96 protein-coding genes and 1 tRNA gene (1 of these 97 running past the window's edge) are annotated in these 115,343 nt (G+C 63.4%); 57 read left to right on the top strand and 40 right to left on the bottom strand.

Annotated features, from left to right (window positions below; all coding sequences use genetic code 11):
* The 5 genes in view from F7P65_RS09020 to pelF are tightly spaced (each overlapping or abutting the next) and all read left to right on the top strand, a layout consistent with a single transcriptional unit that may run on beyond the window.
* Positions 1-807, top strand: the end of a protein-coding gene (locus tag F7P65_RS09020) for a tetratricopeptide repeat protein (protein ID WP_150291408.1). 933 nt of this gene lie to the left of the window's left edge; the window shows 807 of its 1,740 coding nt (coding positions 934-1,740); its start codon lies beyond the left edge, outside the window; it ends in the stop codon at positions 805-807.
* The gene (locus F7P65_RS09015) at positions 804-2,330 is read left to right on the top strand and encodes a hypothetical protein (protein WP_150291407.1); all 1,527 of its coding nucleotides are present in this window, start codon (positions 804-806) and stop codon (positions 2,328-2,330) included. Before F7P65_RS09020 ends, F7P65_RS09015 begins: the two co-directional genes overlap by 4 nt.
* On the top strand, positions 2,330-3,277 hold the full coding sequence (locus tag F7P65_RS09010) for a hypothetical protein (RefSeq protein WP_150291406.1): 948 nt from the start codon (positions 2,330-2,332) through the stop codon (positions 3,275-3,277). Before F7P65_RS09015 ends, F7P65_RS09010 begins: the two co-directional genes overlap by 1 nt.
* A complete protein-coding gene (locus F7P65_RS09005; protein WP_150291405.1) occupies positions 3,274-4,137 on the top strand; it encodes a hypothetical protein in 864 nt (287 codons plus the stop codon). Before F7P65_RS09010 ends, F7P65_RS09005 begins: the two co-directional genes overlap by 4 nt.
* Positions 4,137-5,627, top strand: coding sequence for a GT4 family glycosyltransferase PelF (gene pelF, locus F7P65_RS09000; protein ID WP_240334243.1), 1,491 nt, complete (start codon positions 4,137-4,139; stop codon positions 5,625-5,627). Before F7P65_RS09005 ends, pelF begins: the two co-directional genes overlap by 1 nt.
* Here the strand turns inward: pelF and F7P65_RS08995 are convergent, their stop codons facing one another.
* The 9 genes from F7P65_RS08995 to F7P65_RS08955 form a co-directional block, all read right to left on the bottom strand.
* Positions 5,628-7,010, bottom strand: coding sequence for an HlyD family type I secretion periplasmic adaptor subunit (locus F7P65_RS08995; RefSeq protein ID WP_150291403.1), 1,383 nt, complete (start codon positions 7,008-7,010; stop codon positions 5,628-5,630).
* 6 nt (positions 7,011-7,016) lie between these two features.
* Positions 7,017-8,729: a type I secretion system permease/ATPase gene (locus F7P65_RS08990; protein ID WP_240334242.1), complete on the bottom strand. Its 1,713-nt coding sequence runs from the start codon at positions 8,727-8,729 to the stop codon at positions 7,017-7,019.
* Between the two features lie 173 nt (positions 8,730-8,902).
* Positions 8,903-10,354 carry a cobyric acid synthase gene (locus tag F7P65_RS08985; protein ID WP_150291401.1) on the bottom strand — a complete coding sequence of 484 codons (1,452 nt, stop codon included), beginning with the start codon at positions 10,352-10,354 and terminating at the stop codon, positions 8,903-8,905.
* Between the two features lie 66 nt (positions 10,355-10,420).
* Positions 10,421-10,642: a hypothetical protein gene (locus tag F7P65_RS08980; protein WP_150291400.1), complete on the bottom strand. Its 222-nt coding sequence runs from the start codon at positions 10,640-10,642 to the stop codon at positions 10,421-10,423.
* 29 nt (positions 10,643-10,671) lie between these two features.
* Positions 10,672-11,931 carry an N-succinylarginine dihydrolase gene (locus F7P65_RS08975; RefSeq protein ID WP_150291399.1) on the bottom strand — a complete coding sequence of 420 codons (1,260 nt, stop codon included), beginning with the start codon at positions 11,929-11,931 and terminating at the stop codon, positions 10,672-10,674.
* The gene (locus F7P65_RS08970; RefSeq protein WP_162854567.1) at positions 11,928-12,947 is read right to left on the bottom strand and encodes an arginine N-succinyltransferase; all 1,020 of its coding nucleotides are present in this window, start codon (positions 12,945-12,947) and stop codon (positions 11,928-11,930) included. Before F7P65_RS08970 ends, F7P65_RS08975 begins: the two co-directional genes overlap by 4 nt.
* A gap of 13 nt (positions 12,948-12,960) precedes the next feature.
* On the bottom strand, positions 12,961-14,169 hold the full coding sequence (locus F7P65_RS08965) for a hydrolase (protein WP_150291398.1): 1,209 nt from the start codon (positions 14,167-14,169) through the stop codon (positions 12,961-12,963).
* A 61-nt stretch (positions 14,170-14,230) separates the two neighbouring features.
* Positions 14,231-15,130: a DUF481 domain-containing protein gene (locus tag F7P65_RS08960; RefSeq protein ID WP_150291397.1), complete on the bottom strand. Its 900-nt coding sequence runs from the start codon at positions 15,128-15,130 to the stop codon at positions 14,231-14,233.
* A gap of 43 nt (positions 15,131-15,173) precedes the next feature.
* Positions 15,174-15,659: an RNA pyrophosphohydrolase gene (locus F7P65_RS08955; protein WP_150291396.1), complete on the bottom strand. Its 486-nt coding sequence runs from the start codon at positions 15,657-15,659 to the stop codon at positions 15,174-15,176.
* Positions 15,660-15,842: 183 nt separating this feature from the next.
* On the opposite strand from F7P65_RS08955, the gene F7P65_RS08950 reads away from it, so the two are divergent.
* Complete coding sequence (locus F7P65_RS08950; protein ID WP_150291395.1) at positions 15,843-17,219, top strand: cryptochrome/photolyase family protein; 1,377 nt, start codon at positions 15,843-15,845, stop codon at positions 17,217-17,219.
* Between the two features lie 35 nt (positions 17,220-17,254).
* Positions 17,255-18,520 (top strand): SAM-dependent methyltransferase, encoded by a 1,266-nt coding sequence (locus F7P65_RS08945; protein ID WP_150291394.1) that lies wholly within the window; start codon positions 17,255-17,257, stop codon positions 18,518-18,520.
* Here F7P65_RS08945 and F7P65_RS08940 read toward each other — a convergent pair.
* Positions 18,517-19,227 (bottom strand): SDR family NAD(P)-dependent oxidoreductase, encoded by a 711-nt coding sequence (locus F7P65_RS08940; RefSeq protein WP_150291393.1) that lies wholly within the window; start codon positions 19,225-19,227, stop codon positions 18,517-18,519. The genes F7P65_RS08945 and F7P65_RS08940 overlap by 4 nt on opposite strands.
* A gap of 85 nt (positions 19,228-19,312) precedes the next feature.
* Positions 19,313-20,773: an amidophosphoribosyltransferase gene (gene purF / locus F7P65_RS08935; protein WP_150291392.1), complete on the bottom strand. Its 1,461-nt coding sequence runs from the start codon at positions 20,771-20,773 to the stop codon at positions 19,313-19,315.
* A 189-nt stretch (positions 20,774-20,962) separates the two neighbouring features.
* Between purF and ccmC the strand changes: the two genes are divergently transcribed.
* From ccmC to F7P65_RS08900, 8 genes are all read left to right on the top strand, one after another.
* The gene (gene ccmC / locus F7P65_RS08930) at positions 20,963-21,685 is read left to right on the top strand and encodes a heme ABC transporter permease CcmC (RefSeq protein WP_150291391.1); all 723 of its coding nucleotides are present in this window, start codon (positions 20,963-20,965) and stop codon (positions 21,683-21,685) included.
* An 18-nt stretch (positions 21,686-21,703) separates the two neighbouring features.
* The gene (locus F7P65_RS22490) at positions 21,704-21,835 is read left to right on the top strand and encodes a hypothetical protein (protein WP_275897554.1); all 132 of its coding nucleotides are present in this window, start codon (positions 21,704-21,706) and stop codon (positions 21,833-21,835) included.
* Positions 21,836-21,845: 10 nt separating this feature from the next.
* The gene (gene ccmE / locus F7P65_RS08925; protein ID WP_150291390.1) at positions 21,846-22,292 is read left to right on the top strand and encodes a cytochrome c maturation protein CcmE; all 447 of its coding nucleotides are present in this window, start codon (positions 21,846-21,848) and stop codon (positions 22,290-22,292) included.
* A gap of 16 nt (positions 22,293-22,308) precedes the next feature.
* Positions 22,309-24,249, top strand: a complete 1,941-nt coding sequence (locus F7P65_RS08920; protein WP_150291389.1) for a heme lyase CcmF/NrfE family subunit — start codon at positions 22,309-22,311, stop codon at positions 24,247-24,249.
* The gene (locus F7P65_RS08915) at positions 24,246-24,773 is read left to right on the top strand and encodes a redoxin family protein (RefSeq protein ID WP_205452001.1); all 528 of its coding nucleotides are present in this window, start codon (positions 24,246-24,248) and stop codon (positions 24,771-24,773) included. Before F7P65_RS08920 ends, F7P65_RS08915 begins: the two co-directional genes overlap by 4 nt.
* On the top strand, positions 24,770-25,177 hold the full coding sequence (locus F7P65_RS08910; protein WP_150291387.1) for a cytochrome c-type biogenesis protein: 408 nt from the start codon (positions 24,770-24,772) through the stop codon (positions 25,175-25,177). Before F7P65_RS08915 ends, F7P65_RS08910 begins: the two co-directional genes overlap by 4 nt.
* A complete protein-coding gene (locus F7P65_RS08905; RefSeq protein WP_150291386.1) occupies positions 25,174-25,809 on the top strand; it encodes a tetratricopeptide repeat protein in 636 nt (211 codons plus the stop codon). The genes F7P65_RS08910 and F7P65_RS08905 overlap by 4 nt, the downstream gene beginning before the upstream one ends.
* 143 nt (positions 25,810-25,952) lie before the next feature.
* Positions 25,953-27,878 (top strand): potassium transporter Kup, encoded by a 1,926-nt coding sequence (locus F7P65_RS08900; RefSeq protein WP_150291385.1) that lies wholly within the window; start codon positions 25,953-25,955, stop codon positions 27,876-27,878.
* Positions 27,879-27,939: 61 nt separating this feature from the next.
* Here the strand turns inward: F7P65_RS08900 and F7P65_RS08895 are convergent, their stop codons facing one another.
* Complete coding sequence (locus tag F7P65_RS08895; RefSeq protein ID WP_150291384.1) at positions 27,940-28,407, bottom strand: Hsp20 family protein; 468 nt, start codon at positions 28,405-28,407, stop codon at positions 27,940-27,942.
* 550 nt (positions 28,408-28,957) lie between these two features.
* On the opposite strand from F7P65_RS08895, the gene F7P65_RS08890 reads away from it, so the two are divergent.
* Together F7P65_RS08890 and F7P65_RS08885 are read left to right on the top strand one after the other, a co-directional pair.
* Entirely contained in the window at positions 28,958-30,208 is a 1,251-nt protein-coding gene (locus F7P65_RS08890; RefSeq protein WP_150291383.1) for a lipoprotein-releasing ABC transporter permease subunit, read from the top strand.
* The gene (locus F7P65_RS08885) at positions 30,201-30,890 is read left to right on the top strand and encodes an ABC transporter ATP-binding protein (RefSeq protein WP_150291382.1); all 690 of its coding nucleotides are present in this window, start codon (positions 30,201-30,203) and stop codon (positions 30,888-30,890) included. The genes F7P65_RS08890 and F7P65_RS08885 overlap by 8 nt, the downstream gene beginning before the upstream one ends.
* Here the strand turns inward: F7P65_RS08885 and F7P65_RS08880 are convergent.
* Positions 30,876-32,687 (bottom strand): diguanylate cyclase, encoded by a 1,812-nt coding sequence (locus tag F7P65_RS08880; protein ID WP_150291381.1) that lies wholly within the window; start codon positions 32,685-32,687, stop codon positions 30,876-30,878. The two genes, F7P65_RS08885 and F7P65_RS08880, sit on opposite strands and share 15 nt — an antisense overlap.
* Positions 32,688-32,830: 143 nt before the next feature.
* Between F7P65_RS08880 and dnaE the strand changes: the two genes are divergently transcribed.
* The gene (gene dnaE, locus F7P65_RS08875; protein WP_150291380.1) at positions 32,831-36,364 is read left to right on the top strand and encodes a DNA polymerase III subunit alpha; all 3,534 of its coding nucleotides are present in this window, start codon (positions 32,831-32,833) and stop codon (positions 36,362-36,364) included.
* Here dnaE and F7P65_RS08870 read toward each other — a convergent pair.
* The 4 genes from F7P65_RS08870 to F7P65_RS08855 are packed head-to-tail and all read right to left on the bottom strand — an operon-like array spanning position 36,361 to position 40,507.
* Positions 36,361-37,428, bottom strand: a complete 1,068-nt coding sequence (locus F7P65_RS08870; RefSeq protein ID WP_150291379.1) for a PA0069 family radical SAM protein — start codon at positions 37,426-37,428, stop codon at positions 36,361-36,363. The genes dnaE and F7P65_RS08870 overlap by 4 nt on opposite strands.
* 54 nt (positions 37,429-37,482) lie before the next feature.
* The gene (gene moaB / locus F7P65_RS08865; RefSeq protein ID WP_150291378.1) at positions 37,483-38,010 is read right to left on the bottom strand and encodes a molybdenum cofactor biosynthesis protein B; all 528 of its coding nucleotides are present in this window, start codon (positions 38,008-38,010) and stop codon (positions 37,483-37,485) included.
* Positions 38,010-39,797, bottom strand: coding sequence for a lytic transglycosylase domain-containing protein (locus F7P65_RS08860; protein ID WP_150291377.1), 1,788 nt, complete (start codon positions 39,795-39,797; stop codon positions 38,010-38,012). Before F7P65_RS08860 ends, moaB begins: the two co-directional genes overlap by 1 nt.
* The gene (locus F7P65_RS08855; protein ID WP_150291376.1) at positions 39,794-40,507 is read right to left on the bottom strand and encodes a uracil-DNA glycosylase family protein; all 714 of its coding nucleotides are present in this window, start codon (positions 40,505-40,507) and stop codon (positions 39,794-39,796) included. The genes F7P65_RS08860 and F7P65_RS08855 overlap by 4 nt, the downstream gene beginning before the upstream one ends.
* Before the next feature lie 127 nt (positions 40,508-40,634).
* On the opposite strand from F7P65_RS08855, the gene F7P65_RS08850 reads away from it, so the two are divergent.
* From F7P65_RS08850 to F7P65_RS08820, 7 genes are read left to right on the top strand one after another with little or no spacing between them, the layout of a single operon-like run.
* Positions 40,635-42,287, top strand: a complete 1,653-nt coding sequence (locus tag F7P65_RS08850; protein WP_150291375.1) for an electron transfer flavoprotein-ubiquinone oxidoreductase — start codon at positions 40,635-40,637, stop codon at positions 42,285-42,287.
* Between the two features lie 19 nt (positions 42,288-42,306).
* Complete coding sequence (locus F7P65_RS08845; RefSeq protein ID WP_150291374.1) at positions 42,307-43,929, top strand: tetratricopeptide repeat protein; 1,623 nt, start codon at positions 42,307-42,309, stop codon at positions 43,927-43,929.
* Positions 43,916-44,809, top strand: coding sequence for a 4-(cytidine 5'-diphospho)-2-C-methyl-D-erythritol kinase (locus tag F7P65_RS08840; protein WP_150291373.1), 894 nt, complete (start codon positions 43,916-43,918; stop codon positions 44,807-44,809). The genes F7P65_RS08845 and F7P65_RS08840 overlap by 14 nt, the downstream gene beginning before the upstream one ends.
* Complete coding sequence (locus tag F7P65_RS08835; RefSeq protein ID WP_150291372.1) at positions 44,806-45,522, top strand: N-formylglutamate amidohydrolase; 717 nt, start codon at positions 44,806-44,808, stop codon at positions 45,520-45,522. Before F7P65_RS08840 ends, F7P65_RS08835 begins: the two co-directional genes overlap by 4 nt.
* On the top strand, positions 45,519-45,866 hold the full coding sequence (locus F7P65_RS08830; RefSeq protein WP_150291371.1) for a hypothetical protein: 348 nt from the start codon (positions 45,519-45,521) through the stop codon (positions 45,864-45,866). Before F7P65_RS08835 ends, F7P65_RS08830 begins: the two co-directional genes overlap by 4 nt.
* Entirely contained in the window at positions 45,863-47,248 is a 1,386-nt protein-coding gene (locus tag F7P65_RS08825) for an NAD(P)H-hydrate dehydratase (protein ID WP_150291370.1), read from the top strand. Before F7P65_RS08830 ends, F7P65_RS08825 begins: the two co-directional genes overlap by 4 nt.
* Positions 47,249-47,260: 12 nt before the next feature.
* Positions 47,261-48,466, top strand: a complete 1,206-nt coding sequence (locus tag F7P65_RS08820) for a class I SAM-dependent RNA methyltransferase (protein WP_150291369.1) — start codon at positions 47,261-47,263, stop codon at positions 48,464-48,466.
* Between the two features lie 72 nt (positions 48,467-48,538).
* On the opposite strand, the gene F7P65_RS08815 is transcribed toward F7P65_RS08820, so the two are convergent.
* The 6 genes from F7P65_RS08815 to F7P65_RS08790 form a co-directional block, all read right to left on the bottom strand.
* Positions 48,539-49,732, bottom strand: a complete 1,194-nt coding sequence (locus F7P65_RS08815; protein WP_150291368.1) for a type III PLP-dependent enzyme — start codon at positions 49,730-49,732, stop codon at positions 48,539-48,541.
* A 146-nt stretch (positions 49,733-49,878) separates the two neighbouring features.
* Positions 49,879-51,051 carry a carboxynorspermidine decarboxylase gene (locus F7P65_RS08810; RefSeq protein ID WP_150291367.1) on the bottom strand — a complete coding sequence of 391 codons (1,173 nt, stop codon included), beginning with the start codon at positions 51,049-51,051 and terminating at the stop codon, positions 49,879-49,881.
* 103 nt (positions 51,052-51,154) lie between these two features.
* Positions 51,155-52,360, bottom strand: a complete 1,206-nt coding sequence (locus tag F7P65_RS08805; protein ID WP_150291366.1) for a saccharopine dehydrogenase family protein — start codon at positions 52,358-52,360, stop codon at positions 51,155-51,157.
* A gap of 83 nt (positions 52,361-52,443) precedes the next feature.
* Positions 52,444-52,791: a GFA family protein gene (locus F7P65_RS08800; RefSeq protein WP_150291365.1), complete on the bottom strand. Its 348-nt coding sequence runs from the start codon at positions 52,789-52,791 to the stop codon at positions 52,444-52,446.
* 142 nt (positions 52,792-52,933) lie between these two features.
* The gene (locus F7P65_RS08795; RefSeq protein WP_150291364.1) at positions 52,934-54,517 is read right to left on the bottom strand and encodes a cisplatin damage response ATP-dependent DNA ligase; all 1,584 of its coding nucleotides are present in this window, start codon (positions 54,515-54,517) and stop codon (positions 52,934-52,936) included.
* Positions 54,517-55,509, bottom strand: coding sequence for a ligase-associated DNA damage response exonuclease (locus F7P65_RS08790; RefSeq protein WP_150291363.1), 993 nt, complete (start codon positions 55,507-55,509; stop codon positions 54,517-54,519). The genes F7P65_RS08795 and F7P65_RS08790 overlap by 1 nt, the downstream gene beginning before the upstream one ends.
* A gap of 135 nt (positions 55,510-55,644) precedes the next feature.
* On the opposite strand from F7P65_RS08790, the gene F7P65_RS08785 reads away from it, so the two are divergent.
* Both F7P65_RS08785 and F7P65_RS08780 read left to right on the top strand, forming a co-directional pair.
* Positions 55,645-56,862, top strand: a complete 1,218-nt coding sequence (locus tag F7P65_RS08785; protein WP_150291362.1) for a BtaA family protein — start codon at positions 55,645-55,647, stop codon at positions 56,860-56,862.
* The gene (locus tag F7P65_RS08780) at positions 56,862-57,509 is read left to right on the top strand and encodes a class I SAM-dependent methyltransferase (protein WP_150291361.1); all 648 of its coding nucleotides are present in this window, start codon (positions 56,862-56,864) and stop codon (positions 57,507-57,509) included. Before F7P65_RS08785 ends, F7P65_RS08780 begins: the two co-directional genes overlap by 1 nt.
* An 83-nt stretch (positions 57,510-57,592) precedes the next feature.
* On the opposite strand, the gene hemA is transcribed toward F7P65_RS08780, so the two are convergent.
* Entirely contained in the window at positions 57,593-58,813 is a 1,221-nt protein-coding gene (hemA, locus tag F7P65_RS08775; protein ID WP_150291360.1) for a 5-aminolevulinate synthase, read from the bottom strand.
* A 153-nt stretch (positions 58,814-58,966) separates the two neighbouring features.
* Entirely contained in the window at positions 58,967-59,770 is an 804-nt protein-coding gene (gene murI / locus F7P65_RS08770; protein ID WP_150291359.1) for a glutamate racemase, read from the bottom strand.
* 110 nt (positions 59,771-59,880) lie between these two features.
* On the opposite strand from murI, the gene plsY reads away from it, so the two are divergent.
* From plsY to topA, 3 genes are all read left to right on the top strand, one after another.
* Complete coding sequence (gene plsY, locus F7P65_RS08765; protein WP_150291415.1) at positions 59,881-60,525, top strand: glycerol-3-phosphate 1-O-acyltransferase PlsY; 645 nt, start codon at positions 59,881-59,883, stop codon at positions 60,523-60,525.
* Positions 60,522-61,604, top strand: a complete 1,083-nt coding sequence (gene dprA, locus F7P65_RS08760) for a DNA-processing protein DprA (protein ID WP_150291358.1) — start codon at positions 60,522-60,524, stop codon at positions 61,602-61,604. The genes plsY and dprA overlap by 4 nt, the downstream gene beginning before the upstream one ends.
* 115 nt (positions 61,605-61,719) lie before the next feature.
* Entirely contained in the window at positions 61,720-64,269 is a 2,550-nt protein-coding gene (topA, locus tag F7P65_RS08755; RefSeq protein ID WP_150291357.1) for a type I DNA topoisomerase, read from the top strand.
* 54 nt (positions 64,270-64,323) lie between these two features.
* On the opposite strand, the gene era is transcribed toward topA, so the two are convergent.
* From era to lepB, 3 genes are all read right to left on the bottom strand, one after another.
* The gene (gene era, locus F7P65_RS08750) at positions 64,324-65,232 is read right to left on the bottom strand and encodes a GTPase Era (RefSeq protein WP_150291356.1); all 909 of its coding nucleotides are present in this window, start codon (positions 65,230-65,232) and stop codon (positions 64,324-64,326) included.
* Positions 65,233-65,344: 112 nt separating this feature from the next.
* A complete protein-coding gene (gene rnc / locus F7P65_RS08745; protein ID WP_150291355.1) occupies positions 65,345-66,016 on the bottom strand; it encodes a ribonuclease III in 672 nt (223 codons plus the stop codon).
* Entirely contained in the window at positions 66,013-66,852 is an 840-nt protein-coding gene (lepB, locus tag F7P65_RS08740) for a signal peptidase I (protein WP_150291354.1), read from the bottom strand. The genes rnc and lepB overlap by 4 nt, the downstream gene beginning before the upstream one ends.
* 232 nt (positions 66,853-67,084) lie before the next feature.
* Between lepB and pgi the strand changes: the two genes are divergently transcribed.
* Together pgi and gorA are read left to right on the top strand one after the other, a co-directional pair.
* A complete protein-coding gene (gene pgi / locus F7P65_RS08735; RefSeq protein WP_150291353.1) occupies positions 67,085-68,590 on the top strand; it encodes a glucose-6-phosphate isomerase in 1,506 nt (501 codons plus the stop codon).
* A 68-nt stretch (positions 68,591-68,658) separates the two neighbouring features.
* The gene (gene gorA, locus F7P65_RS08730) at positions 68,659-70,005 is read left to right on the top strand and encodes a glutathione-disulfide reductase (protein ID WP_150291352.1); all 1,347 of its coding nucleotides are present in this window, start codon (positions 68,659-68,661) and stop codon (positions 70,003-70,005) included.
* An 18-nt stretch (positions 70,006-70,023) separates the two neighbouring features.
* On the opposite strand, the gene F7P65_RS08725 is transcribed toward gorA, so the two are convergent.
* Together F7P65_RS08725 and F7P65_RS08720 are read right to left on the bottom strand one after the other, a co-directional pair.
* A complete protein-coding gene (locus F7P65_RS08725) occupies positions 70,024-70,740 on the bottom strand; it encodes a 2OG-Fe dioxygenase family protein (protein WP_150291351.1) in 717 nt (238 codons plus the stop codon).
* A 76-nt stretch (positions 70,741-70,816) separates the two neighbouring features.
* Positions 70,817-72,232, bottom strand: a complete 1,416-nt coding sequence (locus tag F7P65_RS08720; RefSeq protein ID WP_150291350.1) for a helix-turn-helix domain-containing protein — start codon at positions 72,230-72,232, stop codon at positions 70,817-70,819.
* Between the two features lie 122 nt (positions 72,233-72,354).
* On the opposite strand from F7P65_RS08720, the gene F7P65_RS08715 reads away from it, so the two are divergent.
* From F7P65_RS08715 to alr, 7 genes are all read left to right on the top strand, one after another.
* The gene (locus F7P65_RS08715) at positions 72,355-73,887 is read left to right on the top strand and encodes an acyl-CoA carboxylase subunit beta (RefSeq protein ID WP_150291349.1); all 1,533 of its coding nucleotides are present in this window, start codon (positions 72,355-72,357) and stop codon (positions 73,885-73,887) included.
* Between the two features lie 13 nt (positions 73,888-73,900).
* Positions 73,901-74,341 (top strand): methylmalonyl-CoA epimerase, encoded by a 441-nt coding sequence (gene mce / locus F7P65_RS08710; protein WP_150291348.1) that lies wholly within the window; start codon positions 73,901-73,903, stop codon positions 74,339-74,341.
* A 1-nt stretch (position 74,342) separates the two neighbouring features.
* Positions 74,343-76,496, top strand: coding sequence for a methylmalonyl-CoA mutase (gene scpA / locus F7P65_RS08705; RefSeq protein ID WP_150291347.1), 2,154 nt, complete (start codon positions 74,343-74,345; stop codon positions 76,494-76,496).
* A complete protein-coding gene (gene bioB / locus F7P65_RS08700) occupies positions 76,496-77,494 on the top strand; it encodes a biotin synthase BioB (protein WP_150291346.1) in 999 nt (332 codons plus the stop codon). The genes scpA and bioB overlap by 1 nt, the downstream gene beginning before the upstream one ends.
* 102 nt (positions 77,495-77,596) lie before the next feature.
* Positions 77,597-79,597, top strand: coding sequence for an acetyl-CoA carboxylase biotin carboxylase subunit (locus F7P65_RS08695; protein WP_150291345.1), 2,001 nt, complete (start codon positions 77,597-77,599; stop codon positions 79,595-79,597).
* A gap of 86 nt (positions 79,598-79,683) precedes the next feature.
* The gene (locus F7P65_RS08690) at positions 79,684-80,055 is read left to right on the top strand and encodes a tRNA-binding protein (protein ID WP_150291344.1); all 372 of its coding nucleotides are present in this window, start codon (positions 79,684-79,686) and stop codon (positions 80,053-80,055) included.
* Between the two features lie 83 nt (positions 80,056-80,138).
* Positions 80,139-81,185, top strand: coding sequence for an alanine racemase (gene alr / locus F7P65_RS08685; RefSeq protein ID WP_150291343.1), 1,047 nt, complete (start codon positions 80,139-80,141; stop codon positions 81,183-81,185).
* A gap of 143 nt (positions 81,186-81,328) precedes the next feature.
* Here alr and F7P65_RS08680 read toward each other — a convergent pair whose 3' ends face one another.
* On the bottom strand, positions 81,329-82,501 hold the full coding sequence (locus F7P65_RS08680) for an acetyl-CoA C-acetyltransferase (protein ID WP_150291342.1): 1,173 nt from the start codon (positions 82,499-82,501) through the stop codon (positions 81,329-81,331).
* Positions 82,502-82,551: 50 nt separating this feature from the next.
* Positions 82,552-83,640, bottom strand: coding sequence for an alpha/beta hydrolase (locus F7P65_RS08675; RefSeq protein WP_150291341.1), 1,089 nt, complete (start codon positions 83,638-83,640; stop codon positions 82,552-82,554).
* On the opposite strand from F7P65_RS08675, the gene phaR reads away from it, so the two are divergent.
* On the top strand, positions 83,639-84,229 hold the full coding sequence (phaR, locus tag F7P65_RS08670) for a polyhydroxyalkanoate synthesis repressor PhaR (protein ID WP_150291340.1): 591 nt from the start codon (positions 83,639-83,641) through the stop codon (positions 84,227-84,229). The two genes, F7P65_RS08675 and phaR, sit on opposite strands and share 2 nt — an antisense overlap.
* Positions 84,230-84,300: 71 nt before the next feature.
* A complete protein-coding gene (gene proS, locus F7P65_RS08665; protein WP_150291414.1) occupies positions 84,301-85,827 on the top strand; it encodes a proline--tRNA ligase in 1,527 nt (508 codons plus the stop codon).
* Positions 85,828-85,868: 41 nt separating this feature from the next.
* On the opposite strand, the gene hslU is transcribed toward proS, so the two are convergent.
* Both hslU and hslV read right to left on the bottom strand, forming a co-directional pair.
* On the bottom strand, positions 85,869-87,170 hold the full coding sequence (gene hslU / locus F7P65_RS08660) for an ATP-dependent protease ATPase subunit HslU (protein ID WP_150291339.1): 1,302 nt from the start codon (positions 87,168-87,170) through the stop codon (positions 85,869-85,871).
* 28 nt (positions 87,171-87,198) lie between these two features.
* Positions 87,199-87,777 (bottom strand): ATP-dependent protease subunit HslV, encoded by a 579-nt coding sequence (gene hslV / locus F7P65_RS08655; protein WP_150291338.1) that lies wholly within the window; start codon positions 87,775-87,777, stop codon positions 87,199-87,201.
* Positions 87,778-87,949: 172 nt separating this feature from the next.
* Here hslV and F7P65_RS08650 point away from each other — a divergent pair, with 172 nt between their 5' ends.
* The gene (locus F7P65_RS08650) at positions 87,950-88,138 is read left to right on the top strand and encodes a hypothetical protein (protein ID WP_150291413.1); all 189 of its coding nucleotides are present in this window, start codon (positions 87,950-87,952) and stop codon (positions 88,136-88,138) included.
* Between the two features lie 52 nt (positions 88,139-88,190).
* On the opposite strand, the gene F7P65_RS08645 is transcribed toward F7P65_RS08650, so the two are convergent.
* The gene (locus F7P65_RS08645) at positions 88,191-88,319 is read right to left on the bottom strand and encodes an entericidin A/B family lipoprotein (protein ID WP_150291337.1); all 129 of its coding nucleotides are present in this window, start codon (positions 88,317-88,319) and stop codon (positions 88,191-88,193) included.
* A gap of 134 nt (positions 88,320-88,453) precedes the next feature.
* Between F7P65_RS08645 and F7P65_RS08640 the strand changes: the two genes are divergently transcribed.
* From F7P65_RS08640 to F7P65_RS08620, 5 genes are all read left to right on the top strand, one after another.
* Positions 88,454-88,528 (top strand) — tRNA-Val (locus F7P65_RS08640).
* A gap of 125 nt (positions 88,529-88,653) precedes the next feature.
* Positions 88,654-90,879: a S9 family peptidase gene (locus F7P65_RS08635; protein ID WP_150291336.1), complete on the top strand. Its 2,226-nt coding sequence runs from the start codon at positions 88,654-88,656 to the stop codon at positions 90,877-90,879.
* Between the two features lie 152 nt (positions 90,880-91,031).
* Positions 91,032-92,057, top strand: a complete 1,026-nt coding sequence (locus F7P65_RS08630) for an aspartate-semialdehyde dehydrogenase (RefSeq protein WP_150291335.1) — start codon at positions 91,032-91,034, stop codon at positions 92,055-92,057.
* Positions 92,058-92,067: 10 nt separating this feature from the next.
* A complete protein-coding gene (locus F7P65_RS08625) occupies positions 92,068-92,751 on the top strand; it encodes a DUF2238 domain-containing protein (RefSeq protein ID WP_150291334.1) in 684 nt (227 codons plus the stop codon).
* Between the two features lie 5 nt (positions 92,752-92,756).
* Positions 92,757-93,530 carry an alpha/beta fold hydrolase gene (locus F7P65_RS08620; RefSeq protein ID WP_150291333.1) on the top strand — a complete coding sequence of 258 codons (774 nt, stop codon included), beginning with the start codon at positions 92,757-92,759 and terminating at the stop codon, positions 93,528-93,530.
* A 27-nt stretch (positions 93,531-93,557) separates the two neighbouring features.
* On the opposite strand, the gene F7P65_RS08615 is transcribed toward F7P65_RS08620, so the two are convergent.
* Both F7P65_RS08615 and F7P65_RS08610 read right to left on the bottom strand, forming a co-directional pair.
* Positions 93,558-95,012: an AMP nucleosidase gene (locus tag F7P65_RS08615; RefSeq protein WP_150291332.1), complete on the bottom strand. Its 1,455-nt coding sequence runs from the start codon at positions 95,010-95,012 to the stop codon at positions 93,558-93,560.
* 72 nt (positions 95,013-95,084) lie between these two features.
* The gene (locus F7P65_RS08610) at positions 95,085-95,567 is read right to left on the bottom strand and encodes a peroxiredoxin (RefSeq protein ID WP_150291331.1); all 483 of its coding nucleotides are present in this window, start codon (positions 95,565-95,567) and stop codon (positions 95,085-95,087) included.
* Between the two features lie 147 nt (positions 95,568-95,714).
* Between F7P65_RS08610 and F7P65_RS08605 the strand changes: the two genes are divergently transcribed.
* The 9 genes from F7P65_RS08605 to trxA all read left to right on the top strand — a co-directional run bounded on the left by F7P65_RS08605 (position 95,715) and on the right by trxA (position 109,217).
* Positions 95,715-96,275 carry a YqgE/AlgH family protein gene (locus F7P65_RS08605; protein ID WP_150291330.1) on the top strand — a complete coding sequence of 187 codons (561 nt, stop codon included), beginning with the start codon at positions 95,715-95,717 and terminating at the stop codon, positions 96,273-96,275.
* Between the two features lie 122 nt (positions 96,276-96,397).
* The gene (ahcY, locus tag F7P65_RS08600; protein WP_150291329.1) at positions 96,398-97,807 is read left to right on the top strand and encodes an adenosylhomocysteinase; all 1,410 of its coding nucleotides are present in this window, start codon (positions 96,398-96,400) and stop codon (positions 97,805-97,807) included.
* Between the two features lie 178 nt (positions 97,808-97,985).
* On the top strand, positions 97,986-100,334 hold the full coding sequence (locus F7P65_RS08595; protein WP_150291328.1) for a sensor histidine kinase: 2,349 nt from the start codon (positions 97,986-97,988) through the stop codon (positions 100,332-100,334).
* Positions 100,327-100,785 (top strand): tRNA (adenosine(37)-N6)-threonylcarbamoyltransferase complex ATPase subunit type 1 TsaE, encoded by a 459-nt coding sequence (tsaE, locus tag F7P65_RS08590; RefSeq protein WP_150291327.1) that lies wholly within the window; start codon positions 100,327-100,329, stop codon positions 100,783-100,785. The genes F7P65_RS08595 and tsaE overlap by 8 nt, the downstream gene beginning before the upstream one ends.
* Positions 100,782-101,768, top strand: a complete 987-nt coding sequence (locus F7P65_RS08585; protein ID WP_150291412.1) for an aminoglycoside phosphotransferase family protein — start codon at positions 100,782-100,784, stop codon at positions 101,766-101,768. Before tsaE ends, F7P65_RS08585 begins: the two co-directional genes overlap by 4 nt.
* Positions 101,765-102,475, top strand: coding sequence for a nucleotidyltransferase family protein (locus F7P65_RS08580; protein ID WP_150291326.1), 711 nt, complete (start codon positions 101,765-101,767; stop codon positions 102,473-102,475). Before F7P65_RS08585 ends, F7P65_RS08580 begins: the two co-directional genes overlap by 4 nt.
* The gene (addB, locus tag F7P65_RS08575) at positions 102,468-105,443 is read left to right on the top strand and encodes a double-strand break repair protein AddB (RefSeq protein WP_150291325.1); all 2,976 of its coding nucleotides are present in this window, start codon (positions 102,468-102,470) and stop codon (positions 105,441-105,443) included. The genes F7P65_RS08580 and addB overlap by 8 nt, the downstream gene beginning before the upstream one ends.
* Positions 105,424-108,867, top strand: a complete 3,444-nt coding sequence (addA, locus tag F7P65_RS08570; protein ID WP_150291324.1) for a double-strand break repair helicase AddA — start codon at positions 105,424-105,426, stop codon at positions 108,865-108,867. The genes addB and addA overlap by 20 nt, the downstream gene beginning before the upstream one ends.
* A 29-nt stretch (positions 108,868-108,896) precedes the next feature.
* On the top strand, positions 108,897-109,217 hold the full coding sequence (gene trxA, locus F7P65_RS08565; protein ID WP_046762834.1) for a thioredoxin TrxA: 321 nt from the start codon (positions 108,897-108,899) through the stop codon (positions 109,215-109,217).
* A 55-nt stretch (positions 109,218-109,272) separates the two neighbouring features.
* Here the strand turns inward: trxA and F7P65_RS08560 are convergent, their stop codons facing one another.
* The gene (locus F7P65_RS08560; RefSeq protein WP_150291323.1) at positions 109,273-110,073 is read right to left on the bottom strand and encodes an inositol monophosphatase family protein; all 801 of its coding nucleotides are present in this window, start codon (positions 110,071-110,073) and stop codon (positions 109,273-109,275) included.
* Positions 110,073-111,299 (bottom strand): bifunctional glutamate N-acetyltransferase/amino-acid acetyltransferase ArgJ, encoded by a 1,227-nt coding sequence (gene argJ, locus F7P65_RS08555; RefSeq protein WP_150291322.1) that lies wholly within the window; start codon positions 111,297-111,299, stop codon positions 110,073-110,075. Before argJ ends, F7P65_RS08560 begins: the two co-directional genes overlap by 1 nt.
* A gap of 244 nt (positions 111,300-111,543) precedes the next feature.
* On the opposite strand from argJ, the gene secA reads away from it, so the two are divergent.
* Positions 111,544-114,273, top strand: a complete 2,730-nt coding sequence (secA, locus tag F7P65_RS08550; RefSeq protein WP_150291321.1) for a preprotein translocase subunit SecA — start codon at positions 111,544-111,546, stop codon at positions 114,271-114,273.
* 135 nt (positions 114,274-114,408) lie between these two features.
* Here the strand turns inward: secA and F7P65_RS08545 are convergent, their stop codons facing one another.
* Positions 114,409-115,029 carry a methyltransferase domain-containing protein gene (locus tag F7P65_RS08545; RefSeq protein ID WP_150291320.1) on the bottom strand — a complete coding sequence of 207 codons (621 nt, stop codon included), beginning with the start codon at positions 115,027-115,029 and terminating at the stop codon, positions 114,409-114,411.
* Between the last annotated feature and the right edge of the window lie 314 nt (positions 115,030-115,343).

Below are 115,343 nucleotides of genomic sequence, written 5' to 3'. Positions count from 1 at the left end.
CCCGACGCCATAGCATTGCTGCGGCAGCAATCGGCCTCAGGGGGCGGCGATGACGGCACCTCCGCCCGCATGCTCTATCTGATGGGACCGCGCCCGGATGGGGAGGACCTGAACTGGTTACGGTCCCGCGCGTCGACCGACCCGCGCTGGCTGGCAGCCTATATTGAGCGGGAGCAGCCCGCCAAGGCGCTGGCCTTCGTCGAATCCCGCCCGACAGCGGATAGTAGCGACATGCTGGTGCAGCGCATCGCGCTTGCCAATGCAGCGCGGGACCGTGTGGCGGCGGCAAGGGCGCTGGACGGGTTGCTGGATGGGCGTCAACTGTCCGCCGCGCAACTCAAGGCTGCCGCCACGGCTGTTGTTCCGGCTGACAGGGCGGGGCGCTATGCGCTCGCCCTCGCCCGCGCCCGTATCGCGGCGGGGCAGGGAGAATCCGTCGACCGTCTCAGCCTGGCCTGGGACAGTTGGAACAGGGGCGCCGCGGGGGAAACGGCAGCACAGTTGCAGGGCTATTTGCGGGACCGGCCCAATGACCGGGCGGCCCTGCGCCTGATGGCCGACGCACAGACCCGGCTCAAGGGCGAAGCAGCCGCCCGGCCATGGCTGGAACGGCTGCTGGCCGTCACGCCACCGTCCATCGAACAGGCCGAACTGTTGAACAGGCTTGGCCGCACCTCCGATGCCATGGCGATGGTCGAAATGCTGCGCAGAGCGTCGCCTAATGACCGCAGGCTCGACATCATGCTTTCGCAACTGCTCATCGCCACCGGCAATCCGGGACGGGCGAGGAAGGTATTGCAGCCATGACGCCATTGATCGCGGCCCTCCTGCTTTCCACGCCGCCTCTGCCACTGGTGATCGCGGCACTGCCGCCCGACACCGGCGCTTCGGCACCGGTCGATGCGAGGACGGTCGACCTGCAATGGCGCGACGATGTTCATCTGCAGCTTGAAAATAACGGTTATGAACTGGTGGTTCGCTTCGACCGGCCGATAGCCGATGAGACGCTGAAGGCTTTTGCCAAAGCCGCGGGCGACGATCTGGCCGATCTGCGCTGGAACGACAGCAGCCTGTTGTTGCGCGCTGCGAGTGGATTCCGGTTGGAGGCCAGCGCGGAAGGACGCAATCTCCACGTCCGCTTCATCCCCGATCCGGAAGCCGCGCCTGCGCTCCCCACCGCCGGTCAGCCGCAAATGCCCGATATGGACAGGGAAATCGCCATCGCCCGGGCGCAGGCCGATGCGGCGGCAGGCTATCCCGATCTGGCGCGGCGGCGGCTGGCGCCTCTGGCGGCGGCCCATCCCGACGACCAGCGCCTTCAGCGTCTGCTGGCGGACATGGAAATCGCCGAAGGCGCGCTGGCGATGGGAGCGGGGCGTTACCGCAATCTGGCGGCCGACGATCCCTTTGCACGGCAGACGCTGGCGGAATCCGGCGGCAATGTCGCGGCGGCAGCGATCGCGCGTGGCGGCAAGGTCTTCTGGCAGGCCGAAGGCGACCTCAACGCGATGGTTCCGCTCAACCGGACATTTTCGGCAGGGGCGGGCCTGCGCTGGTTCCGATCGGAAGCCGATACGGTCTATGGTCCGACGGGCCTGTTGAGCAACCGTACCTCGCACTCGACCATCGGCGACCTGTTCGCGACCTTCAACCTCGGTCCCGTTTCCCGGCTGGAATTGCAGGGCAGTGCCCAGATCGACGAAAAGATCGCCGGCGCCGGGATGCGTCTGTTCCTGGGGCCGCCCGAAAAGCAGGGGCGGCTGGTGCTGGCCTATCATCTGCCCGACCTCGCGACGCCGGAACAATCGACCTTCGGCGGCCATATCAGCCGGGCCGGTCTGGGCGGGACGATCAGGCTGACGCCGGAATTGACGGTGCAGGCCGATGGCGCCTGGAACGGCTATGGCCTGCGGGGCACGGGGGCCCGCACCACCAGCTTCACGGTGGCGGGTGGGTTCGACTATCTGCTCCGCCGGGGAAAGCCGTCCCTCGCCTTCAGCTACAGGCTGGACGCTGAATATGTCGACCGCACCGACATCAGGCCCAACGCCCTTGCCTATATTCCGCTCAGCGACCGGGAAAATCACAGCTTCCAGCTCATATCCGGCATGGCCTGGACCCGCTGGCAACTGACCGGCGCGGGAGGCTGGACCTTCGACCGCAAGGGCAAGACCAATGGCCCGACCGCCAATATCAGCGCCACGGGGCGGCTCAGCGACGGCTGGCGCCTACAGGCGAGCGGCGGCGTCAGTTCCATCAGCCGGCCCGGCATTTCGGGACGGCAGCTTTATTTCCGCGTGGCGCTGACGCGCTACCTTGGGAGGCATTGATGCTGAAAAAGCACCCCATCCTTCTACAATGCGCCGAAATGCTGATCCTGTTTGCGGCCCTGGTGGCGACCGACAAGGGATTCTTGCATGGCGACGCCTTTTCCGGCCTTAATCCCAACCCCTATTGGCTGCCGGTGCTGATCATGGCGATCGCCTATGGGACAGGCATGGGTTTGCTGGCGGGGGTCATTGCCTCAGCGCTTTGGCTGAGCTGGTCGACCGTCTGGAGCGGGCCGGCGGATCATCTGGAACAGCAGTTGCGCCTGTCGGTCCAGCCGATGCTGTGGATGGTGACGGCGCTGATCGTCGGGGAAGTGACCGCCAGCCGCCGCAACCGCATCGCGGATCAGCGGCGGCAGCAACAGGCGATGGACCGCAACTGGACGAAGCTGGCGGATGTGATCGCCCGCCTCACCGACACGAACCGACGGCTTCAGGTGCGGATCGCCACGGAACAACGGACGGTCGTGCACGCGATTGCCGCGGGGCTTGACCTGTCGGAAGCGGACCCGGAACGGCAGGTCGACGCGCTTACGCGCATGATCGCGCTGGTCGCCCAGACCGAGGACTTCACCTATTACGATGTGCGCGGGGGCCAGGTCGTGGCGCGCTTTGGCGGTCGCGCAACCTCGGGTCAGCCGTCCGATCTCACCAGATCGATACTGGTCGAGGCGATGCTGGCCGGACCCCGTGTGGTGCAGGGCGATGACCCCGCCGATCAGGCCATGCTGGCCCAGATCGGGTCCATCGCCTTGCCGGTCGTCGGTGCCGGCGAGCAACTGGCGGGGATCATCATCATCCACAGCCTTTCCGGGATCAGGATCACCCAGTCCTATATGGCGCAATTGCTGCATGTCGCGGACCTGTTGGGCAGGAGCGCGGCATTGTTCGGTCGCGAACCTGCCTTTGCCGCCAAATGGCTGGTGCCGAAGGGGAAAGTGGCTTGATCCTCGCACTTTGCCTTGCTTCGATCATCGATCTTCTCCTGCTCGTCCGGGCATTGCTGGCGGGACCCGCTGCCGTCTACTGGTTTGCGCCCGCGCATCTGGGGCTCACCACGGCGACCCTGTTGCTCATGCTGTCCCGGCTGCGGCGCGTGACCACGCTGCAATCCTTCGCGCTGCCGGTGGGGGCGGCGCTGGGGCCTCCCGGCATGCTGCTCTGCCTGCTGCTGGCGCCGCTGGCGGCCAGTTCCCGCGACAGGCGGCAGATCGGTTATGACGATGTCTCAGTCCGCCGGATCGAAGATGGCGTTTCGCCGGTCGAGCGGCTGGGCCGTATTCTCGACGAGCGGGTACGGTATCCCGACTGCGATGAGGTGGGATCGCTGGCGACGATGTTGCTCTATGGCGATCTCCAGGCGCGCTACCGGGCGCTTGAGACGGCGGTGACATCCTTCGAGCCGCGCCTTTCGTCCCTGATCGTCATGGCCCTGCAGGATGAGGATCAGACCATCCGCGCGCTCGCCGCCGCCGCCGCCGCGCAGGTCAGCCATAATCTGGCTCAGCAGAGCCGCGAATTGCACATGCGCATCGCCGCCAGCCAGAATCTGGATGACCGCTATGCGCTTGGCATGTTGCAGGCGGATCATGGCTGCTTCAATCAGCTTCTTCCGCAATCCCAGCGTTTGCGCCTCTGTCAGGAGGCCGGACAGAGGCTGGACGAGATTGCGGGGCAATTGATCGCTTCGGACATTCGCCGCCGTTCGCTGCGCGCGGTGCGGGCGCAGATCGGGCGCGCAATGGAGCAGCATCGTGCGGCCCAGCTCCGACCGGCCTCTGTCTCGAGCATGGAGTTGTCATCCTGATGGCCGACCGCGCGAGCAGCGACATCTGCCTGATCGTCGAGGGAGCCTATCCCTTCGTCGTCGGCGGCGTTTCGAGCTGGTTGCAGGATTTGATCCTTTCGATGCCCGACCTGCGTTTTTCGCTGGTGGCCATCAAGGCGGGATCGGCCCAGCAGCCCTGGCGCGTGGAGCCACCGCCCAATGTGGTCGAGGTGGTCGAGGTTCCCTTGCTAATCGAACCCTGCCTGCCGCGCCGCTATCCAGCGCCGCAGATGAAACGCCTCGGCCGTTTGCTGCTGGCCTTTCTGTCGAGGGGAGGGAAGGACGAACTGATCGGCATTCGGCGAGAGATCGAAGGGCTGAGACCCGTTCCGGCGGCGGGCGATCTGCTGTCCAATCCAGAAATATTCGATCTTTTCATCCAATATTACGACACGGCCTTTCGCTCAGCCTCCTTCCATCATTTTTTCTGGGCGATGCGGGTTCTTCTGGGCGGCCTGCTCAAGATGCTGTTGGTGCCTTTGCCCCAGGCCAGGGTATATCACACCATCTCGACCGGCTTTGCCGGGCTTCTGGCGGCGCGGGCAGCCTATGAAACCGGCCAGCCCGCCTTCATCACCGAACATGGCATCTATATGCTGGAGCGGCAGATCGAGATCATGATGGCCGACTGGATCGGGGACCAGATCGAAACCGGGTTGACGCTCGACCGGGAAGGACATGATCTGCGCGATCTGTGGCTGGCCGTGTTCCAGACCTATACGCGTGCCTGCTACGATGCGTGCGATCCCATCATCGCGCTCTACGGCGCGAACAACCGGACCCAGTGGCGGCTGGGCGCGCGGCAGGACCGGCTGAGGGTCATCCCCAACGGCATCGATGCCGATCGGTTCGCGCATGTCGAGCGCAGGATCGACCCCGCGCGGCCGCTGGTGGCGCTGATTGGGCGGGTCGTGCCGATCAAAGATGTGAAAACCTTCATCCGCGCCGCTGCGCTGGTTCTCGCGGAAATGCCGGAGGTCCGCTTCGCCATATTGGGCCCGCTGGACGAGGACCCTGATTATGCCGCGGATTGCGACGCGCTGGTCAGGGAACTGGGCATTGTCAACGCGGTGCAATTTGCCGGGCGCGTCAATGTCGTCGATTGGCTGCCCCGCATCGACCTTCTGGTCCTCACCAGCCTGTCGGAGGCGCAGCCGCTCGTGATATTGGAAGGGGGCGCCTGCGGGGTTCCCGTGGTGGCGCCCGATGTCGGCAGCTGCCGGGAGATGATCGAGGGGCGCTCGCCCGCCGTGGATCGGCCCGGCGGGATCGTCACGGAATTGGTCAACCCGGAAGGGACGGCCGCCGCCATTGTCCGACTGTTGCGCGCGCCATCGTTACGCCGTGCCATGGGCGAAGCGCTGCGCGAACGGGTCGTGAAGGATTATGACCGCAGCGCGATCATCGCGGAATATCGGAATATCTACAGTGCGCTCGGCGCCCAGGCCCGATTTTCCGAGCTGCAATGATCAATGCTCCCGGAAGGAAAGCCAGAGCGACTGGGTCAGCGGCTCCAGCGCATATTGCAGCGCGGTGCGCGCGCGCAGCGGCACCAGCACCTGCACCGGCATTCCGGCCTTTAGGTTGAAATTCTGTCCCCTCTTGGCCCTGATCGCTTCCATCTCCTTCGATGGCACCGTGACATCTGCCGTATAATAGGACTGGCCGGTCTTTTCGTCCTGGAAACTGTCCGCTGAAAGTCGCGTGATCTGTCCGTCCATGATCGGCAGGTCGCGTTCGTGCAGGCTGTTGAAGCGGATCTGGGCTTTTTGTCCGACCTTGAGATCGTCGATATCGTCGGGCGAGATGCGGGATTCGATCACCAGCCCCGCATGATCCGGCACGATGTCCATCAGCTTTTGGCCCGCAGCGATCACCCCGCCGACGGTGAAGACGTTCAGTCCGACGATGGTGCCCGTCGCGGGGGCGCGGATCTGAAGTCGTGCCAGCTGGTCCGTGGCGGCGCGATATTTGGGCGCCACCTCGTTCAATGAAAATTCCACGTCGCGCAGTTCCGACGCGGCGCGCTCCTTATAGGCCTTTTCGGCTTCCAGCGCTTTCAGGCGGGTTTCGCCCGCTTCCGCGCCGGACCGGGCGATATTGGCGGAAAATTGCCCTTCTTGCCCCTGAAGATCGGCGCGCGCGCGCTCCAGCGCCCGGATACGCGATTTGGAGACGAAGCCTTTCTCCGCCACATCGCGCAGGCTGTCCAATTCCTCCCCGATCAACCGGGCCTGTTCCGCGGACGCCGCCAGTTGCGAGCGGTAGCCGCGCGCTGTCTCCTGCACCTGGCCCGCCTGTTCGCGCAACACCCCGGTCTGGGCCGTCAGTACGGAGGAACGGGCATTGAACTGCGTGGTCTGGAGCTTGATCGCCTCCTGCGCATCCAGCTTTTCCTGCCCCTGGAGCGTGGCGAATTCGGTGGGCCATTCGACACGGCCCGCTCCGAGCTGCTCGGCGATCAACCGGGCGCGTTGGGCTTTCAGCGCGATGAGTTGGGCGCCGTACATCCGCGCCTGCGCGCGCACGTCGGCCGCCGCCAGTTCCATCAGAGGCTGCCCCTGATGGACATGCTGTCCCTCCTTGACGAAGATGGCGCCCACCACGCCGCCGTCCCGGTGCTGGACCGATTGCCGTTGCCCGGACACGGTCAGCCGGCCCGGCGCATAGGCCGCTGCGTCCAGCCGGGCAAAGGCCGCCCAGCCAAGGAAAACAATGAAGAACAGCACTGCGATGACGATGCCCGCGCGCATGTCGCGATCGGGCCGGTCGTCCATCGCCGGGACGTCATAACCGCCTGGACGGACAAGCTGAATGGCGCCGCCGGCATCGTTGATCTGAATATCCCCCATGGCGCGTCACCCTTCTGCGGTTTGCGGCGCAGGATTGTCGTCCGACTGGATCGCCTTCAGCCGTCCGAGCACCTCATCGCGCGATCCGAAGGTTTCCACCCGACCGTCGCGCATCACCATGATCTTGTCGACGACGCCCAAAATGCCCATGCGATGCGCGACGATGATGACGGAGACCTTTTTCTTCTTGAGATCGTCCAGCGTCGCCACCAGCCGCACTTCCCCCTCGGCGTCGAGATGCGCATTGGGTTCGTCCAGAAAGACCAGCGGCGGCGCGCCATACAGCGCCCGCGCCAGCCCGACGCGCTGGGCCTGTCCCGCGGAAAGCCCGCGCCCCCCCCAGCCCAGCGTCAGATTATAGCCGCCCGGCAGACGCTGGATCATGTCGTGCGCGCCGCTCAGCCGGCCCGCCTCGATCACGGCATCGTCTATGGCCTGGTCGTCTTCGGACAGGAAGTTCTGGAACCGCGCGATATTTTCCCTGATCGTGCCGGCGAACAGCGATGTATCCTGCGGCAGATAGCCGATGAAAGCAGCCAGCCGCTCCATGTCCCAGTCCTGAATGTCCGCGCCGTCATAGCGGATTGATCCGCGCAACGGTCTGGCGGCGCCGGACAACATGCGCAGCAGGGTCGATTTGCCAGCGCCGCTGGGGCCGACGACGGCGACGACCTCGCCCGGATCGACCGTGAAGCTGACGTCGGCCAGCACGGCGCGCTCCTGACCGGGGATGAAATGGGTCAAATGCTCGACCGCGATCCGGCCGCCGGGCGGCGGGAGCCGGGTGAGGGCGATATCCGCCTCCCGCGCCTCCAGCAGGTCGTTCAGCGTCGCATAGCTCGCCCGGGCATGGACGACGCTGCGCCATGCGCTCAGCAACTGGTCGATGGGCGACAGGGCGCGCCCGACAAGGAAGGACGAAGCGAAAATCGCGCCGGCCGAAATCTGGTTGTCGATCGCCAGCCATGCCCCCAGACCCAGTGCCAGCGATTGCAGGATCAGGCGGATGAACTTGCTGATCGCGACATAATGACCGCCCGCGAAGCTGGCGTTCGCCTGAAGGCTCAGCATCGTCTGACGTTCGAGCAGGTGACGGCGCACCAGTGCATTCCGCATCCCGAGCGCCCGGATCACCTCAGCGCCGGCCAGCGTTTGTTCCTGGCTGACATAGGCCCTGTTCGCAGCTTCGTTCGCCTGTTTCAGCGGCCCGTTGGTATGCTTTTCATTGAGGCGGGCGATATAGAGCAAGGCCGCCCCGCCAACCAATGCCAGAGCGGCGATGGCGGGGTGGATCAGGAAGCAGACGATGACATAGACAGGACTCCAGGGAAAATCGAAGATCGACAGGATGGTCGGTCCGGTCAGTGCCTGGCGCAGCGTGTCGAATTCGCGCAGCACCTGTTTGTTCATCGCCTCACCGGTCGATCCGCGCCCGCTAAGCGTCGTGTCGAGCAGCAGTCCGGCCAATTGGCGGTCCAGCCGGATGCTCGCCCGCACCAGCAGCCGCGACCGCACCAGTTCCAGCAGGGACAGGGTGCCGATCACACCGACGATGATGATCGTCAGAAACAGCAGGGTCATCCGTCCCTGTCCGGCGACCACCCGGTCGTAGACCTGCAACATGTACAGCACCGGCCCGATGTAGAGCAGGTTCATCAGCGCGCTGAAGACGAGGGACGAAAGGAAATGCCGTCGGCAGGCGGAAAGGGCCGCTTTCATGGGGGCCGCCGGTACTTGCAGGTCAAGCAACATAAGCGCCCCCCTTGCCCCGAACGATCAGGCTATATTCTTCGTCCTATACCCTGTGGTTCGAGTATAATATTGTGGAAATTTTCGGTAAATATATCGATCAGCATAGAAGGCCGCCCGTTGTGCCGCCCTGAAACACTCGGTCAGGCCGTGGCGAGATCGATCATCGCCGTCATATCGACATGCTCTTCCAGTTGCGCGGCAATGGCGTCGAGCGCATCGTTCACGGACGCCTGATAGTCGCCCAGCATGGACTTTCCGCCCAATCGCTCCAGAAAGGCGGCGCGCAAGGAGGTGCTGCCGAACAGCCCATGGACATAGGTGCCGCACACCGATCCGCCCCTGTCCGACGCGCCATCCGCGCGCCCGTCATCCATGATGGCAAAGGGGCGGGCGCAATCCTTGCCCTCGGTCAGGCCGACATGCATTTCATAACCGGAAAACGCCTGCCCCAGCGCCGTCCCGCCGGTTCGTTCCAGCGTCTTGACCGGGGTAAGCCGCGTTTCCACATCCAGCAGGCCCAGCCCCTCGACACTGCCGCACGGTCCTTCGATCCCGTCCGGATCGGCGATCCGCCGGCCGAGCATCTGATAGCCGCCGCAAATGCCCAATATCGGCCGCCCGCGCCGATGATGGGCGCGAATGTCGATATCCCATCCCTGATCGCGCACGGCTTGCAGGTCGGCGATGGTGGCCTTCGATCCCGGCAAGACGATCAGGGCGGCCTCGGCGGGGATGGGCTGTCCCGGCGGAACCATCACGACCTCGACGCCCGGCTCCAGTTTCAAAGGGTCGAGATCGTCGAAATTGGCAATGCGGGGCAGGATCGGACAGGCAATCGTCAACCGGTCGCCGGATCGCGCCTGTCCGCGCTCCAGCACGACCGCATCCTCGCTCGGCAGACGGGCGGCGGCGGTCAGCCAGGGGATGACGCCGAACCCCCTCCAGCCGGTCAGACGCTCGATATGGCGATAGCCGTCCTCGAACAGTGCGGGATCGCCGCGGAATTTGTTGATGAGGAAACCGCGGATCATCGCGGCGTCGGCGGGATCGATCACGGCCTTCGTACCCGCAATCGCCGCGATCACGCCGCCACGGTCGATATCGCCGACCAAAATGACCGGTACATCGGCGGCGCGCGCAAAGCCCATATTGGCGATGTCGCCCGCGCGCAGGTTCACCTCGGCAGGGGAGCCGGCACCTTCCACGACGACGATGTCGCATTGCGCCTTCAGACGCGCATAGCTGTCCATCACCGCGTCGAGCAATTCGCCGCGCGCCGCTCGAAAATTCCCCGTACCCAATGAGCCGCGCAGCTGACCGTGAACGATAAGCTGGGACGTGCGGTCGGCCTGCGGTTTCAGCAGCACGGGGTTCATGTCGGTATGCGGCGCCACCCCCGCAGCCATGGCCTGAAGCGCCTGTGCGCGGCCGATTTCTCCGCCATCCACCGTCACGGCGGCGTTATTCGACATATTCTGGGGCTTGAACGGCAGCACGCTATGCCCCCGGCGCAGCAAGGCGCGGCAGAAGCCCGCCACCAGCAGGGATTTGCCGACATCCGAACCCGTGCCCTGAAACATGATCGCAGCCATGGCGCCGCTCCTGCATTGAGCGGGCGGTGGATACAAGGGCGGAGTTTCAGGCGATGCGGATCGCCGTCAGCCGAACGGGTTGTTCCGCATCTCGACGGCGTCCAATATCATTCCGCCGGCCATGAATACGCTGCCGGTGCAGACAAGTGCCAGCAGATGGCCGCCCGTGCCTGGATATTGCTGCATATAGACGATGCCCCGCTCGGTCGCACCGAGCGCCAGGGCGTAAATGACCAGAAACGCCTCGAACTTGGTCTTGATCGTGAAAAGGCGCTTGATCCGGTCCATCGGTTCCACTCACGGCAGTCAAACTGCCATCAGGGCATTAAATCGCCCGAAAGCTGCAAATGGTCAACAAGCGTTAACCATGATTGTTCGATCCGGGCGATTAGTCGGGTGTCGGCCAGATCGTCGGGCGCGATGGCTTCGGGCCAATAGGCGTCGACGATCCGGGCTACTTCGTCCAGTCGCGCCTCATCGACCAGAAAGCGCGGATCGATATTGGCAGGATCGGCCACCACGCGCAGCCGCAGGCAGGCCGGGCCGCCGCCATTGGCCATGGACTGGCGCACATCGACGGGGATGAGTCGCCGGATCGGCCCATTGCCCGCGACCATCGTTTCCAGCCATGCCCAAACGCCCGGCATGTCACGCGCCTCGGTGGGCAGGATCAGCGCCATGCCGCCATCGGGCAGCGTCACCAGTTGCGCGTTGAAAATATAGCTGCGGATGGCATCCGTCAGGCTAACGGCGCTGGCCGGCACCTCGACGATCTCGACCGATGGCAGCAGGGCGCGCAGATCGGCGTAGAAGCTTTCCTTGTCGGCAAAGGCCTGCTCATGGGTGAAGAGAACGCGTTCATTCGCGACGGCCACCACGTCATTGTGGAAGGCGCCCGCCGCGATGGCCTCCTGCGACTGCATGACGAACAGTGTGCGCCCCGGATCGAGCTGGTGCAGCCGGGCGACGGCCTTGCTCGCCTCGATATGCTGGCGAGCGGGGAAGGGGCCGCCCGACTGACCATAGACGAAGATCTCCACGCCTGCTTCGCCATGGCTGGCGCACAGCCGCATGTGATTGGCCGCACCTTCGTCGCCAAAGGGGGCAGGGACGGGACCATGCACGGCAAAGGCGTTCCGGTCCGAAAAGGCTAGACGCAGTTGCGCCAGCGTCTGCGGCCATTCATGGCTGCGATGGGGCATGGTGACGAGGTTCGCGACTGTCAGATGGGTTCGCCCGTCGGATGTGTCCGCGGCCGGGGAAACCGTGGCCGCATTGGCGGCCCACATGGACGAGGCCGACATCGCCGCCGCGCGGATATGCGCCTCTGCATTGCTGACATCGGTGCCGAGCGCCGACAGCCATGCGCCGTCCGGCCGCCATTGCGGCAGGAACAGGCCCTGCGTCAGCCCCAAAGCGATGTTGGAGCGCATCTTCGCGATCCCCTGAAGCGCGGCAGCCCTGGGATGCGACACCGCCCCCGCATTGCGCGCGGAGGCCAGATTGCCGAGGCTGAGGCCCGCATAATTATGGCTGGGGCCGATCAGTCCGTCGAAATTGATTTCCCGGACCGTCATGCCCGTTCCGCCATGGTGAAATTCTGTCCCGGTTCCAGCCCCAGCAATTGCGTGGACTCCCGGTCGAGCGAGACGGCGCCATCCTCCCTTTCGATCGCGAAACCATAAGTACAGCGATAATCCGCCAGCCGCCCGGTGGCCACGAGCACCTTGTCGCCGCCCTTGTCATGCACGGCGCCCAGCGTCACGTCGGCGGCATGAGCGATGGTCCGGAGCGAATTGATCTGGCCCACCATGGTCGGCCCCCCGTCGAAAATATCGACATAGCCGGGATTGGTAAAACCCTCCGTCTCCAGCATCCGCATCGCCGCGCGGCCATTGGGATGCGGCATGCCGATGACGCCCCGCGCACTGTCGGTCAGCATGGCGGTGTAGATCGGCGTCTTGGGCATCAGGTCGGCGATGAACTGGTTGCCGTTGACGGCATTGAACTCGTCGGCGTCCTGAAAGCTCATACCGAAAAAGCGCCCGGCCAGCCCGTCCCAGAAGGGCGATCCGCCCGCCTCGTCGATCACGCCGCGCAGTTCCGCGATGATCCGCTCGCCAAAGCGGGCGCGATGATTGCGGATATAGAGGTAACGGCTGCGCGCGAGCAGCAGGCCAAGCCCCTCCGCCCGCTCGCGGGGATGCAGGAACAAGCCGCCCACTTCAGTCGATCCTTCCAGATCGGTGACGAGCGAGAGCATTTCGGCGCGGAAGGTGCGCGAAAGCTCCCGGCTATGCTGGGTCAGGACGCCCAGGCGATAGGAATAGAAGGGCCAGTTCTGCCCGACCTTGCTGAAAATCTGGCAGGTGCCGCGAACCTGCCCGGTCTCGCTGTTTTCCAGCACCATGACGATCAGTTCGTCCTCGACGCTTTCGGTCTGGCGCGACAGGGCCTGTTCAGTCCGCTCCAGCTTGGCGGCCAGCGATTTTCGGTCTGGGGGAAGATTGGTAAATCCCCCACCGGTCAGCTTCGCCATTTCATAAAGGGTTTGCAGATCGTCGGCGCGCGCCGTGCGCATGAAGAAACTCAAGCCTTCATCCCCTTCATGAAAAACGCCCCTGCGCAAGGCGGAGCAACGCCAGGACCGAAAGCTGGGCGCGTTCACCCAGACTGTCGATGATCAGATATTCCGAATCGCTGTGAATATTCCCGCCGCGCACGCCCATGGTGTCGACCACGGGGACGCCGCAGGCGGCGATATTATTACCGTCGCAAACGCCGCCCGTATCCCGCCAGCCAATCGCCAGCCCCATATCCTGGCCGCATTGCCGGACCAGCGAGAATAATGCTTCCGCCTTTGCATCCATCGGCTTGGGCGGCCGGCCGAAATTGCCATGCAAATGCATGGTCACCTCATGGTCGCGGGAAATCCGGTCGATCTCCTCATCCAGCATGCGCCGGGCCGTATCTTCGTCGGCGGGGGTGCGGGGCCGGAAATTGACGTGGAGAATGGCATGGTCGGGAACGACGTTGTTCGGACTGCCCCCCTCGATCCGCGCCGGATTGCAGGACAGGCCAATGCCGCTGCCTGCCTTCAGCCGTAGCGCGAGGTCGGCGGCCGCCAGCAGCGCGTTGCGCCCGTCCTGCGGATTGCGGCCGGCATGGGCGCTTTTGCCTGTCACGACGATAGCGAAATTGCCACTGCCCGCCCGTGCGCCCGCCAGCGTGCCATCGGGGAGCGCCGGTTCATAGGTGAAGGCGGCGCACTTTCCCACAGCCGCCTGCCGCAGCAACGGGGCTGAAGAAGGGCTGCCCACTTCCTCATCGCTGTTGACGATCACCTCATAACCCAGATGTCCAGCGTTGGGGGCCGTCTCCAATGCGGCCAACGCGGCCAGCATGACCGCAAGCCCGCCCTTCATATCGGCAACGCCCGGCCCGTTCAGCGTCAGCGGATCGAGCCAGCGCAAGGTCTGAAACGCATGGTCGGCGGGAAACACCGTATCCATATGGCCGGTCAGCAAAATCTGTATCGGCGCGTCCGGGCGGACAGTCAGATGGAGATGCCGTCCGTGCGGAATGTCCTTCAGCCGTCCATCGGCCGCCACCGCCTCGACCCGTGCCGGGTCGGCAAGGTCGATTTTGCCCGGCAGGATCGCGAAGGCATCGGCCAGCATTCCGGCCATGGTGGCAAGCCCCGCCAGATTGCGCGATCCGCTGTTCACGCCGGCCCATAATTCAGTTTGTGCGAGCATGGGCGCCTCTGCCGCGCGCGCCATGACGTCCCGTTCCAGCGATGAAATTCCTCTCATCCTCGCGACCCTATCAGAGCAGCGGGGACGGCTCCACCCCCGTCAGAAAGCACCACCCCGTTCAGAAAGCATAAGTGAGGGTCAGCCGGCTGAGCGTGTCGAAATCCCGCGCCGTCAGCAGCGTTTCCGATTCATATTGGACATTGTAGGACATCGCCACCGCCCATCGCGTGCTGACCTTGGTCTCCAGCGAGGTCAGGGAATTGATCGAGTAGACGTCGCTTTCCGCATAGCCGGACGCCACCTGCTTGAAGACCAGTGTCGGCGCCAGCCGCCAGGCGAGGTCCATGGACGCACGCGCGCCCAATTTGGTTTCGCGCGCGCCAATCGCATATTTGGCATGACGGATGGACGGACCGGCGTCGAGCGACAGGTCCAGCGGCGTGCTGACCACGATCTTGTAACCGACGCCGACCGAAGCGGTGTAACGCTCATCATAGCCGATGGAGGTGTCCCTCTCGAATTGCGTCAGCCCGTAAGCGAAACCGCGTGGATCGAATTCGTAGCGAGGCTCATAGCTGGCGGTATAGCGTTCGCGGGACGTCACGCCATTGGCGCGTCGATAATCGACGCTGGCGGATAATTTATGAGACCATTGGATGCCGTTGCGTTTCAACGCGGCGCTGGCGCTGATGCCGATTTCGCTTGTTGAGCCAGTGGAGCGGAAACCGCCAGCCTCGACCTTGCCGGTCCACAATTCGGTGAAGCGCGCTTCCCGGATGACGGTATCGTGGGTCGCCTTGGTCCGTTCTTTCCAGCTATTGACCATGCGCTGGATTTCATCGGCCGAACCGGGGTTGGTCTGTCTGGCGATTTTCGCGACGGTGGCGATTTCGGTTTCATTGCCGTTGGCGATCGCTGCCTCCAGCATCTCCCGCACGGAAGGCGGCAGCAATACCGGATAGCCGGCCCATGCCGGCGCGGGAACGAGCAGGGGAAGAAGGGCCATGGCATACCGCATGGCGCCGCTCATACCGACATGGCGGCGGATTTTAACCCTCTTTTCAGATCAATGTCCTGAATTCCTGAAGAATATCGCGATACAGCTTGCGCTTGAAAGGCACGATCAGATCCGGCAGCGATTCGGGATCGGCCCATTTCCAATCGCGAAATTCCGGATGCTGGGTCTGGATATTGATGTCGGCGTCCGTGCCCAGAAAACGGGCGAGAAACCAAAATTGGCGCTGGCCGCGATATTTGCCGCCCCACAGCTTGCCGATCAATTCGGCGGGCAGGTCGTAGAAATGCTCTTCCCGCGCCTTGGCAATGATTTCGACATGGGCGTGATCGATTCCCGTTTCCTCGTTCAATTCGCGAAGAGCGGCGGCCTTGATGTCCTCCCCATCGTCGATGCCGCCCTGCGGCATCTGCCAGGCTTCAACATTGTTATCGATCCGCTGGCCCACGAAAACCTGGCCATCCATGTTGACGAGCATGATCCCGACACACGGCCGGTAGGCGAGTTCTGCATCATTTGGCATCGAGGCCATCTTCGTCCCTGATCGTTGTTCCGGGCATGCCGGTCGCACACCCTTATTGCAGCGCAAGAATAAACGGCGGGATGCCCGGCGTCCATGGATGAAAAGGGCAAGGACGGCGATTTGTGTCCCAAAGGGAATGAACTGCGGCGACAGGTGCTTGGAACCGGGTCGGCGCAATGGCATTGGGGTCGCATGGCTTCTCCCGTCATCCTCTGGTTCCGTCAGGATTTGCGTCTGTCCGATCAGGCGGCCCTGGCCGCTGCGGTCCATGAAGGGCCGATCATTCCCGTCTATGTGCTCGACGACGTCGCCCCCCGGCAATGGAAGATGGGCGGCGCATCGCGCTGGTGGCTGCATCACAGCCTGAAGAGCCTGGATGACGATTTGCGCGCCAAGGGGTCCCGCCTGATCCTCCGGCGCGGCAACTCTGTTGCTGAATTGGCCAGGCTCGCGAAGGAAACGGGCGCGCGCGGGGCTCATGCCCTGCACCATCATGAGCCCTGGTGGCGCAATGTCGAAAAGGCGGTGGGCCGGGAACTCGATCTTTGTCTGCACGATGGCGGCCTGCTGTTGCCGCCGGGTGCCGTTCGGACAGGCGGAGGCGGAACCTATCGCATCTATACCCCGTTTGCCCGGGCGTTGATGGAGCAGATGCCTCCGGCATCTCCGATCCCCGCGCCTTCCCGGATCGGCGTTCCGTCCCAATGGCCCGAAAGCGATTCGCTGGACGACTGGCATTTGCTGCCGAAAAAGCCGGATTGGGCGGCCGCCTTTTCCCGCGACTGGACACCGGGGGAGGAAGGGGCGCGCGCCCATGTCGCCGCTTTCCTGGATGAGGTGGGCGATTATGCGGTTGCCCGGAACCTGCCCTCACGGGAAGGCACGTCGCGCCTGTCCCCGCACCTGCATTTCGGGGAGGTTTCGCCCGCCTATGTGTGGCATCGGGTCAGCAAGGCGTCCGGCGATGCGACCATATTTCTCAAGGAACTCATCTGGCGCGATTATGCGCATACCCAGATCTGGGCGATGCCGGCCTATGGCTCGGAAAATGCCAGAGCCGCGTTCGACGCCATGGCCTGGCGCGATCTGCGGGAAGCAAGGGCGGATTTCAAGGCCTGGAAAACGGGCCGCACGGGCTACCCGATCGTGGACGCCGGCATGCGCCAGCTCTGGACCACCGGATGGATGCACAATCGCGTGCGCATGATCGCGGCGAGTTTCCTCATCAAGCATCTGCTGATCGACTGGCGCCATGGCGCCCGCTGGTTCTGGGACACGCTGGTCGATGCGAGCTACGCCAATAACAGCGTCAATTGGCAATGGGTTGCGGGCAGCGGCGTGGATGCCAATATCTTTTCTCGCATCATGGCGCCGCTCACTCAATCCGAGAAGTTCGATGCCGCCGACTATATCAGGGAGTGGGTGCCTGAACTCGCCCATCTGGAGGATCGTCAAATCCATGATCCAGACGCCCATGGCATGCGTCCCCCCGATTATCCGCCCAAATGCATCGGCCATAAGGAAGGGCGGGAAAGGGCGCTGGCCGCCTATCGTGGAAGCAAGCCATGATTGCGGTGCGATAAACCATCAGGCACAGTGGTCCCATGAACGCTATTGATCCCCGTCGCGGCCGGGCAGCGCTTCCGGTTCGGCGTCCGCTGGACCGCTACCCGCACGGCTGGCTGGGCCGGTGGGCGGGTCAGAAATTCCATCGTCTGCTCGACCGGATCGACGAGGGGCTGGAAAATGGATCGCTGCACGCGATCCTGCCGGACGGAAGCCAGCGGCTGCTCGGGCATCGGGCACCGGGACCGGCATGCGAGGTGCATCTGCTGCGGTGGCGGGCCTTGCTTCGCCTCATCACCGGAGGATCGGCGGGCTGGTACAGGGCCTGGGCGCGCGGGGAATGGACCAGCCCCGATCCCGTTGCGCTGTTCGAACTGTTCATGGCCAATGCCGTGCCCCTCGGCAATGTCGCCCGGCCCAGCGGTCCGGCGCGCTGGTTGGGGCGAGCGGCGCACAGGGCACGCCGCAACAGCCGAAAGGGATCGCGGCGCAACATCGCCTATCATTATGATCTGGGCAATGATTTCTACGGTCTATGGCTTGACCGGAACATGCATTATTCCAGTGCCTTGTTCCGCGATCCTCAGGATCGGATCGAAAGCCTGGAACGCGCGCAGCAGCGCAAGGCCGACGCCATCATCGACCGGTTGGGCCTGGAGGAAGGCCATTCGCTGCTGGAGATCGGCTGCGGCTGGGGCGGTCTGGCCGAGCGGGCGATGGAACGGTGCGCCGTCCGCTACGATGGTCTCACCCTTTCGGTCGAGCAGGCAGAATATGCCCGCGACCGACTGGGATCGGGGGCGAACATCATCCTGCGGGATTATCGCGATGCGGAGGGGCAATATGACGCCATCGCCAGCGTCGAGATGGTCGAGGCGGTGGGCGAACGCTACTGGCCTGCCTATGTCGAGGCGATTGCCCGCCTGCTGAGGCCCGGCGGCCGGGCGGCGATCCAGTATATCCTGATCGACGATGCGATCTTCGATGGCTATGCGCGCGGCGCCGATTTCATCCAGACCTATATCTTTCCCGGCGGGATGCTGATGTCGGAGGGCCGTTTCCGGCGGCTGGCCGAGGAGCAGGGCCTGCAATGGCGGGATGTCCGCCATTTCGGCATCCACTATGCCGAAACGCTGCGGCGTTGGCGGGAACGGTTCGACCGCGCCATCGACAAGGGCCTGTTGCCGGCCAGCTTCGACCAGCATTTCGTCGATCTGTGGCGCTATTATCTGATGTATTGCGAAGGCGGTTTCCGCGGGGGCACCATCGATGTCGCACAGGTGACGCTGGTAAAGCCCGCCTAGTCGATCCGTGTCCGATAGCCGTCAGGCGTGTCGCTGAGGACCAGATCCAAAATGGCTTGCCCCACGACGGCCGGTTCCTTCAACGTCGCCGGATCTTCGCCGGGGAAGGCACGGGCGCGCATGGCCGTATGCGTCGCGCCGGGATCGACGATATGGGTACGGATGGCGGAGATATTCTTCACTTCCTCGCCATAGGCACTCACCAGCGTTTCCAGTGCGGCCTTGGACGCGCCATAGGCGCCCCAATAGGCGCGGGGCTGAAGGCCGACAGAGGAGGTCACGGCCACCACCCGCGCATCGTCGCTTGCCCGGAGCATGCCGTCAAAGGCGGCGATCAATGCCTGAGGCGCGCCGACATTGAGTGTCAGCAGCCGTGCAAATTCCTTCGCGTCGATCGCTGGCACGGAAGCCAGACTGCCCAGCGTCGCGGCATTGAGCACCAATATGTCGAGCGCCTGCCAACGTCCCGTGATGGCCTGCGCCAGCCGCCCGATGCTTTCCCCGTCGATCAGGTCCAGGGGCGCGATGGTCGCGTGACCGCCCGCCTTATGGATGCGATCCTCCACTTCCTCCAGTCCGCCGCTGGTTCGCGCTGTCAGGATCACATGGGCACCGGCGGCAGCCAGCGCTTCGGCGGCAGCGGCGCCGATGCCCCGACTTGCGCCGGTAACGAGGGCGAGTTTACCGGAGAGAGGCTTGGTCGACATGGATTTCCCTTCGTCAGGGGCGGGGCAGGGCAAGTCCAGGGCCGCAAAAGCCCGGGACTTGTCCTTCAACAGGAGGGGAAGGCGGTCAAACCACCCGTTCGGCGAGCAGTTCGAGCTGGTTCTGCACCACGGCTTCGTCCTGATCGGTCAGCGTGGTGGGGTAGTCGCCGGTAAAGCAGGCATCGCAATATTGCGGCCGGATGTCGGCCCGCTTCGTCTCGCCCAGCGCCTTGTAGAGGCCGTCGATCGAGATGAAGGACAGGCTGTCGGCGTGGATGAATTCCTGCATCCCGCCAATGTCCAGACGATGGGCGAGCAGCTTCGCCCGTTCGGGCGTGTCGACGCCGTAGAAGCAGCTATGCTTGGTCGGCGGGCTGGCGATGCGCATATGCACTTCCTTGGCACCCGCTTCGCGCATCATCTGCACGATTTTCAGGCTGGTCGTGCCGCGCACGATCGAATCGTCGATCAGCACGATCCGCTTGCCTTCGATCAGCGCACGATTGGCGTTGTGCTTCAGCTTGACGCCCAGATGGCGAACCTTGTCGCCCGGCTGGATGAAGGTTCGGCCGATATAATGCGAACGGATGATGCCGAGTTCAAAGGGAATGCCCGACTGTTGGGCGTAGCCGATGGCCGCTGGAACGCCACTGTCCGGAACGGGGATGACATAGTCGGCCTCGACCGGGTTTTCGATGGCGAGCTGCGCGCCGATGGCCTTGCGGACCGAATAGACGCTGGCACCGTCGACGATCGAATCGGGGCGGCTGAAATAGACATGCTCGAAAATGCAGGGACGGGCATGGCTTTCGCCGAAGGGGCGATGGCTTCGCACTTCGCCGTCATGGGTGATGATGACCAGTTCGCCCGGCTCAATGGACCGGACATGCTCCGCTCCCACTACGTCGAAGGCGACGGTTTCGGACGCGAAGATCGTCGAGTCGCCCAGCTTGCCCATCACCAGCGGCCGAATGCCCAGAGGATCGCGGCATGCGATCATGCCTTCGGAGGTCATGACGATCAGCGAATAGGCGCCTTCGACCTGCTTCAGCGCGTCGATGAACTTGTCGAGCAAGGTCCGGTAAGTAGATGTCGCGACGAGGTGGATGATCACTTCGGTGTCGGACGTCGACTGGAAGATCGACCCGCGCCGGATCAGTTCGCGGCGCAGCTTCATGGCATTGGAGATATTGCCGTTATGGGCGACGGCGAAACCGCCGGAACTCAGTTCCGCATAAAGCGGCTGAACGTTGCGCAGCGAGGTTTCCCCGGTCGTGGAATAACGGACATGGCCGCAAGCCGCGCTGCCGGGCAGGGCCCGAATCACCTCGTCGCGGTCGAAATTGCCCGCCACATGGCCCATGGCCCGATGGGTGTGGAAACCATGGCCGTCCCAGCTGGTGATGCCAGCGGCTTCCTGACCCCGATGCTGGAGCGCATGAAGGCCAAGCGCAACCATGGCGGAGGCGGTTTCAGCATTGAAAACGCCGAAAATACCGCATTCCTCACGCAGTTTGTCGTCGTCGAACGGGTTCGTCGTAAACATGGGTTCTTGATGGTCCACTGCCAATCCTGTCCGCCCCGATGGGGTGGCTGTCGCGCGCATATAGTGTGTCGGGGACGATTTGTCGCCTGTCTGTCATAAAAAAGGAGCTCAGGCCCGATCTCCCTTCAACGGAAATCGGGGTAAGCCGTACTGGCGTTGCGACAACGGGAAGGCTAAGAGCCTGTTGCCATGCATCGTTTCGCCAATCCTGCACGCTTCCTCAAAATTGCCCGACCGTTGACGGTTTGGCTGTTCTGGCCCGGGCTTGCCCTGTTGCTGATCGGAGCCGGTTGCGGTCTGTTCGTGACCCCCGCCGATTATCTTCAGGGCGATACGGTGCGTATTCTCTATATCCATGTGCCGGCGGCCTGGCTGGGAATGGGCGGCTGGACCGGCATTGCCGTGGCTGCGCTGATGCAACTGGTCTGGCGTCACCCGCTCGCCGCCGTGGCGGGGCGGGCCATTGCCATGCCCGGCGCTTTCTTCACGGCCATCTGTCTTGTCACCGGATCGATCTGGGGACGGCCCACTTGGGGAACCTGGTGGGAATGGGACGGCCGCATGACCTCCATGCTGGTGCTCTTCTTCCTGTATCTGGGCTATATCGCGCTCGCCAATGCCAGCGCGCGGCAGGGCAATGGTGGAGTCAGCCCCGTGACCGCCATTTTCGGACTGGTCGGCGCGGTCAACCTGCCCATCATCAACCGATCGGTGGTGTGGTGGAACAGCCTCCACCAGGGTCCCAGCATCACGCTGCGCGGGTCGAGCATCGACAGTGCCCTGCTCTGGCCCCTTGGTTTCACGTTGATCGGTTTCACCTTGATTTTCGTCGCCATCCTGTTGATGCGCATGCGCGCCATTCTGGCGCAGAACAAGATCGAGGCGCGGATGCAGCGCCTTGCTCGAGGATAACAGGTCGCGGGGGCGGGGATGAATCAGTGGGCTTTCGTGATCGGCGCCTATGCGCTGACCTTTGCGGGTACCGGCATCATCAGCCTTTTGAGCTGGCGGGGGATGCGCGGCGCTGAGGCCAGCGCGCAGCAACTGTCGGACCGGACATGAAGGCCGGGTCATGAAGGCAAAGCATCAGCGATTGATCCTTGCGGTCGTGGCGTTGGTCGCGCTGATCACGGCGGGGCTATTGGCGGCGTCCGCGCTCAAGGATGAGGCTGCCTATTTTTATGCGCCGGGTGACGTCAAGGCCAAGGGCGTCGAGCCGGGCAAGCCGATCCGGCTGGGTGGCATGGTGGTCAAGGGCAGCCTCCAAAAAGCGCCCGACGGCGTCACCATCCATTTCGACGTCACTGACGGGAAAGCGACGGTTCCGGCCAGTTTCAAGGGCATCGCGCCCGATCTGTTCCGCGAAGGATCGGGCGTCGTGGCGGAAGGCGCGTTCGACCGGAGCGGCACCTTCCAGGCCAGCAATCTGCTCGCCAAGCATGACGAACGCTATATGCCGCGCGAATTGCAGGGCATCCAATATGACGAAAAGACCTACAAGATGAAGGCTGGTCAGTGAGCGGGAATCTGCGCGGATGATTGCTGAGGCTGGTTTGGCTGCATTGTGGCTCGCCGCCTCGCTGGCGCTGCTCCAGCTGGCGCTGGCGGCTATCGGCCTTGCGGGTGGGAAGACCGAGTTGCTGAGCGCTGTCCGGCCCGTCGCGGTGGCGCAGGGCGGGCTCACGGCGATCGCTTTCGCCCTGCTGATCGCGCTGTTCCTGCGATCCGACATGTCGGTTCTGCTGGTCGTGACCAACAGCCATTCGATGAAGCCCTGGCTCTACAAATTCGCGGGCACATGGGGCAATCATGAAGGCTCGATGCTGCTCTGGGTGACGGTGATGGGCGTCGCGGGCGCCGCTGTCGCCCTGTTCGAGCGGGCGCTGCGGCGAGAGACGCATATGGCGACGCTGGGCGGGCAGGCGGCGATCAGTCTGGGCTTCTACGCCTTTCTGCTTTTCGCCTCCAATCCCTTTGCGCGGATCGATCCGCCGCCGGCCGATGGGCAGGGGCTGAATCCGCTGCTGCAGGACCCCGGTCTCGCCTTCCATCCGCCGACGCTTTATCTCGGCTATGTCGGGCTTTCCGTGGCTTTTTCCTTCGCGGTGGGGGCGCTGCTGACCCGGCAGGTCGATGCCGCCTTCGCGCGCGCCATGCGTCCCTGGGTGCTGGGGGCGTGGATTTTGCTGACGCTGGGTATCACGGCGGGCAGCTATTGGGCCTATTATGAACTGGGCTGGGGCGGTTGGTGGTTCTGGGACCCGGTGGAAAATGCTTCGCTCATGCCCTGGCTGGCGGCGACGGCGCTGCTGCATAGCGTGACCGTGCTGGCGACGCGGGATGCGTTGCGCGCCTGGACCGTGATGCTGGCGGTCATCGCCTTTTCGATGTCGATGGTGGGGACATTCCTTGTTCGCTCCGGCATTCTGACCAGCGTGCATGCCTTCGCCGTCGATCCGCAGCGCGGTACCTTCATTCTCGCGCTGCTCGGCGTCTATATCGGCGGAGCGCTGGCCCTCTTCGGCTGGCGCGTGGGCGCGGTGCGCGAAGGCGCCCCCTTCGAGCTGGTCAGCCGGGAAACCATGCTGGTCGTCAACAATCTGCTGCTCTCGGTGATATTGGGGCTAGTGCTGATCGGCACGCTGTACCCGCTGATGACGGAGGCTTTCGGGCATAAGGTATCGGTGGGGGCGCCTTATTTCGATCGGATCGCAGGGCCCGTCGCGCTGACGCTGATGATCGTGATGATCCTGGGACCGCTGACCCGCTGGCGGCGGGACCGGATGCGGGAAGTGACCCGGCGGATCGCGGTTCCGATGGCCGTGGGAGCGATCGCGCTCGTTGCTCTTGCCGTGCTCGCCTGGGGGAAGATCGGTGTCCTGCCCTTCCTGGGGCTGGTGATCGCGCTGGCTGTCGCGGTTGGGAGCGTGGCGCCGCTTTGGAAACGCAATCTGCGCCGGACTCCGCTCTTCACCTGGGGCATGGTGATCGCGCATCTGGGCTGCGCGGTCAGCCTGGCAGGGATGGCCTGCGATTCGGCGTTCACGGTGGAGAAGCTGGTGGCCGCGCGGCCTGGCGAGGTAGTGGAGACGGCAGGCTGGACGCTTCGCTTCAAGCAGATACTACCGCTCGCCGGCGATAACTGGACGGCGCTTCAGGCCGATATGGAAGCGAGCCGGGACGGCGGCGAGCCGGTCCTGATGCATCCGCAATCGCGCTTCTTCGCCTCGCCGCCGACCACGACGACGGAGGCCGCGCTGCTGACCCGCTGGAATGGCCAGCTTTATGTGGTGTTGGGTCAGGAGGCGGATGCAGGCCGCTGGCAGCTTCGTATCTGGTGGAAGCCCTTTGTGACCCTGATCTGGCTCGGCGGTTTCCTGATCGCGCTCGGCGGCGCGATGGCGCTGATCGGGCGCGAGCGGCGCGGATGGCTGCTCAAATGGCGGGCCAGGAAGGCCGAGGAGGCTTTCGCATGAGGAAGCTGCTGATCTGGCTGCCGCTGGTCCTGTTCCTGGGCTTTTTCGGGCTGTTCGCGAGCGGGCTGCTGCGTCCTGACGACCGGATCATCACCTCGAAGCTGGTCGGCAAGCCACTCCCGGCTTTTGCTCTTCCCGCCGCAGCGAGCGATCGGCCGCCGCTCGCCAATATGCAGCTTGCGACCGGCAAGCCGCGCCTGCTCAACATCTTCGCAAGCTGGTGCGTGCCCTGCGCCGCCGAAGCGCCGCAACTGATGGCGCTCAAGCAGGCCGGGGTGGAGATCGACGCCATCGCCATTCGCGATGCCCGGCCGGATGTCGATGCTTTCCTCAAGCGCTATGGCAATCCCTACGCCCGAATCGGTCTCGATGCGCGGAGCGAAGTGCAGATCGCGCTGGGCTCCTCCGGAGTGCCGGAGAGCTTCGTCATCGATGGTCGGGGCCGGATCGCCTATCAGCATGTGGGCGATATTCGCGAAGATGACGTGCCGATGATCCTCAACCGGCTGAGAAGCGCGAAATGAAGGCGCTTCTTGCCCTCTTGGCGCTGATGCTGAGCGTGCCTTCCTTCGCGCAGTCTGCACTGCCCCCCGCACCCTATGCCGATCGACAGATCGCTGACCCAGCGCTGGAGAAGAAGGCACGGACCCTCATGGAGACGATCCGCTGTCTTACCTGTCAGAGCCAGTCCATCGCCGACAGCAATGCCAGTATGGCGGGCGATCTCCGCTCGCAAATTCGCGAACGCATTTTGGCGGGCGAGCAACCCGAACATATCCGCGCCTGGCTGATCGAGCGCTACGGCGATTGGGTGAGCTATGAACCGACGGCCGATCCAATCCTCTGGCCGCTCTGGGCGGCGCCGTTGCTGTTGCTGGGGCTGGGGCTGCTGATCCTGCGCGGCCGGATCAAACGGAGGCGGCCATGACGGGATGGATTATCGCAGCGGCCCTGGCGATGGTGACGCTGGCCGCGATCATGGCGGTGGGCCGGATTCCGCGTTCGGCGTGGGAGATTACGGCGGCGGCGCTGCTGCTCGGCCTTGCGGGCTATGCCTGGCAGGGACGGCCCGGCCTGGCCGGCGCGCCCCGGCAAATGGAGGAAAAGGGCGGTGCGGCCTTTGACGAGAAACTTGCCGAGCAACGGCGTGGCATGGCGGAGCGCTATGGCAAGGCGGGCCAGTGGTTGATGCTGTCCGACGGTCTGGGGCGGCAGGGCAAGACCGAGGAAGCGGCCAATGTGTTGATTTCGGGGCTGCGGGAAACCCCTGACGATCCCAATTTGTGGCTCGGTTTCGGGAATGCGCTGGTCGCTCATGCGGGCGGCGTGCTGTCGCCCGCGGCGGATTTTGCCTATCGACGGGCCATGGCGATCGATCCCGAAGGCCCGGCACCGCGTTATTTCTACGGTCTTGCCCTGGCTCGCGCCGGACAGTTGAAGGAAGCGCGCGCTCTCTGGGCGCCGTTGGCGGCCAGTGCGCCTGAAGGCAGCGACATCCGCAAGGAACTGGAAGGCAATATCGCGCGTATCGATGCGATGCTGGGATCTCAAAGCCCGTAGAGGCGATCAAAGCCGCGCCCGCGCATTGCCTAGTCCATGGAGCCATGATAGGGCGCGGCGGTTTGCGGGGGCTTAAGGAATGACAAGACGGGCCGCTTCCCCCTTCGGGTGTCCAAAGATCATGACAATTCGGCATTTTCTTCATGGCTGATGCGACCATCAACGGCGGCGCGCATGCTGACGACGACGCCCATGGTCATGGCCATGCCGGACAAAAGGCGACGCTGAAACTGGTGGTTGGAGCCATCGGGATCGTGTTCGGCGATATCGGCACCAGCCCGCTCTATGCCTTTCGCGAAACCTTTGCCGGGCATCATCATCTCGATCTCGACCCCGATCATATATTGGGCGTCATCAGCCTGATGTTCTGGTCGATGATGCTGGTGGTTACGTTGAAATACGTCACCGTCATCATGCGCGCGGACAATAAGGGGGAGGGCGGCAGCCTGGCGCTGCTGGCTCTCATCAACGGCCAGACAAAGACCCAGCGGTGGTCGCGCGGCATCGTCTTGCTGGGCGTGTTCGCGACGTCGCTATTTTACGGCGATTCGATGATTACGCCGGCGGTGTCGGTGCTGTCGGCGGTGGAAGGCCTGGCCGTCTATAACGGCAATCTGGCCCCGTTGATATTGCCGGCAGCGATCATCATCCTGCTGGGGCTGTTCTGGATTCAAGGCCTTGGAACCAATCGCGTCGCGGCGCTCTTCGGTCCGATCATGCTCTTCTATTTCCTGACCATAGCGGTTCTGGGCCTGATCAGCATCGTCAAGACGCCGGGCATCCTCCATGCCTTCAACCCCTATTGGGCGATCATGTTCTTCGTCACCGATCCTTTGCCCGCCTTTCTGGCGCTGGGCGCGGTCGTACTGGCGGTGACGGGGGCCGAGGCGCTTTATGCCGACATGGGCCATTTCGGCCGCAACCCGATCCGGGTGTCCTGGGTGGCGTTCGTGCTGCCAGCGCTGATGATGAACTATATGGGGCAGGGCGCCCTGCTGTTTCGCGAGGGCGCGGCGGCGTTGCACAGCCCCTTCTACTATCTCGCGCCGCAATGGGCGCAGCTTCCCTTGGTGGGCCTTGCCACGCTGGCGGCGATCATCGCCAGCCAGGCGGTGATTTCCGGCGCCTTCTCCGTAACGCAGCAGGCAATCCAACTGGGCTTCATGCCGCGTTTGCGCATCGCCCATACCAGCGCGTCGACCGCAGGACAGATCTACATTCCCCTGGTCAACTGGGGGTTGATGGTCATGGTCATCCTGCTGGTTCTGGTGTTCCAGACGTCCTCGAACCTGACGGCGGCCTATGGCATCGCGGTCACGGGCGCGATGTTCATCGACAATGTGCTGCTGACGGTGGTGCTTTATCGCCTTTGGAAGTGGCGCTGGTATTATTCGGTGCCGTTGCTGGCGATGCTGTTCCTGGTCGACGGCGCCTATCTGGCGGCAAACCTGACCAAGGTACCGGCGGGCGGATGGTTCCCGCTGCTGATCGGCTTCGTGATCTTCACGCTGCTCACGACCTGGTCGCGCGGACGCCGGCTGGTGCAGGACCGGCTGCGCGAAGCGGCGATGCCGATTCCGGTCTTCGTCGCCTCGGCCGCCAACAGTGCGGTTCGTGTGCCGGGCACGGCCGTATTCATGACGTCGACCCCGGACGGCGTGCCCCATGCGCTGCTGCACAACCTCAAGCACAACAAGGTTCTGCACGAACGCGTCATCCTGCTGACCGTGAAGATCAAGGACGTGCCGGTGGTCGAGGATGATGGCCGGTGCAAGCTGGAGGATCTGGGCCGGGGCTTCTTCCGCCTGGTCCTGCAATATGGCTTCATGCAGGAGCCTGACGTACCCGCCGCGCTCAAGAACGTCACCGGCTGCGGGCAGGCGTTCAAGATGATGGATACCAGTTTCTTTCTGGCGCGTCAGACGCTGCTGCCCTCGGCCAAGCCGGGTATGCCGCTGTGGCGGGAGAAAATCTTCGCCTGGATGCTGCGCAACGCGGAAAGCGCTATGGAATTCTTCCGACTGCCCACCAACCGGGTGGTCGAACTGGGAAGCCAGGTCGAAATCTGACCAACGTGAAAAGGGCGCGGCATGGTTGCCGCGCCCCCTTCCCTGAAACAGCCGCGGAGGATCAGGCGGCGTCGCGATCCTTGCCGTTGATATCGACCAGTTGGCCGCCGTTGATGGCGATTTTCTTCGGCTTCATCGCTTCGGGAATTTCGCGCACCAATTCGATGATCAAAAGCCCGTCGGACAGATCGGCCTTCTCGACCCGGACGAAATCGGCCAGTTCGAAACGCCGCTCGAAGCTGCGGTTGGCGATGCCGACATGCAGGAAGCGCGAGCGGTCGCCGCCCTGCGCCTCGTCCTTCCGGCCCGTCACCTGAAGCAGATTCTGCTGGGCCGTGATCTCGATTTCATCGGTGCGGAAACCCGCCACGGCGAGCGTGACGCGATAGCGGTCCTCGGACAGCCGCTCGATATTGAAGGGGGGATAATTATCGCCCTGTTGCAACCGGGCATTATTTTCGATCAGGTCGAAAAGGCGGTCGAAGCCCACGGTCGAACGGCGATAGGGGGTCAGGTCAAAACCACGCATTGTCATAATCTCCAAAAGAGCAAAATGAACGGGCCGGACCCAAATCTGGCATCCGGCGGAACGCTGTCCGACCCCGAATGGCGGCCGGACGCTGTGGATATGGTTTGACGACAGAGGGTTTCAAGTGGGCGTTCAAAGCGATTTGCATGCCCAGATACGAAAGCTGTCTTCGCGTGACGTCATGGCCAGAAGCAGGAATGCAGGCGCGTCGATCGGCCCAAATTGTCCCAGAAAGAAAAGTACCCGGGCCGTGTTTTTACGACCCGGGTACTGATGGACGATTGCTCGTCTCCCCCTTGGTCTGCCTCAACCGCTTCTTAGCCCCCTAAGCTCGAAGCGGGATGCAGTATCCCTGAACCACGGCCTTTACCTGTGCTTCGGAGCCTTTGCTATGGGCTGCGCAGGCTGCTGTCACGGGCTATTTCCCTGCGCTGTGATTTTCCCCAACAGGCTGTGGCGTCCATGCAACAATCCGGCAGCGCTTGCCGTTGGTTCAGAGCATGCTAGACGGGCAAGCCATGTCCCCATCAAAAGGCCGTTCCGCGCCGTCATGATTCTATCCCGATACGAACGCATGATCGCCAAGCGATACCTCCTGCCCGGCAAAGGGGAGGGGTTCATCTTCCTGGTCGCCGGGATCAGCCTGGTCGCGGTGATGCTCGGCGTGGCCGCGCTCATCATCGTGATGAGCGTGATGAACGGCTTCCGCGCCGAACTGTTCGACAAGATCGTCGGCCTCAATGGTCATGCCGTGGTTCAGGGCTATGGCGGTCGTCTTCCCGACTGGAAGGCGGTGCTCAAGGAAGCCAAGGCGACGCCGGGCGTCACCAGCGCCACGCCGCTGATCGAGCAGCCCTTGCTCGGCAGCTTTCAGGGCCGGGTCGAGGCCGTGCTGGTCCGCGGCATGACCGTGAACGATATTCGCAACAATGCGACGCTGAAGGCGAAGGTGTTGGCGGGCAGCCTCAACGCGTTGACCCCCAATAGCGGCAAGGTCGCGATCGGGTCGCGGCTGGCGGAAAATCTCGGCATCCAGATGGGCGACAGCATCACCATCATCAATCCGGCGGGGCGATCCACGCCCTTCGGCACGGTGCCGCGTCAGGTGTCCTATCAGGTCGCCGCGATCTTCGAAGTCGGCATCTACGATTATGACAAGGCGTTCATCGTCATGCCGATGGAGGATGCCCAGACCCTGCTGCTGCTGGGCGACGTGGTCGGCATGATCGAGGTCCAGACGGTCAATGCTGACCAGGTCGGCGCGATACTGGAACCGCTGGCGGGGAAGGTGGCCGGCCGCGCCGTCGTCACGGACTGGCGGCAGATGAACGCCTCCCTGTTCGAGGCGCTGGCGGTCGAGCGAGTGGCGATGTTCGTAGTCCTGTCGATCATCGTGCTGGTCGCGGTGTTCAACATTCTCTCCTCGCTCATCATGCTGGTGCGCGCCAAGACGCGGGATATCGCCATATTGCGGACCATGGGGGCGAGCCGGATCGGGCTGGTGAAGATTTTCATGACCGTGGGCGTCACCATCGGCACGTTGGGCATGGCGGCGGGCATGGTTCTGGGCTTCACCTTCCTCTTCTTCCGGCAGAGCGTGGTGAACGCGATACAGTTCCTCACGGGACAGAATCTCTGGGACCCATCGATCCGCTTTCTCACCGAATTGCCCGCCAAGCCCGATCCGGTGGAGATCGCCATCATCTGCCTGATGGCGCTGATCTTCAGCTTCCTTGCCACGCTCTATCCGGCGTTCAAGGCCGCCAATACCGATCCCGTGCAGGTGCTGCGTTATGAATGACATATTGAAGGTCAGCGGCCTCAAGCGCAGCTTTACCCAAGGCGGCGTCACCATAGAGGTGCTGCGCGGCGTCAATCTCTCGGTCGGAACGGGGGAGATTGTGGCATTGCTCGGCCCGTCGGGGTCCGGCAAATCGACGCTGCTCCAGGCCGTAGGACTCTTGGAAGGCGGCTTCGACGGATCGATCCGCATCGGTGGCGAGGAAGCCGCGAAACTCGACAATGATGGGCGGACCCGGCTGCGCCGCGATGCGCTGGGGTTCGTCTATCAATTTCATCATCTCCTGCCAGACTTCAATGCGATGGAAAATGTCGTGTTGCCGCAGGTCATTCGTGATGTGGATATGGGGACAGCCCGCTCCCGCGCGGAATCCCTGTTGGGATCGCTGGGCCTTGGCCATCGCCTGGAACATCGTCCGAGCCAGTTATCGGGCGGCGAGCAACAGCGCGTGGCCGTAGCCCGTGCGCTTGCCAACCGACCTGCATTGGTTCTGGCGGACGAGCCCACCGGCAATCTGGATGAGCGCACCGCAGACATCGTGCTGGCCGAATTCCTCCGGCTGGTGCGGGAGGAAGGGTCGGCGGCGCTGGTCGCGACCCATAATGAGCGGCTGGCCGAGAAGATGGACCGCGTGGTCCGCCTTCACGAGGGGCTGCTGGAAGACGGCTCAGGCCACATGTGAGGCCGCATCCCGGACCGTCGCGATGACGATCCGGTCGCGGCCTTGGCTCTTGGCGCGAAGCAACGCCGCGTCAGCCGTCCGCAACAGCGTTTCGGCGCGGCCGTGATCGGGGAAAGCGGCAAGGCCGAAGGAAGCCGTAATGGGGCCCAATTCCTCGCCCCGATGGTCGACGCGCAAATCCTGCACCCTTTGCTGTACCGTCCGAGCGCGTTCCATCGCCTGATCCAGCGTGAAGCCGGGCATCAGCAGAACAAATTCCTCGCCGCCTAACCGGAAGGCGCAATCTTTTTCGCGCAGCGCGTCATGCAGCACGGCGCCCACGGCGCGCAACACCGCGTCGCCGGCATCGTGACCATGATTGTCGTTGAACCGCTTGAAATGGTCGATGTCGACCATCAGGCAGGCCATCGGCTCATTCCTGTTTTCCGCTGACGCGACCTGTTCTTTGAAAACGACGTCGAAACGGCGGCGATTGGCGAGGCCCGTCAAAGGATCGGCCATCGCCATCTGTCGCAGCACGTCGCGCAAACGCAAATTGGCGAGCGCAAGGCCGATATTTTCCGCCAGCATCTCCAGATATTTTTCCGTGCGGCTGATCTGATCTGCGGTCATACCCTCGGGCTGCTCGAAATAGAGCAATCCGATGCTCTCGCCCTGCGCCGTCAAGGGGATGCAAATGGTGGCGATCGCCTCTTCGCCGGCGAGATGTTCGCAGGGGATGTCGATCAATTCGCCCGTGGGCTTGTGGGTCTGGCCCCGGCGCAGCGCCCAGCAAGCGGACGGGGCAAATTCATGAACTTGCGACTGGCGCGGCCCAAGCCAGGCGCAGGCCTGGACCATGGCATTGCGCCGCATGTCCTGAATGTAGAGGCGTCCCGCAAAGCCCGGCGCGATTTCCGGCGCGAAACGGCCCACCACGTCGACCAGATCGCCGATGCTGTCGCAGCCCTGCAAGCGCTGGGTCATGCGCGAAAGCTGGTCGCGGGTCATGCGGTCTGCGTCGCGTTCCTGCTCCAATCGCTGCCGTTCCAGACCATTTTCGCGGAAAATGCGTACGGCCTGCGCCATGTCGCCAATCTCGTCGACCTGGGGGAGTTCTGGCGGGATCGCCGCGAAATCCTGCGCCGCCAGCCGCGTCACCACATCGCTCAGCCGCACCACCGGCCGCAGGATGCGTTGCTTGAGAATGAAGTAAAGCACGCACAGGAACAGCAGCGCCGTCGCGCCCAGCATGAGTTCCGACATGAAGCGCCATTGCCGGGCCGTATCGGTCGCCTGCCGGACGGCGATTTCCGTTCGCTGGTCCAGCATATATTGGAATTTGCCGATCTGCGCGCCGATGCGGTCCAGTTCACGGCCATATTCATCGCCGAAGAGTATCCGGCGCGCGGTTTCGCCGTCACCCTTTTGCGCAGCCTGGATGGCGGCTTCCTGCTCGTCGGACAGCGCGTCGGCCCAGTGCAAGGCCTGCTTCAATGCCGCCAGTTCGCCGAGATTGGCGCCGGCATCGCGGACATGGGCCACGCGCTGTTCCACCGACCGTTCTTCGGCTCTTTCCCGGCGATAGGCGATGACATGGGTGGGATCGCCGGTGATCGCGAAGCTGCGTGCCTGTTCGCTCTGGCGGAAGGTGTCTTCCTCCAGCGTGGCGGTCATCTGGTCGAAGGTGGCCCGCTGTTCGACGGCGGCGCGTTCGCGCTGTTCTGCGCCCGATGCCATCAGCATGACGGTGCCCGACGCCAGCGTCAGGACCACGGTGGCGCCATAAGCCCAGTTGGTAATGGTGGATAAACGCATGGTCCGCTCTTAACCCCCAAGTCTTGGCGATGGGTTAACCATCGGTCGGTTCGGGAGTTTCTTCGGATGGGGCGTCAATTTACCCACGACTTTCTTGGGAAGGGGGCTGGCGTCGAATCGGGGTGAGTGCCTAGATTGGCCTCATGCCTCATGCCGGTTTCGTTCCCCTTCGCGTCTTTTCTTCGTTCACCATGCTGGAAGGGGCGATAGATCCCAAGAAGATCGCCAAACAGGCCAAGGCCCTTGGCTTTCCGGCAGCGGCCATCACCGACCGCAACGGCCTTTACGGCTCCATGGCCTTTTCCGACGCGTGCAAGGGAGAAGGGGTGCAGCCGGTCATCGGCGCCATGATCGGCATCTCCCGCCCCGGTCGTCCGGCCAATGCCGCGCCCGTCCATGACTGGATCGCGCTCTATGCGCAGGATGCGGCGGGTTACGACAACCTCTGCGCGCTCGTTTCAATGGCGCATCTGGAGCGGCCGGTCGAGGAAGTGCCCCATATCAGTCTGGAGGTGCTGGAGGGGCGCACGGACGGCCTGATCGCGTTGACGGCTGGTGGGGAGGGGGCTTTGGCCCGGCTCTATGCCGAGGATCAACCCGACGCGGCACGGGCCTATGCCGACCGGCTGGAAGCGCTGTTTCCCGGGCGGCTTTATATCGAAATCTGCCGCCGCCTCGATCCGGTCGAGGGGAAGGCGGAGCCGGAACTGCTCGACCTTGCCTATGCGCGCAACCTGCCGTTGGTGGCGACCAACCCGACCTGCTTTGCCGAGCCGCATTTCCATGAAGCGCATGACGTGATGCTCTGCATCGCCGACAGCGCCTATGTGGAGACGCCCGACCGCCGCACCAGTTCGCCCGACGCGTGGATGAAACCGGCGGCGGAAATGAAGCGGCTGTTCGATGATCTGCCCGAGGCGTTGGCGAACACGCTGGTCGTGGCCCAGCGCTGCGCCGTTGCGGCGCCCAAGCGCAAGCCCATTCTCCCCAGCCTGGCGGGCGATATCGAGGGCGAGGCGAAGATGCTGCGCGACCAGGCCGCCGAGGGGCTGGAGGCGCGTCTGGCCAAGGCGGGCATCGCCGGAGAGGAGGCGCGCCAACCCTATTTGGACCGATTGAAGTTCGAGACCGACATCATCATCCAGATGGGCTTTCCCGGCTATTTCCTGATCGTTGCCGACTTCATCAAATGGGCGAAGGAGCAGGATATTCCGGTGGGGCCGGGTCGTGGTTCGGGCGCAGGATCGGTCGTTGCCTGGGCGCTGACGATCACCGATCTCGATCCGCTGGAACTGGGGTTGCTGTTCGAACGCTTCCTCAACCCGGAACGCGTGTCCATGCCGGACTTCGACATCGATTTTTGCGAAACGCGGCGCGGCGAGGTGATCCGCTACGTCCAGCAGAAATATGGCGCGGATCATGTGGCGCAGATCATCACCTTCGGTAAGTTGAAGGCCCGTGCCGTTCTCAAGGACACGGGCCGCGTGCTCCAGATGAGCTATGGCCAGGTCGACCGCCTCGCCAAGCTGGTGCCCAACCATCCGACCGATCCCTGGACGCTGGAGCGCTCATTGAACGGCGTGGCGGAGTTCCGGGCGGAATATGACAATGACGGGCAGGTGAAGCGCCTCATCGACTATGCGATGAAGCTGGAGGGCTTTCCGCGACACAGTTCCACCCACGCGGCGGGCGTGGTGATCGGGGACCGGCCTTTGTCGCAGCTTGTGCCGCTCTATCGCGACCCGCGTTCCGACATGCCGGTGACGCAGTTCGACATGAAATATGTCGAGGGCGCGGGGTTGGTGAAGTTCGACTTTCTCGGCCTCAAAACCCTGTCGGTGTTGCAGAAGGCCGTGCAATTGCTCGGCGGGCGGGGCGTGGAGATCGATCTCAACAGCCTCAGTTGGGACGATCCGGCCGTTTATGAACTGCTCCAGCGCGGCGATACGGTGGGCGTGTTCCAGCTGGAATCGGAGGGCATGCGCAAGACGCTGGCCGCCGTGCGTCCGACCAATTTCGGAGACATCATCGCGCTGGTATCGCTCTACCGCCCCGGCCCAATGGACAATATTCCGATGTTCGGCCGTCGCAAGAACGGTCAGGAAGAGATTGAATATCCTCATATTCTCCTGAAGCCGATCCTCGAAGAGACCTACGGCATCTTCGTCTATCAGGAACAGGTGATGCAGGCCGCGCAGATACTAGCGGGCTATTCGCTGGGCGACGCAGACCTTCTGCGACGCGCGATGGGCAAGAAGATCAAGGCGGAAATGGACGCCCAGCGCGCCCGCTTCGTCGAAGGCTGCGCCAAGAGCGATATTGCGGCCGGCAAGGCGAATGAACTGTTCGATTTGATCGACAAGTTCGCCGGCTATGGTTTCAACAAGAGCCACGCGGCGGCTTATGCGTTGCTCGCCTATCAGACGGCGTGGCTGAAGGCGCATTATCCGGCGGAATTCTACGCCGCGTCCATGGCCTACGATATTCACCTGACCGACAAGCTGACGGTGTTCGTCGACGATATGCGGCGCATGGGGCTTGGCTGTCTTGCGCCCGACATCAATCGCAGCCTTGCGGATTTCTCGGTCGAGGCGGTCGAGTGTGAAGGGGATGATCCACGTCTGGGCTTTGCCGTGCGCTATGCGCTGGGCGGACTGAAGGGCGTGGGTGAGAAGGCGATGGAGCAGCTCGTTGCGGAGCGCGATGCCGGCGGCCCGTTCACGTCGCTGGACGATTTTGCCGACCGGATCGAGCCGCGCCTGCTGAACCGGCGACAGTTGGAGAGCCTGGCGGCGGCGGGGGCGTTTGACGGCGTTCATGCCGACCGGGCAGGCGTACATGCTGCGGCCGAGACGATATTGAGCGTGGCGTCCAGCGCGGCGGAGGCGCGGGAAAGCGGACAGGGCGGCCTCTTCGGAGACGTCGAGACGCCTCATGCCGATGTCCGCATCCCGCCGCATCAAACCTGGTCGACGGCGGATCGGATGGCGCAGGAAAAGGACGCCTTCGGCTTTTATTTCTCCGCCCATCCGGTGGACCGCTACCGCCATCTGGCAGAGGCGCGGGGGGCGAAAAGCTATGGCGCGATCTGCGCTGAACCGGTGGCGGAGGGTGGCCGCGCCAATGGCGTGATGGCTGCCATGGTCGAAGATGTGCGCTGGCGCGAAACCAAGCGTGGGGCACGTTATGCCGCTGCCACCTTCTCCGACAGCAGCGGGCAGTTCCAGGCAAGCTGCTTCGATGAGGATGCCTGCAAGGCCATCGAAGACATGGCGCGGGAGGGCGATTGTGCCTTGCTGCTGGTGGAATTGGACCGCCTGCCCGGCGAAGAAACGCCGCGCGTCACCATTCGCGGGGTTGAGCCGTTCCGCCAACTGGCCAACAGTTCGCGCATGGAACTGGTGGTTGATGTCAGCGATGTGGCAGCGGTCGAGGCATTGGCGCAATTGCTGGCGCGTGCCAAGGGCGGGCGGAGCGAGGTGTTCCTTCGCGCGCCCGTTGCTAATGGCAAGGCAGCACGATTGTTCCTGGGCGATGATTATCTGGTCGGTGCGGATCAGGTCGATGCCATCGCGCTGATCCCCGGTGTGCGCATTGGCCGCTTCGAACGGATGGAAGCGAAAGCTGACGGTTATCGGGCACGCAACAGACGGTCGGGATTACGGCTCGTCGGTTAAAACAAGCACAGTTGATCGCCCTGCGGCGGCCGGAACAGGTCGGTGCGCAGCGCCAAACGCTCGCTCCCCAACCCTGCGCGCTTCCGGGCTTTCAGGAAGCGCGCGCGGATAAGATCGGCCCAGACGCCCTGTCCCCGCATGCGACTGCTGAAATCCGGGTCATTGTCGCGCCCGCCCCTCATATCGTGAATGATCCCCATGACCTTGGCGGCGCGGTCGGGATAATGCGCTTCCAGCCAGGCCCGAAACAGCGGAGCGACCTCATGCGGCAGGCGGACAGGAATATAGCTGACCTCGCGTGCTCCGGCCTCTGCCACGCGGGCGACAAGGGCTTCAATCTCATGGTCGGTGATCGCCGGGATGATCGGGGACAGGCTGGCGACGACCGGCACGCCTGCATTTGAGAGCTTGCGAATGGCGTCGAGCCGGCGCAACGGATGGGGAGCGCGCGGTTCCAGCGTCCGGGCAATGGCAGGGTCGAGGCTGGTGACGGAAATCATCACGGAAACAAGTCGCGTCCGTGCCATGTCAGCGAGAAGATCGATGTCGCGCAGAACGCGGTCGGATTTCGTGGTGATATAGACGGGATGCCGACATTCCCGTAATATTTCAAGGCATTGCCTGGTGATCCTCCAATCTTTCTCGATCGGTTGATAAGGGTCCGTATTGGTCCCCATGGCAAGCGGCGCAACGATATAGGATTTGCGCGACAGTTCGGCCTTCAGCAATTCGGCGGCATTGGGCTTGGCGAAAAGGCGTGTTTCGAAATCCAGACCCGGCGACAGGTCATGATAGGCATGGGACGGGCGCGCAAAGCAATAGATGCAGCCATGTTCGCAGCCGCGATAGGCGTTGATCGATTGGCTGAAGGCAATGTCCGGCGATTTGTTGCGGCTGATGATGGTGCGCGGCTGTTCGACCGTCACATGCGTCTTGCGGCGCGCCGTGGGACCGTCGACTTCCTCCAGCGCGTCCAGCCAATCGCCATCCGCGATCCGCTCCGGCACATGGAACCGGCGGCTTTCGCCGTTCAGCGTCGCGCCTCTGCCCTTCTCAACAGCCATGGGCAGATTAGAACATAAAGAGAACATATTGACAAGAGGGCGAGGCCCTCTCCGTCAACGTTCGGTCAGGCGCGGCATCAATTCGACGAAGTTGCAGGGCCGGAAGCGGCTGTCGAGTTGGCTTGCGAGGATGCCGTCCCATGCATCCTTCACTGCACCGGTCGAACCGGGGAGGGCGAAGATATAGGTGCCACGCGCAACGCAGGCGGTGGCGCGCGACTGAATGGTGGACGTGCCGATGGTTTGATAGCTCAACCAGCGGAAAAGTTCGCCAAAGCCCGGAATTTCCTTGTCTTGTACCTGGGCCAGCGCTTCGGGCGTGACGTCGCGTCCGGTGACGCCGGTGCCGCCGGTCGTAATGATGCAGTCGATCTGCGGGTCGTCGATCCAGGCGTGAAGCCGGGCGACGATGGCGGCTCGCTCATCCCTCTCGATATAGCGGGCGGCGAGGACATGGCCGGCGGCGGTGATCCGCCCCGCCAATATGTCGCCCGAACGATCGTCATCGGCTGTGCGGCTGTCGGAAATGGTGAGAAGCGCGATCCGAACCGGCAGGAAGTCCCGGCTTTCGTCGATGGGCATCAGTCCGAACCACCCGCGATGCTGGCGCTTGCCATCGGCATTCTGGGAGTCAGACGCACCAGTCGCGTCCCCTTGGCGCCCGGAAAGGTCGGCCACAGTCCCTGCGCCATGCCGGCGAGCGAATCCGCGCTGCCCTTCGCCTGAATCTGATACATCCAATAGTTGCGCATCACGATGTTCACATAGGCGCGGGTTTCATAATAAGGCAGGGATTCGATGAAGAGCAGCGGATCGCCATTGTCCTTCACTTCGCTGTTCCAGCGCTCCACCGGCACCGGCCCGGCATTATAGGCTGCCATCACCTTGGGCAGCAGCCCGCCGGTCGCGCTCATATCGCGCAGATTTTCCAGATAGCGCTGACCATATTCCATATTGGTCGATGGCACGAAAAGCTGGTCGGAGGAGGAGAGGCCCATGAGGTTGCCGGTGCTGGGCAGCACCTGCATCAGGCCGCGTGCGCCGGCGCTGCTGACGACATCGCGGCGAAAACCCGATTCCTGCAATGTATGTGCATAGATCAGCGCGGGATCGACCCGCCATCCGCCATCGGGCCGCCAATCGGGCGCGGGGAAGCGCGCGAAGCTGGCCGGCTGCTTGCCCGCTGGCCCGTTATGCGCCAGCCAAAGCTGGGTTTCCGGCAGGTTCAGCGCGCTCGCCAGACGAAGCAGGGCGTCATATTGCCCGGTGCCGCCGATCCGCGCCTGATAGCGGAGCAACTGATCGGCCCGCCCATTTTCTCCGATCGCCATGAGCGTAATCGCCGCGCGGACATTGGGGCTATCCTTGAGCTGTTGCCATTCGACAGAACCGAAGCGGGCCGCCACGGGAGCGCCGCCCAGCGGCAAAGCGAGCGTCTCGCGCGCCAGCAGACCGTAGAAGCTTTCATTCGACCGTGCGGCCATCTTCAGCAGATTTTCGACCTTTTCCGGCTCGCCGCAGACCATATAGGCCCGGGCCGCCCAATAGGCGCCTGCTGCCCGCATGTCGGCATTGCCCGCCAGCGCCGCGACATTGCCGAAAGCGGGGGCCGCGGTGCGGCAATCATTTTGCCGCCAGGCTGCAAGGCCGGTGGTCCAGTGGGCCTGAACCGCCCAATCCCCACCGCTGCGTCCTTCCAGAGCCTTGCCGGCCATGCGTCGTGCATTGGCGTCGTCGCTCTCGATATAATAGGCCCAGGCAACGCGCTGGCGTACTTCGGTCAGTCCTTCCGGGGTCAGCCCGGCCTCGCCCGTCGTCAGCAGCGCTTCCGCCCCGGCGGGATCGTCATTCTTGATGAAGGGCTGGATCTGGCCGACCAGCGTCTGCGCCAGCATGTCGGTCTTGACCGCAGGTACATATTCGCGGCGCGGCGCGCCGCCCAGCCAGACCATTTTCTGGATTTGCGGCAGGGTCGGCAAGATCGTCGCGCCACGCTTCTGCGCGAGACGGGAAAGCTGGTCCGCCTTGTCGAGCCAGGGCGCCTTGTTGATCAGGTCGAGCAGTTCGAACAGTTCGACGCGCGGCGAGTTTTTCGCGAGATAGAGTTCGGCGAGCGCGACCGGGCGCATCGCGTCCTGAGCGTCCAGCGCCAGCGCCAGCGCCTTCGCATCGATCCATCTCTGATCGCGCAAGGCACCGAAAATGGCGGTGTAGCGCGCCTTGTCGGCGTCGCCGATCTGCAATGGCAGGGATGAAGAGGCGTTCGAAAAAGACGGTACGGAAACGGCCGTATCGGCATGTGCAGGCATGGCAGCCGACAGGGCGGCGGCCATCGCCAGGCAGGATGAACGGATAACAGCGCGAATCACTGGGGCATTTCCTCGACCAGACTCTGCAATATACGCCAACATTCCGCCTTTGCCGCAGGTTGACCGAGCAACAGACGCGGATGAAATGTGGCAAAGGCGGGCATAGTGCCGCCATCATGGTTAAAAATCGGTAAACGATGTTCGTCCTGCGACATCAGCGCCCGGATCGTACGATCTCCCAGCAGCAGAAGGCGTTGGGGCGCCGCCAGCATCACATGAGTGCGCATGCGCGCCGCAGCCGCCGTCAGGTCCGATGCCTCGACCATGCCGCCCGGCGGGCGTGACAGGAGAAGCGATGCGAGATGGACCTCCTGCCGCGTCAGTCCGATGGCGCGCAACATGGCATCGAACAGCTCTCCGGCCCTGTCGGCCAGCAACCGCCCGGTGCCGATGTCGGCAGGATCGGGCATGTCGGTGACGATCATCAACGGCGCGTTGACCGGTCCTGTGGGGACAATCGGTGCTCCGGGCCACCGGCGTTCGGGCTGGCCGGCGTCCTCGGCGAGCCAGGTCAGGAACGCATCGAAACTTTGCGGACGCGGTTGGTCGGGGCTTTCGGGAGCGGCATCAAGCGGCTGGATCTGCGCCGGAGCCGGTCGCAGCCAGTTGGTCGGCATTTCGCCGACCGCGCAATCCACGCCGGCCAAATTCCACCACGCCAGATAGGCGTCGGCGGTTTCCGCCTCATTTTCCAATAGTGATCCCCGCATCGATTGTCTTGGGCCAGAGGTTGACGCCGTGGTCAAGAATCTTCATCGCGCTTGATGGCAAAACGTTTGGGACATGCGGCGACCGGATCGGAGAGGGAACCGGGGGCGCCAGCAAAATGGAGGGAATATGAGCGAACGGGATTCGATGCCCTATGACATCGTCATCGTTGGCGGGGGACCGGCTGGCTTGTCATCGGCGATCCGGCTGAAGCAGCTGGCGAACGAGGCGGGTCAGGAATTGTCGGTGTGCGTGCTGGAAAAGGGGTCGGAAATCGGCGCCCATATCCTGTCGGGCGCGGTCGTCGATCCCAAGGCGCTGGACGAGTTGCTGCCGCAATGGCGCGACATGGGCTGCCCGATGGCGGAAACCCCGGTGACGGACAACCAGCACTGGTTCCTGACCAAGGGCGGCAAGATGGCCATGCCGCACATCATGACGCCGGGCTGGATGCACAATAAGGGCACCTATACCGGATCGCTGGGCAACCTCTGCCGCTGGCTGGCCGAACAGGCCGAAGGGCTGGGCGTCGAAATCTTCCCCGGCTTTGCCGCAGCGGAAATCCTCTACAATGAGGATGGCTCGGTAAAGGGCGTGGCGACCGGCGACATGGGCATCGATCGCGAAGGCAATCGCAAGCCCGACTATCAGCCGGGCCTCGAACTGCACGCCAAATACACCTTCTTCGCTGAAGGCGCGCGTGGCCATCTGACCAAGATCCTGAAGCGCCAGTTCGCGCTCGACGCCGATTGTGAGCCGCAGGTCTACGGCATCGGCATGAAGGAATTGTGGGACATCGATCCCGCCAAGCACAAGCCGGGCCTCGTCATCCACACCCAGGGCTGGCCGCTGACCGATGCCTATGGCGGCGGGTTCCTCTATCATCAGGCCAATGGGCAGGTGGCTTTGGGCTTTGTCGTGGGTCTGGGCTACAGCAATCCCTATCTCTATCCGTTCGAGGAATTTCAGCGCTGGAAGCAGCACCCGGAAATCCGCAAATATCTGGAAGGCGGCCGCCGCGTGTCCTATGGCGCACGCGCGATCAACGAGGGCGGCTGGCAGTCGATCCCGAAACTGGCTTTCCCCGGCGGCGCGCTGATCGGCTGTTCGGCGGGCTTCGTCAACGTGCCGCGCATCAAGGGCACGCACACCGCCATGAAGTCGGGCATGCTGGCCGCCGAATCCGCCTTCGCGGCGATTCAGGCCGACCGTTCGAGCGACGTTCTGGCCGATTACGAGCCGACCCTGCGGTCGAGCTGGATCGCCACCGAACTGCAACTGGTCAAGAATGCCGAACCGCTGCTGAGCAAATTCGGCAACACGATCGGCACGATGCTGGCGGGCATCGACATGTGGATGCGCACGCTGAAGATCGGCCTGCCCTTCACGATGAAGCACAAGCCCGATTGCGAGAAGCTCGCGCGCAAGGATCATGCCCGGAAGATCGACTATCCCAAGCCCGACGGCGTGATCAGTTTCGACCGTCTGTCTTCGGTGTTCCTCAGCAACACCAATCATGAGGAGGATCAGCCGGTCCACTTGCAGTTGAAGGACCCGTCGGTTCCGATCAGCTACAACCTGCCCCTTTATGACGAGCCGGCGCAGCGCTATTGTCCGGCGGGCGTCTATGAAGTGGTCGGGCTGGACGAGGGCAATCCCCGTTTCCAGATCAACGCGCAGAACTGCGTCCACTGCAAGACGTGCGACATCAAGGACCCGACCCAGAATATCAACTGGGTCGTGCCCGAAGGCGGTGGAGGGCCGAACTATCCCAATATGTAGGCGTCTGTTTGCTGCGACGATGGTGATGCTGCCCGCCGCGGCGGGCGCATCGCTCGATCCTGCGAGCGCATTGCACGCGTATATGCGGGGGCGCCTGGCCGATGGCGAAGGCGCTCCCGGCATGGCGCTCAGCAGCTATCGGCAGGCGCTGGGGCAGGACCCGGCGAGTCCGGAGGTGGCCCGGCGATCCTATTTTCAGGCCCTGATCAGCGGCGACAGGCCGTTGGCGCTCAAGTCCGCCGCCATATTGGAGCGCGAGGGGCTGTTGCCGCGCGACGGCACCCTGCTCCAGATCGGCGATGCGCTTGGGCGCAAGGATTGGACATCGGCGCGGCGCCTTGTCGATCGGCTGGTGGAGGAGGGGAATTTCGCCTTTCTCGCGCCGATCGTCCGAAGCTGGATCTCGCTCGGCGAAGGGCATTATGCTCCGCCGACGATCGATGTCGATGACCGTTTCGCCTCGCTCGGCAAGCGTTATGTCGACGAGCATCTGGCGTTGCAGGCGGTCGGCCGGGGCGATCTGGAAACCGCGCAGACAGCGATCCATCGCGCCCTGGCCCTGCGGATCGGAGATGCGGCGGAAATGCGCCTGCTGTTCGCCGGGCAATTGGCGGCGCGTGGGGCAAGCGCGCAGGCTCTCGCGCTGCTGCCGGCGGGTGAAGCAGATCTGGCGCAGGCGAGGGCGGACATCGCCCGTGGCAAATCCCTGTCCCAATGGGGCAGGCCCTTCACGGCGGCCCAGGGTTTTGCGCGCCTTGTCGCGCGGCTCGGCGCCGACATCTCGACAGATGGCAGCACGGGAACGCTCGGCATCAGGCTGGCGCGCATTGCCGGCTTTTCGGACCCAGAGGGACCCGCCATCCATCTGATCGCGGCCAGCCTCCTGACGCGTGGCAAGCATCCCGCCTATGGCGTGGACGAAGCGCGCAGGATCGCGCCTGCCGGCTGGTACGGCGCGCTTGGACAGGAAGAACTGGTCGAGGCGTTGGCGGCATCGGGCAGGCAGGGCGAGGCCATCGAACTCGCCCGCAAACTGGCCGCCGCGCCCGATGCCCAAGCGGAACGCCATGTGCAACTGGGCCGGTTGCTGACGGAAGAGAAGGATTATGCCGGCGCGGCCGTGGCCTTCCGGGCGGCGCAGGCGCGCTATCCCGACAATGCCGTTCCCTGGGCGCTGCTGCTGTTCGAGGGGAGTGCGCTGGAGCAGGACGCGCGCTGGAGCGAAGCGCGGGCGGTGCTTGAACGGGCAGCCCGGATCGCGCCGGAAGAGCCTGCCATACTCAATTATCTGGGCTATGCGCAGATCGAACGGCGGCAGAATATGCCCGAAGCGCTCAATCTGTTGAAACGGGCCAGCGCGCTCAAGCCGGATGATGCCTCGATAACCGATTCGCTCGGCTGGGCGCAATTCGTGACCGGCAATCTGGACGCTGCGGTGCCGATTTTGGAGCGGGCGGCGGCGGGGGCGCCCGCCGATGTGACGATCAACGAACATCTGGGCGATGCGCTTTGGGCGGTGGGGCGGCGTTATGAGGCGCGCTATGCCTGGCGGGCGGCTGCCGTTTTCGCCGAAGGGGCGGCGGCGGGCCGCCTGGCCGCCAAGACGATAGAGGGGATGAAACCGGACTATGCCGCACGTTGACGCGGAAATGCTGCCAGTGCCCTCGACGGCCCAATGGGTGGAGACGGCTTTCGCCAAAGTGAACCTGGCCCTGCATGTCCGGGAAAGGCGGTCCGATGGCTACCATGCGCTGGAAAGCCTGTTCGTCTTTGCCGAAGCGGGGGATCGGCTCTCCGGCCATGAGCGATTCGATGGGATGGTCAGCCTGCGCGTCGAGGGACCTTTTGCCGATGCGCTGGACGCCGGTCCGGACAATCTGGTGATGAAGGCCGCCCACGCCCTGCAGGCCCATATGCGCGAAGAGCGCGGCGCTGCGATGGTGCTCACGAAGAATTTGCCGGTGGCGTCGGGCATTGGCGGCGGTTCGGCGGATGGGGCGGCGGCGCTGCGCCTGCTGGTGCGGTTGTGGAATGTCGATATCGCGCCTGAGATGCTGGAAGAAATCGCCCTTTCGCTGGGCTCCGATGTCCCAGCCTGCCTTGCGAGCGTGACGCAGACGGTGCGCGGCCGTGGCGAATTGTTGCAGCGGCAGACGGTCGCAGGACTGCCCGGAACGCCGATGCTGCTGGTCAATCCGGGCATAGGCGTTTCGACGGCGCGCATTTTCGGGGCCTGGGACCGGATCGATCGCGGTCCGTTGAGGGCGGCCGATCTGGCGGAGCTCATCGCCGAGGGACGCAATGATCTGGAGCCGCCCGCGATGGAAGCAGCGCCCGTCATCGCGGATGTGCTCGCCGCTCTGCGATCCTGCGAGGGGGTGAAATTGTCACGCATGTCGGGATCGGGCGCGACCTGTTTTGCGCTGTTCGACACGGACCGGCATCTGGCTGCGGCGGCTGTGGCGCTGCGGGCCCGACACGGCCATTGGTGGATCGCGGAAACGAGGATCAGGACGGAATGAGCGAGGCTTTTACCGAGATTGTCGGCGGCGATCTCGACCTGTTGATCATCGCCGATCACGCCTCCGCCCATGTCCCGGCGGATGTCGATCTCGGCATCGACCCGGCGCTGCTCCACGATCATATCGCGATCGATATCGGCGTTGCGGAGGTGAGCGCGCGCCTGGCCCGGCAATTGGGCTGCACCGCGATATTGGGCGGCGTGTCGCGCCTGGTGATCGATCTCAACCGGGAAGACGACGCGCCGGGGCTTCTCCCGGTGATGAGCGACGGCCATGCCATTCCCGGCAACCGCCACGCCGATCTGGCAGAACGGATGATCCGCTTCCACCATCCCTATCATCACCGGATCGGAGGATTGCTGGACGCCATGGGATCGCCCTTCATCCTTTCGGTCCACAGCTTCACCCCCCGGCTTGCCAGCGATCCTGATCAGCAACGTCCCTGGGACATCGGCATTCTCTATAATGAGGATGATCGGGCCGCCCGCATCGCCATCCCCCTGCTGGAGGAAGCGGGGTTGAAGGTCGGGGATCAGCTCCCCTATTCCGGCAAGCTGCTGAACGCCACGATGAACCGCCACGCGGAGGACAATGGCATTCCCTATCTCGGTATAGAGATGCGGCAGGATCTGGTGGGTGATGCCCAGGGCCAGGCCCGCTTCGCCGAGATATTGGGACCCGTCGTGCTGGCATGCCGCAGCCGGCTGGCATGAAACAGCCGCAGTTTTGGGGCGGATTGCTGCTCAGCCTGCCGCTCATGGGATGCGGCGACCAATCCCGCTCCGAACATGTCCAGCCAACCATCGAATGCGCCATCGGCGCCGGTACGGAGTGGAGCGGCGATTGCCCGGTCGAACGCGATGGCGATATTGTGACCGTTCGCCATGCCGACGGAGGTTTTCGCCGCTTCCGGATCATCCAGAATGGCCACAGCCTGATGCCGGCTGACGGGGCGGAGGAATCGAGCAGCCGCAGGGTGGACGGGGACAGGATCGAACTCAGCATCGGTCAGGATCGCTATCGCCTGCCCGCACGATGGATCGAGGCGTTGAAATGAGACATGAAGCAGTCCTGACCGCCGCGCAGATGCGGGCGGCCGAGCAGGCGGTCTTTGCCGCCGGTGTGCCCGAATATGAGTTGATGGAACGCGCGGGCGCGGCAGCGGCGGAGTTCATCTGGCGGGCGGGCGGCAAGCGGGACCTGCTGGTCCTTTGCGGCCCAGGCAATAATGGCGGCGATGGGTTCGTCATTGCGCGGCTGCTGCGGGCGCGGGGCGTACCTGTGCGGGTGGCGGCTCTGGGCGAAAGCCGCACGCCCTCCAGCCTGAAGGCGCGGGCCGGGTGGACCGGACCGGTGGAAGATATTTTCCAGGCGGCGCCAGCCACGCAGGTCGTCGACGCGCTGTTCGGCACGGGACTGTCGCGCGGGCTGGACGCCCATCTGGCCGACCGCTTCTGCGCGCTCACCGGGCAGGCGAGCTTCAGCTATGCGGTCGACCTGCCAAGCGGCGTCGACACGGATGGAGGAGCGCTCCTGTCCTCCGTTCCGAATTTCGGCGTCTGCATTGCCTTGGGGGCGCTCAAGCCAGCCCATCTGCTTCAACCGTCCGCAGCCTGCTGGCAGAGGCTGGTCTGCGCCGAGATCGGCATCGACTTGTCGGCGGCGACGATCCATCGCCTTCCCGCGCCGCAACTGTCCACGCCGCACCCTTCGGATCATAAATATAGCAGGGGCCTGGTTGCAGTGGTCGGCGGGGAAATGGCGGGGGCGGGCGTGCTTGCCGGCCACGCCGCCGCGCATTCCGGGGCGGGGATGGTCCGGCATCTGCTATTGGATGCGGCAGGCGGCGGACCGGATGCCATCGTCACGCAAAGCGCCGGCGGCGCTGGCGATGTCGCGTCGTTGCTCGGCGACGCGCGGCTCAGGGCCGTCCTGGTCGGACCGGGACTGGGCCGTGGTCAGGACGCATCCGACAGGCTGAAGGCGGCGATGGCGAGCGGGCACCGGCTGGTTCTGGATGCCGATGCACTGACCCTGCTGTCCCTGGACGCTGTTCCGGCCGGCGCAATCCTGACCCCGCATGAGGGCGAATTCGTCAGGCTGTTCGGGGATTTGCCGGGCAGCAAGATCGACCGGGCGCTGGAGGCGGCCCGGCGGGCCGGCGCGATCCTGATCTACAAGGGCAGCGACAGCATCGTCGCCGCGCCCGATGGCCGCGCGATGATCGCTTCGGGCAGTTCCGCCTGGTTGTCGACGGCGGGAACGGGGGATGTGCTGGCGGGATTGGTGGCGGGACGACTGGCCGTAACGGGGGAAGGATACCGCGCGGCCTGCGAGGCGCTGTGGCTCCATGGCGAGGCGGCGCGACGGGCGGGAGCCGCTTTTGTCGCGGACGATTTGCTTGCGGAGCTGCCAGCGGCTATCGCCTCGCGCCTGTAACAAGGCAAGAGCGTGACTGACACCGAAACCGACCTTATCGTCCGCATCGCCGCCAAGGGCGACGGCGTAACCGTTCATGGCCGCCATATCCCGCTAAGCGCGCCGGGCGACCGTATCGCGCCTGACGGAGCGATCCTGCGTGGCCCGCACCATGTCGACCCGCCTTGCCGCCATTTCCCGGCCTGCGGCGGATGCGAACTGCAGCATGTCGACGAGGCCAGCTTTTCCGATTTCGTCACGGCGCGCGTGATCGGGGCGCTGGCGGGGCAGGGGGTAAAGGCGGATACCGTTCTGCCGCCGCACATTTCGCCCCCGCGCACGCGACGGCGCGCCTCGCTGCGGGCGAGTCGTCAGGGGCGCAAGGTGGTCATCGGTTTTGCGGAAGCGGGAAGCCATGCGCTGATTGACCTTTCGATGTGCGAGATACTCGATCCCCGCTTGTTCGCGCTGCTGGAGCCGTTGCGGGGGCTGTGCGGGACGATCCTGCCGGATCGACGGGCGGCGCATGTCCGCATGTCACTGACCGATCAGGGGATCGACCTGCTGCTGGAGGGCGTGAAGGTCGAAGGACTGGCGGCGGATGAAGCATTATCGGCATTCGCGCAGGACCACGCGCTGGCGCGGCTGACCATCGACGAAGGAGACGGCCCACAGACGCGGTGGGAGCCGGAACCCGTGACCGTCAGCTTCGGCGGCGTGCCAGTGGCCTTTCCGCCTTTTGCCTTCCTTCAGGCGACCCCCGATGGGGAAGCGGCGCTGGTGGGAACCGTCCGCGATGCCCTGCCGGCACAGGGCGCCGTGGCCGATCTGTTCTGCGGTCTGGGCACGTTCGCGCTGGCGCTGGGGGAGGTCCGTCCCGTCTATGCGGCGGAGGCAGCGCGCGATCTGGTGCTGTCGCTCAAATCGGCCGCCAACCGCGCGCGACGGCGGTTCGTGGCGGATCATCGCGATCTGTTCCGCCGTCCGCTGACACCGGCGGAACTGGACCGCTTCGCGGCCATCGTCATCGATCCGCCCCGGGCTGGCGCCAGGGAACAGGTCATGCAGATCGCAGGCTCGGCCGTTCCGCTGGTCGCTTATGTGTCCTGCAATCCGGCCAGCTTCGCGCGCGATGCGGCGCATCTGGTGGGCGGCGGTTATCGGCTGGAGAGCGTGCGCCCGGTTGGGCAGTTCCGCTGGTCGACCCATGTGGAACTGGTCGGGATTTTCCGGCGCTGAGACGATTAATCCCCCGCCGCATGGAAACGCGGCGAGGGATTTTCATCCTCTCACAAGAGGAGGCTTGAGCCTCTACCCCAGCTTGATGACAGTTGCGCGACGGCGGACCGGTGCGGCATCGACATAGAGGCTCGCCATCGGCTCGTCCTCGACCTCGACGATGGTTTCCGACGTGAAGCCGTTGAAACCGGTGCGCATCGCCGCGCCATAGGCGCCGAGCATGCCGATCTCGATATAGTCGCCGGCCTGCACGTCCTCAGGGAGCATGAAGGGGCCGACCATATGGTCCATGTCGTCGCAGGTCGGACCGTAGAAGGAGAAGCCGGTCAGTTCCGCCTCGCTCTCTTCCTCGCGCAGCAGGGCCACGGGGAAGCGCCAGCCGATATGCGCCGCATCGAACAGCGCGCCATAGGCGCCGTCGTTGATGTAGAGTTCCGTCCCGCGACGGCGCTCCACCCGCACGATGATCGAGCTATATTCCGCGGACAGCGCGCGGCCGGGTTCGCACCACAGTTCCGACGAATAGCTGACCGGCAGGCTTTCGAAGCCGCGATGGATCGCCTCGAAATAATTTTCGAGCGCCACCGGTTCCATGCCCGGATAGATGGACGGGAAGCCGCCGCCGACATCGATGATGTCGACCGTGACCGCCGCATCGACAATCGCCGCGCGCACGCGCTCAATCGCGTCGCTATAGGCTTGAGGCGACATCGCCTGGCTGCCGACATGGAAGCAGATGCCCAGCGCGTCGGCTGCCTGGCGGGTCGCCATCAGCAGTTCGCGGGTCTCGCCCAGTTCGGCGCCGAATTTCGAGGCAAGGCTGAGTTCCGAATGTTCGGACGAAACGCGCAGACGCACGCACAGCTCAAGGTCGGTCGCATCATTCGTGGCGCGCATGATCTTGGCCAGCTCGTCGAGCGTATCGAGCGAGAAGGTGCGCACGCCATGGACGTGATAAGCCTCCGCAATCGCTTCCTCGGCCTTGACCGGGTGCATGAAGCAGAGCTTCGCCTGACCTTCCAGCGTCTCGGCGACAAGCCGCACTTCCGCGATGGACGCCACGTCGAAATGCGTGATGCCCGACGCAAACAGCGTACGGATCAGATCGGGAGACGGATTCGCCTTGACCGCATAGAGCGAGCGCCCCGGAAACTTCTCGGCGAAGAATCGGGCGGCCCGGGCCGCAGCCTGGGGACGAATCAGCGTTACCGGTGCTGCCGGTGTGAGGGCGGTCGCTACCCCCAGCGCGCTATGGTGCTTGTGCAACTCAAGGGACCTCCAGTGTAGTCGTGGCAATCAGCTGCCTTGCGGTGGAAGTCCCATGGGGCAGCGGAACGGCGATATATGCGGCGGGGGTCCCCCTGTAAAGCGCGTGTGTAAAATTTGTTGCGCTTGCCGCTACGAAACGTGCGTCAGGAGAGACGGCTCTTGAAGTCTTCGTACGAAAACTGGCGGATTTGCTTGAGTTCGTCGGTTTTCGAGTTCCACAGCCAGATGGCGGGCAAGGGCACGCCGTTGAATGTGTTGGTCTTTACCATGGAGTAATGGGCCTGATCGAGGAAGGCGATCCGCCGTCCCGGAGTCGCGCCGCCGGGGATTCGATAGTCCCCGATGATGTCTCCCGCGAGACAGGAGGGACCGCCGAGTCGGGTGGGCTGGCCGTCCGCTTCCTCATGCAACATGGCCGGGCGATAGGGCGCCTCGATGACGTCGGGCATGTGGCAGGTGGCCGAGATGTCGGTGATTGCGACCGGCATCCCATTGTCGATGACGTCCAGGATTTCGCCGATCAAAATGCCCGCGTCGAGCGCCATGGCTTCGCCCGGCTCGATATAGAGTTCGAGGCCGGTCTGCGCCTTGATCCGCTGGAGAAACGCGATCAGCAGGTCGATCTGATAGTCCGCGCGGGTGACATGATGCCCGCCGCCGAAGTTCAGCCATTTAAGGCCGCCGACATGCGGCATGACGCGGGATTCTATGGCGGCCCAGGTGCGATCCAGCGGCAGGAAATCCTGTTCGCACAGATTATGGACGTGCAGGCCGTCGACGCCCTCCAGATGTTCAGCCGTCAGTTGGTCGATCGGGAAGCCCAGACGGCTATGCGGCTGCGAGGGGTCATATTTGGGCACCTCGCCCTCCGCATGGAGGGGATTTATGCGCAGGCCGATGTCGAAGTTCACACCGTTCATGCGCGCTTCGTCGATGACGGGCTTCATGCGCGCGATCTGCCCGGGGCTGTTGAAGATCACATGGTCGGAGATTTTGAGGATCTCGGCCAGATCGTCGGACTTGTAGGCGGCGCAGTAGGTGGCGATTTCGCCCCGATATTCGTCATGGGCGAGGCGGGCTTCATAGATGCCCGAGGCGCAGACGCCGTCGAGATATTCACCGATGACGGGACCAAGCGACCACATGGAGAAAGCCTTGAGCGCGCCCAGCACCTTGATGCCGGCGCGGTCGCCTATGTTGCGCAGGACCGTCAGGTTGCGACGCACCGCAGCCTCATCCACCACGAACGCGGGCGAGGGGACACGGTGCAGATCGAAATGCGCGAAGGCGGCGGGATCGCCGGCTTTGGTTTCCATGGCAATACTCCGTCACCCCAGCACCGGCTGGGGTCTCAGGCGGGAGGGCACGGCATAGCAGCACGAGACCCCAGCCTGCGCCGGGGTGACGGACTGATGGCCGTCAAAAGTCGAGCGGCGCGTCCAGTTCCTTCACCTGCCAGGGCAGGCCGTGCTTGTTCAGCATGTCCATGAAGGGATCGGGATCGAACTGCTCGATGTTGAACACGCCTTCTCCCTTCCACGCGCCGGTCAGCATCATGGCGGCGCCAATCATCGCCGGAACGCCGGTGGTGTAGCTGACCGCCTGATTGCCGGTTTCGGCGTAGGCATCCTCATGGTCGCAGACGTTGAGGACATAGACGGTCTTCTGCTTGCCGTCCTTCATGCCGGTCGCGATGTCGCCGATGTTGGTCTTGCCCTTGGTCGTGGACCCAAGGCTCGACGGTTCGGGCAGCACGGCTTTCAGGAACTGGAGCGGGATGATTTCCTGACCGTTGTAGATGACCGGATCGATGCGGGTCATGCCGACATTCTGGAGCACTTCGAGATGCTTCAAATAGGCATCGCCAAAGGTCATCCAGAAACGGATGCGCTTGATTTCAGGATAGAATTTGGCCAGCGATTCCAGTTCCTCATGATACATGAGGTACATGTTCTTCTCACCGACCTGATCGAAGTTGAAGGTCTGCTTGTGCTTGAGCGCGGGGCCTTCGACCCATTTGCCGCCTTCCCAGTGGCGCGATGGCGCGGTGACTTCGCGGATGTTGATTTCCGGGTTGAAGTTGGTGGCGAAATGCTGGCCATGGTCGCCGCCATTGCAATCCAGAATGTCGAGCGTGTCGATCCGGTCGAGCAGATGCTTCTTGATGTAGCTGGCGAACACGCTGGTGACGCCGGGGTCGAAGCCCGAACCTAGCAGCGCCATGATGCCGGCTTCCTTGAAGCGCTCCTGATAGGCCCATTGCCAGCTATATTCGAACTTGGCGGTGTCGCGCGGTTCGTAATTGGCGGTGTCGAGATAGTCGACCTTGGTCGCAAGGCAGGCGTCCATGATCGCCAGGTCCTGATAGGGCAGGGCCAGGTTCACGACCAGCCTGGGCTGGACCTTCTCGATCAAGGCGATGGTTTCGTCGACATTGTCGGCATCGACCTGCGCGACGTCGATGGTCACGCCGGTCCGGGCCTTCACCGATTCGGCCACTTTCTCACAGGAAATGATGCGGCGGCTGGCGAGCGTGATATGGCTGAAAATGTCAGGATTCATCGCCATCTTGTGAACCGCGACAGAACCCACGCCGCCCGCGCCAATGACCAGAACCTTGCTCAATTCAACTGCTCCATAGCTGCACCGCGCCTGACGCGCGAAAGCGCCCATATAGGGGCTGTGCGTGACAGCGCAAAGTCAGTCTGTCAGAAGCTGGCGCCGTTGACCTGTTTGATCTTGAGCGCATCGATGTCCACCTCGGGCACGCAGCGCAGATTGATGGCGCGCATCGGCCCGTCAGGTGACTTGCCTTCCGCAAAGGACTGGGTCCCACAGATGGTGCAGAAGCGGTGCGTGATATTGTGCTTGTAGAATTGATAGTCGGTCAGTTTTTCCTCACCGCTGTCGAGCGTGAACTGATCGGCGGGCACGAAAGTCAGGACAAAGCCCTTGCGGCTGCAATGAGAACAGTTGCAGGTCATCGCTTCGGTTGGCGCGTCGGCGTCGACGGTGAAGGTGACGGCACCGCAATGGCAGCTTCCGGTGTAGGGCATGGCGGCTCTCCTGTCTGGGCCGAGGAATAGATGCGTTGATGCGGGAATGGAACGGCTGATCTGGCGAAGGGTTTCCAACGCTCTCCCTCGATATGACGGATTGGCGCGGGTCTAGCGTGTCACCTTTATCACCCAAATCCTGTTATGTGCACAAACGCCGTAGCCCTTCCACGGTATCCGCCTCCCCCGCAGGCTTGTCGCGCCGGATGCGGGCGATCCGGGGAAAGCGCATGGCGAGCCCCGATTTATGCCGCTTGCTGTCGTGGATGCTGTCGAAGGCGACCTCCAGCACCAGCGACTTTTCCACCTCCCGCACCGGGCCGAAGCGGTTCACCGTATTTGTCCGCACGAAGCGATCGAGCCATTTCAGTTCCTCGTCGGTGAAGCCGCTATAGGCTTTACCCACGGGCAGCAGTTCGCCTTCCTCGGTCCAGCACCCAAAGGTGTAATCCGAATAGAAGGATGAGCGTTTGCCGTGGCCGCGCTGGGCGTACATCATCACGCAGTCGGCGGTCAGCGGATCGCGTTTCCATTTATACCAGAGCGCGGCCTTGCGCCCCCCGACATAGGGGCTGTCGCGACGCTTGAGCATCACGCCTTCGATGGCGGCATCGCGGGCGCCCGCGCGGATGTCGGCCAGCGTTTCGAAATCGGGCGCTTCGATCAAGGCGGAGATGTCGAAGCGGTCGGGGTCGAGAGCCGACACGACGGTTTCAAGGGCCGCTCGCCGCTCGACCCATGGAAGCAGGCGAAGGTCCTCGTCGCCGTGGAGCAAGATGTCGTAGAGGCGGACGAAGGCGGGGTAGTCGTTCATCATTTTCGCCGTCACCGCCTTGCGGCCCAGACGCTGCTGGAGGGCGTTGAAGCTGGCGGCCTCTCCGCCCTGGAACTCGCCTTTCACGAGCAGTTCGCCGTCCAGGACCGCATGGGTGGTGAACGCTTCCGCAATCTCCGGAAAACTGCCGGTGATGTCGTCCCCCGCGCGGCTGTAGAGGCGGGTTTCGCGCCCTGTGCCGACGATCTGGATGCGGATGCCGTCCCACTTCCACTCGGCGGCATAGTCGGTAAGGTCGACGCTCTCGACCTCCAGCGGGTGGGCGAGCATGAAGGGGCGGCAGAAGGGCGTGCCTGCGGGATCGGGGCGCTCGGCCCTTCCTTCCGCCCAATCGAACAGCGCCGCATAGGGCGGGGCGAGCGCGTGCCAGCATTCCTCCACATCGTCGACGTCGAGGCCGAAGGCTTGCGCGAAGCCGGTCTTGGCGAGACGGGCGGAAATGCCGACGCGCAGTCCCCCGGTGGCGAGCTTGAGAAGCGCGAAACGGCCCGATGCATCGAGATGGTCCATCATCCGGGCGAGGGTGGCAGGAGCGGAGGCGCGGCTGGTGGCGTGGAGACGCTCGACGATGGCGGACAGGGTGAGGGCGCCGTCATCCATTTCCGGGGGCTGATCCTCCGGCTTGGGCCAGAGCAGGGCAACGGTTTCGGCAAGGTCGCCGACATAGTCGCGGCTCATTTCGAAGAGGATCGGATCGACGCGGGCACGCGCCATTTCGGCGATGGCGGAGGCTTTGACGGCTTTCAGGTCCAGATTGCCGGTGAGCGCCGCCAAAGCCCAGCCCCGGTCCGGGTCGGGCGCCGTGCGCATATAGCTGGCGATCAGGTTCAGCTTGCCGTTGCGTGAGCGGGTATAGACCAGCCCGTCGAGCAATTGGGAGAAGGCGCGCATTACCCCTCCTCCTCATCCTCGCGCCCGACAAGGGCCAGCGCACGGGCACGCATCTGGTGCGTCATGCACCAGTGGAGCAGCGCTTCCTCCCGGCCATGGGTGATCCATGTTTCGTGGGGAGCGACTTCCCGGATGGTGTCGGTGAGTTCGTCCCAATCGGCATGGTCGGAAATGACCAGCGGCAGTTCGATATTGCGCTGGCGAGCGCGCTGTCGGACGCGCATCCAGCCCGATGCCATGGCGGTGATCGGATCGGGCAGGCGCCGGCTCCAGCGGTCATTGAGGGCGGACGGCGGCGCCACGACGATGCGTCCGCGCATATCCTTGGCGGGAAGGCCGGTGGCTGGGCGGAGATCGCCCAACTCGACGCCGAACTGCTCATAGAGAGCGCACATTCTTTCGAGCGCGCCGTGAATGTGGATGGGGTCCTTATGCCCCCTTCCGCGCAGTTCGCAGATCAGGCGCTGGGCTTTGCCAAGGGCGTAGGCGCCGACAAGAACGCAACGATCGGGATTGGCGTGCAGTGCGGTGAGGAGGCGGTCGACTTCGCTGCCGGTGTCGGGGTGGCGGAACACGGGCAGGCCGAAGGTCGCCTCGGTGACGAATATGTCGCAGGGGACCGGCTCGAACGCCTTGCAGGTGGGATCGGGGCGCCGCTTGTAATCGCCGGTGATAACGACGCGCTCGCCTGCATGGGACAGGACGATCTGGGCGGAACCCAGCACATGGCCGGCGGGCACGTAACGGATGGTGACGCCGTTCATGCGGATTTCCTCGCCATAGGGAACTGCCGTGCCGGACGCCGTGCCGTAGCGCAGGGCCATGATGGCGAGCGTTTCCTGCGTGGCCCAGACATGACCATGTCCGCCCCGCGCATGATCGGTATGGCCATGGGTGACAAGGGCGCGTTCCCGGGGCGTGGAAGGATCGATCCAGGCGTCGGCGGGGCGGACATAGATGCCGGTCGGGTGCGGTTCGATCCAATGGGCCATGGTGGAATTAACAAGGTGATTGGAATGTTTTGGTTCCGCAAGGGCCTTCACATTGCGGTAACCTCATCGTCACGCAGCCGACATGCCGTTGCCCTACGAGCCGCCGAACGACCCGGCAGCGAGGAGGCGCGGCACATGGCATCTACGGCTCACCAGAATGTTACCCGCGCGGTGCATCGGCATCGGCATCTGTCCAGGCAGGGATTGCTGGAACGGGCCTTTACCTTTGCGTTTCGGGGTCTGGTTTACGCACAGATCTGGGAAGACCCTGCAGTCGATATGGAAGCGCTGGCGATCACCCCGGAGAGCCATGTCGTCACCATCGCTTCGGGCGGGTGCAATGTGTTGAGCTATCTGACCGCCGATCCGGCGAAGATCACGGCGGTTGATCTCAACACCGCGCATATCGCGCTCAATCGTCTGAAGCTGGCGGCGGCGCGGGCCTTGCCGGACCATGAGGCGTTCCATCGCTTCTTCGCCAAGGCGGATTGCAAGGAGAATGTAGCGGCCTATCGCAGCTTCGTGGCGCCGCATCTGGACGATGCCACCCGGCGCTATTGGGAAGGGCGCGATTTTATCGGGCGGCGGCGCATCGGCGGCTTTGCGCGCGGGATTTACAAACATGGTCTGCTGGGGCGCTTTATCGGCGCGGCGCATCTGCTCGCGCGTCTGCATGGCGTCAATCCCCGGCGGATGCTGGATGCGAAATCCCGCGAGGAGCAGCGGGTGATTTTCGAGCAGGAACTGGCGCCGGTGTTCGACAGTGCCTTCATGCGCTGGCTGACGAGCCAGCCGGCTTCGCTCTTCGGCCTCGGCATTCCGCCCGCGCAATATGATGCCTTGGCTGGCGATGACCGGATGGACAGCGTGCTGAAGGCGCGGCTGAAGAAACTGGCCTGCGATTTCGACCTCAAGGATAATTATTTCGCGGTGCAGGCGTTCGGTCGTGGCTATGCCGGTGGCGAAGGGCCGTTGCCGCCCTATTTGCAGGCCGCGAACCATGAGGCGGTGGTGGAGCGCGCGGGGCGGGTCGATGTTCGTCATGTGAACTTCACCGACTTTCTGGCATCGCAGGAGGCTGGATCGGCGGATCGCTACATATTGCTCGATGCGCAGGACTGGATGGATGATGCGCAGTTGAATGCGTTGTGGACACAGATCACCCGCACGGCTCGGCCGGGCGCGCGGGTGCTCTTCCGCACCGCCGGCGAACCGAGCATCCTGCCAGGGCGCGTTGCCGATGCGGTGCTGTCGCGCTGGGATTATCGGGCGGAAGCGTCGCGCGATTACACGGCGCGGGATCGTTCGGCCATTTATGGCGGCGTCCACCTCTATGTGCTGAAGGACGCCTGATGAGCGCCGGGCATGATGGGCTGATGGACAGCGTTTATCGCCACCAGAGGCATATTTACGACCTGTCGCGGAGATATTATCTGTTGGGGCGGGATGGGCTGATTGCCGATCTCGCTCCACCCAAGGGTGGCGCGGTGCTGGAAATCGGCTGCGGCACCGGGCGCAATTTGATCGCCGTGGGCAAAACCTGGCCGGAGGCGCGGCTTTATGGGGTCGATATTTCCGAAGCGATGCTCGAAACGGCGCGCAAGGCTGTGGCGAATGCGGGCATGGCCCATCGTGTCGTGCTGGCGCAGGGGGATGCCTGCGCCTTCAACGCGCAGGCGTTATTCGGGCGGAGCGATTTCGAACGGGTGTTCATCAGCTATGCCCTGTCGATGATCCCGGATTGGGAAGGCGCTCTTCGGCAGGCGGCGCGCTGCGTTGCGCCGGCTGGTAAGCTGGACATCGTGGATTTCGGGCAGCAGGACAATTTGCCCCGCTTCTGGAAGCGGGCGCTGTTCGGATGGCTGGCGCGCTTTCATGTGTCGCCACGAGCGGAACTGGCGCGCGCGATCAACAGCCTGGCGGCCGATATGGGCGGTTTTCCTCATAGCCGAAGCCTGTATCGCGGCTATGCGGTTAGGGGCGGCTTGATCCGGATTTGAAGCAAGCCGCCTATGCTGCGCTCCAGCGCAAGCGGAGAGGGTGGTTTTTGCCCAGATGAATGTTCCGCAGTTCAGGGAATTGCTCAGGCTGCCTGACGAAGCTCCAGTTCCAGCCGATCCCAGATTTCGACCAACGCCTCGACCAGTTCCCGCATCATCTCTTCGCTATGGGCCGGGCCGGGGGTGAAGCGCAGGCGCTCCGTGCCGCGAGGGACGGTGGGGTAATTGATCGGCTGCACATAGGCGCCATATTCTGCGAGCAAAATGTCGCTGATCCGCTTGGCCTTGACCGGATCGCCCACCATCAGCGGGACGATGTGCGTCACCGACGGCATCACCGGCAGGCCCGATTCCGCCATCAGGCGCTTGAGCGTCGCGGCGGCGGCCTGCTGGCCCTCGCGTTCTTCGTTCGACTGCTTGAGGTGACGGACGCTCGCCAGCACGCCCGCGACCAGCACGGGCGACAACGACGTCGTGAAGATGAAACCCGGCGCATAGCTGCGGATCACGTCGACGATCATCTGGTCAGCGGCAATATAGCCGCCCATGACGCCAAATGCCTTGCCCAGAGTGCCTTCGATGATCGTCAGGCGATCGGCGACCTCATCTCGTTCGGAAATGCCGCCGCCATGGGCGCCGTACATGCCGACCGCATGCACTTCATCGAGATAGGTGAGCGCGTTGAATTCGTCCGCCAGGTCGCAGATCGCGGCGATGGGGGCGATGTCACCATCCATCGAATAAACGCTTTCGAAGGCGATCAGCTTGGGCGCTTCGGGATCTTCGGCGGCCAGCAGTTCGCGCAGATGTTCGACGTCATTGTGACGGAATACGCGCTTTTCGCAGCCCGAATTGCGGATGCCCGCGATCATCGAGGCGTGGTTCAACTCGTCCGAGAAGATGATGCAGCCCGGCAGGATTTTCGCCAGCGTGGAAAGCGTCGCTTCGTTCGAGACATAGCCCGACGTGAAGAGCAACGCTGCTTCCTTGCCATGCAGGCCGGCGAGTTCGCTCTCCAGATCGACGTGATAATGGGTGTTGCCGCCGATGTTGCGGGTGCCACCCGAACCGGCGCCGACATCGTGCAGAGCCTCTTCCATTGCGGCAACGACCTTGGGATGCTGACCCATGGCGAGATAGTCGTTGGAGCACCAGACGGTGATCGGCTTCGGCCCATTATGGCCGTGGAAGCAGCGGGCGTTGGGGAAGGCGCCCTTGTTGCGCAAAATGTCAATGAATACGCGGTAACGGCCCTCACTGTGAAGTCGGTCGATCGCCTGCGTGAAGATGTGCTTGTAGTTCACCTAAGCCCTATCCCTATTCCCGCATCCCCTCTTCATCAGGGGCGTTTACCTGCTGCCGGGGCCCATTACCAGTGATAACCGCTCGCAGCGCCAGGGGGAATTACCTATCACAGTGATAGAAAAGCTTGCGATTGGACCAAAGGTCCACCCCCTTCAAAGGCTCTCGATCCGCTGCAATCCATAGCGGGCCAGCGCCGGTCGAAGCGGTTTGACGCTATCATCCAGCCTGGTGAAAACGGCGGTTCCGGGGGCCGGGGCAGCAGGCCAGTCCTGCCCCTGGGTCAGATAAGCGATCCGGCGGGCGATTCCGTCACCACCATGCACGAATCGGAGGGGACGGGGCGACGCGGCGGCCAGTTCCTGCTCGACCAGGGGGAAATGCGTGCACGCCAGCACCACGACGTCCATCCGGTCGCCGCCAGGCTGGTCGAACAGGCCGGCCAGCGCGTCGCGGGCTATTACGGGATCGATCGGCTCGCCGCGCAGCTTGGCTTCGGCCAGTTGGACGAGCGCGGCCGATCCATGGCGCAGGACGGTGCAGTCCGAACCGAATTCTGCGGTCAACCTGTCCACATAAGGCTGACGGACGGTCGCGTCCGTGCCGAGGACGCCGAATACCCGGCTTTGCGAAAGCAAGGCGGCCGGCTTGATCGCCGGCACTGTCCCCACCACCGGAATGTCGAGCGCGGCGCGAACCGCTGATAGGGCGATGGTAGAGGCGGTATTGCAGGCGATAACGGCGAGGCGCGGGCGATAGCGTTCGACGAGGCGGCCCAGAAGTGCGGGAACGCGGGCGGCGATTTCGGCCTCGCTCTTCGTGCCATAGGGAAAGCCCGCGCTATCGGCGGCATAGACGATGGGCGCGTCAGGCAGCATGGCCTGCGCGGGGGCCAGGATCGAAAGCCCGCCGACGCCGGAATCGAAGAACAGCAGGGGAGCATGGGGTGCGACCGTCATAGACGGTCACATCTCGAGCGATCGACGCACGCTGTCAACATCGGTCACGTTCGCCATTGCCCGTTGCGTCGGGGACGCTATGGTCGCGCCGCAACAATTTCGGCGAGATCATGACTCCTCCCTGGCTAATACCCGCTTTCGTCCTGGTGATCGGTTATCTGCTGGGATCAATCCCCTTTGGACTGCTGCTGACGCGCTTCACTGGCGCGGGCGATCTCCGCAAGATCGGTTCGGGCAATATCGGCGCGACCAACGTGCTGCGCACCGGGCGCAAAGGGTTGGCGGCGGCGACTTTGCTGCTCGATCTGGCGAAAGGCGCAGCGGCGGTCCTGATCGGCGCGGCGCTGGTTGACGGCGGCGGGCCGGTGGCGGGCGCCATGGCGTTTATCGGACATTGTTATCCTGTCTGGCTGCGCTTTGCCGGGGGGAAGGGCGTGGCGACCATGATGGGTGTCATAACCGCGCTTTATTGGCCTGCGGGGATCATATTCGCTCTCGTATGGTTGGGGGCGCTCTTCGGCACGAAATGGTCGTCGGTCGGCGGCATGTCGGCAGCGGTGAGCGCGCCCGTCGCCATGTGGTGCTTTGGAAGGCTCGATCTGGTGCCGGTAGCGTTGGCACTCGCGCTTATCGTGCTGTGGCGGCACCGCGAGAATATCGCCCGGCTGGCCAAGGGCGTCGAGCCCAAGGTTGGCGCCTCCAAGGCACGGGCGACCGAGGAACGGGCGACCGAGGAACGGGCGACCGAGGAATGAGTGAGCAGGAGCGGTTCAACCGCCTGCGCCTGATCCGATCGCCGCGCATTGGGCCGGTCACTTTCCGACAGTTAATGGCGCGCTTCGGCACGGCGGGCGAAGCCCTGCGCGCGGTCCCCGATCTGGCGACACGGGGCGGTGGCAAGGCGAGCGTCATTGATGCTGCGCTGGTCGAACGGGAAATCGCGCGCAGCAAGGCTTTGGGCGCGCGCTATCTGCTGGCAGGGGATGCGGATTATCCCTTTCTGCTGGACCAGATGGAGGGCGCTCCGCCCGCGCTGATCTTCCGGGGCGATGCGACTTTGGCGGCGCGGGAGTGCGTGGCGATGGTCGGTGCGCGCAATGCTTCGGCGGCCGCCTGCCGCTTTGCGCGGACGCTGGCGCAGGATCTGGGGCAGCGTGGCATAACCGTGGTGTCCGGGCTGGCGCGGGGGATCGACACCGCGGCGCATCAGGGATCGATCGGCAGCGGCACCATTGCCGTCATAGCCTGCGGAATCGACATTGCCTTCCCGCCGGAAAATGAGGCTTTGCAGGAGCAATTGGCAGAAGAGGGGCTTCTTCTGACGGAGCATCCACCCGGCACGCAGCCGCTTGCTCGGCAATTCCCGGCGCGGAACCGGATCATCGCCGGACTGGCAAAGGGCACCGTGGTCGTGGAGGCGGCGCCCAAATCAGGATCGCTCATTACAGCGCGCCTGGCCGGGGAAGCGGGGCGTGAGGTCATGGCTGTGCCGGGGTCGCCGCTCGACCCGCGTGCGCAGGGATGCAATCAGCTTATTCGCGATGGTGCGGTGCTCGTCCAGAACGCAACCGATGTGATCGAGGCCATCGGCAGCATCGACGCGCGAATGGTGCGGCAGGGCCGATCCGATTTCGCCGGGGAACCGACGCCCTCGGACGTGGCCGAGCGGGAGCGGACTGCGGTCGTCGCGCTGTTGGGCGCGGCGCCGGTGCCAGTGGATGAGGTCATCCGCCTATCGGGACTTGGTCCCGCGGTCGTGCATACCGTGTTGCTGGAATTGGAACTGGCCGCCCGGCTGGAACGGCATGCGGGCGGAAAAGTCAGTATTTCATGATCCTGCGGGCTGGCCTAGACGTAAATCCCCTCTTACATCGAGGGCGCTTGACGGGGGCCGTCATCACCTTCCAGACTCGCGCGTGTACGTGAGAGCAATTTGAACCGGGGCTTTAATGCAGCTTGTCATCGTTGAATCGCCGGCCAAGGCGAAGACCATCGAAAAATATCTGGGCGGGGATTTCCATGTGCTCGCCAGCTATGGTCACATCCGCGACCTGCCAGCCAAGGACGGATCGGTGGACCCCGATGCGGGCTTTGCCATGCAGTGGGAAAATTATGGCGACAAGGGCAAGCAGCTCAAGGCCATTGCGGACGAAGCCAAGAAGGCGACCCGCCTGATCCTGGCGACTGACCCTGATCGCGAGGGAGAAGCGATCAGCTGGCATGTGCAGGAAGTGCTGCGCGCCAAGAAAGCGCTGCCGCAGAAAGTGGATCGCGTGACCTTCAACGCGATCACCAAGCAGGCGGTGACCGAGGCGATGGCGCAGCCGCGCGCGCTCGACGAGGATCTGATCGACGCCTATCGGGCGCGACGGGCGCTCGATTATCTGGTGGGCTTCACGCTGTCGCCGGTATTGTGGCGTAAATTGCCCGGCGCCAAGTCGGCGGGGCGCGTGCAGTCAGTGGCTTTGCGTCTGGTCGTGGACCGCGAGCGCGAGATTGAGAGCTTCGTGCCGCAGGAATATTGGTCCGTCGCGGCGGAAATGGAGCAGGGCGGACAGGGCTTCACCGCGCGGCTGGTGCGCTGGCGGGGTGAGAAGATCGAGCGGCTGACCATCGGCAAGGAAGGCGATGCCATGGCCGCGAAGGCGGACGTGGAGGCCGGGCGGTTCACGGTCGAGAAGGTCGAAACCAAGCCCGTCAACCGCAACCCTCCGCCGCCTTTCACCACCTCGACCTTGCAGCAGGAAGCCGCGCGCAAATTGGGCTTTTCCGCCAGCCATACGATGCGGATCGCGCAGCAGCTCTACGAAGACGGCGCGATCACCTACATGCGTACGGACGGCGTGCAGATGGATGGCAGCGCCATTTCCGCCGCGCGCAAGGCCATCGCGGATCGCTATGACGGCGGTTATCTGCCGGAAAAGCCGCGCCAGTATCAGACCAAGGCCAAAAATGCGCAGGAAGCGCACGAGGCTATCCGCCCGACCGAATTCAGCCGGGACAAGGCAGGGTCGGGCGATCATGCGCGGCTTTACGATCTGATCTTCAAGCGGGCGCTGGCCAGCCAGATGGCTTCGGCGCGGCTGGAGCGGACGACCGTCGATCTGGTCGACGGAACAGGCCAACATGCTCTGCGGGCCACGGGGCAGGTCGTGATCTTTCCCGGCTTCCTGGCGCTCTATGAGGAAGGGCGCGACGATGCCGAGGATGATGACGGCAAGCTGTTGCCGCGCATGGCGGCTGGCGACGCCCCGGCCAAGAAGAAGGTGTCGGCCGAGCAGCATTTCACCCAGCCGCCGCCGCGCTATTCGGAAGCGAGCCTCGTCAAGAAGCTGGAGGAATTGGGGATCGGCCGTCCGTCCACCTATGCCTCGACGCTTCAGGTGCTGAAGGACCGCGACTATGTGCGGGTGGAGAAGAACCGCTTCTTTGCCGAGGAGAGCGGGCGGCTGGTGACGGCCTTCCTTGAGCGTTTCTTCGAGCGTTACGTGTCCTACGACTTCACCGCGGGGCTGGAGGAGGAACTGGACGATATTTCCGGCGGACGCGCCCAATGGCAGGCGGTGCTGGAGGCCTTTTGGCGTGACTTCAAGCCCAAGACGGCTGAGGTCATGGAGCAGAAGCCCTCCGACATCACGGCGGAGTTGGACAAATTTCTGGAGCCGATGCTCTTCCCGCCCCGGGCCGACGGCAGCAATCCGCGCGCCTGCCCGATGTGCGGCGACGGGCAGTTATCGCTCCGTGGCGGACGTTTCGGGGCGTTCATCGCCTGCTCCAACTATCCGGAATGCAAATATACCCGGAAATTCGGCCAGCCCGGCGGGGACAAGGGCGAGGATACAGGGCCGGAGGTGCTGGGCAAGCATCCCGAGACCGGACAGGATATCGTTCGCAAGTCCGGGCGCTTTGGCCCCTATATCGAGATGGGCGAGGGCAAGGAGGCCAAGCGCGGCTCCATTCCCAAGGACCTGCCCGATGGCGAGATGACGCTGGACTGGGCGATCAAGCTATTGAGCCTGCCCCGCGAGATCGGACTTCATCCGGAAACCGGCAAGCCGATTGTGGCGAATATCGGTCGCTTCGGCCCCTATCTGCTGCATGACGGCAAATATGGGCGGCTGTCTTCCACCGCCGAGATTTTCGAGGTGGGCATGAACAGCGCCGTCGCCAAGCTGGCGGATGCGGCGAACAAGGGCGGGCGCGGGGCGTCCTCGCGCGAGCCGTTGAAGGTGCTGGGCAAGCATCCGCGTACCGAGGCCGAGATCAAGCTGATGGCGGGGCGCTATGGGCCTTATGTGACCGATGGCACCACCAACGCGACCTTGCCCAAGACGATCGAGCAGGATGCGTTGACGCTGGAGGAGGCTGCGCAACTGATCGATGTGCGGGCTGCGGCGGCTCCGGCCAAGAAGGGGAAGAAGGCGCCCGCGAAAAAGGCAGCAGCGAAGAAGCCTGCGGCGAAGAAAGCGCCCGCCAAGAAGAAGGCGGCGGCGGAATAATCCGATCGCCGTCATTCCCGCCGGCGCGGGAATGACGGCGATCGGATGGGAGCGTTACTCCACCCAATCCAGCCCGATGTCGCGATAGATGAAGCGGTCGTCCTCCCAATCCTCCTTCACCTTGACGTGGAGGTAGAGGTGGACCTTGACGCCGAGCAGGCTTGCCAGTTCGGCGCGTGCCCTAGAACCGATTTCCTTGAGGCGCTGTCCGCCCTTGCCCAGCACGATGGCGCGCTGGCTGGAGCGGCCGACCAGGATCTGCTGGTGGATTTCGACCGAGCCATCCTCGCGCTCGCTATATTTTTCCGTGTCGACCGCGGCTGCATAAGGCAGTTCGGCGTGGAGCTGGTGATACAGCTGCTCGCGGGTGATTTCGGCGGCCAACATCCGGTCGGTGGCGTCGGAAACCTGATCCTCGGGAAAGTGCCAGGGACCCTCGGGCATGGCATGGGCGAAGGCCGTCTTGAGTTCGGCAAGGCCGTCTCCGGTCGCAGCGCTCACGAAGAAGGTCTCCGCAATGTCGAGCTGTTCGTAGAGACGCTGGGTATGGACCAGCAGCTTTTCCTTAATGGCGATGTCGACCTTGTTGAGGATCAGCCATTTTTTCTCCGGCCGGGCGGCCAGAGCGCTGATGATCGGTTCCATCTTGGGACCAAGGCCCGCTTTGCCATCGACGATCAGGGCGATCAGGTCAGCGCCCTGCGCGCCGCCCCAGGCGGCTTGTACCATGGCGCGGTCCAGTCGCCGTTTGGGCGCAAAGATGCCGGGCGTGTCGACCAGCACCATCTGGACATTGCCCTCTATTGCGACACCCATCACGCGGGTGCGCGTGGTCTGCGCCTTGGGGCTGGTGATCGCCACCTTCTGGCCCACCAGCGCGTTCACCAGTGTCGATTTGCCCGCGTTGGGGGCACCGACAATGGCGATGACGCCGCAACGTTGATTATCGAGATCGATCGTCAAAAATCACTCCGTTTCAAAAAAGCGAAGCGTGCTTCTGCGAAGGCAGGAACCCAGATCGAACTGGAACTGGGTTCCTGCCTTCGCAGAAGCACGTCATAACATAAAATGAAGGTCAGCCTTCCAGCTTTTCCAGCAATGCCTTGGCGGCGGCGGTTTCGGCTTCCTGTTTGGAACCGCCGGTGGCGCTCGCCTCGCCCGCGCCCTTGATCGAGACCGTCACCGTGAAGCGCAGCGCATGGTGGGGTCCGGAGCGGTCGGTGAGCGCATATTCCGGTGGCTTGCGCTTGTTGGCGGCGGCCCATTCCTGCAACGTCGATTTGGGATGCTTGGGCGCGCTGGCCTGGGTGTCGACACGGTCGTTCCATAAGCGGCGGACGAGGGAGCGAGTCTCCTCGATGCCGCCCTCCAGATAGAGCGCGCCGATCAGCGCTTCCATCACATCGCCCAATACATTGTCGCTGTCGGCAGCGCCATCGTCGCGGGCCTGTTTGCCCAGCACGAGATGGGCCGGCACGCCCGCTGCACGGGCGACTTCGGCGCAGGTTTCGCCCGACACCAGCGCGTTGAATCGGCGGGACAGCTTGCCTTCCGGCTCCGTGGCGAAGCGGTCATAGACCCATTCCGCGATCAGCAGGCCGAGGATACGGTCGCCCAGAAACTCCAGCCGCTCATAATTGACCGCATTGGCGCTGCCATGGGTCAGCGCCTGCGTGAAGGCAGCGGGGTCCTTCGGCGCACGGCCGATCAGGGCTTTCAGCCAGCCTTCGGTGTCCGCTTTGGTCAAAAGCCTTCCCCGATACGGCTCCAACGCGCGGCGGTGAACCAGGTCCACGGCAGCAGCCAATTGGCGCTGCCATCGGTCGAGAAGACGGAGATCATTGCCTTGCCCACCAGATTTTCCTCAGGAACGAGACCGATGCCGCCGCCGTCGACCGCCGGGAAACGGCTGTCGGCGCTGCGGTCGCGATTGTCGCCCATCATGAAGAGATGGCCTTCGGGCACGACCACCGTGTCGCGGTCGTCCGCCGCGCCATCGGGCATAAGATCGAGGACATTGTAACTTTTGCCCGGCTTGCCATCGACAGCGGGCAGGGTTTCCCGGAATTGCGGATAGCGGCACTGGCGGCCGCCACCGGGCGCGGCTTCCTCGAACTTCGGACGGTAGCAAGGGGAGGGGCTGCCTTCCCTGGCCGCCGCTTCTTCCATATTCGGGGTGACGGGGATGACGAGGTCGGCGACCTTCTGCTTGGGGATCGCCTGACCGTTCAGATAGACCGTGCCGCCCCGCACCGAGATCATATCGCCGGGCAGGCCGATGACGCGCTTGATATAGTCGTTCTTCTGGTTCGGCGGCGCCTTGAACACCACCACGTCGCCGCGTTGGGGCGTGGAGGCAAAGACGCGGCCGGGGATCAGCGGCACACCGAAAGGCAGCGAATAACGGGAATAGCCATAGGGCCATTTCGCCACGAGCAGATAATCGCCGATCAGCAGGCGCGGCTGCATCGATTCCGATGGGATGTTGAAGGGCGAAACGATGAAGCTCCGCAGGATGAAGACGAACACCGCCAGCTTTGCGAGAAACCAGAGGAAATCCCGCGTTTCGGATTTTGCGCTCATGCTTTGGTCGTCTTTTCCTTCAATTCGCCCTGAAAACAGGCCGTCGCGGCTTTTGCGGGTTCGTAAAGCCGCCGTCAAGCGCGCTAGAGGCCAACTGCTCATCACTTTATGCTGCCCTGCAACCTGAATTTTCCTGTCCCACGGTGCAATAGCGCAACGACTTGGCTAAAAGAGACAAGAATCGACAGGTGCAGCGTCGGTATCGATCAACGACGAATGAAGGATATTCCTCATGTCCAGCCCTGCACTGGCAGCGCTTGCGGCTCTTCCCCAGGCCGATCTCAAATCCATCTTCACCACCGATCCCGACCGGTTGAGCAAATTCACCCTGGCTCAGGGACCCATCCGTTTCGACTGGTCGAAAACGCATCTCACCGATGCGCTTGTCGACGGATTCCTGAAGCTGGCTGAGGAAAAGGGCTTTGCCGCGCAGCGGGACGCGCTGTTCGCGGGCGAGGCTGTCAATAACACCGAGGGGCGCGCGGCCGAGCATCCCGCCGAACGTGGCGAGGGCAAGGCCGACAGTGTGGGGCGGGCCAAGATGTTCCACGCCCGGATGCGGGCGCTGATTGACGCCATTGAAGGCGAAGCGCTGGCGCCGATCCGGCATATATTGCATATCGGCATCGGCGGGTCGGCTTTGGGGCCGGACCTGATCGTGGACGCGCTGGGCGGAGACGGCGCGCGCTATGACGTTGCCATTGTGTCCAATGTCGACGGTACGGCGCTGGAGCGGGCGATTTCGCGCTTCGATCCCGAAGCCACGCTGATCGCAGTGGCGTCAAAGACTTTTACCACCACCGAAACCATGCTGAACGCGGCGAGTGCGATCAACTGGATGGTCGAGGCGGGCGTGGAAGATCCCTATGGCCGGGTCATCGCGCTCACGGCTTCGCCGGAAAAGGCCATCGAATGGGGCGTGGATGAAACGCGCGTGCTGCCCTTTGCCGAGAGCGTGGGCGGGCGCTATTCGCTCTGGTCTTCGATCGGTTTTCCGGCGGCGTTGGCGCTCGGTTGGGATGCGTTCGAAAGCTTGCTGGAGGGCGCGGCGGCGATGGACCGGCATTTCCGTCTGTCCGATCCCAAGGAAAATGCGCCGCTGATCGCTGCCTTTGTCGATCAATATTATGTGCGGGTCCTGGCTTGCCAGACACGGGCGCTGTTTGCCTATGACGAACGTTTGCGGCTGCTGCCTTCCTATCTCCAGCAGTTGGAAATGGAGAGTAACGGCAAGAGTGTGACCCGTAACGGAAAGCCAGTCGACGGTCCGACGGCGGCCATCACCTGGGGCGGCGTGGGCACGGACGCGCAGCATGCTGTGTTCCAGCTGCTGCATCAGGGTACGATCCTGACGCCGGTGGAGTTCGTCGCTTCCATCGAGCCGGGACATGCGCTCGATCCGGCGCATCATCGGGCGCTGCTGGTGAACTGCTTCGCGCAGGGCGCGGCCCTGCTGCGGGGCAAGGACAATGACGCTGACCCGGCGCGGGCTTATCCGGGCAACCGGCCGTCGACCACCATCCTGCTGGACGATGTGACGCCGGAGGCGCTGGGCGCGCTGATCGCTTTCTATGAGCATCGGACCTTCGCCAATGCGGTGCTGATGGGGATCAACCCCTTCGACCAGTTCGGCGTCGAACTGGGCAAGGAAATCGCCCGGTCGATCGAAGCCGAAGGGCCGAAGGGTTTCGATCCTTCGACCATGGCGTTGATCGATCTCGCTTTCGGCGGGATGTAGGAGCAAATCTCATTTGTAACTGCGCGGGCCAGGCTCCATATGCGAGCCCAACCCCAGCGGAGGCATGAATGAGCGATTACGACTTCGACCTTTTCGTCATCGGTGCAGGATCTGGGGGCGTGCGGGCGTCGCGCGTGGCCGCGGCCCATGGCGCGAAGGTCGCGGTTGCCGAGGAATATCGCGTTGGCGGCACCTGCGTCATTCGCGGCTGCGTGCCCAAGAAGCTGCTGATCTATGGCGCGCATTTTGCCGAGGATCTGAAGGATGCGCGGCGCTTCGGCTGGAATGTGCCCGATTGCGGGTTCGAATGGACTGCGCTGCGCGACAATGTGCTGGCCGATGTGGATCGGCTGGAAGGGCTCTACAAGAACACGCTCGACAGCCATAAGGTCGAGTTGATCTCCGAACGCGCGACGATCACCGGGCCGCATCGCGTGAAGCTGTCCAGCGGGCGGGAAGTGAGCGCGAAATACATTCTGGTCGCGACCGGCGCCTGGCCGGTGATCCCCGACGTCGAGGGGGCGGAACATGGCGTGACGTCGAATGAGCTGTTTCATCTCGACGAATGTCCAAAGCGCATCGTGATTGTTGGTGGTGGCTATATCGCCAATGAATTTGCCGGGATCTTCCACCAGTTCGGCAGCCATGTGACGATGGTGAACCGGTCGGGCACGCTGCTGCGCGGCTATGACGAGAGCATTCGTGACCGGCTGCTCCAGATTTCGACGATGAAGGGGATCCATTTCCGCTTCAACGCCGAGATGGAGAAGATCGAGAAGAATGAGGACGGGACGCTTTGCGTGCGCTTCAAGAATGGCGATCCGATTGCCTGCGACCTGCTGGTGTTCGCGACCGGGCGTCAGCCGCATGTCGACGGGTTGGGCTTGGAACATGCCGGGGTCGAGTTGAACGAAAAGGGCGCGATCAAGGTTGACGATTACAGCCGGACCAATGTCGAAAGCATCTATGCCGTAGGCGATGTGACCGACCGCCTGCAACTGACCCCGGTGGCGATCCGCGAAGGCCATGCTTTTGCGGATACGGTGTTCGGGGACAATCCGCGGACGGTCGATTATCATTGCGTGCCGTCCGCTGTGTTCAGCCATCCGCCCCTTGCCGGTGTGGGCATGACCGAGGCGCAGGCGAAGGACAAGCTGGGGACGGTGAAGGTCTATACGTCCGATTTTCGCCCGATGAAGAATGTGCTGGCCGGGCGGGATGAGCGGGCGCTCTACAAGATGGTGGTGGATGCCACGACGAATCGCGTGGTCGGGCTGCACATGATCGGACCGGACGCACCGGAAATCCTTCAGGCCGCCGCCATCGCCGTGAAGGCGGGCCTCACCAAGCAGGAATTCGACGATACCGTGGCCCTGCATCCCAGCATGGCCGAGGAACTGGTGCTGCTGAAATAAGGATCGAGGGCAGCCGCGCTATTTCGGCTCTGCTGCGAAGGTAAGGACGAGGGCGTCGCGCCACGCGGGTTGCGCGGCGTCGACCGCGTGGATTGCCGTGACGCCGTGCATGATGCGGCGGTCGTCGATCAGCACTGCGTCGCCGGGCCGGGCGAGGGTGAATTCGCCCAGTTCCCGCCCTTCCGGCGTACCGATCCGAGTGGTGCCTTCCCGGATATTGCGGCGCTCGATCAGCATGACGAAGACCCAATCCACGCCGTCGCGATGCATGCCTTCGGGCGTGGGGCGGCCGGTTTCGTCCACATGCGCCTCGATGCGAAACTGGTGCAGTTCGACATGCTGCCGCCCGGTCAGGGGGAAGCTGCGGGCGCAAAAAGCGAAGATGGATTGCATGACGGCATTGTCGATCGTCGATTGTGCGACGGGATCGAACCAGCGCTGCACGTCGCCGTTCAAGCGATTGTAATCGCGGCTTTGGAAATGCGGCTGGTGCGGTTTACGGATGAAGTTTCCGTTGTCGCTTGAGAGGGTCGCGTGACGGCGCCGGCGGTAGCGGCCTCCGTCAGCCATATAGAGATCGGTCCCAAGATCGTCCCAGCTTCGCGCAAAAGCGCGCCAATCGGCGGCCCCAACTCCAAGCTTGTCCAACAGGCCGGGGCCGGGCAGGCGCGCATAGCCTGCATGTTCCAACTCATGTTGGAGAGCCTTGTCTGTCGGAATGCCTGTATCGATCATCCACCTTTCCTACCGGGAGAGACAAAGGAGCGACAGGGCCAGTTTCCGCAAGCCGGATTGCGGCCCCGCCCATACCCTAACCTATCCAGTAAGGCACGATCTGCCGGTTGTCGGGATCGACATGGATCGGCCGGTCGGCAGGAGGAAAGGCACGCTGATCGCAGCTTTGGCGTGAGCAGAGGCGGCAGGTGATGCCGATGGGGGTCGCGGCGCCCTCCACTTCCAGTTGCAGCCCATCGGCATAGACGAAGTTCGCCGCATGGGCGATTTCGCAACCCAGCACCACGGCGAAGCGGCGCGGAGTACGGCTGTAGCTGCCGGAAGGTTTGACCAACCCCTTCGCCATCGAGACATAGCGCACGCCGTCCGGCGTTTCACCAAGCTGAACGTTGATCCGATCGGGCACGGCGACCGCTTCATGGACGTTCCACAAGGGGCAGGCACCGCCGAACCGCGCAAATTGCAGGCGGGTGGCGCTGTGGCGCTTGGTGATATTGCCCGCCATATCGACGCGGCAGAAGAAGAAGGGGATACCGCGCAGGCCCGGTCGCTGAAGCGTCGAGAGGCGATGGCAGGCCTGTTCGAAACTCACGCCGAAGCGCCGCGCCAGGCGGTCGATGTCATGGCGGACTTCGCGGGCAGCCTCCCGGAATGGGGCGTAAGGCATCAGCAGCGCGCCCGCGGCATAATTGCCAAGCCCGATGGCGAGCAGGCGGTCGGCACCCATGACGGGCAGGGCGGCCTTGCTCACTACGTCCGCGATCACGGCCTGCCCTTCCAGCATCATAAGCTGGTGGGCCAGCATGAATTTGCGGCTTTCGGTTGGAAGGGCCGCATTCACGAACAGGCGCTTTTCGCTGCTGGTATAGGAGCGGAGCGCGAAATCCGGGGTTTCCGCGATCAGCGTTTCGATGCCGTGCCGCCGTGCCAGCGCTTCGACCAGCATGCCTTCGTCCAGCGATTGACCCGCCGTGAAGCTGGCAGCCATGTCTTCCGCCAGGCAGTCGAGCGGATGGACGTAATTGCCCCCTTCGTGAAACCAGTCGCGAACAGCCTCCCAAGGCAGGCGGGCCTGGACCGCGTGATCGTTGGCGATCGCCTCCTCGATCATGTTGATGCGCTCATTGGCGCGCATATGAGCATTGTATAGGTCGACATAGCGTGCTGCGAATTCAGGGAATTGCAGATGCAGCTTTTCAATCCGCTCTGGTTCCATCGGCGCCCCGGGCAGTTCGGGATGAGCCAGCGCAAAGGCGAAGGCGCCCAGCAACTGTTCCTCCTCCCGACTGTCGAAGCTGGCCCAGTCGGTCGGAAAGGCGCTGGCAAGTGCGGCCTTCACCTTGGCGGTGAGAGGACGATCATCATTCTCAAGCTGGCTGAGATAGGATACGGATATACCCAACGCCTGTGCCATGGTCGCCTGGTCCATGCGATGGTCAAGACGGAGTTGGCGCAGGCGCGGACCTGCGAAGATACGATTGCCACGAGCCATGGTTCGCCCATAATTTGCAAAATCGCAATTTGCAAATTGGCAAAATTGCATTTGCGAAAATGCGGAAAAATTGGAAGGGGGCGAACATAGACGCCCGCGACAAGCCGGAGAGTAAAACTGATATGTCGAAGCTCGCCATCATCGAACAGCTGGAAGCCAAGCGCGAAGCCGCGCGCCTGGGCGGTGGTCAACGCCGCATCGACGGCCAGCATGCCAAGGGCAAGCTGACCGCACGGGAGCGGTTGGAAGTGCTGCTGGACGAGGACAGCTTCGAAGAGCTGGACATGTATGTCGAGCATAACTGCATCGACTTCGGCATGGACGAACAGCATATTCCGGGCGACGGCGTCGTCACCGGATCGGGCACGATCAACGGCCGGCTGGTCTATGTGTTCTCGCAGGATTTCACCGTTTATGGCGGTGCGGTATCGGAACGGCACGCGATGAAGATCTGCAAGATCATGGACATCGCCATGAAGGTCGGTGCGCCGGTGATCGGTCTCAATGACTCGGGTGGTGCGCGCATTCAGGAAGGCGTGGCTTCGCTCGCCGGATATGCGGAAATTTTCCAGCGCAACGTGCTGGCCTCGGGCGTGGTGCCGCAGATCAGCGTCATCATGGGGCCGTGCGCGGGCGGCGCGGTTTACTCGCCTGCAATGACCGACTTCATCTTCATGGTGAAGGATTCGAGCTTCATGTTCGTGACCGGTCCGGACGTGGTCAAGACGGTGACGAACGAGGTCGTGACGCAGGAGGAATTGGGCGGCGCGATCACCCACACCACCAAGTCCGGCGTTGCCGACGTGGCATTCGAGAACGATATCGAAGCCCTGCTGGCGGTCCGCGATTTCGTGGACTTCCTGCCCGCTTCCAACAAGGAGCCGGTGCCGGAGCGGCCGAGCGCCGATCCTTGGGACCGGATGGAGGACAGCCTCGACACGCTGATCCCGGCCAATGCGAACCAGCCCTATGATATGCATGAGCTGATCCGCAAGGTTGTGGACGAGGGCGACTTCTTCGAGGTGCAGCCGGCCCATGCGGGCAACATCATCTGCGGCTTCGGCCGGGTTGAAGGCAAGACGGTGGGCATTATCGCCAACCAGCCGATGGTGCTGGCGGGCGTGCTCGACATCAACTCCTCCAAGAAGGCTGGCCGTTTCGTCCGCTTCTGCGACGCGTTCGAAATTCCGCTCGTCACCTTCGTCGACGTGCCGGGCTTCCTGCCGGGTACCGCGCAGGAGCATTCGGGCATCATCAAGCATGGCGCCAAGCTGCTGTTCGCCTATGCCGAAGCGACCGTGCCGAAGATCACCGTCATCACGCGCAAGGCCTATGGAGGCGCCTATGACGTTATGTCGTCCAAGCATCTGCGCGGCGATCTGAACTATGCCTGGCCGACCGCCGAAATCGCGGTGATGGGCGCCAAGGGCGCGGTCGAGATCATCTTCCGCGGCAAGACGCCGGAAGAGATCGCGGAAAAGACCAAGGAATATGAAGACCGCTTCGCCAACCCCTTCGTGGCGGCGAGCAAGGGCTTCATCGACGAGGTGATCCAGCCGCACTCGACCCGCAAGCGGATCGCTCTGGGCCTGCGCAAGCTGCGCAACAAGAGCCTCGAAAATCCGTGGAAGAAGCACGACAATATTCCGCTCTGAGGAGAGGGTAGCCATGAAACTCGGCCGTCTTAATCATATCGGCGTCGCGACGCCTTCGCTCGAAGCGAGCATCGCCTATTATCGCGATGTCATGGGTGCGACGATCACGCATGAGCCCTTCGACCTGCCCGCGCAGGGAGTGAAGGTGTGTTTCGTCGATACGCCGGGCGAGAATGGCACCAACGGCACGCAGATCGAACTGATCGAGCCGTTGGGCGAGAACAGCCCCATCCATGGTTTCATCGCCAAGAACCCGGCGGGCGGGCAGCATCATATGTGCTATGAAGTGCCCGACATTCATGAGGCCAAGGCCTGGTTCGAAGGGATGGGCAAAAAGGTGCTGGGCGAACCGCGCATCGGTGCGCATGGCACGCTGATCTTCTTCGTCCACCCCAAGGACATGAACGGGGTGCTGACTGAAATCATGGAAACGCCGAAAGAGGGCGCGCATTGATATGACCGAGAAGCCGATGCTGGATCAATGGAGCACCGCCGCCGCCAAGGAGGTAAAGGGCAAGGACCTTAACTGGCAAACGCCGGAGGGGATCACCGTCAAGCCGCTCTATACCGCAGAAGATGTGACCGTCGATCCGGGCCTTCCCGGTTTCGCGCCGTTCACGCGCGGGGTGCGCGCATCCATGTATGCGGGCCGTCCCTGGACCATCCGGCAATATGCGGGCTTCTCGACTGCCGAGGAATCCAATGCCTTCTATCGCCGCAACCTCGCGGCCGGTCAGAAGGGCCTCAGCGTCGCTTTCGACCTTGCGACGCATCGCGGCTATGACAGCGACCATCCGCGCGTCGTCGGCGACGTCGGCAAGGCGGGCGTGGCCATCGACACGATCGAGGACATGAAAATCCTGTTCGACGGCATTCCGCTCGACAAGATGTCGGTGTCCATGACCATGAACGGCGCGGTGATCCCGATCCTCGCCTTCTTCATCGTCGCGGGCGAGGAGCAGGGGGTCGAGCGCAAGCTGCTGGACGGAACCATTCAGAACGACATTCTGAAGGAGTTCATGGTCCGCAACACCTATATCTATCCGCCCGAACCCTCGATGCGGATTATCTCGGACATTTTCGGCTATACCAGCCGCGAGATGCCCAAGTTCAACAGCATCTCCATCTCCGGCTATCATATGCAGGAAGCCGGGGCGACGCAGGTGCAGGAACTGGCCTTCACCATCGCGGATGGCGCGGAATATGTGCGCTACGGCGTGGCGTCGGGCCTCGACATCGACAAGTTCGCCGGGCGTTTGAGCTTCTTCTTCGCCATCGGCATGAATTTCTTCATGGAGATCGCCAAGCTGCGCGCCGCCCGTGTGCTGTGGCATCGGGTGATGACCAAGCTGGGCGCGCAGGACGAACGCTCCAAGATGCTGCGCACCCATTGCCAGACGTCGGGCGTGTCCCTGACCGAGCAGGACCCCTATAACAACGTCATGCGCACCACCATCGAGGCGATGGCGGCGATGCTGGGCGGCACCCAGTCGCTGCACACCAACGCGCTGGACGAGGCGATTGCGTTGCCGACCGATTTCTCGGCCCGCATCGCGCGCAACACGCAGATCGTCATCCAGGAAGAGACCGGCATGTGCAATGTCGTCGATCCGCTGGGTGGCAGCTATTATATCGAGGCGCTGACCCAGCAACTGGTCGACGCCGCGCAGGAGATCATCGACCGCGTGGAAGCGGAAGGCGGCATGGCGAAGGCCGTGGGCGCCGGCTGGCCCAAGGCGATGATCGAGACCGCCGCCGCCGCTCGTCAGGCACGCGTCGACCGGGGCGAGGACGTCATCGTCGGCGTCAACAAATATCGCCTCGCGAACGAAGACCTGCTGGAAACGCTGGAGGTCGACAACACCAAGGTTCGTGAAGCGCAGATCGCGCGCATTAACCGGGTCAAGGCCGCGCGCGACGAGGCCGCTTGCCAGGCCGCGCTGGAAGCGCTGCGTCAGGCTGCTGCCGGTCCGCAGTCGATCGAGAACAACCTCCTCGCCCATGCGGTAGAGGCGGCCCGTGCTCGCGCAACGCTGGGCGAAATTTCCGCGGCCATGGAAGACAGCTTCAACCGTTACGGCACGGTGCCGACACCGGTGAAAGGCGTTTATTCCAAGCCCTATGCGGAAGACAGTCGCTGGAAACAGGTTCTTGACGGGGTGCAGGCCGTCGAGCGGCGCCTCGGTCGCAAACCGAAAATCCTTATCGCCAAGATGGGGCAGGACGGTCATGACCGGGGCGCCAACGTGATTGCGTCCGCTTTTGGAGACATGGGCTTCGAAATCGTCTCGGGTCCGTTGTTCCAGACGCCGGAGGAAACGGTGGTTCTGGCGCTCGACAGCGGCGTGGACGTCGTGGGCGCTTCGTCGCTGGCGGCGGGGCATAAAACGCTGATCCCCGAACTCATCAGGCAGCTTCGGGAAAAGGGCCGCAACGACATCAAGGTGATCGCGGGCGGGGTCATTCCGCCTCAGGATTATGACTTCCTCCGTGACGCAGGCGTTCAGGGCATTTATGGACCGGGCTCCAACGTCGTGGAATGCGCCGCCGATGTGCTGCGCCTCCTCGGCCACAACATGCCCCCGGCGGGGCTAGAGGAAGCCGCGTAATGACCATAGACGCCCGCACCGACTGGACCCGCGACGAGATCGCCGCGCTGTTCGACCTGCCCTTCAACGACCTGATGTTCGAGGCGCAGTCGATCCATCGTGCGACTTTCCCGCGCAATGAAGTGCAGCTATCGACCCTGCTTTCGATCAAGACCGGCGGCTGCCCGGAGGATTGCGGCTATTGCAGCCAGTCGACCGAGGCGGAAAGCGGCCTGAAAGCGACCAAGCTGATGGACGTGCAGGCCGTGCTCCAGGCGGCGGCGCAGGCGAAGGATCATGGCTCGGGCCGTTTCTGCATGGGCGCGGCGTGGCGCAATCCCAAGGAACGGGACATGCCCAAGCTCATCGAAATGGTGAAGGGCGTGCGCCAGATGGGCATGGAAACCTGCATGACGCTGGGCATGCTGTCGTCCGATCAGGCGAAGCAGTTGGCCGATGCTGGCCTCGATTATTACAACCACAATATCGACACTTCGCCGGAAAATTACGCCAACGTCATCACCACCCGGACTTTCGAGGACCGGATCGAGACGCTGGAAAATGTCCGCGACGCGGGCATCAATGTATGCTGCGGCGGGATCGTCGGCATGGGCGAGACGCGGAGCGACCGCATCGGCTTCCTCCATGCGCTGGGCACCATGCCGCATCCCGAAAGCGTGCCGATCAACGCGCTGGTGCCGGTGGCCGGGACCGTGCTGGGCGACATGCTCAAGGACACGCCGCTCGCCAAGATCGACGAGGTGGAGTTCGTCCGCACCGTCGCCGTGGCGCGGATCGTCATGCCGCAATCGATGGTTCGGCTTTCCGCCGGGCGTGAAAGCATGAGCGAGGCCTGTCAGGCGCTCTGCTTCATGGCGGGGGCGAACAGCATCTTCACCGGCGACAAGCTGCTGACCGCAGCCAATGCCGGGGATGACAAGGATAGCGCGCTGCTTTCGAAGCTCGGGCTGACGCCGATGATGGCGCAGCCGCACGGGCATCTGGAGGCGGCGGAATAATTCAACGTACAGGTCGAAGGCTACGCTCCTTTTTGAGGGGGCTGGCCGTCGACAACTCGCACCAAGCGGGGCGAGAGGAATAGGACTGGGCAAGGACACAAGATGGCAATCACCAAGATCCTGATCGCGAACCGTGGCGAAATCGCATGCCGCGTCATCCGCACCGCGCGGAAGATGGGCATCAAGACCGTGGCGGTCTATTCGGATGCGGATGCCCGCGCGCCGCATGTGCTGATGGCCGACGAAGCCGTCCATGTCGGGCCGTCTCCCGCCGCTCAGTCCTATCTGATCGCCGACAAGATCATTGAGGCGTGCAAGGCGACTGGCGCTGATGCGGTGCATCCGGGCTATGGTTTCCTCTCCGAACGCGAGAGCTTCCGCAAGGCGCTCGACGCGGAGGGCATCATCTTCGTCGGCCCGCCCGCCAACGCGATTGCGGCGATGGGCGACAAGATCGAGTCCAAGAAACTCGCCAAGGCGGCTGGCGTTAACGTCGTCCCCGGCTTCGTCGGCGTGATCGAGGATACCGAGCATGCCGTCCGCATCTCCAACGAGATCGGCTATCCGGTGATGATGAAGGCTTCCGCCGGTGGTGGCGGCAAGGGCATGCGCCTTGCCTATAGCGAGCAAGATGTGCGCGAAGGCTTCGAGGCAACCAAGCGCGAGGGGCTGAACAGCTTCGGCGACGACCGCGTGTTCATCGAGAAGTTCATCGAAAGCCCGCGCCACATCGAAATCCAGATCCTGGGCGACCAGCACGGCAACATCGTCTATCTGAACGAGCGCGAATGCTCGATCCAGCGCCGCCACCAGAAGGTGGTCGAGGAAGCGCCGTCGCCCTTCGTCAGCCCGGAAATGCGCAAGAAGATGGGCGAGCAATGCGTCGCCCTGTCGCGCGCGGTCGGCTATTTCAGCGCGGGCACGGTCGAACTGATCGTGTCGGGCGCGGACAAGACCGGCGACGGCTTCTACTTCCTGGAAATGAACACCCGTTTGCAGGTGGAACATCCGGTCACCGAAGAGATCACCGGCCTCGATCTGGTCGAACAGATGATCCGCGTCGCCAATGGCGAGGAACTGTCCTTCCGTCAGGAGGATGTGAAGATCAACGGCTGGTCGATCGAGAACCGCGTCTATGCCGAGGACCCCTATCGCGGCTTCCTGCCCTCGACGGGCCGCCTGATCCGGTACAACCCGCCTGAGACCGGCGCTGATGAGAATGGAGCCATTGTGCGCGTCGATGACGGCGTGGTCGAGGGTGGCGAGGTCAGCATGTTCTACGACCCGATGATCGCCAAGCTGGTCACCTGGGCGCCGACCCGTCTGGAGGCCATCGACAAGCAGATCGCGGCGCTCGACCAGTTCGAGATCGAGGGGCCGGGCCATAATATCGATTTCGTCTCCGCGCTGATGCAGCATGAGCGTTTCCGCTCCGGCAACATCACCACGGGCTTCATTGCCGAGGAATATCCCGAGGGCTTCACGGGCGCTCCGGCCTCCGGGACGCTGCTCAGGAAATTGTCGGCCATTGGCGCCTTTGCCGCCATGGCGCAGGCCGACCGCGCCCGCCGGATCGACGGACAGTTGGGCAAGAAGCTCAAGGCGCCGACGGACTGGCAGGTGAAGATCGGCGATGCCATCCATGACGTCGTCATCAATGGCGACGACGTGAGTGTCGACGGCGAAGCACTCGACATGGCGCTGGAATATACGCCCGGCGACCGGCTGATCGAGGCTGAGTTCGGCGAGGAACAACTGGCGGTGAAGATCGCGGCGGTGCGTTCTGGCTTCGTCCTGACGGCTCATGGTGCCAGCCACAAGCTGCGCATTCTGCCGGCTCATGCCGCGGTTCATGCCAAGCATATGATCGAAAAGATCCCGCCGGATCTGTCGCGCTTCCTGATCTGCCCGATGCCGGGCCTGCTGGTCGCGCTGCACGTCAAGGAAGGCGACAAGGTCGAGGCCGGCCAACCGCTCGCCGTGATCGAGGCAATGAAGATGGAGAATATCCTGCGCGCGCAAAAGGCGGGCGTGGTGAAGAGCGTGTCCGCCGCGCAGGGCGAGAGCCTGCCGGTCGATGCGATCATTCTGGAGATGGAATAACAGGTGGTTCCCGGCGGGTCGCGACGAGAGCAGCCCTGCGCTGCCGATCTCTCGACCCGCTGGCCACGAACGGATAGGATGCTCCCATGCACCTGTCCCACGCCCCCGATGCGCCCTCGGCCGACCCGATTGGCTTCGACGACTTCCTGAAAGTGGACATCCGCATCGGCACGATCCTGAACGCCGAACTTTATCCCGAAGCGCGCAATCCGGCCTATAAATTGCTGATAGATTTCGGCCCGGGAATTGGGCGCAGGAAATCGAGCGCACAGATTACGGAAAATTACGGGGTGGATGATCTGCCCGGTCGGCAGGTCGCTGCGGTGGTCAATTTTCCGCCGCGTCAGATCGGCAAATTCCTTTCCGAAGTGCTGATAGTGGGCTTTGCCGATGGCAACGGCGCGGTGAGGCTGTTCGCGCCGGACAAGCCGGTGCCCGATGGCGCGCGCCTGTTCTGACAGGCGGAGGGCTGTGTGCCGCTGGCCGACGAACCTGCCGAACCGGCGATGACAAGGCTGCTTCAACCCGATATGCGCAGGGGATGGCTGATTTTTTTGCACCGCTGCGCCTGCGTCTGGATGAAGACGCGCTGCTTTCCAACTGGCGTTGGCTGAAGGGGAAGGGCGGGGGCGCCGCCTGTGGCGCGGCAGTGAAAGCCAATGGATATGGGCTTGGCTCCGTGGAGGTGATGCGACGCCTGCTGGCGGAGGGCTGCCGGGATTTTTTCGTATCCAACTGGGCGGAAGCCATGGCGCTGGAACCTCTGGTGGAGGAAGGCATATCCCTCTCGGTGCTGCATGGCGTGCGGGATGAAGATATGGCGACCGCGCTTTCTTCCCGCGCCCGGCCGGTGCTTTGCAGCCCAAGGCAGATTGCGCGCTGGAAGGCCGCCGATGGCGGTCCCTGCGATGTGATGGTCGACACGGGCATGAACCGGCTGGGCCTCGACTGGCGGGGCGATGTCGCGGGGCAGGCGGCCGGATTGACCGTCGTGACATTGCTCAGTCATCTGGTGTCCGCCGACGAGGATGCATCGTTCAGCCAAACGCAGCTTGAACGTTTTTCCCTGCTGCGCACCAGCGTCCCGGCGGCGCGGTACAGCCTGGCGAACAGCGCCGGCATTTGCCTGGGGCCGACTTATGGCTTCGATATGACGCGGCCCGGTCTGGCGCTTTACGGCGGCATTCCGCGCAGCGAAGCGGTGGGGCATATCCGGCAGGTCGTGTTTCCCGAGGCGCAGATATTGCAGCGCCGCCGCGTTCCGGCAGGGGACACAATCGGATATAATGCAACCCATGTTGCAACAGCGGATATGGAAATCGCTGTGCTGAACCTGGGTTATGCCGACGGCTATTTGCGGGGGTTTTCCGGGCGTGGATGGATGCGGGCCGGGGACATGGTCCTGCCGGTGATCGGACGGGTATCAATGGATCTGACCGCGGTGGATGTCTCGACCTTGCCCGAAGTGGGGGAAGGGGATTGGCTGACGGTCGATTACAAGCTCGACGAAGCGGGCAGGATTTCAGGCTTGTCGCAATATGAATTGCTGACCGGGCTCGGCACAAGGTTCGACCGGCTCTGGAATTGATGCCTCACCGGATCCTGGTAAGCCCGCGCGGCGCTGAGCGTTTCCAAATCGTGATGCGTCGGCATCTCAGCGACTTGGCATGAGTCGAAAAAGGCCGCCGATCCTCCCAGGATCGGCGGCCTTTCATCCGGCTCAGCTTTGGCTTAGCGCTCGATGCACATGGCAACGCCCATGCCGCCGCCGACGCATAGCGTGGCGAGGCCTTTCTTCACGTCGCGCTTCTGCATTTCGTAGATCAGCGTGGTCAGCACGCGGGCGCCCGAAGCGCCGACGGGGTGGCCGATGGCGATGGCGCCGCCGTTCACATTGACCTTGCTCGGGTCCCAACCCAGTTCCTGCCCCACGGCCAGCGCCTGCGCGGCGAAGGCTTCATTGGCTTCGATGAGGTCGAGATCGGCCAGCGACCAGCCTGCCTTCGCCAGCGCATTTCGGGTCGCTGGGGCGGGGCCGATGCCCATGATCGCCGGATCGACGCCGCAGGTCGCGAAGCTGGCGATGCGCGCCAGAACCGGTGCGTTACGCTTGGCGGCTTCCTCCGCGCTCATCACGACCAGCGCGGCCGCCCCGTCATTGATGCCGCTGGCGTTGCCGGCGGTCACGGTGCCGTCCTTCTTGAAGGCCGGGCGGAGGCTCTGCATGGCCTCCAGCGTTGCGCCCGCGCGGATATATTCGTCGGCATCGACGATAGTGTCGCCCTTGCGGCCCTTGATCGTCACGGGAACGATCTCATCCTTGAAGCGGCCGGCAGCGCGGGCGGCTTCGGCCTTGTTCTGGCTGGCGACGGCGAATTCGTCCTGGGCTTCGCGGCTGATCTGGTACTTTTCGGCCAGATTTTCGGCGGTGACGCCCATATGATAATTGTGGAAAGCATCGGTAAGGCCATCATGCGTCATCGTATCGATGAGCGAGATCGGGCCCATTTTGGCGCCGCCGCGCAGATATTGCGCATGGGGCGCAAGGGACATGTTTTCCTGGCCGCCAGCGACCATGATGCGGGCATCGCCTGCCCGGATCGCCTGCGCCGCCAGCGCGACCGCGCGCAGGCCCGATCCGCAGAGTTGATTGAGGCCGATGGCGGTGCGTTCCACCGGGATGCCGGCATTGACGGCGGCCTGACGGGCGGGGTTCTGGCCCTGCCCAGCGGTCAGGATCTGGCCGAGGATGACCTCATCCACTTCCTCCGGCGCGACGCCGGCCTGAGCGAGAGCGGCGATGATCGCGGTGCGTCCCAGTTCATGGGCGGGCGTCGAGCCGAATGCGCCCATGAAGCTGCCGACGGCGGTGCGCTTGGCGGCGGTAATGACGATGTCTGACAAAGTCTTGATCCTCGGTTCCGGGGTGATTGTTTTCGCGGGTGCACATATCATCATCCGCCGTGCGTGCAAAGCCATTGGGACAGAGGGTCCCACAGGCGCTGTCGGGCGTTGCCGCCGACGATCATGCCCACATGACCCAGCGCCAATGTCACTTCTTCCGCCATTTCAGGCGCCGCTGCGGCAGGAACGATGCGGTCCTGCGCGGAACGGATTGAAACTGTGGGACAAGTCAGGTCGGCTGGATCGATCCGCTTGCCGCCAATATGCCACCGGCCAAGGCCGCTCGCATTTGCAGCATAAAATTCTTCGAAAAGATCGCGGCCCGCGCCGAACGTTAACGGGGGACCGCCATTGGCCCAATCCTCCACCGCCAGAAAGGCGCGTTCTTCCTCGGAACCGGCGTGCATTTCGGTGAAAGCCGCATATTTTCGGATCGTCCGCGCCGGGTCCATCGCCCAGAAGCCGGATTGCAGAACCTCCATGGGGATATAGCCCAGCCGTTCGCACATGGGCTTTGCGCCCTGCCATAGGGTTGCGATCTGATCGCGGTCGGCCGCCGGGAAACCATCGAAATTCCACGGGGTGGCGATTGTCGCCACGGCCCGGGTTTCCATCGATGCCGCAGCGCCGATGGCAAGGTTCCCGCCCAGGCAATATCCGACCAGAATGGGAGCGCGCGCAAGGGATTGGAGCAATGGCACCAACCTCTCGCTCACATGACCGTCCAGCCCCAATGCCGCGTCATGCTCTGCCGGAACGCCCCAGTCGACCAGATAGGCGTCATGCCCTGCTGCACCCATGTGGCGCAGCAAGGAACGGCTTGGCGACAGGTCGAGCACCTGCGGCGGATTGATGAGCGAGGGCACGAAAACCACCGGCGCGCGGCCATTGTCCGCCCCATAGCGGAGCAGCCGGGCACCGCCTGAGGACGCGAAAGTCGGCGGCGCTGGCGGTGGCGATGGCCGGCTAGCCTCTTGATATTTCCGCAATCCCTGGAAAGCGCGGCGGCGCAGTTCGGGATCGTCTTGCGTTTCGCGCCATAAAATATTGAGAAAAAGGGGTAACGGCCGCGGCCCATGTTGCGACGCGGCATTGGGCTGTGCTAATGCGGAAAATACAGGTGTGGGAGAGGTATCCATGGCCAAATCTAAGACCGCGAACGAATCCGAGCCGGTCGTCATCAAGAAGTACGCTAACAGGCGACTCTATAACACAGAAACGTCGAGCTACATCACGCTGGATCTTTTGTCGCAGATGACTCGCGAGGGGCGCGAATTCGTCGTCGTCGATGCGAAGACCGGAGAGGACATCACGCATAATGTCCTGACGCAGATCATCATGGAGGAAGAGCAGCGGGGCAAGAACATGCTGCCCGTCAACTTCCTGCGGCAGTTGATCGCCATGTATGGCGATTCCATGCAGTCCATGGTGCCGCAATATCTGGAAGCGTCGATGGAGGCGTTCCGCAAGAACCAGCAGCAGTTCCAGGAAGCCATGAAGGGCGCTTTCGGCGGCGGCCCGCTGGCCGAGATCGCCAAGCGCAACATGCAGATGTTCGAGGCGGCGGCGAGCGCTTTCGGCACGGGAGTGCCGGGGATGCCGGGAATGCCCACGCCTTCTCCCTCGCCAGTGCCGTCAGCGGCATCCGATGAAGCCAAGGATGATGAGATTGCCGAACTGAAGGCGCAACTTGCCGCGCTCAATGCCAAGATAGACAAGCTGACTTAAGCCTTCGGGGTCGACATGGACGGCGCGCTTGGCTTATGGCGCGCCATCCACTCGAAATGAAGGTCGATCCCGTGAAGCACGCCCTTTCCGTTACCCGCGAACAGGATTTCGCCGCCTGGTATCAGGCCGTCATTTCCGAAGCCGACATGGCCGAAGAAAGCGGCGTGCGCGGCTGCATGGTCATCCGCCCATGGGGCTATGGCATCTGGGAACGGATGCAGAAGCTGCTGGACGAGCGCATCAAGGCGACCGGCCACGAAAATTGCTATTTCCCGCTGTTCATTCCCTTGAGCTATTTCGAGAAGGAGGCCGAGCATGTCGACGGCTTTGCCAAGGAAATGGCGGTCGTCACCCATCACCGCCTGATCCAGAAGGACGGCAAACTGGTTCCCGATCCCGAGGCCAAGCTGGAAGAGCCGCTGGTGGTTCGTCCGACTTCGGAGACGGTGATCGGCGCGGCCTTCTCGCGCTGGGTGCAGAGCTGGCGCGATCTTCCCGTGCTCATCAATCAATGGGCCAATGTCGTCCGCTGGGAAATGCGTACGCGCATGTTCCTGCGTACCGCCGAGTTTCTTTGGCAGGAAGGGCACACGGCTCACGCCAGCGTCGATGAGGCGATGGAAGAGACGATGAAGATGCTCGAAGTCTATCGCGAATTCGCGGAGGAATGCGTGGCGCTCCCCGTCATCGCGGGCGAGAAGCCCGAAAATGAGCGCTTTCCCGGCGCCGTCGCGACCTATTCCATCGAAGCGATGATGCAGGATGGGAAGGCTTTGCAGGCGGGGACGTCGCATTTCCTGGGCACGACCTTCTCTCAGGCGCAGAACATCAAGTTCCAGAATGCCGAAGGTAGTCAGGAACTGGCGCAAACCACGAGCTGGGGCATGTCGACGCGCATGATCGGCGGGCTCGTCATGGTGCATGGCGACGATGACGGCCTGCGCGTGCCGCCACGCATCGCCCCCTATCAGGTCGTCATCGTGCCGATGCTGCGCGATACGGAAGAGGATGCCGCGATCCTTGCCTATTGCAATGAACTGGTGACGGAACTCAACAAGCAGGACGTCTTCCGCGAGCCGGTGCGCGCGTTGCTGGATCGTCGTCCGGCCAAGGCCGCGAACAAGCGCTGGGGCTGGGTCAAGAAGGGTGCGCCGATCGTGATCGAGGTTGGCGGGCGCGATGTCGCGGGCGGCAATGTGTCCGTCATCCGCCGCGACCGTCTCTATCGCGAGGATGGCAAGCTGGACAGCCAGATCGTTGCGAAGGGAGATTTCCTTGGGCGCGCCACAGGGATACTGGCGGAGATTCAGCAGGCGCTGTTCACGGACGCGCAGGCTCGGCTTCTGGGGAATATCGACAAGTCGATGACATCGCTCGATGCGCTGAAGGCTTATTTCGACGCGAGCAAGAAGCCCGGCTGGGCGCTGGTCCAATGGGCCAAGCCGACGGGCGCGGCTCTGGACAAGGTTGTCGAGTGGCTCAAGGGCGAGAAGCTGACGCTGCGCAACATACCGACGGATGCGGAAGCGGCTGACGGCGTGTGCATCTTCACCGGCGAGAAGGCCGTGGAGCGCGTGCTGGTCGGGCGGAGTTACTGATTTGATCTCCCCTCCCAGGCGGGGAGGGGAGATGACAGGATCTACAGGACGTATTTGCTGAGGTCGGTGTTGCGCGCAACGACGGCGAGCTGCTTATCGACATAGGCCGCATCGACAACCAACGTTTCGCCCTGGCGATCCTCCGCTTCGAAGCTCACATCCTCCAGCAGTTTTTCCATGACGGTCTGGAGGCGGCGGGCGCCGATATTCTCGACCTCGCTATTCACCTCGGCCGCAATCTTCGCCACTGCGCGGATGCCGTCCGGCGTCAGGTCGATGGTGACGCCCTCGGTCGCCAGCAGCGCGCGATATTGCGCAACCAGGCTCGCCTTGGTGTCGGAGAGGATCGACACGAAATCATCCTCGGTCAGCGCCTTCAGCTCCACCCGGATCGGCAGGCGGCCCTGCAATTCCGGCAGCAGATCGCTGGGCTTCGCGACATGGAACGCGCCCGAAGCGATGAAGAGGATATGGTCGGTCTTGAGCGGGCCATATTTGGTCGAAACCGTCGTGCCCTCGATCAGCGGCAACAGGTCGCGCTGGACGCCTTCACGGCTGACTGAGCCGCCGCGGACATCGCTCACCGCGATCTTGTCGATCTCGTCGAGGAAGACGATGCCATTCTGTTCCGCGCTGGAAATGGCGACGCGGGCGACATCGTCCTGGTCGAGCCGCTTGTCTTGCTCCTCCTCAACCAACTTGTCCCAGGCGTCCGCGACGCGCAGCTTGCGGCGCTTCTTCTGCTGTTGGCCGAAAGCCTTGGACATCATGTCGGAGAGGTTGATCATGCCGATCTGACCGCCCATGCCGGGGATTTCCATCGGCATGGAAGGGCTATCGGCGACTTCCACCTCGACCTCGACGTCATTCATCTGGCTGTTTTCGATCCGCTGGCGGAAGGAGAGGCGGGTCGCCTCGCTCGCTTCCTTGCCGGTGAGAGCGTCCAGCAGGCGCGCCATGGCGGCTTCGGAGGCGGCTTCGCGAACCGCTTCGCGGCGCCGGTCGCGCTCCAGGCGCACGGCCTCCTCGACCAGATCGCGCACGATCTGCTCCACGTCGCGCCCGACATAGCCGACTTCGGTGAACTTGGTCGCTTCGACCTTCACGAAGGGCGCATCGGCCAGCTTGGCGAGGCGGCGGCTGATCTCCGTCTTGCCGCAGCCGGTGGGGCCGATCATCAGAATATTCTTGGGCGTCACCTCATCGCGCAGGTCGGCGGAAAGCCTCTGTCTGCGCCAACGATTCCGCAGCGCCACGGCGACAGCGCGCTTGGCGTCGGCCTGACCGATGATGTGCGCGTCCAGCGCGGCGACGATGGCCTTGGGAGTCAGATTGTCGTTCATGATGTTCCGCAAATTCCGGGAAAAGAGCTCAGTTCACGCTTTCCAGCTCTTCGATGACGAGCTGGTCGTTGGTGTAGACGCAGATATCCGCCGCCACGGCCATCGCCTTGCGGGCGAGGGTTTCGGCGTCCTCTTCATATTCCACCAGCGCGCGGGCGGCGGCGAGCGCGAAATTGCCGCCCGAACCAATGGCGGCGACTCCGCCCAGCGGCTCCAGCACATCGCCATTGCCGGTGAGGATCAACGTCACTTCCCTGTCCGCGACGATCATCATCGCTTCAAGATTGCGCAGATATTTGTCCGTCCGCCAATCCTTCGCCAACTCCACGGCGGCACGCATCAGTTGGCCGTTATGGCGTTCCAGTTTGGCCTCAAGCCGCTCAAAGAGGGTGAAGGCATCCGCCGTCGCGCCGGCAAAGCCGCCTATGACCGATCCATCGTGGAGGCGACGGACCTTGCGGGCATTGGGCTTCATCACTGTCTGGCCCATGGAAACCTGGCCGTCGCCAGCCACGATGACCTTACCGTTTTTGCGTACCGACATGATGGTGGTGCCATGCCAGACCGGAAAGCTGCTGGCGTGAGCGCTGGAGTGTTGGTCGTTCATGGCGCGGCATATGGGAGCGATGGCGGCGGCGTGCAAGCGCCGCCAGCATACGCGTCGGATCGTGTCATTTTCTGGACAGATTTATTTCAGTTCGTTCAGGAACCAATCTGGGTCGATTGACATTGTGCAATGCAGCAACAATTATTGTCGCATGTTGCAGAGAGGAAATCTCATGTCCCTCAAAGTCAGGGCGCAGGAAAAGGTCGAGCGGGCAGGAATATCCAACTATTCCTTCGACCAGGATGTCTTGGTGATGTGCGGCGTACGCTATACGATTTCCGCCTGCGATTGCGGTGAACCCGATTGTGACGGTGTGCGTCTTGAAAAGGATGCGACCGTCATCGGCCGCATCCTTCAATAATTCGGGGCGTCGAGCGCCGAGTCCGACTTGAACCCAGCGCGCGCTTGCGGGATCAGTGAATAGCCCGTTCCCCGGCACTGCCGACGGATTGGATGTCCCGGCCCGCACCTTTCACGGTGTTGCAGGCCGCAAGCGATGAGAGAAGCAGCCCTGCAAGGACAAGCGCGACAGTTTGACGCATGAGATATGCACTCCTTTTGATAGCGTATCGATTATAACGCCCAAAAGGAGAATAAGTCCATTTTCCGAAAATAGGTTGGTGCACCGCTTGACAGGCGACGCAGCGGATGCCAATGGCCGCCTCCTCCTTACAGGGGGCGCGTAGCTCAGCGGTAGAGCACACCCTTCACACGGGTGGGGTCACAGGTTCAATCCCTGTCGCGCCCACCATGACCTTTTTGAAGTAGGTCATGGTTTTGAGAAATATTATTTCCCAACATTGATCTTTTCATCTGCATCGCGCTAATTTCCGCTGCGTGGAATGCGGCGGTTTCGCTGCCAGGCAAGGGATGAAAATGTCGCCATATCTGAAATGCGGCGCGGCCGTCGGTGCGCTGATGCTTTCCGTCATTTCCGCGCAAGCGCAGGAAAAGCTGACGCTTGAGCGTGTATTTGCCAATCCTGATTTGTCCGGGCCGCAGCCTCGGGCCTTGAAGCTGTCGCCTGACGGCAAGCTGATAACGCTGTTGAAACCGCGGGAGGACGAGAAAGAACGGCTGGACCTGTGGGCGGTGGACAGCTCCACGGGCGCTGAGCGCATGCTGGTCGATTCCAAGAAGACCGGAAGCGGCGCCGAACTCTCCGAAACGGAGAAAATGCAGCGGGAGCGCGACCGTTCGGTGGCAGGCAGCACCGGCATCGTCAGCTATGACTGGGCGCCGGATGGGAAGTCGATCCTCGTGCCGGTCGATGGCGATCTTTATCTGGCCGCGCTGGACGGCAAGGTCACGCGACTCACCGACACGCCAGATGGTGAGTTGAACGGCGTGGTCAGCCCCAGGGGCGGCTATGTGTCCTTCGTGCGCGGGGGTAATTTCTTCGTGCAGCCGATGGGCGGTGCGGAGAAACAACTGACGCAGGGCGCCAGCGACACACTCAGCTGGGGCGTGGCGGAATTCGTGGCGCAGGAGGAAATGGACCGGCGGACCGGCTATTGGTGGTCGCCCGACGACAGGCTGATCGCCGTCGCCCGCGTCGATGAAAGCCCGGTCGGCATCGTCACCCGCACAGCCATTGGCGGCGAGGGGACCAAGGTTTACGAGCAGCGCTATCCTGCGGCCGGCAAGCCCAATGCGCTGGTCGACCTGTATGTGATGAAGCCGGACGGCGGATCGCAGGTCAAAGTCGATCTGGGACCGGAGAAGGACATTTACCTCGCCCGCGTCGACTGGTCGAAGGACGGCCGGACCCTCTACGTCCAGCGCGAGAGCCGCGACCAGAAGACGCTTGACCTGCTCGCGGTCGAACCGGCGACGGGCAAGGCCCGGGTAATCCTGACCGAAAAGGCGAAAAGCTGGATCAACCTCAGCAACAATTTCCATCCTCTCAAGGACGGCAGCTTCCTCTGGTGGTCGGAGAAGACCGGCCATGGTCATCTCTATCATGTGCGGGACGGCAAGTGGACGGCGCTGACCAGCGGCGATTGGGAAGTCCGCGATGTCGTCGGCGTTGATGAGGGCCAGGGTCTTGTCTATTTTACAGGCAACAAGGAAACGCCGCTGGAGCAGCAGCTTTACGTAGCATCGCTCGCCAAGGCGGGGCCGCTCCGGCAGCTGACCTCGACCGGCTGGTGGAACGATGCCGTGATGGACGGCGCGACCAGCCGGATTGTCGTCGCGCGCAGCAATACGGATCAGCCCAAACAGGTCTATCTGGCCGACAGCGCGGGCAAGCAACTGCAATGGCTGTCGGAGAATGCGATCAAGGGGGACCACCCTTACGCGCCCTATCTCGCCAGCCATGCAAAGACCAGGTTCGGCACCATCAAGGCGGCGGATGGGTCGACGCTCTACACCCGCATCATGACGCCGCCGCTGGAGGCGGGGAAGCGCTATCCCGTCTTCATGCTGCATTATGGTGGGCCGGGTACCGGGCGCCAGGTCACGAATTCCTGGGGCTCGCCCATATATCAATATCTGGTGGACAAGGGCTGGATCGTATTCGTCGTCGACAATCGCGGCACGCCGGATCGCGGCAAGGCTTTCGAGGATCAGATCTACCACGCCATGGGCACGGTCGAGGTTGAGGACCAGTTGAAGGGTGTCGAGTGGCTCAGGTCGCAACCCTATGTCGATCCCCAGCGGATTGCGACCTATGGCTGGTCCTATGGCGGATATATGTCCTTGAAAATGCTGGAGAAGGCGCCGGGCACCTTTTTCGCCGCGATTGCGGGCGCTCCCGTTACGAAGTGGGAATTGTACGACACCCATTATACAGAACGCTATCTCGGCAAGCCGCAGGAACAGCCCAGCGCCTATCCCGGTTCGGACGCGGTGGATGAGGCCGTGAAGATCAAGGACCCGCTGCTCCTGATCCACGGCATGTCGGACGATAATGTGGTGTTCGACAATTCGACGGCGCTGATGGCCAAGATGCAGGGTGCCGCCGTGCCGTTCGAGATGATGGTTTATCCGGGCCAGACCCACCGCGTCGGCGGGCCGGGCATCAGCGTGCATCTGTGGCGCACGATAGAAGATTTCCTCGCCCGCCATGTCTTGGCGCCGGAAACCTCCACGAAATGACGCGCAAGGACGTTGCCGCGGCGCAAAATCTGCGGCAACGTCGGGCAGCAAAAGCCGCGCTTTGACGCAATAAACTGCTTGTCTCTGGACAAACGGCGCAATGCCGCTATGGCGCCCACTCCGCAATTTTGCATGGAGTGGAGTGTTAAGTCATGGGCTACAAGGTCGTCGTCGTTGGTGCCACCGGTAATGTGGGCCGCGAGATGCTGACCATTCTCGCCGAGCGCGAGTTCCCTATTGACGAGATCGCGGCGGTTGCTTCGCCCCGGTCGCAGGGCACCGAAATTGATTTCGGTGACACCGGCAAGACGCTCAAATGCAAGAATATCGAGCATTTCGACTTCACCGGATGGGATATTGCTCTGTTCGCCGCAGGCTCCGGCCCGACGGCCGAATATGCGCCCAAGGCGGCTGCCGCCGGCTGCGTGGTGATCGACAATTCGTCGCTCTACCGCATGGACCCGGACGTGCCGCTGATCGTGCCCGAAGTGAACCCGGATGCGATCGACGGCTATACGAAGAAGAACATCATCGCGAACCCGAACTGCTCGACCGCGCAGATGGTCGTGGCGCTGAAGCCGCTTCATGACGCTGCGAAGATCAAGCGCGTCGTCGTCGCCACTTACCAGTCGGTTTCCGGCGCAGGCAAGGAAGGGATGGACGAACTGTTCGAGCAATCGCGCAACATCTTCGTCGGCGATCCGGCCGAGCCCAAGAAGTTCACCAAGCAGATCGCCTTCAACGTGATCCCGCATATCGACGTTTTCCTGGACGATGGCTCGACCAAGGAAGAATGGAAGATGGTTGCGGAAACCAAGAAGATACTCGATCCCAAGGTGAAGGTCACGGCGACCTGCGTGCGCGTTCCGGTGTTCGTCGGTCATTCCGAAGCACTGAACATCGAGTTCGAGAAGGAAATCTCGGCCAAGGAAGCGCAGGATATTCTGCGGGAAGCGCCGGGCGTGATGCTCGTCGACAAGCGCGAGGATGGCGGTTACGTCACCCCGGTCGAGTGCGTGGGCGATTATGCGACCTTCATCAGCCGCGTGCGGGAGGATTCGACCATTGAAAACGGCCTGAACCTTTGGTGCGTCAGTGACAATCTCCGCAAGGGCGCGGCGCTCAACGCGGTGCAGATTGCAGAACTGCTGGGCCGCCGGCACCTGAAGAAGGGCTAAGGCCTTTCCCATGATCTCCGGCGCTGGGGCTGTCTGGACAGCCGTCCCGAAAGCGCAGCGCCGGATGATCCTGTTGCTGATCGCGGCCATTGCCGCCGCCAATATCGATCAGCCCTATCCCGAACTGGCGCCGCTTCAGCATGGGCCGACAATGCTGTTGGCGTTCGCCGCACCCTGGCTGTTACGCCGCTGGCCCTCGTCGAATGAATCGATGGGCTGCATCCTGCTCTTCCTGCTGCTGCATACGCTGGGCGGGCGCTACATCTATTCCTATGTGCCCTATGACGCGTGGGCGCGGGCGATCAGCGGGCATGATATTTCCGGCACTTTCGGCCTTGCGCGCAACGGTTATGACCGGCTGGTGCATTTCGCTTTCGGGGCGCTGCTGACTGCGCCTTTTACCGAAATGGCGCGACGCTATGGCGGCATGCGAAGGGGTTGGAGCCTGACTTTCGCCTTTACTGCAGTGGGCTTTGTAGGAGCGGTGTACGAGATTTTCGAATGGCTGCTCACCGTCATGGCGGCGGGGCAAACCGCCGACTGGTATAATGGCCAGCAGGGCGACATGTGGGACCCGCAAAAGGACATGGCGGCGGCGCAAATCGGAAGCATGCTCGCCCTGATCGGGCTCGCGGCCACTCGACAAGGACGCGCGGAGGCCATATCCGCGGGCGGACATCATCCCGAGGAGTAGCCCCCATGCCAGCCCCCGCGCCTGACCTGCCGATCGAAAAGCTGGAGATCAAGGGTCTGGGCGACCTGCCGATCGCAGTGCATGTGGCGGGAAAGGGGCGAGATCTGGTCCTGATCCACGGCTATTTTTCCAACGCCTGGACCAATTGGGTTCGCTACGGCCATGCTGCGAAGCTGGTGGAGGCGGGCTTTCGTGTGATCATGCCGGACCTGCGCGGTCATGGCGAAAGCGGCAAGCCGCATGACGTCGCCGCTTATCCCCCTGACGCGCTGACGGAGGACAATCTGGCGCTCGTTGATCAGCTTGGCCTGACCGACTATGACCTTGGCGGCTATTCGCTGGGCGCGCGGACGACCACGCGGATGCTGGCGCGGGGCGCCGCACCGCGCAAGGTGATCCTGGCGGGAATGGGGCTGCGGGGTCTTGTCCAGACGCTCGACAATGGCGGCTATTACAGGAATGTGCTGACCAATCTCGGCAGCTTCGAGCGCGGCACGTCCGAATGGATGACCGAAGCCTTCCTGAAGACCACCAAGGGCGATCCGGTGGCGATGCTGCACATCCTCAACACCTTCGTCGATACGCCTAAGGAGGTCATTGCCGGGTTTATGCAGCCGGTCGAGGTGGTCTGCGGCGCGGACGACCGAGACAATGGCGTGGCGCAGGAACTGGCCGATGTGCTGCCCAATGGCCGCTATGTCGAGGTTCCGGGCAACCATATGAACGCCGTTACCCGAAAAGAACTGGGGCAGGCGATGGTGGATTTCCTCACTGCCTGACCTGCGGAAACGTAGCTCTCATTACATTTATCGGAATGGCGGTTCGTTGAAAGCGCGCAGCTTGCGGCTGTGGAGCTTCGGCCCCTCCTGCCGCAGCAATTCGCAGGTCGTGAGGCCCACGCGCAAATGGCCCGCAATGGCTTCCTCATAGAAACGATTGGCCTGCCCGGGCAGCTTCAACTCACCATGGATCGGCTTGTCCGAGACGCAGAGCAGCGTCCCATAGGGTACGCGAAAACGATAGCCCTGCGCCGCGATGGTGGCCGATTCCATGTCGATCCCGACCGCGCGGGACAGGCTGAACCGCAGTGCCGAACTGGAATATCGCAGTTCCCAATTGCGATCGTCGGTGGTGACGACCGTGCCGGTGCGCAGCCGTCGCTTGAAATCTTCCCGATCATTGCCGCCCAGCACAGCCTCCGCCGCCTTGGCGAGCGCGACCTGAACCTCCGCAATGGCCGGGACCGGAATTTCCGGGGGCAGCATTTCATCCAGCACATGATCGTCGCGCAGATAGGCATGAGCCAGCACATAGTCGCCGATCCGCTGGCTGGGCCGCAGGCCGCCGCAATGACCGATCATCAGCCAGGCTTCGGGACGAACGACCGCCAGATGGTCGCAGATCGTCTTGGCGTTGGATGGTCCGACGCCGATATTGACCAGGGTGATGCCGCTGCGGTCCGGCGCGATCAGATGATAGGCCGGCATTTGATGCTTGCGCCACGCACTGTCCGCGATCATCCGCGCGGGGTCGGCGGTTTCGGGGGTTACATAGACGCTGCCAGCCCCGGAAAGCGCGGTGTAGCGCGTGCCTTCCCGCTGCAATTCCGCGCAGGCCCAACTCACAAATTCATCGACATAGCGGTGATAATTGGTGAACAGGATATAGCGCTGCACATGGTCGGCCGGGGTGCCGGTATAATGTTTGAGCCGCGCGAGCGAGAAATCGGTGCGCAGCCCGTCGAACAGGGCAAGCGGCCTTTCGCCCTCCGCGTCCGGCATGAACAGCCCGTCCGCGATTTCGTCCCCGATCTCCGCCAGCTCGGTCGCCGGGAAATAGCGGGCCAGTTCCGTCGGCGGCGTTCCGTCCAGCGCGCTGATGTCCAACCCATCCAGCACATAGGGGAAGGGGATCTGCTGGTCGCTGAGCGCCGTTTCGACCTCCACCCCATAGTCGCGGACCAGAAGGTCGATCTGCTCGGCCAGATATTCCGCGAACATGGCGGGCCGCGTGACCGTGGTCACATATTGTCCCGGCTTGGACAGGCGCGCGAAGGAGCGGCCCGGCGGCGGCGCGTCGGTTTCGGCATGATGCGTGACGCGCAACTCGGGATAGCAGAAGCGGCGGTCCGTCGCGGCCTCCGCCGGCGGCACGCTGCCGTCGCGGGCATAGGCACGCATCGCCTCGCGCAGATTTTCGATGGAATTCCGATAGATATCGTCGAGCTGGGCGACGATGGCGTTGCCGATGCTTCTTGTCATCGACACGTGGTAACGCACTTATATGACGGAAGAAAGATGCGCGCCCGAAACGGCAGGCGCGCACCTCCTCATTCAAATCTGTTCCAGCAGATGTTCGGCCGATGACACGTTGAAATCGCCCGGTGCTTCGACATTCAGTTCCGTCACGACGCCGTCCTTGACGATCATCGAGAAACGCTGGCCCCGCGTCCCCATGCCGAAGCCGCTGCCGTCCATGGTGAGGCCGACCGCCTTGGCGAAATCGGCATTGCCGTCGGCCAGCATCGTCACCTTGCCATCGGCGTTGGCGGATTTGCTCCAGGCACCCATGACGAAGGCGTCGTTGACGGCAGTGCAGGCGATTTCATCGACGCCCTTGCCCTTGATATCCTCCGCCTTGTCGACGAACCCAGGCAGATGGCGCGCCGAGCAGGTGGGTGTGAACGCGCCGGGCACAGAGAAGAGCGCGACGGTGCGACCCGCGAAATAATCGTCCGAAGCGACCTTTTCGGGGCCGTTATCGGTCATCTTGACGAAAGTGGTGCTGGGGATGCGATCGCCCTTCGAAATGGTCATCTTGTGTCTCCTGGCCCTTTTTGGACGGGCGGCAGGTTGGTTCCGGGCGGCCTTCTGTCAAGGGGCAGGAAAGCGAAAATGGCGTACCGCCTCATCCGAGCGACAACCCGGCATTGGCAAAGAGATGAAGGGGCGTATAGTCGGCGGATGACCACAGCGCGCTCCTACGCCGGCCAGTTTCTCCTCGCCCTGCCGGGCATGGAGGACATGCGTTTCGATCATTCCGTCATCGCCATGTGCGTCCATGATGAAAACGGCGCCCTGGGCATCGCCGTCAGCGATGAGATCGACGGCGTCACCCTGCACGACCTGCTCGAAAGTTTCGAGATCGAGCCGGGCGATGTTCCGGACATGCCGGTGCTGCGCGGCGGACCGGTTGAGCCAAGGCGCGGGTTCGTGCTGCATTCGCTCGACTGGATGGGCCATGACATGGTCGTGGTGGGGGATGGCTGGGGCCTTTCCGGGTCGCTCGAAATCCTCAAGGCCATTGCGGAGGGCAATGGACCGAGTCGCTATCTGGTTGCCCTGGGTTATGCCGGATGGGGCGCGGGCCAGCTCGATGAGGAAATGAGCGGTGAAAGCTGGTTTCCGACCGGTTGCACGGCGGACTTGCTGTTCGATGTTCCCGCGACGCGGAAATGGTCTGCCGCCTATGCTTCCGCGGGGGTCGATGCTTCCCACCTGGTCAGCGGCGCGGGATCAGCATGATATAAAGAAAACTTTATATTGAGTTGCCTTGAACGGCGGCGATTGGTAAAGCCCAGCCCATCGCCGCCGCTTTGCCTTGTCAGAGCGGCTCTGGCACATTCTAAAACAATGGAGACACGCTCGTGGCCACCGCACCCGCCGCACAGGCGCAGGATTATGTGATCGCGGACATCGCCCTTGCCGGCTTCGGCCGCAAGGAAATCGAGATCGCCGAAACCGAAATGCCCGGCCTGATGGCCCTGCGCGCCGAATTCGGCGCCGCCAAGCCGTTGAAGGGCGCGCGCATCACCGGCTCGCTGCACATGACCATCCAGACCGCGGTTCTGATCGAGACGCTGGCCGACCTCGGCGCCGAAATCCGCTGGGCTTCGTGCAACATCTTCTCGACCCAGGACCATGCCGCCGCCGCCATTGCCGCGCGCGGCATCCCCGTCTTCGCCGTCAAGGGTGAGACGCTGGAGGAATATTGGGACTATGTCATCCGCATCTTCGACTGGGGTGACACGACCTGCAACATGATCCTGGACGATGGCGGCGACGCCACCATGTTCGCGCTGTGGGGCGCCCGCGTCGAAGCCGGGGAAGAACTGTTCACGCCCGGCAATGAGGAAGAGGAAATCTTCGTTGCGACGCTGAAGCGCTTCCTGGCCGAGCGTCCGGGCTATCTGACCCAGACCGTCGCGGCCATCAAGGGCGTGTCGGAAGAGACGACCACCGGCGTTCACCGCCTTTACGAACTGGCGAAGAAGGGCAAGCTTCCCTTCCCGGCGATCAACGTCAACGACAGCGTGACCAAGTCGAAGTTCGACAATCTTTATGGCTGCAAGGAATCGCTGGTCGACGCCATCCGTCGCGCCACCGACGTGATGCTGGCCGGCAAGGTCGCTTGCGTCGCCGGTTTCGGCGATGTCGGCAAGGGTTCGGCCGCGTCGCTGCGCAATGGCGGCGCCCGCGTGCTGGTGACGGAGGTCGATCCGATCTGCGCGCTTCAGGCCGCGATGGAAGGCTATGAAGTCGTGACGATGGAAGAAGCGGCCACCCGCGCCGACATCTTCGTCACCGCGACCGGCAACGAAGCCGTCATCACCGTCGATCACATGCGCGCCATGAAGAACATGGCGATCGTCTGCAACATCGGCCATTTCGACAGCGAGATCGAGATCGCCGGCCTCAACAACATGCAGTGGACCGAGATCAAGCCCCAGGTGGACGAGGTTCAGTTCCCCGACGGCAAGAAGATCATCGTTCTTGCCAAAGGCCGTCTGGTGAACCTGGGCTGCGCCACCGGCCATCCCAGCTTCGTGATGTCGTCGAGCTTCACCAACCAGGTGCTGGCGCAGATCGAACTGTGGACGAAGTCCGACGAATATAAGAACGAAGTCTATGTGCTGCCCAAGCATCTGGACGAGAAGGTTGCCGCGCTGCACCTCGAAAAGCTGGGCGTGAAGCTGTCCAAGCTGACCGAAAAGCAGGCCGCCTATATCGGCGTGTCGACGGAGGGGCCGTTCAAGCCGGACCACTACCGCTACTAAGATCAGGGAAGGGAGGCGCAAAAGCCTCCCTTTTTCGTTGGAGCAGGGCACTGTTCCATCGCACGAGCTGCAAATTCTTTGCATCTCAGTGCTTCACGCTGCATCCGACATGGGTTAGTCCCCCTGAACGAACATGAACGGGGGCAAGCATTTCGCGATGAGGGTGAAGTAGGACGCGATGACGTCGTTAACCCCATTGCCCGCCGTGATACTGGGCGTCGTTCTGGCCGCTTGGCTGGCTGCGGCGATTTGGGCGCTGTCGAGCGGACAGCGCCGCCGCCGCGAAGGGATGCAGGCGCAAGGGAAGCTCGACCGGCTTTCGGTCCTGCTGGCATCCGCGCCTGCGGCTCCCATCGTTGTCCATCCCGATGGACGTCTGGAGGCTGCCGACCGGCTCGCCAAATGGCTGGGCAAGGAACGGGTGCCGACCTTCCTGTCCGAATTGACCGCGCCGGATGGCGGACTGGAGCCGGATGACGCCGCTGCGCTGGCGCAGGAAATCGCTGCAGCCCAGCGCGCGGGGCGCAGTTTCGCCCTGGCGGTGCGCGGAGTCGATTCGTCCCGGCTGTTGCTGGTCCGAGGTGCGCCGGCTGGACCGGTTCTGGCGGAAAGCGGCGGCGTCGTACTGTGGATTTTCGACTCGACCGACAGCCAGTCCGAAATCCAGGCGCTGAAGGGCAAGGTCGAGCAGTTGCGCGACGCGCTGGAGGCGCTGGCGGGACTTGTCGAGGCCGCGCCCTTCCCGATGTGGCACCGTACGGCCGACATGCGATTGAGCCTGGTCAACACCGCCTATGTCCGGGCCGTGGACGGCGAAAGCGCTCGCGACATCATCGCCAATGGTACCGAACTTGTCGAAACGGTAGCCGGTCTCACCCCCCAGGCGGCGGCTGCGCAAGCGTTGGAGGAGGGCCGATCCGTCGAGCGCATGGTCCCTGCCACCATCGATGGCGAACGGCGCACCATGCGCGTGGTCGACGTGCCGCTGGGCGCGGCGGGCGTCGCCGGTTTTGCCATGGACCAGAATGAGCTGGAACAGTCGCGGGTCGAACATCGCCGCCTGGAGACCGCGCAGCGCGACCTGTTGGACCGACTGTCGGCAGGCGTCGCGCGCTTCGGGTCCGACCGCGCGCTCCGCTTCTGGAACCAGCCCTTCATGAGCCTTTTCGGTCTGGATCAGGATCATCTGGCCGACAATCCGCCGTTCGAACGCGTTCTCGACCAGATGCGCGAGGCCCGGCGCCTGCCCGAAAATCGCGACTTCCCGGCGTGGCGCGCGGAGCGACGCGACTGGTTCCTTTCGCCCGATCCCAAGGAAGAGAATTGGTTGCTGGCGGACGGCACCCATTTGCGCGTTTATGCCCAGCCCCTGCCGGATGGCGGCCTGCTGCTCATCTTCGAGGACCGGACCGAGCAGGTGCAGCTTTCCAGCGCCCGCGACACGCTGCTGCGCGTCCGCACGGCGACATTCGACAATCTGTTCGAATCGATCGGCGTCTTTTCGTCCGATGGCCGCCTTTCGCTCTGGAACAGCCGGTTCCGGTCGATCTGGGACGTGCCGGAAGACTTGCTGGCCAAGCATCCGCGCATCGATGAATTGATGCGTGCGGTGCAATCGCGCCTCGCCAAGCCGCAACAGGCCAATCTGGTCCGCGAACTGGTGCGCGCCGCCACGGTGGAGCGCAAGCAGCGCGTTGGCCATGTCGGCTTTGCGGACGGGCGCATCTTCGAATTCGCCGCCATTCCGCTGCCGGACGGCAATGCGCTGTTTACCATGCTGGACGTTACCGACAGCCGCCGCGTCGAACAGGTGCTGCGCGATCGCAATGATGCGCTGGAACAGGCGGACAAGGTCAAGACCGCCTTCGTTACCAATATGAGCTACGAACTGCGTACGCCGCTCACCACCATTGCGGGTTTCGCGGAAATGATGAGCGCCGGCTATGCCGGGGAGATCAGCCCGTCGGCCAAGGAATATGTCGACGGCATATTGCAAAGCACCAACCGGCTGTCGATGCTGATCGACAATGTGCTCGATCTGACCCAGAGCGAAGCGGGGATGTTACCGGTTGAGAAGGCCCCCGTGGACCTTGCCGTCGAGGCCCGCGACGCTGCGGCGCGGATCAAGGGCGACGCCGCGGCGAAGGGGATTGACCTTGCCCTGTCGCTTCAAGGCTCGCTGGGCGTGGTGCAGGGTGACAAGCGCCGGATCGGGCAGGCACTCGACCATTTGCTGGAAAATGCGGTGCGCTATTGCAGCCGGGGCGGCCGGGTCTTGCTCCATGGCGATGGCGGACCGGACAGCGCGCGGCTGGTTGTGTCCGACAATGGGCCGGGCATCAATGCGAAACGGCAGGCGACGATCTTCGACGCATCCTCCCGCACCGAACAGGCGCGCAATGGCGGCAAGGCGGGCATCGGCCTGCCGCTCGCCAAGCAATTGGCGGAGGCGCATGGCGGCACGCTGCAACTCGTTTCCGAACCGGGGCAGGGCACGATGATCGTGATCGAGTTGCCCCGTGGCTGAGATCGACATCATCCTTGCCGGAGAGGCGGCGATGCTGGCTTTCGGAAGGAAGCTGGCCGGGCTGGTCCGCATCGGCGATGTCATCGCTTTGGAGGGCGGACTGGGCGCTGGCAAGACGACGCTCGCGCGGGGTATTTTGGAAGGGCTGGGACTGGAAGGCGAAGCGCCCAGCCCCAGCTTCGCCATCGTCCAACCCTATGATATTCCCGAAGTCCGGTTGCCTGTCGCCCATGTGGACCTTTACCGGCTCGACGGACCAGAGGACGCGGAAGAACTCGCGCTGAACGACTATCTGATGGACAGCCTGCTGATCGTCGAATGGCCAGACCGGCTGGGCGAGGGCGTTTGGCCCGATGCCCTGCGGTTCCACATCGACATCGAACCCGATGGCGCTCGACGCTTGACAGCGCGCGTGCCGGGCGCTTGGACAGGACGATGGTCACAGATATGATCCCCCCCGCCGCTGCTCCCGCCTTTCTCGCGCAGGCGGGGTGGGAACATGCGGCCATCGTGCCGTTGGCTGGAGATGCGTCCTTCCGCCGCTATTTCCGGGTGATCGACGGGTCGCGCCGTGCGGTGCTGATGGATGCGCCGCCGCCGCATGAGGACCCGCGCCCCTTTATCGCCATTGCAGAGCATCTGACGGAGAACGGCTTTGCCGCGCCGCAAATATTGGCGCGGGATCTGGAACAGGGGCTGGTGCTGATCGAGGATTTCGGCGACTTGCGCGTCAAGGAGCATATTGACGATCTGCCCGCCGCCGAACTGGAGATTTATAGCCGGGCTGTCGATCTGCTCGCCGCGCTGCATCGCCTGCCCGCCGCTGACGTTCCCCCTTATGATCGCGCGGTTTACCAGCGTGAGGCGGGCCTGCTGACCGAATGGTATTGTCCCGCTATCGGCCTGACGGTGGATGAGGACGCCTATGTCCGCGCTTGGGATGCGGTTCTGCCGATCGTGGAGGAATCCTCCAGCCCCGCCGTCACGGTGCTGCGCGACTATCATGCGGAAAATATCATGCTGATCGACCGGGCGGCTTCGCATGGTCTGGGCCTGCTCGACTTTCAGGACGCTCTGGCGGGGCATCCCGCCTATGATCTGGTGTCGCTGCTTCAGGACGCGCGCCGCGATGTGCCGCCTGCGCTGGAGGCCGCAATGCTCGATCATTATCGCGCCATCGCCCATCCCTCCGCTGATTTCGACGCAGCCTATGCGGTGCTGGGAGCGCAGAGGAACGCCAAGATCATCGGCATCTTCACGCGCCTCTGGAAGCGGGACGGCAAGCCGCGCTATCTGTCCTACCTGCCGCGCATGTGGGATTTGCTGGAGCGCGATCTCGCCCATCCGGCCCTCGCCCCGGTGGCCACATGGTTCGCGGCCAATATCCCGGCCGACAAGCGTCATCGCGCCCTTGAGGAATTTACCCCCGCATGATCGATACCGCGATGCTGATGGCCGCCGGGCTGGGCAAGCGCATGCGCCCTCTGACCGCCACCCGCCCCAAGCCGTTGGTCAAGGTGGCGGGCAAGCCGCTGATGGATCATGCGCTGGACCGGCTGGCTGCGGGCGGCATGAAGAAGGTGGTGGTGAACGTCCACTATCTGGCCGACACGGTCGAAGCGCATCTGGCGGCACATAATAATGGCATGACGGTCGCCATTTCCGACGAGCGCAGGAAACTGCTGGAAACCGGCGGAGGGCTGATGCATGCGAAGGAACAACTGGGCGATGCGCCCTTTTTCTGCGCCAATAGCGACAATCTGTGGATCGACGGGCCGCAGGACACGCTGGGCATGATGCGCAGGATCTGGGACCCGGCGCGGATGGACGCGCTGCTGCTGCTCGTGCCTCTCGCCCGCGCCAATTGCCACAAGGGTCCGGGCGATTTCCATATGGACGCGAACGGTCGCCTGACCCGCCGAAAGCCCGCCCATGTTGCGCCTTTCGTTTTCACCGGCGTTCAGATCATGTCACCCAGCCTGCTGGTCGATCCGCCGTCGGAGGTCTTCTCCACCAATGTCTTCTGGAACCGGGCGATAGAGGCGGGGCGGCTTTACGGGGTTTCGCATCAGGGGCTCTGGTTCGATGTCGGCACGCCGCAGGCGATCCCGGTCGTGGAGTCCATGCTGGCCCATGGGTGATCGCACCCGGCCCGCTCTGTTCAACATCCCCGCGCACCGCGCCTTTTCCGATGCGCTGGTAGCGGGCATCCTTGCCCAACATGGCGGCGATCCGATACGGCTGGCGCAGGGCATGATCCTGCTGCCCAGCAATCGCGCCGTCCGCGCGGTCAGCGATGCCTTTGTGCGTAAGTCGGGCGGCGGATTGCTGCTACCGCGACTGGTGACGCTGGGCGACCCGGATCTGGGCGGACAGATTGGCGGCGCACTCGATCCGCTGGGCGAGGGCGAGGCGGTGCCGCCCGCCATCACCCCTATGCGCCGCCAGATGATCCTGGCGCGCATGGTGCAGCAGGCATCGACGCATTCCGTCGATGCGGGACAGGCGCTGAAACTCGGTCAGGCCCTCGGCACGGTACTCGACCAGATGCAGGTTGAGCGTGTGCCCGTCGCGGCGCTGGCCGATCTCGGGCTGTCGGAGGACCTTTCCCAGCATTGGCAGACTTCGCTCAATCTCTTTTCCATCCTGCTGGCCCGATGGCCGAATGAACTGGTGCGCCTCGGCTGCATCGATCTGGCCGACCGCCGCAACCGGCTGCTGGATCGGATGGCTGCGCGCTGGGCCAAGGAGCCGCCAGGCGGCTTCGTGATCGCGGCGGGCATATCCACCACCGCGCCGGCCATTGCCGCTCTGCTGCGACGGATCGCCATCATGTCGAATGGCGGCGTGGTTTTTGCCGGTCTCGATCAGGAGATGGACGGTGAAAGCTGGGATGCCATCGGTCCCTTCGATCCTGATCCGGTCACTGGCCGCGCGCCGGCGGGCCACGAAACCCATCCCCAATATGCTTTGAAGCGTCTGCTCGACCGGATGAGCGCAACGCGCGACGATGTCGCGCTCTGGCGATGGGGTAGCGAACATGATGCCCGGGCGGTGCGCGGACGGAATATCTCCAACGCCATGCTGCCGCCGCGCCTTACCAGCCGTTGGCGTGACCTCAAGACGGCGGATCGCTCGCTGGCCGGAGTCGAAGCGCTGGAAGTCGCGACGCCGGGCGAAGAAGCGCAGGCCATCGCCATCGCCCTGCGCGAAGCGGTGGAAACGGAGGGCCGCACCGCCGCGCTGGTCACGCCCGACCGACAATTGGCAACGCGCGTGTCGGCGCATCTGCGGCGTTGGGGCATCGAGGCCGACGACTCCGCAGGTCAGCCCCTGTCCCGCCTGCCGCCCGGCACGTTGCTGATCGCCATGGCCGAAGCGCTGGCGGAGCGGTTCGCTCCCGTTGCGTTGCTGAGCCTGCTGAAACATCCGTTGGTGATGCGCGGCGAAGGGCGCGTCGCCTGGCTGGAGGGGGTACGCGGACTTGACCTGCTGTTGCGCGGTCCCCGGCCACAAGCGGGCATTTATGGCCTCGACCTGTTGCTGGACGACCAGGCAGGCGAGGATCGGCAAAGGGTCCTGCGCGCCCGGACGCGAGAATGGTGGTCGGAAGCCCGCGCGCTGCTCGACCCACTGGAACAGGCGTTTCTCGCCGCGCCTGATCTTGCCGCGCAACTGGCCGCCATTCGCGAACATGCCGGTCGCCTTTCGCAGGATGCGATTTGGGCCGGACATCAGGGGCATGCCGCCGCCGATCTCTTCGCAGAGATGGAGGAGGCCGCCAGCGAAGGGCCGCGTCAGGCGGACATCCGCTCGCTTCCGGCGCTGCTCGATCATCTGCTGAGTGGGCTGTCGGTTCGGCCGCCTCAGGGTGGTCATCCGCGTGTCAGCATCCTGGGTCTTATCGAAGCGCGGCTGGTGCAGACCGACCTTATGATCCTGGGCGGACTCAATGAAGGCACCTGGCCGGGCCTGCCGGCGCCCGATCCCTGGCTGGCCCCGCGCATTCGCCGGGAATTGGGGCTGCCGGGCCTTGAAAGCCGCATCGGCCTTGCCGCTCATGATTTCGCGAGTGCGCTTGGTGCCCCCCAGGTCCTTATCACCCGCGCCCGGCGTGGGGCGGGTGGTCCGGCGGTCGCGTCACGCTTCTGGCTGCGACTGAAGGCAATGGCTGGCGCGCAATGGAAAAGCGCCGACCGCTACTCGGCACTGGCGCAGTCGCTGGATCATCCATCCGAACACAGGCCCGCCCGCCGCCCCGCGCCGGTCCCGCCGCTTTCGGTACGGCCCAAGCTGATACCCGTCACCGATGTCGACCGGCTGAAGGCCGACCCCTATGCCTTCTACGCGAAGCGCATCCTGCGCCTCGCGCGGCTGGACCCGGTGGATGCCGATGCCGGTCCCGCCTGGCGCGGAACGGCAGTCCATGAAATCCTCCAGCAATGGGCGGAGGCAGGCAACGGCGACCTCGCGGATCTGGAAGCCCGTGCACGGGCGATGTTCGACCGGCCCGATGTGCACCCCTTGCTGAAGGCGCTCTGGCAACCCCGCCTGATCGAAGCCATTCGCTGGATTGCCGCGGAAGTGGCGAGCGACCTTGCGGCGGGGCGGAAAATCCTCTCCGTCGAAATCGAGGGCCGGGCCGATATTGCTGGCGTTGCGCTCACCGGCAAGGCTGACCGGATCGACCTGTTGCCCGACGGGAAACTCGGCATCGTCGATTACAAGACGGGCAAGCCGCCGAGTGCGCGGCAGGTCAAGGCGGGCTATGCCCTGCAATTGGGGCTGTTGGGCCTGATCGCGGAGCATGGCGGCTTTCCCGGCACCGATGCGGCGCCCGTGGCAGGCAGTTTCGAATATTGGTCGCTCGCCAAGAAGGGCGACGCCTTCGGCTATCGCGAAAGTCCGGTCGATCCGATGGGCAAGCGGGACAAGATCATGACCGCCGACTTCACGTCGCATGTCCATGCGCAATTCGATGATCTTGCTGCCGCTTACCTGAACGGCTCCGCCCCCTTCGACGCGCAGGTGAACCCCGAAGTCGCGAATTATGGCGATTATGACCAGCTCATGCGGCTGGAGGAATGGTATGGCCGCGACGATGGCTAAAAAGGCCAAAGCCCTGCAACCGCTGGCGGGCGCGCAGGCGCAGGCGGCGGCGCCCGATGCCCATGTGTGGCTGTCGGCTTCGGCTGGCACGGGCAAGACCCATGTGCTGACCGCCCGCGTCTTCCGCCTGCTGCTTCAGGGGGTCCGGCCGGAAAATATCCTCTGTCTTACCTTCACCAAGGCGGGCGCGGCGGAAATGGCCGACCGGATTCACGATCGGCTCGCTGTCTGGGTGCAGATGGAGGAGGGCGATCTCTTCCATGATCTGGAAGCGCTGGGCGAGGAGTCCGGCCCCGAAGCCCGCGATCGGGCACGCCGGCTCTTTGCCGAGGTGCTCGAGTCGACGGGCGGCGGCCTGCGGATTCAGACGATCCACGGCTTTTGCCAGCAATTGCTGACGGCCTTTCCGTTGGAAGCGGACCTGCCGCCCGGCTTCCGTCCGCTCGACCAGCGGGAGCAGGCGACGCTGGCGCGCCAGACCTTGGCCGATGTCGTGGTCGTGGCGCAGGAACAAGGCGACGACGGGTTGATCGAGGCGCTACAGGCGCTCAGCCTGCGCATGGGCGAGGGGGGAGCGGAAAGCTTCCTGCTCCGCTGTACCGCCCGGCTCGAAGCGCTGAACGCCCTGCCGGGGGATATCGCACCCTGGCTGCTGCGCGAACTGGACCTGCCCGAAGGCGACATCGACGCCCATATCGCCGATCAATGCGCGGACGACCTGTTCGACATGCGGACGCTGGCATGGATAGCGCAGGCCAATGCGGATTGGGGGACCGGGCGCGCGCTGGACCGTTGCGACCGGATTGCGCGCTGGCGAGGTCTCGATCCGGCGGCGCGGGCGCTCACGCTCCCTGACCTGCATGGCGTGTGGGCCAAATCCGATGGCGAGCTTATTTCGACCGCCAAGGGGTGGGCGCCGCCGGTCGATGGTTATGGCGACGCCATTGCGCGCATGCACGGGCGTTGCGCGGAACTGCTGGGGCTGAAGCTGCGCGCGGATTATGCCGCGCTGCTTGCCAAGGCGCTCCATGCCGGGCGGGCCTATGCGCGGGCCTATGCCGAGGCGAAGCAATTGGCAGGCGCCGTCGATTTCGACGACCTGATCGCGAATACGGCGCGACTGCTCTCTCAGCCCGGAATCGCCGACTGGATTCGTTTCAAACTCGACCAGCGCATCGACCATATCCTAGTGGATGAGGCACAGGACACCAACGTCAGTCAGTGGCAGATCGTCGGCGCGCTGGCGGCCGAGTTCTTCGCGGGCGAGGGAGCCAAGGGCGACAAGGTCCGCACCATCTTCACCGTGGGCGACTTCAAGCAGGCGATCTTCGGCTTTCAGGGCACCAGCCCCGAAGCCTTCCGCGCCGCCCAGATCATTTTTCAACGCCATGCCGAGGATGCGAGCCACCCCTTTTTCGATCTCTCGCTTCAGCACAGCTTCCGGTCGACTCCCGCTGTACTGGATGTCGTGGACCGGACCATATCGACCCTGCGCGCCGAGCGGCTGGGCCTTGATGCAGGCGAGGTCCGGCATATCAGCGCGAACCGCCATCCCGGCGAAGTGCTGCTCTGGAAACCGGTGATCGCCGGACTGTCCGAGGATGCCGAGGGGGAGGAGGATTGGGCCGCCGATCAGGAACGCGTGCTGGCGCAGAATATCGCGCGGCAGATCAAACAGTGGATCGATGACGGGTTGATGCTGGAAAGCCGGGGGCGTCCGGTGACGGCAGGGGACATCATGATCCTGGTCCGTCGCCGCAGCGAATTGGCGCGGCTGATCGTCGCGCGGCTCTACGAGGAAAGGGTGGCGGTGGCCGGGATCGACCGGCTTCGCCTGAACGCCCCGCTGGCGGTGCGCGATCTGCTGGCGGCGCTGCGTTTCGCGGTGCAGCCCGAGGATGACCTGAACCTTGCCGCTCTGCTGGTATCGCCGCTGATCGGCTGGACGCAGAATGAACTGTTGGATCGCCTGATCGGGCGACGGGTCGGCCTTTGGCAGCATCTGACCGGGACATTGGACGAAACGCTGTTGGCGCCGTTGCGTGGTTTGCTGGGGCAGGCGGATTTCACCACGCCCTATCGCTATCTGGAGGCGATATTGTCCGGGCCGATGGATGGCCGCCGCCGCCTGATCGAACGGCTGGGGTCCGAGGCCGCCGATCCCATCGAGGAACTGTTGAACGCAGCGCTGGCCTTCGAAAGCGACGATCATCCCTCGCTTCAGCGCTTCATCGACTGGTTCGACCGGGGCGAAGTGGAGATCGTGCGCGATGCGGCCGCGCAGGGCGATTCGCTTCGCCTGTTGACGGTGCATGGCGCGAAGGGATTGCAGGCGCCCATTGTCATTCTGGCGGATGCTTGTCTCGATCCCGATGCGGGCAATCGCGCGGATTCGCTGGAATGGAACGGCCTGCCGATCGTCGCGCCGCGCAAGGCGGAGAAGCAAGGCCCGATCGGGGAAGTGGCCGAAGCAGCCAGCGCCGTCGAACGCGCGGAACACTGGCGGCTGCTGTATGTCGCGTTGACCCGGGCGGAAGAAAGGCTGGTCGTCGCCGGTTCGCTCGGCCCACGGGCCAAGGGCGAGGTGAAGCCGGAAAGCTGGTATGCTGCGGTCGAGGGCGCACTCATCTCACTGGATGCGGAGTGGGAGGCCGATCCGCTTTGGGGAGCGCGGCGCAGTTGGCGGGGGCGGGAAACGTTGCTTCCCAAAGACGCCGATCCTGTCGTTGCCGAAGATCGGGCCGTTCACGCCGAACCGCATTGGCTGCGCCAGCCCGCCCCGGCCGAATCCCGTCCGCCGCGTCCGCTTGCGCCCTCCGCCGCCGTGGAGGACGATGTGCCTTATCCGCCGCCAACCCCGGCGATGCGCGATGCCGCCGAGCGTGGACGCTTGCTGCACAGGCTGTTCGAGCGGCTGGCCGACGTTCCGGCCGATAGCCGCCGTGTCCGGGCCGATAGCTGGCTCGAACAACAGGGACTTGGCGATCCCGCACGGCGGCATGACGTCATCGACCAGGCCCTGCGCGTGATCGAAGACCCGCAATTTTCCGCGCTTTTCGGACCTGATGCCTTGGGTGAGGCGCCTATTGCAGCCGTCGTGGGGGAGGCGGTGATCGCCGGCACTGTCGACCGCCTTCGGATCAGCAATGATCTGGTTCAACTGGTCGACTTCAAGACCGGGCGCGTGTCCCCGCTTTCCGTGGCGGAGGTTCCGCTTGCCCATGTCCGGCAAATGGCGGCCTATTCGGCGGCGTTGCAGGTGATCTTTCCTGATCGCCGGGTTGAGGCCTCCTTGCTCTATACTGCTGCTGCCCGCCTCATCACCCTGCCTCCGGCGTTGTTGGCTCGCCACAAGCCGGGCTTTTCCGACGCACAGGAGAATTTGCCGCTTCCGACCGTTGAGACGGATGCGCGCCCGTCCTAGATAACTGCCAACTGAAGGAGATACCAACAATGGCTACCAAGGCAGTCACCGACAACAGCTTCCAGCAGGATGTCATCGATGCGGACAAGCCCGTCCTCGTCGATTTCTGGGCGGAATGGTGCGGCCCCTGCAAGATGATCGGCCCCGCTCTGGAAGAAATTTCGGAGGAACTGGCTGACAAGGTCGTCATCGCAAAGATCAATATCGACGAAAATCCCGACGCGCCCGGCAAATACGGCGTGCGCGGCATCCCGACGATGATCCTGTTCAAGAATGGCGAAGCGGCCGCGACCAAGGTCGGCGCGGCGCCCAAGAGCGCGCTCAAGGGCTGGATCGAAAGCGTTCTCTGACAAATGGGGGAAAGGCCGATCGCGGCCTTTCCCACGACTATGCCGGTCGTCCGGTTCAGCGGACCAACCGCTCCGCCGCCAAATCCCAAAGCCGGGGTGACGAAGCCCCCAGCAAGCCGCGCCGCAGGTCGCCCACGACATAAGGCGATCCGTCCAGCCGCTGGCATCGCCCACCCGCCTCATTCAGGAACAGCGTGCCCGCCGCATGATCCCAGGGCAAGGTGCGCGAAAACACCGAAATGTCATTCTGCCCCAGCACCAGGCGCGGATATTGCTCGGCGGCGCAGCGCGGAATATCCACCAACCGGAAACTATCCTGCGACCGGCGTTTGATGTCGGCGCGTTCTTCCTCCGTCATGAAATAGACGGCCAGTGCGGCGACGGGTAGAGCCTCGCCGCTTTCGCGGGCGTAGAGCTGCTCACCGTCGATATGGCTACCCGCGCCCAATATGGCGTGGCACAGCCGCCCGGTCAGCGGGTCCAATATCCATCCCGCCAGGATCGTCCCCGCATCGGCCAACGCGACCATGATGCCGAAGGGCGCCTTGCCTGCCGCAAAATTGCCCGTGCCGTCGATAGGATCGACGATCCAGTTCAGGCCGTCGCCCGCGCGTTCCAATATCGCCGGGTCGGCTGCGCAGGCTTCCTCGCCGATGATTCCCGCTTCCGGCAAGATGGCGGACAGTCCTTCGGCCAGCCGGATTTCGCTTTCCTTGTCGGCGATGGTGACAAGGTCGTCGGCCGCCGATTTCTCGCTGATCTCATGGCTGGCAAGGTTTCGGTAGCGCGGCATGACGATATCCCGCGCCACCTCGCGCATCAGCGCGACGACCGGCTCATGCAATTCTATCGGCATCAGCTCCGATAATCCGCGTTGATCGAGATGTAGCCATGGGTCAGGTCGCAGGTCCATACCGTGGCCCGGCCATTGCCCAACCCCAGATCGACGCCGATCAATATGTCTTGGCCCTTGAGATGGGCAGCCACCGGCGCTTCGTCATAGCCTTCCAGGGCCAGGCCGCCCGAAGCCACCTGAGTCGCGCCGAAGCGGATGGAGAGCTTGTCCCGATCCGCAGGCTCTCCCGCCTTGCCGACTGCCATGACGACGCGGCCCCAATTGGCATCCTCGCCCGCGATGGCGGTCTTGACCAGCGGCGAATTGGCGATGGACAGGGCAATGCGGTGCGCACTGGCATCGCTTTCCGCACCCTCCACGGTGATTTCGATGAACTTCGACGCGCCCTCGCCGTCACGCACCACCAGATGGGCAAGCTGGCGGCAGATATCCCCAAGCGCCGCCGCAAAGGCATCCGCCCCGGCATCGTCCATGGAGGCCAGCACGTCATTGCCTGCCTTGCCCGTGGCGAAGGCCAGCACCGTGTCGCTGGTCGAAGTATCGCTATCGACCGTGATGCAGGAGAAGCTCTGCTTGTTGGCCGTCGACAGCATCTGCTGCAACAGCTGCGGATCGATAGCCGCGTCGGTGAAGATATAGCCGAGCATCGTCGCCATGTCGGGCGCGATCATCCCCGACCCCTTGATGATCCCGACCAGTTCGACTCGCGTACCGCCGATCATGGCGGAGGCATGGGCGCCCTTGGCATAGGTGTCGGTCGTGCCGATGGTCGTCGCCGCATCCTCCCACCCGCAAGGTTCGGCAGTGAAGGCAGCGTCCAGCCCCGCCTCGGCCTTGTCGACAGGCAACGGGACCCCGATCACGCCGGTGGAGGAAATGAAAATGTCCGAAGGCTGGCAGTCCAGATGATTGGCGACCTTGGCAGCGATCGCTTCCACCGCCGCGCGTCCCCGATGTCCGGTAAAGGCGTTGGCATTGCCCGCATTCACGACCAGCGCGCGCGCAGAACCCAGCGGAATCGCGTCCCGGCACCATTCGACCTCGGGAGACGGACATTTGCTTTGCGTCGTGACCCCGGCCACCGCCGTGCCCTCGGCCAGTTCGACATAGGTCAGGTCGCACCGATCCCAATTTTTGTAGCGCGCTCGTGCCACGCGCGGGGTCACGCCGACGACGGGCGGAAGGGCGGGAAAAGCGGCGGGAGCAAGGGGAGAGCGCTGTGTCATGTCCGTCGCTTAGCGCAATATGTCCGCCCGTCAACGAAGAGATAGGCCGGGGGCGGAGGGCGGGCCGTGGGAAAAGTCGCGCGACGCAACTTTACGGTGAAATATCCGCTCCGTGCCTCCGTCTGTTCGCATGGCGATAATTGCCGCTCTGATTGACTAACGCCTGTGCGCCCCCTAAATCGCCGCGCATGTTTGCGCGTGTCGCCTCCATGGGGCACGCGTCCCCCTATTGTCAGGAACTTGCATGTTCGGCGCACTCGCCAAGTCCATTTTCGGCTCCTCCAACGATCGCTACGTGAAGTCGCTGGGCAAGGCCGTCGAACGCATCGCCTCTTTCGAACCCACCATCTCGGCCATGAGCGACCAGGAATTGACGGCCCAGACCGTACGATTCCGGGACCGGCTGGCGCAGGGCGAGACGCTGGACGACCTGTTGCCCGAAGCCTTCGCCACTGTGCGCGAAGCCGCCAAGCGGACTCTCGGCCAGCGTCACTATGACGTGCAGATGGTCGGCGGCATCGTGCTTCATCGCGGCGAGATCGCCGAAATGCGCACGGGTGAGGGCAAGACGCTTGTCGCGACGCTGGCAACCTATCTCAACGCGCTGGAGGGGAAGGGCGTCCACGTCGTCACGGTGAACGACTATCTCGCCAGCCGCGACTGCGAATGGATGGGGCAGGTCTATCGCTTCCTGGGCCTCACCACCGGGGTCATCGTGCCGAACCTGACCGAAGATCAGCGCCGCGATGCGTACAATGCCGACATTACCTACGCGACGAATAACGAACTCGGCTTCGACTATCTGCGCGACAATATGAAATATGACCGCGCTTCGATGGTGCAGCGGCCCTTCAACTTCGCCATCGTCGACGAGGTGGACTCGATCCTGATCGACGAAGCGCGTACGCCGCTCATCATTTCCGGGCCGACCGACGACAAGTCGGAACTCTATGTCGCCGTCGATGCCATCGTGAAGCGGCTGGATGATGCCGATTACGAGAAGGATGAAAAGCAGCGCACCGTCACCCTGACCGAGGACGGGACGGAGAAGATCGAGCGCATGCTGGAAGAGGCCGGGCTGCTCCAGGGCGCCAACCTCTATGATTTCGAGAACACCGCTGTTGTCCATCACGTCAATCAGGCGCTGCGCGCGAACGTCATGTTCCGCCGCGACATCGATTATATCGTCAAGGACGGCAAGGTCATCATCATCGACGAGTTCACCGGCCGCATGATGGACGGTCGCCGCTGGTCGGACGGCCTGCATCAGGCGGTGGAAGCCAAGGAAGCGGTGGATATCGAGCCGGAAAACCAGACGCTCGCCTCGATCACCTTCCAGAATTATTTCCGCATGTACCCCAAGCTGGGCGGCATGACCGGCACGGCCGCCACCGAAGCGACCGAATTCTACGAAATCTACAAGATGAACGTCGTCACCATCCCGACCAACCGGCCGGTGCAGCGCGTCGACGAAGAAGACAGCTTCTACAAGAACCTGGAAGACAAGTTCCGCGGGATCGCGAAGACGATCAAGATCCATGCCGATCAGGGCCAGCCGGTCCTCGTCGGCACGGTGTCGATCGAAAAGTCGGAAATGCTGTCCGAATTCCTCAATCAGGAAGGCGTGAAGCACGCGGTCCTGAATGCCCGCTTCCACGAAAGCGAAGCGCATATCGTGGCGCAGGCGGGCCGCAAGGGCGCCGTCACGATCGCCACCAACATGGCCGGCCGTGGTACCGACATCAAATTGGGCGGCAATCTGGAAATGCGCGTCGAGGACGAGTTGCGCGACATGCCCGAGGGGCCGGAGCGCGAAGCCGCGATTGCCCGCATCGATGCCGAGATCGAGGCGGAAAAGGCCGAAGTGCTGGCCGCCGGTGGCCTGTTCGTGCTGGCGACGGAGCGGCATGAGAGCCGTCGCATCGACAACCAGTTGCGCGGCCGCTCGGGCCGTCAGGGCGATCCCGGCCTGTCGCGCTTCTACCTCAGCCTTGACGACGATCTGATGCGCATCTTCGGCCCGGACACCATGTTCGCCAAGATGATCCGCTCGAACCTGGAGGATGGCGAGGCGCTTCCGCCGTCCAAATGGCTGAGCAAGGCCATCGAGACCGCCCAGAAGAAGGTCGAGGCACGGAACTACGACATCCGCAAGCAGGTCGTCGAATATGACGATGTGATGAACGACCAGCGCAAGGTCATTTACGAGCAACGCAGCGACATCATGGACGCGGAAACCGTGGATGACGTCGTTGCCGACATGCGTCATGAGACGGTCAACGATCTGGTCGGCGCGTCCTGCCCGCCGGGCACTTATCCCGAACAATGGGATATGGAACGCCTGAAAGTTCGTACGGCCGAAGTGCTGAACCTCGAACCCGATTTCGATGCCTGGCTGGCAGAAGACCATGTCGATCCGGAAATGATCGAGGAGCGGCTGACCGCTCTTGCCGACGCAGCGGTCGCCGAAAAGGTCAAGGAACTCGACCCCGAAAACTGGCACATGATCGAAAAGAGCATCCTGCTCCAGAGCCTCGATCATCACTGGAAGGAGCATCTGTCGACCCTCGACGCGCTTCGCCAGGTCGTCCATCTGCGCGCTTATGCGCAGAAGACGCCGATCAACGAATATAAGCAGGAAGCCTTTGCCCTGTTCGAGCGGATGTTGGGCAATATCCGCGAGGATGTGACCGGATCGATCGCGCGCGTTCAGTTCCGGATGGAAGAGCCGCTGCCCGAATTCGATCTGCCGGTGCTACCGGACTTCATCACCACGCATATCGACCCGTTTTCGGGCGAAGATAACAGCGCCGATATGGATGGTGGCCGGCTTGGCATTACGACCACCATCCCGCGTCCACCGGTCGGCAGCGCGCAACCGGGCGATTTCGCCAATCTGGACATCAGCCGCAACGCTCCATGCCCGTGCGGATCGGGCCAGAAATACAAGCATTGCCACGGCGCGCTGAACTGATCGCGCTTATTGGCCATGGATGTCGTTCACCGATCGGCATCCATGGCCCCGTTAATTGCACGCAAGCGCGAGACCGGTGGCATGAGACCGCCGATCCGGCCGGCGAATAGCTAAAGGGCCTGAATAGTTGGTCGGTTAGGCGCCCTGCCTGCTGACGATCAACGACTTTGTCCAAAGCAGCATGAAACGCTCGGGCCTATGATCGCCATCGGGGAACATGTTATTGAGCGATCGTGCGCCGATCCGGAAGCTGGAAAAGAGATAAGCCCGCATCGAGTCCGGCAGCCAATGGAAGAATGGGATGCCGTAGTGCGGATCGACAGGAAACCAGAAGTGGGGCGTCTGGACGTAATAATTCTGCCCAACACGTCGCACCTCATTCGCAAAACGGATCATGTTATGGTAGCTGCCGACATGCTCGATGACGCTATTTGCGTGCACAATGTCAAAACAACCATCGGCATATTGCGGCATATCGCAGGCATCGCCGACGACTTTTTCGATCCGCAACCCGTCTCCGCTTTTAACGTCGTCTGGCGCCAGTTCAGCGTCATAGTTCAAAACGGTGATGCGGACCCGGCTGCGCAAATCTGGTGCGAGCATCCGCCAATAAATAGCGCGTCCGCCAGCATCCAGGATCTTCACCTCTGAACGCGTCTCAAGAAGTCTGCGGATCATGGCCTCTATATGCCGGAAACGCTTTCTCCTAAATCTCTGCTGAAGCTTTTTAAATGCTTCTCCATCCCGATTGAACATATTTTATTCGCCCTGCTTTGAATATTCTCCATTTAATTTATCGGGATGTTTCAGCGCAAATCAAATCTGCCTTAACAAACAAGAATTTGGCCGTCTCCTCTCGGTTAGCGAGGGGCATATATGCAGCATTTAACCATTGACCCGAATCACCCTTCACTCCTTTCGATGGTGAACATCGCTGACCCGGGTCCGCACCGGCGTAGTGAAGCCGGTTTAAAAATGGGGTAATAAAACAGGCATCAAGCGGGTGCCGGCGAGCTCGGCGGCCCGGGTCGCGGCAATGTCACTCGATCAACGGCGAAAATTTCGCTCAA

This window comes from Sphingobium estronivorans, assembly GCF_008692605.1.
GTDB lineage: Bacteria > Pseudomonadota > Alphaproteobacteria > Sphingomonadales > Sphingomonadaceae > Sphingobium > Sphingobium estronivorans.
This window is presented reverse-complemented; position numbering and strand designations above follow the sequence as displayed.

Bases quoted from the DNA above. Each gene is read 5' to 3' on its own strand.
- F7P65_RS08920 (WP_150291389.1), top strand. From the start codon at position 22,309: ATGATTGCTGAGGCTGGTTTGGCTGCATTGTGGCTCGCCGCCTCGCTG.
- F7P65_RS08785 (WP_150291362.1), top strand. From the start codon at position 55,645: ATGGCATCTACGGCTCACCAGAATGTTACCCGCGCGGTGCATCGGCAT.
- F7P65_RS08630 (WP_150291335.1), top strand. From the start codon at position 91,032: ATGGGCTACAAGGTCGTCGTCGTTGGTGCCACCGGTAATGTGGGCCGC.
- argJ (WP_150291322.1), bottom strand. From the start codon at position 111,299: ATGACACAGCGCTCTCCCCTTGCTCCCGCCGCTTTTCCCGCCCTTCCG.
- pelF (WP_240334243.1), top strand. From the start codon at position 4,137: ATGGCCGACCGCGCGAGCAGCGACATCTGCCTGATCGTCGAGGGAGCC.
- F7P65_RS08960 (WP_150291397.1), bottom strand. From the start codon at position 15,130: ATGCGGTATGCCATGGCCCTTCTTCCCCTGCTCGTTCCCGCGCCGGCA.
- F7P65_RS08965 (WP_150291398.1), bottom strand. From the start codon at position 14,169: ATGAGAGGAATTTCATCGCTGGAACGGGACGTCATGGCGCGCGCGGCA.
- F7P65_RS08995 (WP_150291403.1), bottom strand. From the start codon at position 7,010: ATGGGGGATATTCAGATCAACGATGCCGGCGGCGCCATTCAGCTTGTC.
- gorA (WP_150291352.1), top strand. From the start codon at position 68,659: ATGAGCGATTACGACTTCGACCTTTTCGTCATCGGTGCAGGATCTGGG.
- F7P65_RS08880 (WP_150291381.1), bottom strand. From the start codon at position 32,687: ATGCGTTTATCCACCATTACCAACTGGGCTTATGGCGCCACCGTGGTC.
- F7P65_RS08890 (WP_150291383.1), top strand. From the start codon at position 28,958: ATGATTCTATCCCGATACGAACGCATGATCGCCAAGCGATACCTCCTG.
- F7P65_RS08840 (WP_150291373.1), top strand. From the start codon at position 43,916: ATGCCGCACGTTGACGCGGAAATGCTGCCAGTGCCCTCGACGGCCCAA.
- F7P65_RS22490 (WP_275897554.1), top strand. From the start codon at position 21,704: ATGAATCAGTGGGCTTTCGTGATCGGCGCCTATGCGCTGACCTTTGCG.
- F7P65_RS08940 (WP_150291393.1), bottom strand. From the start codon at position 19,227: ATGTCGACCAAGCCTCTCTCCGGTAAACTCGCCCTCGTTACCGGCGCA.
- hslV (WP_150291338.1), bottom strand. From the start codon at position 87,777: ATGAACGACCAACACTCCAGCGCTCACGCCAGCAGCTTTCCGGTCTGG.
- F7P65_RS08910 (WP_150291387.1), top strand. From the start codon at position 24,770: ATGAAGGCGCTTCTTGCCCTCTTGGCGCTGATGCTGAGCGTGCCTTCC.
- F7P65_RS08715 (WP_150291349.1), top strand. From the start codon at position 72,355: ATGTCGAAGCTCGCCATCATCGAACAGCTGGAAGCCAAGCGCGAAGCC.
- F7P65_RS08885 (WP_150291382.1), top strand. From the start codon at position 30,201: ATGAATGACATATTGAAGGTCAGCGGCCTCAAGCGCAGCTTTACCCAA.
- F7P65_RS08810 (WP_150291367.1), bottom strand. From the start codon at position 51,051: ATGGAAACCAAAGCCGGCGATCCCGCCGCCTTCGCGCATTTCGATCTG.
- secA (WP_150291321.1), top strand. From the start codon at position 111,544: ATGTTCGGCGCACTCGCCAAGTCCATTTTCGGCTCCTCCAACGATCGC.
- F7P65_RS08580 (WP_150291326.1), top strand. From the start codon at position 101,765: ATGATCGATACCGCGATGCTGATGGCCGCCGGGCTGGGCAAGCGCATG.
- F7P65_RS08595 (WP_150291328.1), top strand. From the start codon at position 97,986: ATGACGTCGTTAACCCCATTGCCCGCCGTGATACTGGGCGTCGTTCTG.
- F7P65_RS08560 (WP_150291323.1), bottom strand. From the start codon at position 110,073: ATGCCGATAGAATTGCATGAGCCGGTCGTCGCGCTGATGCGCGAGGTG.
- F7P65_RS08855 (WP_150291376.1), bottom strand. From the start codon at position 40,507: ATGCGGGGATCACTATTGGAAAATGAGGCGGAAACCGCCGACGCCTAT.
- F7P65_RS08905 (WP_150291386.1), top strand. From the start codon at position 25,174: ATGACGGGATGGATTATCGCAGCGGCCCTGGCGATGGTGACGCTGGCC.
- F7P65_RS08635 (WP_150291336.1), top strand. From the start codon at position 88,654: ATGTCGCCATATCTGAAATGCGGCGCGGCCGTCGGTGCGCTGATGCTT.
- F7P65_RS08795 (WP_150291364.1), bottom strand. From the start codon at position 54,517: ATGCGCGCCTTCTCCCAATTGCTCGACGGGCTGGTCTATACCCGCTCA.
- F7P65_RS08615 (WP_150291332.1), bottom strand. From the start codon at position 95,012: ATGACAAGAAGCATCGGCAACGCCATCGTCGCCCAGCTCGACGATATC.
- F7P65_RS08845 (WP_150291374.1), top strand. From the start codon at position 42,307: ATGGTGATGCTGCCCGCCGCGGCGGGCGCATCGCTCGATCCTGCGAGC.
- F7P65_RS08605 (WP_150291330.1), top strand. From the start codon at position 95,715: ATGACCACAGCGCGCTCCTACGCCGGCCAGTTTCTCCTCGCCCTGCCG.
- F7P65_RS08610 (WP_150291331.1), bottom strand. From the start codon at position 95,567: ATGACCATTTCGAAGGGCGATCGCATCCCCAGCACCACTTTCGTCAAG.
- F7P65_RS08675 (WP_150291341.1), bottom strand. From the start codon at position 83,640: ATGGATACCTCTCCCACACCTGTATTTTCCGCATTAGCACAGCCCAAT.
- F7P65_RS08975 (WP_150291399.1), bottom strand. From the start codon at position 11,931: ATGACGGTCCGGGAAATCAATTTCGACGGACTGATCGGCCCCAGCCAT.
- F7P65_RS08955 (WP_150291396.1), bottom strand. From the start codon at position 15,659: ATGGCCTCGATGCCAAATGATGCAGAACTCGCCTACCGGCCGTGTGTC.
- F7P65_RS08980 (WP_150291400.1), bottom strand. From the start codon at position 10,642: ATGGACCGGATCAAGCGCCTTTTCACGATCAAGACCAAGTTCGAGGCG.
- F7P65_RS08825 (WP_150291370.1), top strand. From the start codon at position 45,863: ATGAGACATGAAGCAGTCCTGACCGCCGCGCAGATGCGGGCGGCCGAG.
- F7P65_RS08545 (WP_150291320.1), bottom strand. From the start codon at position 115,029: ATGTTCAATCGGGATGGAGAAGCATTTAAAAAGCTTCAGCAGAGATTT.
- trxA (WP_046762834.1), top strand. From the start codon at position 108,897: ATGGCTACCAAGGCAGTCACCGACAACAGCTTCCAGCAGGATGTCATC.
- F7P65_RS08850 (WP_150291375.1), top strand. From the start codon at position 40,635: ATGAGCGAACGGGATTCGATGCCCTATGACATCGTCATCGTTGGCGGG.
- F7P65_RS08780 (WP_150291361.1), top strand. From the start codon at position 56,862: ATGAGCGCCGGGCATGATGGGCTGATGGACAGCGTTTATCGCCACCAG.
- F7P65_RS08625 (WP_150291334.1), top strand. From the start codon at position 92,068: ATGATCTCCGGCGCTGGGGCTGTCTGGACAGCCGTCCCGAAAGCGCAG.
- F7P65_RS08720 (WP_150291350.1), bottom strand. From the start codon at position 72,232: ATGGCTCGTGGCAATCGTATCTTCGCAGGTCCGCGCCTGCGCCAACTC.
- topA (WP_150291357.1), top strand. From the start codon at position 61,720: ATGCAGCTTGTCATCGTTGAATCGCCGGCCAAGGCGAAGACCATCGAA.
- F7P65_RS09015 (WP_150291407.1), top strand. From the start codon at position 804: ATGACGCCATTGATCGCGGCCCTCCTGCTTTCCACGCCGCCTCTGCCA.
- F7P65_RS08800 (WP_150291365.1), bottom strand. From the start codon at position 52,791: ATGCCCTACACCGGAAGCTGCCATTGCGGTGCCGTCACCTTCACCGTC.
- F7P65_RS08990 (WP_240334242.1), bottom strand. From the start codon at position 8,729: ATGAAAGCGGCCCTTTCCGCCTGCCGACGGCATTTCCTTTCGTCCCTC.
- ccmE (WP_150291390.1), top strand. From the start codon at position 21,846: ATGAAGGCAAAGCATCAGCGATTGATCCTTGCGGTCGTGGCGTTGGTC.
- F7P65_RS08985 (WP_150291401.1), bottom strand. From the start codon at position 10,354: ATGGCTGCGATCATGTTTCAGGGCACGGGTTCGGATGTCGGCAAATCC.
- moaB (WP_150291378.1), bottom strand. From the start codon at position 38,010: ATGCCCATCGACGAAAGCCGGGACTTCCTGCCGGTTCGGATCGCGCTT.
- mce (WP_150291348.1), top strand. From the start codon at position 73,901: ATGAAACTCGGCCGTCTTAATCATATCGGCGTCGCGACGCCTTCGCTC.
- F7P65_RS08645 (WP_150291337.1), bottom strand. From the start codon at position 88,319: ATGCGTCAAACTGTCGCGCTTGTCCTTGCAGGGCTGCTTCTCTCATCG.
- addB (WP_150291325.1), top strand. From the start codon at position 102,468: ATGGGTGATCGCACCCGGCCCGCTCTGTTCAACATCCCCGCGCACCGC.
- F7P65_RS08830 (WP_150291371.1), top strand. From the start codon at position 45,519: ATGAAACAGCCGCAGTTTTGGGGCGGATTGCTGCTCAGCCTGCCGCTC.
- ccmC (WP_150291391.1), top strand. From the start codon at position 20,963: ATGCATCGTTTCGCCAATCCTGCACGCTTCCTCAAAATTGCCCGACCG.
- phaR (WP_150291340.1), top strand. From the start codon at position 83,639: ATGGCCAAATCTAAGACCGCGAACGAATCCGAGCCGGTCGTCATCAAG.
- F7P65_RS08950 (WP_150291395.1), top strand. From the start codon at position 15,843: ATGGCTTCTCCCGTCATCCTCTGGTTCCGTCAGGATTTGCGTCTGTCC.
- alr (WP_150291343.1), top strand. From the start codon at position 80,139: ATGGCTGATTTTTTTGCACCGCTGCGCCTGCGTCTGGATGAAGACGCG.
- lepB (WP_150291354.1), bottom strand. From the start codon at position 66,852: ATGAGCGCAAAATCCGAAACGCGGGATTTCCTCTGGTTTCTCGCAAAG.
- dnaE (WP_150291380.1), top strand. From the start codon at position 32,831: ATGCCTCATGCCGGTTTCGTTCCCCTTCGCGTCTTTTCTTCGTTCACC.
- addA (WP_150291324.1), top strand. From the start codon at position 105,424: ATGGCCGCGACGATGGCTAAAAAGGCCAAAGCCCTGCAACCGCTGGCG.
- F7P65_RS09010 (WP_150291406.1), top strand. From the start codon at position 2,330: ATGCTGAAAAAGCACCCCATCCTTCTACAATGCGCCGAAATGCTGATC.
- F7P65_RS08620 (WP_150291333.1), top strand. From the start codon at position 92,757: ATGCCAGCCCCCGCGCCTGACCTGCCGATCGAAAAGCTGGAGATCAAG.
- F7P65_RS08835 (WP_150291372.1), top strand. From the start codon at position 44,806: ATGAGCGAGGCTTTTACCGAGATTGTCGGCGGCGATCTCGACCTGTTG.
- hslU (WP_150291339.1), bottom strand. From the start codon at position 87,170: ATGAACGACAATCTGACTCCCAAGGCCATCGTCGCCGCGCTGGACGCG.
- F7P65_RS08870 (WP_150291379.1), bottom strand. From the start codon at position 37,428: ATGGCTGTTGAGAAGGGCAGAGGCGCGACGCTGAACGGCGAAAGCCGC.
- purF (WP_150291392.1), bottom strand. From the start codon at position 20,773: ATGTTTACGACGAACCCGTTCGACGACGACAAACTGCGTGAGGAATGC.
- bioB (WP_150291346.1), top strand. From the start codon at position 76,496: ATGACCATAGACGCCCGCACCGACTGGACCCGCGACGAGATCGCCGCG.
- F7P65_RS08900 (WP_150291385.1), top strand. From the start codon at position 25,953: ATGGCTGATGCGACCATCAACGGCGGCGCGCATGCTGACGACGACGCC.
- F7P65_RS08690 (WP_150291344.1), top strand. From the start codon at position 79,684: ATGCACCTGTCCCACGCCCCCGATGCGCCCTCGGCCGACCCGATTGGC.
- F7P65_RS08695 (WP_150291345.1), top strand. From the start codon at position 77,597: ATGGCAATCACCAAGATCCTGATCGCGAACCGTGGCGAAATCGCATGC.
- F7P65_RS08790 (WP_150291363.1), bottom strand. From the start codon at position 55,509: ATGGCCCATTGGATCGAACCGCACCCGACCGGCATCTATGTCCGCCCC.
- F7P65_RS08585 (WP_150291412.1), top strand. From the start codon at position 100,782: ATGATCCCCCCCGCCGCTGCTCCCGCCTTTCTCGCGCAGGCGGGGTGG.
- F7P65_RS08895 (WP_150291384.1), bottom strand. From the start codon at position 28,407: ATGCGTGGTTTTGACCTGACCCCCTATCGCCGTTCGACCGTGGGCTTC.
- murI (WP_150291359.1), bottom strand. From the start codon at position 59,770: ATGACGGTCGCACCCCATGCTCCCCTGCTGTTCTTCGATTCCGGCGTC.
- dprA (WP_150291358.1), top strand. From the start codon at position 60,522: ATGAGTGAGCAGGAGCGGTTCAACCGCCTGCGCCTGATCCGATCGCCG.
- F7P65_RS08945 (WP_150291394.1), top strand. From the start codon at position 17,255: ATGAACGCTATTGATCCCCGTCGCGGCCGGGCAGCGCTTCCGGTTCGG.
- F7P65_RS08725 (WP_150291351.1), bottom strand. From the start codon at position 70,740: ATGATCGATACAGGCATTCCGACAGACAAGGCTCTCCAACATGAGTTG.
- scpA (WP_150291347.1), top strand. From the start codon at position 74,343: ATGACCGAGAAGCCGATGCTGGATCAATGGAGCACCGCCGCCGCCAAG.
- F7P65_RS08650 (WP_150291413.1), top strand. From the start codon at position 87,950: ATGTCCCTCAAAGTCAGGGCGCAGGAAAAGGTCGAGCGGGCAGGAATA.
- plsY (WP_150291415.1), top strand. From the start codon at position 59,881: ATGACTCCTCCCTGGCTAATACCCGCTTTCGTCCTGGTGATCGGTTAT.
- pgi (WP_150291353.1), top strand. From the start codon at position 67,085: ATGTCCAGCCCTGCACTGGCAGCGCTTGCGGCTCTTCCCCAGGCCGAT.
- F7P65_RS08915 (WP_205452001.1), top strand. From the start codon at position 24,246: ATGAGGAAGCTGCTGATCTGGCTGCCGCTGGTCCTGTTCCTGGGCTTT.